Genomic DNA, 110,309 nt, shown 5'->3' on the forward strand with positions numbered 1-110,309 from the left:
GGTGAAGATCTCAAAAACCCGATTTCCAGTAGACCGTAAGGCTGCTCCGCTTAAGTGAACAGCATTACGCAGCGATGCGGGCCTTTTTTATGCAAAATTTCCAGGTCAACAGAAATCAACTGTGGGAGCCGGGCTTGCCCGCGATAGCGGTCTGTCAGCTAATGCATCTGGTGCCTGACACGCCGCCATCGCAGGCAAGCCAGCTCCCACATTTTTACTGTGTATATCCTTTGGCTACGCGGCCTGCTGGAATTGCTGGCGGTACTGGTTGGGCGACAGCTCGGTGTGCTGCCGGAACAGCCGTGCAAAGAAGCTTGCGTCGTCGTAACCCACTTCATAACTGATGGTCTTGATGCTTTTACGGCTGCCGGACAGCAAGCCCTTGGCCGTCTCGATTCGCAACCGTTGCAGGTAATGCAGCGGCTTGTCGCCGGTGGCGGTCTGGAAGCGGCGCATGAAGTTGCGGATGCTCATGCCGTGTTCCCGGGCCACGTCTTCGAAGCGGAACTTGTCGGCGAAGTGCTCTTCGAGCCAATGCTGGATCTGCAGGATGATCACGTCCTGGTGCAGCTTCTGGCCGCCAAAACCGATGCGCCCGGGCGCATAGCTGCGCTGCACTTCATAAAGGATATCGCGGGCCACGGCCTGAGCGATGTTGGCGCCGCAGAAGCGTTCGATCAGGTAGATGTAGAGGTCGCAGGCCGAGGTGGTGCCGCCGGCGCAGTAGAGGTTGTCGGCGTCGGTCAGGTGCTTGTCCTGGTTCAGTTGCACCTTGGGAAAGCGTTCGCTGAAGGCGTTGAAGAAGCGCCAGTAGGTGGTCGCTTCCTTGCCGTCCAGCAGGCGGGCTTCGGCGAGCCAGAACACGCCGGTGGCCTCGCCGCACAGCACGGCGCCACGGGCATGTTGTTCGCGCAGCCAGGGCAGCACTTGTGGATAGCGTTGGCACAGTGAGTCGAAGTCGTCCCAGAAGGCCGGGAGCACGATGATGTCGGCGTTTTCGAGGCCGCCGTCCACCGGCATGATCACATCGCTGAAGCTGCGCACCGATTGCCCATCGGGGCTGACCAGGCGCGTTTCGAAGGCGGGAGTAAGGCCCTGGCCCAGCTGTTTGCCGTAGCGCAGGCTCGCGAGGTGGAAGAAATCCTTGGCTTGCATGAGGGTTGAAGCGAATACCCGATCAATGGCCAAAATGCTGACGCGCCGCAAGGGCGTGGAGATTTGGTTAGACATAATTTCATTTATTCTTATAGGGGAAAGTGGTCACCAGACGGCTGGATCGTCTTATTTTTTGTCGCATGTGTCCAGTGTCCTGTGACGCCTTCGCGGCTTAGGCTCTGTGATCCCGGTCTTGTCCGACAATTCACGCAGGTGACCCATGATTCCCAGAACCTTGTTCAGCTCGGAGCACGAACTCTTCCGCCAGAGCGTGCGCACCTTCCTCGAAAAAGACGCGGCGCCGTTCCACGGGCAATGGGAAAAGCAGGGCTATATCGACCGTAACCTGTGGAACAAGGCAGGGGAGGCGGGGATGCTCTGCTCGCATTTGCCGGAAGAGTACGGCGGCCTCGGGGCGGACTTTCTCTACAGCGCCGTGGTGATCGAAGAGATCAGCCGCCTGGGACTGACCGGGATTGGTTTCTCCCTGCATTCGGACATCGTCGCGCCGTACATCCTGCATTACGGCAGTGAAGCGCTGAAGCACAAGTACCTGCCCAAATTGATCTCCGGGGAGATGGTCACGGCCATCGCCATGACCGAGCCGGGTGCCGGGTCCGACCTGCAAGGGGTCAAGACCACCGCTGTACTGGACGGTGATGAATACGTGATAAACGGTTCAAAGACATTCATCACTAATGGCTTCCTGGCGGACCTGGTGATTGTCGTCGCCAAGACCGATCCCAAGGCGGGTGCCAAGGGCACCAGTCTTTTTCTGGTGGAGGCCAACACGCCGGGCTTCGACAAAGGCAAACGACTGGAGAAGGTCGGGATGAAGGCCCAGGATACGTCGGAGCTATTCTTCCAGGATGTGCGGGTACCTAAGGAGAATCTGCTGGGGCAGGCGGGGATGGGCTTTGCCTATCTGATGCAGGAGTTGCCGCAGGAGCGTCTGACGGTGGCGATTGGTGCGCTGTCGTCAGCCGAGGCGGCGTTGCAATGGACGCTGGAGTACACCCGCGACCGCAAGGCGTTCGGCAAGGCGATCATCGACTTCCAGAACACCCGCTTCAAACTGGCGGAGATTGCGACGGAAACCCAGATTGGCCGGGTGTTTGTCGATAAGTGCATGGAACTGCACCTCGAAGGCAAGCTTGATGTGCCGACGGCCGCGATGGCCAAGTACTGGGCCACAGACTTGCAATGCAAAGTGCTGGATGAGTGTGTGCAACTGCACGGGGGTTACGGTTTCATGTGGGAATACCCGATTGCACGGGCGTGGGCAGATGCGCGGGTGCAGCGGATTTATGCGGGGACGAATGAGATCATGAAGGAGATTATTGCGCGGGCGCTTTGAATTCTTGGTGTTTTTGAGGGCCTCTTCGCGAGCAAGCCCGCTCCCACATTCGACCGGGTTCCACCTTTGGAATGCAGTCGAATGTGGGAGCGGGCTTGCTCGCGAAGGCGGTCTAGGAATCAATCAAGGCGCAGGGTTCGGATGATCCTTCTGGATCGCCTCGATCCCCGCCAGCACCTCATCCGACAGTTTCAGATCGGCACTGGCGATGTTGCTGTCCAACTGCTCCAGAGTCGTGGCGCCAATGATGTTGCTGGTCACGAAGGGTTGCTGGGTCACAAACGCCAATGCCATCTGCGCCGGGTCCAGGCCGTGCTCACGGGCCAGTGCCACGTAACGGCTGCACGCAGCTTCCGACTGCGGGTTGAAGTAGCGGCTGAAACGGCTGTAGAGGCTCAGGCGACCCTTGGCCGGGCGTGCGCCACCTTCGTATTTGCCGCTGAGCATGCCAAACGCCAGTGGTGAATAAGCCAGCAAGCCACATTGCTCACGGATGGCGATTTCCGCCAGGCCCACTTCAAAGCTGCGGTTGAGCAGGTTGTAGGGGTTCTGGATCGACACCGCGCGGGTCCAGCCACGGGCTTCGGCCAGGGCCAGGAACTTCATGGTGCCCCACGGGGTTTCGTTGGACAGGCCGATGTGGCGGATCTTGCCGGCCTTGACCTGCTCATCCAGCGCTTCAAGGGTTTCTTCCAGCGGCGTCAGGTCTTCTTCGGCCTTGTGCTTGTAGCCCAGTTGGCCGAAAAAGTTGGTGCTCCGCTCCGGCCAGTGCAGCTGGTAGAGGTCGATCCAGTCGGTTTGCAAGCGCTTGAGGCTCGCGTCCAGGGCTTCGGCGATGTGCTTGCGGTTGTGCTTGAGGCTGCCATCGCGGATGTAGTCGATGGTGTTGCCGGGGCCGGCGATCTTGCTGGCGAGGATCCAGTCGGCACGGTCGCCGTGGCTTTTGAAGTAATTACCGATGTAGCGCTCGGTGGTGGCGTAGGTATCTGCCTTGGGCGGTACCGGGTACATTTCCGCGGTGTCGAGGAAGTTGATCCCGGCGGCCTTGGCCCGTTCGATCTGTGCGAAGGCCTCTGCCTCGCTGTTCTGCTCGCCCCAGGTCATGGTGCCCAAGGCTATCGCGCTCACGTTCAGATCGGTTCGGCCCAGCTGTCGATAGTCCATCGGGTACTCCTTCAGGGAAAACAATCATAAAAGCAGGTTGAAATTTTTTTGGCAATCTGCATAATTGCCCACCTCTTTCTGCAGTGGAAGTGATGCGCCGCCTGCCGAAGAATCTTGCCGTTGAACGGACGCGCCGACCCGAGCCCCCGATAGCGTCTGTATCCGGCTGCCTTTGACTTGTCAAAGTACGCACTATTCAGTAAGATCCGCCGTCTAATTTACAGGGCGGCCCCTGAGGCTATTAAAGAATGACAACTTTTACTGCAAAACCAGAAACAGTTCAGCGCGACTGGTTTGTCGTCGACGCCGCTGGTCAGACCCTGGGTCGTCTGGCCACTGAAGTCGCCAGCCGTCTGCGTGGCAAGCACAAGCCTGAGTACACCCCTCACGTTGATACCGGTGACTACATTGTCATCATCAACGCCGAGCAGGTACGTGTTACCGGCAACAAAGCGCAAGACAAAATGTACTACCGTCACTCCGGTTTCCCAGGCGGTATCAAGTCTTCGAACTTCGAAGGCCTGATCTCCAAAAAGCCTGAAGCCCCGATTGAAATCGCGGTCAAAGGTATGCTGCCGAAGGGCCCACTGGGTCGCGACATGTATCGCAAGCTGAAAGTCTATGCGGGCGCTGCTCACCCTCATGCTGCTCAGCAGCCCCAAGAACTGAAGTTTTAACGGAATAGTTCATTATGTCGGCGACTCAAAATTACGGCACTGGCCGTCGCAAAACCGCTACCGCTCGCGTTTTCCTGCGTCCGGGTACTGGTAACATCTCGATCAACAACCGCACTCTGGAAAACTTCTTCGGTCGCGAAACTGCCCGCATGGTAGTTCGTCAGCCGCTGGAATTGACCGAGACCGTTGAAAAGTTCGACATCTACGTCACCGTTATCGGTGGCGGTGTAAGTGGTCAAGCTGGCGCAATCCGCCACGGTATCACTCGCGCTCTGATGCAGTACGACGAAACCCTGCGTGGCGCTCTGCGCAAAGCTGGCTTCGTGACTCGCGATGCTCGTGAAGTTGAACGTAAGAAAGTTGGTCTGCGTAAAGCGCGTAAGCGTCCGCAGTACTCGAAGCGTTAATTCGCTTTTACGTTCCAGAAAACGCCCAGCCTCCTCACGGAGCTGGGCGTTTTTTATTGCCTGCTATTTATGTAAAAAAAACTCTGTGACAACTTGCCACATCCGTAGAGCCCCTATACTCAAAGGCTTGGAGCCAGTGCCGGGGGTAATTACCTTGTCAGACGTGGGGCTTTTCATTACCATTCGGCAAAATTTTTATAAGTTCAGATTTAACACTTAGTAGACGCCTGATTTAACAGGCCACAAAGCTGATGGGAGAGGACTGAATGAGCAATGACGGCGTGAATGCAGGCCGGCGTCGCTTCTTGGTAGCAGCCACATCCGTGGTGGGTGCTGCAGGAGCGGTGGGGGCTGCGGTCCCGTTCGTGGGGTCATGGTTTCCCAGTGCCAAGGCGAAAGCCGCAGGTGCACCGGTGAAGGTGAATATCAGCAAGATCGACCCAGGCCAGCAAATGATTGCTGAATGGCGCGGTCAGCCAGTGTTCATCGTTCGTCGTACCGAGGAAATCCTGGGAAATCTGAAGAAGATCGAGGGCCAGCTGTCCGACCCCGACTCGAAGAATTCCGACCAACCCGCTTACGTCGATAAGGAAATTCGCTCGATCAAGCCGGAGATTCTGCTGCTGATCGGTATCTGCACCCACTTGGGTTGCTCTCCCACCTTCCGCCCGGAAGTGGCGCCTGCGGACCTGGGCAAGGACTGGGTCGGGGGCTATTTCTGCCCGTGCCATGGTTCTCACTACGACCTCGCTGGCCGCGTCTACAAGTCACAACCTGCACCACTGAACCTGCCAGTTCCGCCACATCACTACGAGACTGACAGTGTCATTGTCATTGGCGTCGACGAGGGGGAGAAAGCCTGATGAGCAAGTTCATGGATTGGGTGGATGCGCGCTTCCCCGCGACCAAAATGTGGGAAGACCATCTCAGCAAGTACTACGCACCGAAGAATTTCAACTTCTTCTATTTCTTTGGCTCCCTGGCACTTTTGGTACTGGTCAACCAGATCGTTACCGGTGTCTGGCTGACGATGAGCTACACCCCGTCGGCCGAAGAAGCCTTCGCCTCCGTCGAGTACATCATGCGCGACGTCGAGTACGGCTCGATCCTGCGTCTGCTGCACTCCACCGGCGCCTCTGCGTTCTTCATCGTCGTCTACATGCACATGTTCCGTGGTTTGCTCTACGGGTCGTACCAGAAGCCCCGCGAGCTGGTGTGGGTGTTCGGCATGCTGATCTACCTGGCGCTGATGGCCGAGGCCTTCATGGGCTACCTGCTGCCGTGGGGCCAGATGTCCTACTGGGGTGCCCAGGTGATCATCTCGCTGTTTGGTGCGATCCCGGTCATCGGCAACGACCTGACCCAGTGGATTCGTGGTGACTACCTGATTTCCGGGATCACCCTGAACCGCTTCTTCGCCTTGCACGTGGTGGCCTTGCCGATCGTGATTCTCGGCCTGGTGGTGCTGCACATTCTGGCGTTGCACGAAGTGGGTTCGAACAACCCCGACGGCGTGGACATCAAGAAGCACAAGGACGAAAACGGCGTACCGCTGGACGGCATTCCGTTCCACCCGTACTACACCGTGAAAGATATCGTCGGCGTGGTGGTGTTCCTGTTCATCTTCTGCTCGATCGTGTTCTTTTTCCCGGAGATGGGCGGTTATTTCCTCGAGAAACCAAACTTCGAACAGGCGAACGCCTTCAAGACTCCGGAACACATTGCGCCGGTCTGGTACTTCACCCCGTTCTACGCGATCTTGCGGGCGATTCCCGACAAACTCATGGGCGTCATGGCCATGGGCGCGGCGATTGCGGTGCTGTTCGTGCTGCCTTGGCTCGACCGTAGCCCGGTCAAGTCCATGCGCTATAAGGGCTGGCTGAGCAAGATCTGGCTGTGGGTGTTCTGCATCGCGTTCGTGATCCTGGGTGTACTGGGCGTACTGGCGCCGACCCCGGAGCGTACGTTGCTGTCGCAGGTCTGCACCTTCCTGTACTTCGCCTACTTCATTCTGATGCCGTTCTACACCCGGCTCGAGAAGACCAAACCGGTACCGGAAAGGGTGACTGGCTGATGAAAAAATTATTCGTTGCATTCATTCTTGCGGCCCTGCCGCTGCTGTCTTTCGCCGCTGAACACGGCCCAGAGCTGGAAAAAGTCGACATCGACGTGTCGGACAAGGCCGCAATGCAGGACGGGCTGCGTACGTTCACCAACTACTGCATGGGCTGCCACAGCGCCAAGTTCCAGCGTTATGAGCGTGTGGCCGACGACCTGGGCATCCCCCATGATGTGATGCTCAGCCACTCGGTGTTCACCGGTGCGAAGATCGGCGACCACATGACCATCGGCATGCAGCCGACCGACGCCAAGACCTGGTTCGGGGCTGCGCCGCCCGACCTGACCCTGGTGGCCCGTGTACGGGGCACCGATTGGCTCTACGGCTACCTGAAATCCTTCTATGAAGACCCGTCGCGTCCCTACGGCGTGAACAACAAAGTCTTCCCGAACGTCGGTATGCCGAACGTTCTGGTCGGCCTGCAAGGCCGCCAAGTGGTAGGATGCAAGCAAGTACAAATCGTCGAAGACGGCAAGAAGCAGTATGATCCGCTCACCGGTACGCCTTTGACTCATGAAGCGTGCGATCAGCTGACCATAGTGCCGAAGACCGGCGCGCTGAACGAAGAGCAGTTCGACGAGAAGGTCAAGAATCTGGTGACCTTCCTGGCCTACTCGGCCAACCCAGTGAAGCTGCAGCATCAGCGCATTGGTACCTATGTGTTGCTGTACCTGGCCTTCCTCTTCGTGTTCGCCTATCTGCTGAAACGCGAATACTGGAAGGATGTGCATTGATCCAACCGTAAGTAATTGCTGTTAATCTTGCGCGCCCAGCGGCATCTCTGAAGGTAAGTCTGGTTTATCCAGGCGTCACGGAGATGCTCACTGGGCGCGCTCGTTTTTGAGCTTCCGATAATTTCAACAAGCGAGGAGGACCGCCATGGGCGTGACCAATCGGTTGGCCTGTTACTCCGACCCCGCCGACCACTATTCCCACCGAGTACGCATCGTGCTCGCAGAGAAGGGTGTCAGCGCAGAGATCATTACTGTGGAGGCTGGTCGTCACCCGCCGAAACTGATCGAAGTGAACCCTTACGGCAGCTTGCCCACCCTGGTCGATCGTGACCTGGCGTTGTGGGAGTCAACCGTGGTGATGGAATACTTGGATGAGCGTTATCCCCATCCGCCGTTGTTGCCGGTGTATCCGGTGGCGCGTGCCAACAGCCGCCTGCTGATCCATCGGATCCAGCGTGACTGGTGTGGCCTGGTGGACCTGATTCTGGATTCACGTAGCAAAGAAGCCGCCCGGGTTCAGGCGCGCAAGGAATTGCGTGAGAGTCTGACCGGTGTTTCGCCGTTATTTGCCGACAAACCTTTTTTCCTCAGCGAGGAACAAAGTCTGGTGGATTGCTGCCTATTACCCATACTCTGGCGCTTGCCGATTTTGGGCATTGAATTGCCGCGGCCTGCCAAGCCGCTGCTTGACTACATGGAGCGCCAGTTTGCGCGTGAGGCTTTCCAGGCGAGTCTGTCTGGTGTCGAACGCGATATGCGCTAAGGCTTAAGGAGCCGTTGATGAACTCCAGTCGACCTTACCTGGTCCGCGCGCTCTATGAGTGGATAGTGGACAACGATTGCACCCCGCACATGCTGGTCAATTCCGAGTTTCCCGCGGTTCAGGTACCGCAAGGTTTTGCCAGTGACGGACAAATCGTCCTGAACGTTTCACCTAGTGCCGTGCGACACCTGCACATGGACAATGAGGCGGTCAGCTTCGAAGGGCGTTTCGGCGGTGTGCCGCATACGCTGTTCGTGCCCATCGGCGCCATCCTTGGGATTTACGCCCGGGAAAATGGCCAGGGCATGGTGTTTGATCTGGAGTCGTCCCTTGCGGATGACGAAGCGATCGAGCTCGAAGGCGAAGATGATGTGCCGCCGCCGGATTCCGAGCCACCGCGTCCTACCGGTCGGCCGAGTCTGAAAGTGGTGAAGTAACAAGACGCGGGCCCTCGGGCCAGTGTTGAAAATGCCTCGGCGATGCCGGGGCATTTTTTTGTCTGGGGAAAACCTCGCCGGTTATAGATGAAAGTCATGACAGGACGGTGATCGTACAACCGCCATGGGCTATCATGCGTGCTTCAGATCGCCGAGACAGATGATTCATCATGGAAAACTCCAGCGCCGCCCCTCGTCTTCCCCGCAAGCGCCGCAGCCTTGCCCAGGAATTGGTCACGGTGTTGTCCGAGCAGATCCGCGACGGCCAACTCAAACGTGGCGACAAACTGCCCACTGAATCGGCGATCATGGACGCCCATGGGGTCAGCCGCACCGTGGTGCGTGAAGCCATCTCGCGATTGCAGGCGGCCGGGCAGGTGGAAACCCGCCATGGCATCGGCACCTTTGTGCTGGATACGCCAAGCCCCAGCGGTTTCCGGATAGACCCGGCCACTGTCGTTACCCTGCGGGATGTACTGGCCATCCTTGAACTGCGGATCAGCCTGGAAGTGGAGTCTGCCGGGCTTGCTGCCCAGCGTCGTAGCGACGAGCAATTGGCCGGCATGCGTGCAGCCCTCGATGCCCTGAACGAAAGTGCGGCCCACGCCGGTGATGCGGTGGCGTCGGACTTCCAGTTCCACCTGCAGATTGCCCTGTCCACCGGCAACCGCTACTTCACCGACATCATGACCCACCTGGGCACCAGCATCATTCCGCGCACGCGGCTGAACTCGGCACGCCTGGCCCATGACGACCAGCAGCACTACATGAGCCGCCTGAGCCGCGAACACGAAGAGATCTATGAAGCGATCGCTCGCCAGGACTCGGATGCGGCACGGGCGGCCATGCGTTTGCACCTGACCAACAGCCGTGAGCGGCTGCGCCATGCCCACGAAGAGGCAGAAGCGCAGCGCGGCTAATGCCTATTCAAATGTAGGAGCTGTCGAGCCCCGGCGAGGCTGCGATGCAGGCGCTGAGGTCTGGCAGGTTCACCGAGTCGATCCCATCGCAGCCTCGCTGAAGCTCGACAGCTCCCACAGATCTATGAAGCGATCGCTCGCCAGGACTCGGATGCGGCACGGGCGGCCATGCGGTTGCACCTGACCAACAGCCGTGAACGGCTGCGCCATGCCCATGAAGAGGCAGAAGCGCAGCGCGGCTAGTGCCTATTTAAATGTGGGAGCTGTCGAGCTTCAGCGAGGCTGCGATGCCGGCGCTGAGGTCTGGCAGGTTCAGCGAGTCGATCCCATCGCAGCCTCGCCGGGGCTCGACAGCTCCCACATTTGATTTTTGTTGCCTGGACTATTAGCTGGCCGGTTGGTTGGGCTTGTAGTCCTTGAGCAACAGATACGTACTCCAACCCCACCAGTCATTGGTCCACTGCTTGTCGTTCAGGTTGTTGACGTCCTTGCGCCGCAGCACCTTGTCGCCTTCTGCCTTGAACAGCGGTGAGAAGTTATTCGCCGGGTTTTGTGCGGCGTTCAGGTCCGGCACATACAGCGGCGCCTTGAAGTTGGCCGGGGAGGGCGCCACGCCACTGATAAAGGTTTCGAAGATCTCATCCGCCGATGCCTGTACGGCGCGCTTGACCATGGCTCGGTTGGCCGCGTCGCTGCTGTCGAAGTAGCGTTTATCACCGTAAGCGTGCCACTGATCGCCGAAGGCATTGCGCACATTGAGCCCGAACTTGCTGTCTTCATCGTGCATGAAGCGGCTGATCAGCGAGCCCAGTTCACCCGGGGTCACCACCGCCGCCAGTTGCTTGCGCGGTACCCGCAGGTGGCCGGCGGAAAACAGGTCGGTCAAAAAGTGATCAGCAAAGCTGTTCATGGCGTAAGCCAGTTCCAGCGCCTGGTCGGTGCCGGTCTGATGAGCGACGACGGCTTGTTGCAGGGCTGCCGTATGGCCCGCCAGATACGCCGCCAACGCCCATTCGCCGAAGTGGTCGGCATTGTCTGCCGCCAGTTTCAGGTAGCGTCCGAGTGGAATCAGAGCCGACACGGCACTGCCGCCGCCGGTGATGCGGTTCCATTCCTCGGACAAGGTGTCACCCAGTGCGTCATACGCTTCATGGGGTTGCTTGCCATCCTTGATCGCCTGGTTGACTGCATTGATCTCCTTTTGCATCACCGCGAGGATCTTGCCCGCTTCCTCTCGTGATGCCGGCAATACCGCCAACGAGTTGAACGCATCGGTAAAGCGCTGCACGCGGTCCGCAGGCGATGCGCCCTCGTTGATGGGGCGCCCGGGAATGCCATAGAAATCACCGCCCAGGGCAATGATCTGGCCGTAGCTCAGGGCCAGGCCGTTGGGCAGGTGCAATTCGACCTGCCGCGCGGGAATCGCCGGGGCGTCCTTGACGAAGCGCAACAAGGTATCGTCGCCGATGGCCGTGTGTTCTCCGCCTTCGAAGCGCAGGGTGGGTGGTCTTTTTTCAGGTGTGGCGAGTTCAAGATCTGACATGTTAGCTCCTTGCTATGTCGTAGGAATCTTCCGCAATAACTGTATGTATATACAGCTAAATCGAGCATAGAGGAATAATTTCCTACGTCAAGAACGTCGCGTTGACGCCTCAACCCATAGGAAGGTCGATGAATTGCAGTTGACGAATATTTTTATAGTTGTACGATGACGTACGACATTAAGATAACCGTCCGTAATCTCTCAACAGAAAGTCTTCGCCCAGGGTGTTCGAATAATGAATCCACAAGAACTGAAGTCCATCCTCTCTCACGGTCTGCTGTCTTTCCCGGTGACCGATTTCAACGCCCAGGGTGATTTCCACCAGGCGGGTTACATCAAGCGTCTGGAGTGGCTGGCCCCTTACGGCGCTACTGCCCTGTTCGCCGCTGGCGGCACCGGTGAGTTTTTCTCCCTGGCGGCCAGCGAATATTCGCAAGTGGTGAAAACTGCCGTCGATACCTGCGCCACCAGCGTGCCGATTCTTGCCGGTGTCGGCGGTGCCACCCGCCAGGCCATCGAGTACGCCCAGGAAGCCGAGCGTCTTGGTGCCAAAGGCTTGTTGCTGCTGCCGCACTACCTGACCGAAGCCAGCCAGGACGGGGTTGCCGCCCACGTTGAAGCGGTGTGCAAGTCGGTCAAGATCGGCGTCGTGGTCTACAACCGCAACGTCTGCCGCCTGACCGCGCCGCTGCTGGAACGCCTGGCCGAGCGCTGCCCGAACCTGATCGGCTACAAGGACGGCCTGGGTGACATTGAATTGATGGTGTCGATCCGCCGTCGTCTCGGTGACCGTTTCAGCTACCTGGGCGGCTTGCCGACTGCAGAGGTTTACGCCTCTGCCTACAAGGCCCTGGGCGTGCCGGTGTACTCCTCGGCGGTGTTCAACTTCATTCCAAAAACCGCGATGGATTTCTACCACGCCATTGCCCGGGAAGATCACGCCACCGTCGGCAAGATCATCGACGACTTCTTCCTGCCTTACCTCGACATCCGTAACCGCAAGGCCGGTTACGCCGTGAGCATCGTCAAGGCCGGGGCGAAAATCGTCGGCTATGACGCCGGCCCCGTGCGTACGCCGCTGACCGATCTGCTGCCGGAAGAATACGAAGCCCTGGCCGCGCTGATCGACAAGCAAGGCGCGCAATAACCCATCACCAAGGCCGCTGAGTAATCAGCGGCTTTTTGCGTCAGGAGAGAATTCGTGTCCCAAGCCAAGCGTTTTGAAAACTACATCGGTGGCCAGTGGGTTGCCGGCGCCGACTACTCGGCCAACATCAACCCGTCGGAGTTGTCTGATGTCATTGGCGAATACGCCAAGGCTGACCTCGCCCAAGTCCACGCGGCCATCGACGCTGCGCGCGCTGCATTCCCGGCGTGGTCCACTTCCGGCATCCAGGCGCGCCATGACTCCCTGGATAAAGTCGGCACCGAAATCCTCGCCCGTCGCGAAGAGCTGGGCACCCTGCTGGCCCGGGAGGAGGGCAAGACCCTGCCGGAAGCCATCGGCGAAGTGACCCGCGCCGGTAACATCTTCAAATTTTTCGCCGGTGAATGCCTGCGCCTGTCCGGCGACTACCTGCCGTCGGTGCGTCCGGGCGTAAATGTCGAAGTGACCCGCGAAGCGTTGGGCGTCGTTGGCCTGATCACCCCATGGAACTTCCCGATTGCCATCCCGGCCTGGAAGATCGCACCGGCCCTGGCCTACGGCAACTGCGTGGTGCTCAAGCCGGCTGAGCTGGTGCCGGGCTGCGCCTGGGCCCTGGCCGAAATCATCTCCCGCGCCGGTTTCCCTGCCGGTGTGTTCAACCTGGTAATGGGCAGCGGCCGTGTGGTTGGCGATGCCATGGTCAACAGCCCGAAAGTCGACGGCATTAGCTTCACCGGCTCGGTGGGCGTGGGTCGTCAGATCGCCGTCAGCTGCGTGTCGCGCCAGGCCAAGGTGCAGTTGGAAATGGGCGGCAAGAACCCGCAGATCATTCTCGACGACGCCGACCTCAAGCAAGCGGTCGAGTTGTCGGTGCAGAGCGCGTTCTACTCCACCGGCCAGCGTTGCACTGCGTCCAGCCGCTTTATCGTCACCGCCGGAATTCACGACCAGTTCGTCGCGGCCATGGCTGAGCGGATGAAGTCGATCAAGGTCGGCCACGCCCTGAAAACCGGCACCGACATTGGCCCGGTGGTTTCCCAGGCCCAGCTGGATCAGGACTTGAAGTACATCGACATCGGCCAGAGCGAAGGTGCCCGGTTGGTCAGCGGTGGCGAACTGGTGACGTGCGACACCGAAGGCTACTTCCTCGCGCCGACGCTGTTTGCCGACAGCGAAGCCGCAATGCGCATCAGCCGCGAAGAGATCTTCGGCCCGGTGGCCAACGTAGTGCGCGTGGCGGATTACGAGGCGGCGCTGGCGATGGCCAACGACACCGAATTCGGTCTCTCGGCCGGTATCGCTACCACGTCGCTGAAGTATGCCAACCACTTCAAGCGTCATTCCCAGGCCGGGATGGTGATGGTCAATCTGCCGACTGCCGGCGTGGATTACCACGTTCCATTCGGTGGCCGTAAGGGCTCATCCTACGGCTCGCGTGAGCAGGGTCGCTATGCGCAAGAGTTCTACACCGTGGTGAAAACCAGCTACATCGGTTCCTGACGGCAACACCCTGTGGCGGGTCCGTGCCCGCCACAGGCTTACAATTTGTTTACCCGCAAAAAAAATAATTAGTGGGAGTACATCTTCATGCAAGCGACCAAGCCGACCCATGTCCGCTATTTGATCCTGCTCATGCTGTTTCTGGTGACCACGATCAACTATGCCGACCGGGCCACCATCGCCATCGCCGGCTCCAGCCTGCAAAAAGACCTCGGCATCGACGCGGTCACCCTCGGTTACATCTTCTCCGCATTCGGTTGGGCCTACGTGGCCGGGCAAATTCCCGGTGGCTGGCTGCTGGACCGATTCGGTTCGAAAAAAGTCTATGCCCTGAGCATCTTCACCTGGTCACTGTTCACCGTGCTGCAAGGCTATGTCGGTGAATTCGGTGTATCCACGGCCATCGTTGCGCTGTTCATGTTGCGATTCCTGGTGGGCCTGGCTGAAGCGCCATCCTTTCCCGGAAATGCCCGCATCGTGGCGGCGTGGTTTCCTACGGCTGAACGGGGTACGGCCTCGGCCATCTTCAACTCGGCGCAGTACTTCGCCACGGTGTTGTTCGCGCCGCTGATGGGGTGGATCGTCTACACCTTCGGCTGGCAGCACGTATTCGTGGTGATGGGCGGCATCGGCATCGTGTTCTCGCTGATCTGGCTGAAAGTTATCCACAGCCCGCGCCAGCACCCGATGATCAACGAGGCTGAGCTCCAGCACATCGCTGCCAACGGGGCCATGGTCGACATGGACCAGGACAAGGGCAAAGGCAAGAAAACCGACGGGCCGAAGTGGGATTACATCCGTCAGTTGCTGACCAACCGCATGATGCTCGGCGTGTACCTGGGCCAGTACTGCATCAATGGCATTACCTATTTCTTCCTGACCTGGTTCCCGGTGTACTTGGTTCAAGAGCGCGGCATGACGATCCTCAAGGCCGGCTTCATCGCGTCCTTGCCGGCGATCTGCGGCTTTATCGGCGGCGTGTTGGGCGGAGTGATTTCCGACTACCTGCTGCGCAAGGGCCATTCGCTGACCTTCGCCCGCAAGGCGCCGATCATTGGTGGCTTGCTGATTTCCAGTAGCATCGTCGCGTGCAACTACGTGGACATCGAATGGATGGTGGTGGGCTTCATGGCCCTGGCCTTCTTCGGTAAAGGCGTTGGCGCACTGGGCTGGGCGGTGGTGTCCGACACTTCGCCGAAACAAATCGCAGGTTTGAGCGGCGGTCTGTTCAACATGTTCGGCAACCTGGCGTCCATCAGCACCCCGATCGTGATCGGCTACATCATCAGCACCACTGGCTCCTTCAAGTGGGCGCTGGTGTTCGTCGGTGCCAACGCGTTGCTGGCGGTGTTCAGTTACCTGGTGATCGTCGGCCCGATCAAGCGTGTGGTGCTCAAAGAGCCACCGGCCAAAGGCCCTGAGCTGACTAAACTTTCCCAAGCGCATTCCTGAAGGGGCCCGCGTCATGCAGTTGATTGAACATGCCGATTCGCCCCGCTCCATCCGTTTGCACGCGCTGGATAACGTGGTGATTGTGGTCAACGACCAGGGCGTACCGGCGGGGACCGAGTTTCCCGACGGCCTGGTGACGGTGGATTTCATTCCCCAAAGCCACAAGGTTACGCTGGAAGACATCCCCGAAGGCGGCCGGATCATTCGCTACGGCCAGACCATCGGTTATGCGTTGCGCCCGATTCCGCGCGGCAGTTGGGTCCAGGAAGATCAACTGCGCATGCCCACGGCGCCGCCGCTGGACAGCTTGCCGCTGTCCACCGAAGTGCCCGAGGCCCAGGCGCCGCTGGAGGGTTTTACCTTCGAGGGTTATCGCAATGCCGACGGCACCGTCGGCACGCGCAATATCCTCGGCATCACCACCACGGTGCAGTGCGTCACTGGGGTGCTGGACCACGCGGTGAAACGCATCAAGGACGAGTTGCTGCCCAAGTACCCGAACGTCGATGACGTGGTGGCGCTGACCCACAGCTACGGCTGCGGCGTGGCGATTACGGCCACCGACGCGTACATCCCGATCCGCACCGTGCGCAATCTGGCGCGTAACCCGAACCTGGGCGGTGAAGCCCTGGTGATCAGCCTGGGTTGCGAGAAGTTGCAGGCCGGGCAGGTGATGCACGACAACGACAGCTCGGTGGATCTGAGTGAACCGTGGCTGTATCGGTTGCAGGACTCCAGCCACGGCTTTACCGAAATGATCGAACAGATCATGGCATTGGCCGAAACCCGCCTGAAGAAACTTGACATGCGCCGGCGGGAAACCGTCCCGGCGTCGGAGTTGATTCTCGGCATGCAGTGCGGTGGCAGTGATGCGTTCTCGGGGATTACCGCGAACCCGGCGCTGGGGTATGCCTCGGATCTGCTGCTGCGGGCGGGCGCGACGGTGATGTTTTCCGAAGTGACCGAAGTGCGGGATGCCATCTACCTGCTGACTTCCCGTGCGGAAAACCAGGATGTAGCCCGTGAGCTGGTGCGGGAAATGGACTGGTACGACCGCTACCTGGCCAAGGGCGAGGCGGACCGCAGCGCCAACACCACGCCGGGGAACAAGAAGGGCGGGTTGTCGAATATTGTCGAGAAGTCGCTGGGGTCGATCGTCAAGTCGGGCAGCAGTGCGATCAATGGCGTGCTCGGCCCGGGGGAGCGGTTCAATCGCAAGGGCCTGATCTTTTGCGCCACGCCGGCCAGTGATTTTGTCTGCGGGACATTGCAGTTGGCGGCGGGGATGAACCTGCATGTGTTTACGACCGGGCGTGGTACGCCCTATGGGTTGGCGATGGCGCCGGTGGTGAAGGTCTCGACCCGGACGGAGCTGGCGCAGCGTTGGCCTGACCTGATTGACATCGACGCCGGGCGGATCGCCACCGGCCGGGCGACGATTGAGGAGCTGGGTTGGGAGTTGTTCCACTTCTACCTGGATGTGGCCAGCGGCAAGAAGCAGACGTGGGCGGAGCAGCACAAGCTGTATAACGACATTACGTTGTTCAATCCGGCACCGATTACTTAAGACCGAGTCGCCTGCTTCGCGAGCAAGCCCGCTCCCACATTTGACTGCATTCCAAAGGTAGAACTCGGTCAAATGTGGGAGCGGGCTTGCTCGCGAAAGCGGTAGTCCAGACGAAGCTGGCCATGCTGGCTTATCATTAGCCACCTACCGACGCCCACCCAAGGTTCTCCCCGGCATGCTGGCTATCTTCCTACAAACCCTGAACATCACCGCGCCGGTGTTTGCCATGCTGTTCCTGGGCGTCCTGCTCAAGCGCATCAACTGGATCAACGACAACTTTATCCACATCGCCTCGGCCCTGGTGTTCAACGTCACCATGCCGGCGTTGCTGTTCCTCGGGATTCTCCATGCAGACCTGCATTCAGCCCTAAAGCCCGGCCTGCTGATCTATTTCGCCGTCGCCACGCTGCTGAGCTTCGCCCTGGCCTGGGGCTGGGCGATCTTTCGGTGCCCGCGTGTAGACCGTGGCATTTACGCCCAAGGCGCATTTCGTGGTAACAACGGGGTGATCGGCCTGGCCCTGGCGGCCAGTATGTACGGCGACTATGGGATTTCCCTGGGCGCGGTGCTCGCGGCGCTGGTGATCCTGTTCTACAACACCCTGTCGACCATTGTACTGGCGGTGTACAGCCCGGTGATCAAGTCCGACCCGTGGAGCATCTTCAAGAGCGTGCTGGCCAACCCGTTGATCATCAGTGTGATCGCGGCGGCGCCCTTTGCGTACTTCCAGATTGGCTTGCCTGGCTGGCTGGAATCCTCCGGGCAGTACCTGGCGGACATGACGTTGCCATTGGCATTGATCTGCATCGGCGGCACGTTGTCGCTGGCGGCACTGCGCAAAAGCGGCGACATGGCCCTGAGTGCCAGCCTGATGAAGATGATCTGGCTACCGGTGCTCGCCACCCTTGGCGCATGGCTGCTGGGGTTTCGCGGGCCGGAGCTGGGGATTCTGTTCCTGTACTTCGGAGCGCCCACGGCGGCGGCCAGTTTTGTGATGGCGCGGGCGGCGGAGGGCAATCATGAGCTGGCGGCCGCGATTATCGTGATCACCACCTTGATGGCGGCGGTAACCACGAATATCGGGATTTTCGTGTTGCAGGCGGGCGGCTGGATCTAGGCGTCTTTCTGGTAGCTGTCGATCACTTCCTGAGCGGCGCGGAAGGCGTCAATCGCCGCCGGCACGCCGGCATACACCGCACAATGCAGCAGCGCCTCGCGAATCTCCTCCACGGTGCAACCGTTGTTCAGCGCGCCGCGCACGTGGCCCTTGAGCTCTTGCGGGCACTTGAGGGCGGTCAGCGCGGCGAGTGTGATCAGGCTGCGGGTTTTCAGCGGCAGCCCTTCGCGGTTCCACACGCTGCCCCAGGCATGCTCGTTGACGAAGTCCTGCAGCGGCTGGCTGAACTCGGTGGCATTGCCCAGCGCCCGATCGACAAACACATCACCCATCACCTGGCGGCGCACTTCAACGCCGGGCTTTTTCTGTTCGGTCATTGCGATTCCCTCTTGTGTTGGCGGCGCCAGGCTCGCAGCGAGGTGAACAACAGGAAAGCCACCAGCGCTGGCAGGACGTAATACAGCATCAGTTGTTCAAGCTTGTTGGCCAGCGGCATGCCGAAGGTGAACGACACCACATGCAGTCCGTACACCACGTACAGGCCCAGGAACACCAGGCCTTCGGCCCGAGTGACGCGGTAGCCCGAATAAAACACTGGCAAGCACAGGGCGACCACGCCGAGCATCACCGGTAAGTCGAAATCCAGGGCGTTGGGCGACACTGACAGCGGCGAGGGCGCCACCAGGGCAGTAAAACCCAGCACCCCAAGCAGGTTGAACAGGTTGCTGCCGATCACGTTGCCCACCGCAATTTCCCGCTGGCCGCGCAGGGCGGCGATCAACGAGGTGGCCAGGCAGGGGAGGGAAGTGCCGACGCCAATCAGCGTCAGGCCGATGATACGCTCCGACAGGCCCAGGTCAGAGGCCACATCCACTGCAGCGCCCAGCACCAGATGCCCGGCGAGTACCAGGATCAACAGCCCGCCGATCATCAGCAGCACGCTGCTCAGCCACGGCGCTTGCACCACGGTGTCCCGGGTGCGGGGGCGGCGGGAGTGGCGGGTCTGGTAGAGCAACACGCCGAGGTAGGCCACCAGGGCCACCAGCAGTAACAGGCCATCGACCGGCGTGAGTTCTTCATTGGCGGCGAGTACAAACACCAGCAGGCTGGCGAGGATCATCATCGGGATGTCCAGGCGCACCAGCTGCCGCGAAACCCGCAGCGGAATGATCAGGGCCGCCAGGCCAAGGGTCACGAGGGTATTGAAGATACTGCTGCCGATCACACTGCCCACGGCGATGTCGGTGTTGTCCGCCAAGGTGGCTTGCAAGCTGATCGCCATCTGCGGCGCACTGCTGCCAAAAGCGACGATGCTCAGGCCGATGATCAGCGGGCGCACCTTGAGGCTGGCCGCCAGGCGCACGGCGGCGCGCACCAATACTTCGGCACCGAAGATCAACAGCAGCAGGCCGCTGATGAGTTCGATCACGCTAAAGGGCGAGAGGGCGGTTAATGCGGAAATGGCCTGGGCTCCGTCGGTCAGTTGCTGAGGGCTTGCACGCGAACACGCGCGGTGCCGCTGCCTATCATACCCAGCTGTGCGGCGGCTTTGCGCGAAAGGTCGATCAGGCGCCCACGGGTGTGCGGGCCGCGATCGTTGATGCGGACAACGACGCTTCTGTTGTTGTCGAGGTTGGTGACCTTCACTTGCGTGCCGAAGGGCAGGCGACGGTGGGCGGCGGTCAAGGCATTCTGGTTGAACGGTTCACCGCTGGCAGTGCGATTGCCGTGGTGTTTGGCGCCGTAGTAAGAGGCGGTGCCGGTTTCGTCGTAGCCGTTGGGGTCGATGAGGCCGCTGGCGCAGCCGGCGAGCAGAGAGAACAAGGCCAACAGGCCGAGTAGACGCTTCATTCAAGGTGTCCCCGAAAGTGATGTGGAAACCGGCTTATGTGGGAGCCGGGCTTGCCCGCGATGCAAGCGCCTCGGTCTTTCAGGTGCACCGAGGTGATGCTATCGCAGGCAAGCCAGCTCCCACACAAGCCGGCTCCCGCAGTGAGGCGACCGCGATCAGCCTTCGAGTTTGCTTTTCAGCAGTTCGTTGACCTGTTGCGGGTTGGCCTTGCCTTTGGAGGCTTTCATCGCCTGGCCGACAAAGAAGCCGAACATCTTGCCGCGCTTGGCTTCATCCGCTGCACGGTACTGTTCAACCTGCTCCGAGTTGGCGGCCAGCATCTCGTCGAGCACGGCCGAAATCGCGCCGCTGTCGGTGACTTGCTTCAGGCCACGCTTCTCGATGATCTCGTCAGCATTGCCTTCGCCTGCGGCCATGGCTTCAAACACGGTCTTGGCGATTTTGCCGGAGATGGTGTTGTCCTTGATCCGCAGCAACATGCCGCCCAGTTGCTCGGCCGATACCGGTGCTTCGTCGATTTCCAGGCCCTGTTTGTTCAACAGGCTGCCCAGCTCAACCATCACCCAGTTGGCCGCCAGTTTGGCGTCGCCGGCGATGCTCACGACTTTTTCGAAGTAGTTGGCTTGCTCGCGGCTCGATGCCAGCACGCTTGCGTCGTACACCGAAAGACCGAACTGCTCTTGGAAACGCTCGCGTTTTTGCGGCGGCAGTTCCGGCAGGGTGGCGCGTACGTCAGCCAGGAACGAGTCCTCGATGACGACCGGCAACAGGTCCGGATCGGGGAAGTAACGGTAGTCGTTGGCTTCCTCCTTGCTGCGCATGGCGCGGGTTTCGTCTTTGTTCGGGTCGTACAGGCGGGTCTGCTGGATCACCTTGCCGCCGTCTTCGATCAGTTCGATCTGGCGACGCACTTCGGTGTTGATCGCCTTCTCGATGAAACGGAACGAGTTGACGTTCTTGATCTCGCAGCGGGTACCGTACTCGACCTGGCCTTTTGGCCGTACCGACACGTTGCAGTCGCAACGCAGCGAGCCTTCGGCCATGTTGCCGTCGCAGATGCCGAGGTAGCGCACCAGCGCGTGGATCGTCTTGACGTAGGCCACGGCTTCCTTGGCGCTGCGCATGTCCGGCTCGGAAACGATTTCCAGCAGCGGGGTGCCGGCACGGTTCAGGTCGATGCCGGTGGCGCCGTTGAATTCTTCATGCAGGCTCTTGCCGGCATCTTCTTCCAGGTGCGCACGGGTCACGCCGACACGTTTGATGGTGCCGTCTTCCAGCGGGATGTCCAGGTAGCCCTTGCCAACGATCGGCAATTCCATCTGGCTGATCTGGTAGCCCTTGGGCAGGTCCGGGTAGAAGTAGTTCTTGCGGGCAAACACGTTGTGTTGGCCGATCTCGGCATCGATGGCGAGGCCGAACATCACCGCCATGCGCACCGCTTCCTGGTTCAGCACCGGCAGCACGCCGGGCATGCCCAGGTCTACCAGGCTGGCCTGGGTGTTGGGCTCGGAGCCGAACGTGGTGGCGCTACCGGAGAAAATCTTCGATTGGGTGGCGAGCTGGGTATGAATCTCCAGCCCGATCACGACTTCCCATTGCATAGTGTTCTCCTCAGAAGCCGGTAGGGGTGCGAGTGTGCCAGTCAGTGTTCAACTGGTACTGGTGCGCCACATTGAGCAGGCGGCCTTCCTGGAAATACGGGGCGAGCAGTTGCACGCCCACCGGCAAGCCGTCGACAAAGCCTGCAGGCATGGACAAGCCCGGCAGACCGGCGAGGTTGGCGGTGATGGTGTACAGGTCTTCCAGGTACTCGGCGATCGGGTCGCCGGTCTTGGCGCCGATCTTCCAGGCCGGGTTCGGCGTGGTTGGGCCGAGGATCACGTCGACTTCATTAAAGGCTGCCATGAAGTCGTTCTTGATCAGGCGACGGATCTTTTGCGCCTTGAGGTAGTACGCGTCGTAGTAGCCGGCCGACAGGGCGTAGGCACCGACCATGATCCGGCGTTGTACTTCCGCGCCGAAACCTTCGCCACGGGAGCGCTTATAAAGGTCGGTGAGGTCTTTCGGGTTTTCGCAGCGGTAGCCGAAACGCACGCCGTCGAACCGCGACAGGTTGGAGGACGCTTCTGCCGGGGCGATCACGTAGTAGGCAGGAATCGCGTGCTGGTTGTTCGGCAGGCTGATTTCCTTGATCACGGCACCGAGCTTTTCCAGCGCCTTGATGCTGTTGTGTACCAGTTCGGCGATACGCGGGTCGAGGCCGGCGCTGAAATACTCTTTCGGCACGCCGATGCGCAGGCCTTTGATCGAGGTGTTCAGGCTGGCGCTGTAGTCCGGCACGGGTTCATCGATGCTGGTGGAGTCCTGCGTATCGAAGCCTGCCATGCCTTGTAACAAAATTGCGCAGTCTTCAGCGGTGCGAGCCAGAGGGCCGCCCTGGTCGAGACTGGAAGCGTAGGCAATCATGCCCCAGCGGGAAACGCGACCGTAGGTCGGTTTCAAACCGGTGAGGTTGGTGAACGCGGCCGGTTGGCGGATCGAACCGCCGGTGTCGGTGGCCGTGGCGGCAGGTAACAGACGAGCGGCAACTGCTGCAGCCGAACCACCGGACGAACCGCCTGGTACGTGCTCAAGGTTCCACGGGTTTTTCACCGCGCCGTAGTGGCTCGACTCGTTGGCCGAGCCCATGGCGAATTCGTCCATGTTGGTCTTGCCCAGGGTCACAGCCCCGGCAGCAGCCAGCTTGGCGACCACGGTGGCATCGTACGGCGCCTTGAAGTTATCGAGCATCTTCGAGCCGCAGCTGGTGCGAATGCCCTGGGTGCAGAACAGGTCTTTGTGGGCGATCGGCGCACCTAACAGGGCGCCGTTCTCACCGTTGGCGCGACGTACGTCGGCGGCCTTGGCCTGGCTCAGGGCCAGCTCTTCGGTGATGCTGATGAAGCTGTTGACCTTGGGGTTCAGCTCGGCGATACGCGCCAGCAAGGTCTTGGTCAGCTCTTCGGAAGAAAACTTTTTGTCGGCGAGACCGCGGGCGATCTCGGCCAGAGTCAATTGATGCATTGCAGGCTCTTTCCCTTTAGTCGATGACTTTCGGAACCAGGTACAGGCCGTTTTCGACCGCTGGCGCGATGGACTGGTAGGCCTCGCGATTATTGCGCTCGGTCACGACGTCGGCGCGCAGGCGCTGGCTGGCTTCCAGCGGGTGAGCCAGGGGCTCGATGCCGTCGGTATTCACGGCTTGCATTTGGTCGACCAGCCCGAGAATGCTGTTCAGGGCTGCGGTGGTCTGTGGAAGATCAGCTTCATTGAGGCCAAGACAGGCCAAATGAGCGATTTTTTCCACGTCGGAGCGTTCAAGCGCCATGGGATTCTCCAGTGGAAAACAGAACGGAAGCTATCCGTGTGTTAGATTGTAGGAACACTACCGCATTTCTACGGTCATATGGCCGCGATTGTGGGGGTTGGTGCACAGAAAGTCGGCCAATTTAGCACATTGGCGCCTTGCCCAAAATCCCTGTCGTTGTTAGAGTTTGCCGCACTTTTTTACCCACGCGTTGCCTAGGGTCCCTTTCCCATGTTCAAGAAACTGCGTGGCATGTTTTCCAGCGATCTTTCCATCGACCTGGGCACTGCCAACACCCTTATTTACGTGCGCGAGCGCGGTATCGTCCTGAATGAGCCATCGGTTGTGGCCATTCGGACCCATGGTAATCAGAAAAGTGTCGTTGCCGTTGGCACCGAGGCCAAGCGCATGCTTGGCCGAACACCGGGCAACATCGCTGCCATTCGTCCGATGAAGGATGGCGTGATTGCCGACTTCAGCGTCTGCGAAAAGATGCTGCAGTACTTTATCAACAAGGTTCACGAAAACAGCTTTTTGCAGCCCAGCCCTCGTGTGCTGATCTGCGTTCCGTGCAAGTCCACCCAGGTGGAGCGTCGTGCCATCCGTGAATCGGCCCTTGGCGCCGGTGCCCGTGAAGTGTTCCTGATCGAAGAGCCGATGGCTGCTGCGATCGGTGCCGGCCTGCCGGTTGAAGAAGCGCGCGGTTCGATGGTGGTGGATATCGGTGGTGGTACCACTGAGATCGCCCTGATTTCCCTCAATGGTGTGGTGTATGCCGAATCCGTACGGGTTGGTGGCGACCGCTTCGACGAAGCGATCATCACCTACGTGCGTCGCAACTACGGCAGCCTGATCGGCGAATCCACCGCCGAGCGCATCAAGCAGGAAATCGGTACCGCTTACCCGGGCGGCGAAGTTCGCGAAGTTGATGTTCGCGGTCGCAACCTGGCCGAAGGCGTTCCACGTGCCTTCACTCTGAACTCCAATGAAGTGCTGGAAGCTCTGCAAGAGTCCCTGGCTACCATCGTTCAGGCTGTGAAGAGCGCCCTGGAGCAATCGCCTCCGGAACTGGCTTCCGATATCGCCGAGCGTGGCCTGGTACTGACCGGTGGTGGCGCCTTGCTGCGCGACCTCGACAAGTTGCTGGCCCAGGAAACCGGTCTGCCAGTGATCGTCGCTGAAGACCCGCTGACCTGCGTCGCCCGTGGCGGTGGCCGTGCACTGGAAATGATGGATAAACACACCATGGACCTGCTCTCCAGCGAATAAGCGTTTGCTGGTTTGCCCATGTTTCGCTCACAGGCAGCACTTTGCAGTGCTGCCTGTTGGCGTTTATCTTCTTCAATCTGCATCCAGGCCGGTTTGATGCCGTATGAATAAAGAAAACATTTGCCTGGGAGGAGCGGCTTATTAAACCGCTTTTTTCCAAAGGCCCCTCATTGGGCGTGCGCCTGTTGGTGCTGGTCGTGCTATCGGTTGCGCTGATGGTGGTCGATGCCCGCTTCACACTGCTCAAGCCAGTGCGTAGCCAGATGTCGCTGGTCCTGATGCAGACGTACTGGATCACCGATCTGCCGCAGCGCCTCTATCAGGGTGTGGCCAGCCAATTTGGCAGCCGCACCGAGCTGGTGGCCGAGAACGAAAAACTCAAGACCGAAAACCTGCTGCTGCAGGGGCGCATGCAAAAGCTGGCGGCCCTCACCGAGCAGAACGTTCGGCTGCGCGAGTTGCTCAATTCCTCCGCGCTGGTCAACGAGAAGGTCGAAGTGGCCGAGTTGATCGGCATGGACCCGAACCCCTTCACCCATCGCATCATCATCAACAAGGGTGAGCGCGACGGCGTGGTCCTTGGCCAGCCGGTGCTCGATGCCCGTGGCTTGATGGGCCAGGTGGTGGAGTTGATGCCTTATACCTCCCGCGTGCTGTTGCTGACCGACACCACCCACAGCATTCCGGTGCAAGTTAACCGCAACGGCCTGCGGGCGATTGCCAGCGGTACCGGTAACCCGGAACGCCTGGAGTTGCGTCACGTCGCAGACACCGCTGACATCAAGGAAGGCGACCTGCTGGTCAGCTCGGGCCTTGGCCAGCGTTTCCCGGCGGGTTATCCGGTTGCGACGGTCAAGGAAGTGATCCACGATTCCGGCCAGCCATTCGCCATCGTGCGCGCCGTGCCGACCGCTGCGTTGAACCGCAGCCGTTACCTGCTGCTGGTGTTCAGCGACAACCGCACCCCGGAAGAGCGCGCCAACGAAGCTGCCCAGGCCCAGGAAGCGGAAGACAAGCAAAACGGCACGGCGCCGATTATCCCTGCGACCGTGCCAAAGCCGGCCGCACCCGCCGCACCGGCAGCGGTTCCTGCAACGCCAGCCGCGCCGGTCGCGACGCCGGTCAAGCCTGTAGCCCATAGCGCACGTCCGGCCAAGCCTGCGGCTGCAACACCTGCCGCTGCCAAACCGCCTGCCGCCACCAAGCCACCGGCTGCGGCCCCGGCAACCACTCGGCAGAGGGAAGAATAATGGCCGGTACTCATTCGCGTAACGGCTGGATTGTCTGGCTGACCTTTGCCATCGGCTTGCTGCTCAGCGTTTCGCCGCTGCCGCAATTCATGGAGATCCTGCGTCCGTTGTGGCTCGCCTTGTTGCTGGCATTCTGGGCCCTGGCGCTGCCGCACAAGGTCGGGATGGTCACGGCCATGTGCCTTGGGCTGATGGAAGATGTGCTCTACGGCACCTTGCTCGGCCAGAACGCGCTGATCCTGACCCTGATCACCTTCCTGGTGCTGTCGTTGCAGCAGCGTCTGCGCATGTTCCCCATGTGGCAACAGTGCCTGGTGATCCTGGTGATCTTCGGCCTGGCGCAGTTGGTACAGCTGTGGCTCAGTGCCTTGACCGGCAACCGCCAACCGACCCTCGCGCTGGTGTTGCCGGCGCTGGTCAGCGCGCTGTTGTGGCCTTGGGTCAGTTTTGGCCTTCGTGGGTTGCGTCGTCGCTATAAAATCAATTGAATGGATCGCGAGGCTCTGCCTGGTTATCGAACCCTACAGGGAGAGTCTGCATGAATTCGCTTTATCTGGCCTCGGGCTCCCCGAGGCGGCGTGAACTGCTGACACAGATCGGCGTGCCGTTCACCGTCGTCAGCGCCGCCATTGATGAAACTCCCCTTACAAATGAAACGCCCGCTTCCTACGTAGAACGCCTGGCGCGCGGCAAGGCTGCGGCCGGTCGCGCGGCTCTGGCCGAAGCCACTGGGGCCTGCGTGCTTGGCGCTGATACGGCGGTAATTCTCGACGGCCAAATCCTCGGCAAACCCCTGGACCAAGCCGATGCCCTGGCCATGTTGCTGGCCCTTTCTGATCGTGAACATGAAGTTTTGACTGCCATCGCCCTGATTGACGGCCAGCGTTGCGAAACGCGGCTGGTCAGCAGCCGCGTGCGGTTTCGCAAGATTTCAGCGGATGAAGCCACCACTTATTGGCACAGCGGCGAGCCCCAGGACAAAGCGGGCGGCTATGCTATTCAAGGCTTGGCGGCGGTGTTTGTCGCCGGACTCAATGGCAGCTACTCCGCCGTCGTTGGCCTGCCTGTCTGCGAAACCGCAGAACTGCTGGCTCAATTCGGCATACCCTGTTGGCAAAACCTTACCGTGCGCTAAACGCCGTATTCCAGCGCCAAGCCTTAAGCGATCGGTCACTATTGTGAAAACGCCTGAACGAGACCCAGCCATGAGTGAAGAGATTCTGATCAATATCACGCCGATGGAATCGCGCGTGGCGGTGGTAGAGAACGGTGTTCTGCAAGAAGTGCACGTCGAGCGCACCCAAAAGCGCGGGATCGTCGGCAATATCTATAAAGGCAAGGTTGTGCGTGTGTTGCCGGGGATGCAGGCGGCTTTCGTCGACATCGGCCTGGACCGCGCCGCGTTTATCCATGCTTCGGAAATCTCCCTGCGCGAAGGCCCGGCGGTTGAAAGCATCAGCGCCCTGGTGCACGAAGGGCAGAGCCTGGTGGTGCAAGTCACCAAGGACCCGATTGGCTCCAAAGGCGCGCGGCTGACCACGCAACTGTCGATCCCTTCGCGCTACCTGGTGTACATGCCGCGCACCGCCCACGTTGGCATTTCCCTGAAAATCGAAGACGAAGCCGAGCGCGAGCGCCTGAAAAAGGTGGTCAGCGATTGCGTGGCTCTGGAAGGCATCAAGGAGGCCGGTGGCTTTATCCTGCGCACCGCCGCTGAAGGCGCGGGTGCCGATGAAATCCTCATGGACATCCGCTACCTGCGTCGCCTCTGGGATCAGATCGGCGCGCAGATCAAGACCATCGGTGCGCCCAGCGTGATCTACGAAGACCTCGGTCTGGCCCTGCGCACCTTGCGCGATCTGGTCAGCCCGAAGATCGAGAAAATTCGCATCGACTCGCGGGAAACCTTTCAGCGCACCACGCAATTTGTTGCCGAACTGATGCCGGAAATCGCCGACCGCCTCGAGCACTACCCGGGGGAGCGGCCGATTTTCGACCTGTATGGCGTCGAAGACGAAATCCAGAAAGCCCTTGAGCGCAAAGTGCCACTTAAGTCCGGCGGCTACCTGGTGGTGGACCCGGCGGAAGCCATGAGCACCATCGACGTCAACACCGGCGCCTTTGTGGGCCATCGCAACCTCGAAGAAACCATCTTCAAGACCAACCTCGAAGCGGCCACCGCGATTGCCCGCCAGCTGCGCCTGCGCAACCTGGGCGGAATCATCATCATCGACTTCATCGACATGGAAGACGAAGAGCATCAACGCCAGGTGCTGCGTACCCTTGAGAAGCAACTGGAGCGCGATCACGCCAAGACCAACATCATCGGCATTACCGAGTTGGGGCTGGTGCAGATGACCCGCAAGCGCACCCGTGAAAGCCTGGAGCAAGTGCTGTGCGAGCCGTGCAGCAGTTGCCAGGGGCGCGGCAAGTTGAAAACTCCGGAAACGGTTTGCTACGAGATTTTCCGTGAAATCCTACGGGAGGCGCGCGCCTACCAGGCCGAGGGCTATAGAGTCCTGGCTAACCAGAAGGTGGTCGACCGGTTGCTGGATGAAGAGTCCGGCAACGTGGCCGAGCTGGAGGGTTTTATCGGGCGCACCATTCGCTTCCAGGTCGAAACCATGTATTCCCAGGAACAATATGACGTGGTGCTGCTCTGATTCGCGTTAGCTCTTATCAACGAGACGGACAGACCTTGATCTGCCGTCCGACTATTGCCTTTGAGGGTCGCCTGACATGGAGCGTCTGATACGCTTTTTTGCCGCATTGACCCGCTGGGGCCTCGGCCTGTGCGCCTTGCTGCTGGTATTGGCAGCGGTGTACGTGAGCCTTGGCCGTGAATTGACGCCGCTGGTGGCGGAATACCGTGGCGAAATCGAAGCCAAGGCTCGCACGGCGCTGGATATGCCCCTGAGTATCGGCAGCCTGGAAGGGCGCTGGAGCGGCTTCGCCCCGGTATTGATGGCCCACGACGTGATGGTCGGCGAGGGCACTAATGCCCTGCGCCTGGATCAGGTACAAGTGGTACCGGACATCTGGGCCAGCCTGCTGGCGCGCGAAGTGCGCATTGCCCACCTGGAAGTCAGCGGCCTGCAGGTCAGCGTGAAGGAGGACCAGGACGGCCATTGGGCGCTGCAAGGCCTGCCGGTGCAGGACGACCAGCCACTGGATCCCGAGCAACTGCTGACGCGCATGCAAATGGTCGGGCAGGTTTCATTGCTCGACAGCCAGGTGACGCTGCAGCCATTCGACCAGGCGCCGCTGACCTTGACCTATGTCGGCGTGAGCCTGCAGACCGGGGCCAACCGCCAGCGCCTGGACGCGCGCTTGACTCTGCCCGACGGCCAGCCCCTGGCGTTGAACCTGAGCACCCGGATCCGTGCCAGCCAGTGGAAAGACGGCGAAGCCCAGGCTTACCTGAGCTTGCCCCAGAGTGACTGGGCAAAATGGATCCCGGCGAAACTGCTCCAGCAATGGAAACTCACCGAATTCAAGGCTGGCGGCGAATTCTGGCTGACCTGGGCCAAGGGTACTGTGCAAAGTGCTGCCGTACGCCTCAACGCCCCGCAACTCAAAGGCAGCTATGCCGATCGCAAGCCGGCGCACATCGAGAACCTGGCCCTCACCGCCTACCTGCAACGCAGTGACAGCGGCCTTAAGGTGCTGTTTGACTCGCTGGCGATGAACCTGGGCGACACCCGCTGGGAATCGCGCCTGCAACTGCAGCAAACCCTGGCGACCGACAAGGCCCAGGAAGTCTGGAACCTGCAGGCCGATCGCCTGGACCTGACGCCGATCTCGCCATTGCTGCACGCCTTGGCGCCCTTGCCGGAAGCCGTGGCCACAACCCTGGATCATCTAAAGGCTACCGGCACGCTGCGCAACGTATTGCTGGATTACCGGCCTCAAGACACCACCGACCAGCGCGTGAGCTTTGCGGCCAACCTCGACCGCGTCGGCTTTGACGCCTACTTCGGCGCTCCGGCCGCCCGCAATGTCAGCGGCAGCATCAGCGGTGACCTGGGCAAGGGCGAGTTGCGCATGGACAGCAAGGACTTCTCCTTGCATCTGTTTCCGATCTTCGCCAAGCCCTGGCAGTACATCCAGGCCAACGCCCGCCTGACGTGGAAGCTGGACAAGGAAGGCTTCACCCTGATCGCGCCGTATATCAAGGTGCTGGGCGAGGAGGGCAAGGTCGCCGCCGACTTCCTGATTCGCCTGCATTTCGACCATAGCCAGGAAGACTATATGGACCTGCGGGTCGGTATGGTCGATGGCGATGGCCGCTTTACCCCCAAATACCTCCCGGCCGTGTTGAGCCCGGCACTCGATGAGTGGCTGCGCACCGCGATTCTCAAGGGCGCGGTAGACGAAGGCTTCTTCCAGTACCAGGGCTCGCTGAATCACGATGCGCTGCCCGCCTCACGCAATATCAGCCTGTTCTTCAAGGTGCATGATGCCGAGCTGGCGTTTCAGCCGGGCTGGCCGCACGTCAGCAAGGTCAAGGGTGAAGTGTTTGTCGAGGAGAGCGGCGTGCGCATCCTGGCCAGCAAGGGCCAGTTGCTCGACACCAAGGTCAACGACATCTACGTCAACATTCCCCATGCGCCTGAAGGCAAGGACAGTCACCTGCTGCTCACCGGCAACTTTGCTGGCGGCTTGGGCGATGGGCTGAAAATCCTTCAGGACGCGCCGATCGGTACCGCTTCGACCTTCGCCGGCTGGAAAGGCGAGGGTGACCTGCAAGGCAAGCTGGACCTGGATATTCCCCTGGCCAAGGACGCCGATCCCAAGATTGTGGTGGACTTCAAGACCGACAAGGCGCGTCTGCAACTGGCCGATCCTGCGCTGGACCTGACCCAGCTCAAGGGTGATTTCCGCTTCGACAGCGCCAAGGGCCTGAGTGGCCAGAACATCAGCGCACAGGCCTTCGACCGGCCGATCACTGCGCAGATTTTCGCCGATGGCAAGCCAGGCAACCTCAACACCCGCGTCACCGCGAAAGGGCAGGTGACCGTCAAGCGGTTGACTGACTGGCTGAAGGTCAGCCAGCCGTTGCCGGTGTCCGGCGATATCCCCTACCAATTGCAGCTCAACCTCGACGGCGCCGACAGCCAGCTGATGGTCAGTTCCAACCTCAAGGGTGTGGCCGTGGACCTGCCGGCGCCGTTCGGCATGCCAGCGAGCCAGGGCCGTGACAGCGTGTTCCGCATGACCTTGCAGGGTAAGGAGCGCCGTTACTGGTTCGATTATGGCGAGTTGGGCAGCTTCACCTTCGCCGCCCCGGCCGACAGTTTTGCCGATGGCCGTGGCGAGCTATTCCTGGGGGATGGCGATGCGGTGTTGCCGGCCGGCAAGGGCTTGCGTATCCGCGGTGTGTTATCGGAGCTGGATATCGATCCCTGGAAAAAACTCGTGGACCGCTACGCCGGCAACGATCCGGGAGGCAGTGCCAAGCAGCTGTTGAGCGGGGCGGACTTCAAGATTGGAAAGCTGACGGGCTTCGGCACCCAGTTCGATCAGGTCAACCTGCAACTGGATCGCAAACCCGCCGCCTGGGGCTTGCAGTTCGACAGCCAGCAGGCCAAGGGTACCGTGGGGTTGCCGGATGCCAAGGGCGCGCCGATTGCGGTCAACTTGCAGTACGTGAAGTTGCCTGCTGTGGATCCGACGGTGCAGGCAGATGAAAATGCGCCGGACCCGCTGGCTGACGTTAATCCCAAGGATATTCCTGCGCTGGATATCGCGATTGCCCAGTTGTTCCAGGGCCCTGACCTGATAGGTGCATGGTCGTTGAAAGTGCGGCCGACGGCCAAGGGCATGGCGTTCAACAGCCTCAACCTGGGGCTCAAGGGCATGCTGCTCCAGGGCGCCGGCGGTTGGGAGGGCGCTCCCGGCGCCAGCAGCAGTTGGTACAAGGGCCGCCTGGACGGCAAGAACATTGGGGACGTGCTCAAGGGCTGGGGGTTTGCGCCGAGCGTGACCAGTGAAGAGTTTCATGTGGACGTGGACGGCCGCTGGCCGGGCTCGCCAGCCTGGGTCGGTCCAAAGCGCTTCTCCGGCAGCCTGGACGCAAGCTTCCGCAAAGGCCAATTTGTTGAAGTGGAAGGCGGCGCCCAGGCGCTTCGGGTGTTTGGCTTGCTGAACTTCAACTCCATCGGTCGCCGGCTGCGCCTGGACTTCTCTGACTTGCTCGGCAAGGGCTTGAGCTATGACCGGGTCAAGGGCTTGCTGGCGGCCAGTAATGGCGTGTTTGTGACCCGTGAGCCGATCACCATGACCGGCCCGTCGAGCAACCTCGAGATCAACGGCACCCTGGACCTGGTGGCTGATCGTGTCGATGCCAAGCTGCTGGTGACGCTGCCGGTCACCAACAACCTGCCGATTGCCGCGCTGATCGTCGGCGCGCCGGCCATTGGCGGTGCGCTGTTCCTGATCGACAAGCTGATTGGCGACCGTGTTTCGCGTTTCGCCAGCGTGCAGTACAAGGTAGAAGGCCCGTGGAAGGACCCGAAAATCACCTTCGACAAGCCATTTGAAAAGCCAAACTGATTACCTGTGGAGTAGCATGGCCTCATGCCTTTTCTGGAGTGTAGGCCCATGTCCTTTGCGGTAATCCAAATGGTCAGCCAAAGCGATGTGCTGGCCAACCTGGCCCAGGCCCGGCGCTTGCTGGAACGAGCGGCGGCGGGTGGTGCAAGGCTTGCGGTACTCCCGGAAAACTTCGCCGCCATGGGCCGTCGCGATGTGGCCGATATCGGTCGCGCCGAGGCCTTGGGCGAAGGACCGATCCTGCCATGGTTGAAACAGACCGCCCGCGACCTCACCTTATGGATAGTGGCCGGCACTTTGCCGCTGCCTCCAAAGGATCAGCCGAACGCCAAGTCCAATGCCTGCTCGCTGCTGATTGATGATCAGGGCGAAATCGTTGCCCGTTACGACAAGCTGCACCTGTTCGATGTCGACGTGGCTGATGCCCGGGGTCGTTATCGCGAATCCGATGACTATGCTCATGGTAGCCAGGTGGTGGTGGCGGATACGCCGGTCGGCCGCCTGGGGCTGACAGTGTGTTACGACTTGCGTTTTCCGGAGCTTTACAGCGAATTGCGCGCGGCGGGTGCTGAACTGATTACCGCACCCTCCGCCTTTACGGCGGTGACGGGTGCCGCGCACTGGGATGTGCTGATTCGTGCCCGGGCCATCGAGACCCAGTGCTACCTGCTGGCGGCCGCCCAGGGTGGCGTGCATCCGGGGCCCCGGGAAACCTTCGGGCATGCGGCGATCATCGATCCATGGGGACGCGTGTTGGCACAACAGGATCAAGGCGAAGCGGTGTTGTTGGCCGAGCGCGATAGCAGTGAACAGGCGTCGATACGGACGCGCATGCCGGTGGCGGGCCACCGGCGCTTTTTCTCGCAGGGCGCGCAGCGACCTGCTTCAGAACGATGAATTTAAGGCCAAACCTATGAGCGAGTTGTTGTCCTCAGTCAGTGAACACCTCCTGGCGCCTGGTGGCGTGACCATCGAAAGCTTGCAAGCGGTCCTCGGCGATCTGGCCGGGCCAGGCATCGACGCTGCCGACCTGTATTTCCAGGGGCAGATTTCCGAGTCCTGGGCCCTGGAAGACGGGATCGTCAAGGAAGGCAGCTTCAACCTTGATCAAGGTGTGGGCGTGCGTGCGCAGTCCGGTGAAAAAACCGGCTTTGCGTACAGCAATGCCATTACCCTTGAAGCCCTGGGCCTGGCGGCTCGTGCGGCGCGTTCGATCTCCCGTGCCGGTCAAAACGGGACGGTGCAGGCGTTCAGCACCCAGGACGTGGCCCAGTTGTATGCCCCGGATAACCCGCTGGAAGTGATCAGCCGCGCTGAAAAGGTCGAGCTGCTCAAGCGTGTGGACGCGGCGACCCGCGCCCTGGACCCGCGTATCCAGCAAGTCACCGTGAGCATGGCCGGTGTGTGGGAGCGCATCCTCGTGGCCTCCACCGATGGCGGCCTGGCGGCGGATGTGCGGCCACTGGTGCGTTTCAATGTCAGCGTGATCGTTGAACAGAACGGCCGCCGCGAGCGCGGTGGCCATGGCGGCGGCGGGCGTACCGACTACCGTTATTTCCTCACCGAAGACCGCGCCATGGGCTATGCCCGTGAAGCGCTGCGCCAGGCCCTGGTTAACCTGGAAGCGATTCCAGCACCAGCCGGCACGTTGCCGGTGGTGCTGGGGTCCGGCTGGTCCGGCGTGCTGCTGCATGAAGCCGTGGGCCACGGCCTGGAAGGTGACTTCAACCGCAAGGGCAGTTCGGCCTACAGCGGGCGCATGGGCGAGATGGTTGCGTCCAAGCTCTGCACCATCGTCGATGACGGCACCCTGGCTGGGCGTCGCGGCTCATTGAGCGTCGATGACGAAGGCACCCCGACCGAGTGCACCACGCTGATCGAAAACGGCGTGCTCAAGGGCTACATGCAAGACAAGCTCAACGCCCGCCTGATGGGCGTAGCCCGTACCGGTAACGGGCGTCGCGAGTCCTACGCGCACCTGCCGATGCCGCGCATGACCAACACTTACATGCTCGGTGGCGAAAGCGACCCGGCCGAGATCATCGCCTCGGTGAAGCGCGGTATCTACTGCGCCAACCTCGGTGGTGGGCAGGTGGATATCACCAGCGGCAAGTTCGTGTTCTCCACCAGCGAGGCGTACTTGATCGAAGACGGCAAGATTACTGCGCCGGTCAAAGGGGCAACGTTGATTGGCAACGGTCCGGAAGCCATGAGCAAGGTCTCGATGGTCGGTAACGACCTGTCGCTGGACAGCGGTGTGGGGACATGCGGGAAGGATGGTCAGTCGGTGCCGGTGGGTGTCGGCCAGCCAACCTTGAAAATTGATGCGATCACCGTGGGTGGCACGGGGTCGTAAGAACGGGAGCTTCGGGTGGCGAAAGTCGCCACCCGGGGAAGAGGGTCAGCGCAGGCCGCGTTGACTATCGTCCAGCTCACGGATGTACTTGAAGATTTTTCGGCTGGAGGCCGGTGGCTTGCTTTGCGCCAGTTCGTGCTGGGCCTGACGGATCAGGGAGCGCAATTGTTGGCGATCGGCATCCGGGTACTCGATGACGAACTTCTCCAGTACCGCGTCATCGCCGGCGATCAGGCGATCACGCCAGCGTTCCAGGTTATGGAAACGCTCGTTGTACTGGCGAGTGGAGGCATCGAGTTGATCGAGCAACGTCAGAATGGCGTCAGTGTCCTGGTCGCGCATCAGTTTGCCGATAAACATGAGGTGCCGTTTACGCGCGATATTCGCGGTGTGCTTGGGCGCATCGTTCAGAGCCCGGCGCAGGGCGTCGGTCAATGGCAGTTTTGCACACAAGTCAGGCTTGAGTGTTGTAAGGCGCTCGCCGAGGTCAACCAGAGCATGCAGCTCGCGTTTGACCTGAGATTTGCTTTTCTCCCCATCGAGGGAGTCGTCGTAAGAATCAACCATGGTGGCAGTCCGCAAAGAAACGCCGCCATGATAACCAGTCGGGGGCCGCTTGTCCGGCCCGGTCGCTAGAAGGCCTTAACCGAAAGCAGAATTTGAGTGGAGAAAACCATGAGTGCAGCCCAAAGCGTCGGTCCGCAAGCGTTACCGGCACTGCAGGAACAAGTCGAGCAGATCATTGCCGAGGCCAAGCGCCAGGGGGCCAGTGCCTGTGAAGTGGCGGTGTCCCTGGAGCAGGGGTTGTCGACTTCGGTACGCCAGCGGGAAGTGGAAACGGTTGAGTTCAACCGCGACCAGGGGTTTGGTATCACCTTGTACGTGGGCCAGCGCAAAGGCTCGGCCAGCACCTCCGCCAGTGGCCCGGAAGCGATTCGCGAAACCGTCGCGGCAGCCCTGGCGATTGCCAAGCACACGTCTGAAGATGAAAGCTCGGGCCTGGCTGATGCAGCCCTGATGGCTCGGGACTTGAAGGATTTTGACCTGTTTCATGCCTGGGACATCACCCCTGAGCAGGCGATTGAACAGGCACTGACCTGTGAAGCGGCGGCATTTGATGCCGACAGCCGGATCAAGAACGCCGATGGCACCACCTTGAGCACTCATCAGGGTTGCCGCGTGTATGGCAACAGCCACGGCTTTATCGGCGGTTATGCCTCGACGCGTCACAGCCTGAGCTGCGTGATGATCGCCGAAGCCAACGGCCAGATGCAGCGTGATTACTGGTACGACGTGAACCGCCAGGGCGAATTGCTGATGGACCCGGTGCTCATCGGCCAGCGTGCCGCGCAACGTGCGGCCAGCCGCCTGGGCGCGCGCCCGGTGCCGACTTGCGAAGTGCCGGTGCTGTTTTCGGCGGAACTGGCCGGTGGTCTGTTCGGCAGCTTCCTTGGGGCGATTTCCGGCGGCAACCTGTACCGCAAGTCGTCGTTCCTCGAGGGCGCGATTGGCCAGAAGCTGTTCCCGGAATGGCTGACCATCGATGAGCGTCCGCACCTGATGCGCGCCATGGGCAGTTCGTCGTTTGACGGTGATGGCCTGGCGACCTATGCCAAGCCGTTCGTTGAGAACGGTGAGTTGGTGTCCTACGTGCTGGGTACTTATGCCGGTCGCAAGCTCGGACTGCCAAGCACAGCCAACTCGGGCGGCGTGCACAACCTGTTCATCACCCATGGGGATGAAGACCAGGCGGCGCTGTTGCGGCGTATGGGGCGTGGCTTGCTGGTCACCGAGTTGATGGGCCATGGCCTGAATATGGTCACGGGGGATTATTCTCGTGGCGCGGCGGGTTTCTGGGTGGAAAACGGTGAAATCCAGTTCGCCGTGCAGGAAGTGACCATCGCCGGCAATATGCGTGACATGTTCAAGCAGATTGTCGCGGTGGGTAATGACCTGGAACTGCGCAGTAACATCCGCACCGGTTCGGTGTTGATCGAGAAGATGACCGTCGCCGGCAGCTGACCCGCCGACAAACGCTGAAAAAAGGCGCGCCATCCATTGGATAGCGCGCCTTTTTTTGTGCCTGGAATTCCGAGTGATTTCCTCAGGCCCTTGTTTTGATTCTCAATATCATTTAATAATAAATATCATTACCGAATGAGTGTGGATCATGAGTTCTGTCCTGCATGAGGATCCCTACCTGGAAAGCTGGCGTTGGATGAGTCGTCAGATTCGCTGCGGCCTTGATCCCGACGAGCCCCGCCTGATCGAACATTACCTGGCCGAAGGCCGGTACCTCGCCTGTTGCACCGCGACCCACCCGTGGACCATCGGCGAAACCTCATTCCGCCTGCTGCTCGACACCGCCTCCGATATCGCCTTGCCCTGGCACTGGCGGTCCATGTGCCTGGACCAGGCCTGGCGCCCGTTGCGCGACCTGGAAAAACTTTCCCACTGTGCCTGCCGCCTCAAGCGCTGGCAGACCTTTGCCTGGCAATTGGCGACCTGCGAATTGCTTCCATCCATTTCTCACTCCGACTTGGTGCAAGGATCTTCCGATGAGTAACACCCGTATCGAACGTGACAGCATGGGCGAACTGCAAGTGCCCGCCGAGGCCTTGTATGGCGCGCAAACCCAGCGTGCGGTGAACAACTTTCCCATCAGCCACCTGCGCATGCCGGCGCAGTTCATTCGTGCGCTGATCCTGGCCAAGGCTGCTGCCGCCAAGGCCAACGTTGAGCTGAAACAACTGAGCGAAGCCCAAGGCAAGGCCATCGTCGATGCGGCCCAAGGCTTGCTGGAAGGCGACTTCATGCAGCACTTCCCGGTGGATATCTTCCAGACCGGCTCCGGCACCAGCTCCAACATGAATGCCAACGAAGTGATTGCGACCCTGGCCAGCCGCTTGCTGGGGGAGCCGGTGAACCCCAACGATCACGTCAACTGCGGCCAAAGCAGCAACGACATCATCCCGACCACCATTCACGTCAGCGCAGCGCTGGTGTTGCATGAGCAAACCCTGCCGGCGCTGTTGCACTTGGTACAGGTGATCGAACACAAGGCCGAAGAGGTGCACCGCTTCGTCAAGACCGGCCGGACGCACCTAATGGACGCGATGCCGGTGCGCATGAGCCAGGTGCTCAATGGTTGGGCTCAACAGCTCAAGGCGAATATCGGCCATCTGCAAGACCTGCTGCCAAGTTTGCAGGCGCTGGCCCAGGGCGGCACTGCAGTCGGCACCGGGATCAATGCGCATCCGGAGTTTGCGGCGCGTTTCAGCCAGCAACTGAGCAGCCTGACCCACGTTCAGTTCACGCCGGGCAAGAACCTGTTTGCATTGATCGGTTCCCAGGACACCGCTGTCGCGGTCTCGGGGCAGCTCAAGACCACCGCCGTGTCCTTGATGAAAATCGCCAACGATCTGCGCTGGATGAACTCCGGCCCGTTGGCCGGCCTCGGTGAGATCGAGCTGGAAGGCCTGCAACCGGGCTCCTCGATCATGCCGGGCAAGGTCAACCCGGTGATCCCGGAAGCTACCGCCATGGTTGCCGCACAGGTGATCGGCAATGACACGGTGATCACCATCGCTGGCCAGTCCGGCAACTTCGAACTCAACGTGATGCTGCCGATCATTGCCCAGAATCTGCTCAGCAGCCTGGAATTGCTGGCCAACTCCAGCCGCCTGTTGGCGGACAAGGCCATCGCCAGCTTCAAGGTCAACGAAGCCAAGCTCAAGGAAGCGCTGTCGCGCAACCCGATCCTGGTGACCGCACTCAACCCGATCATCGGTTACCAAAAGGCCGCCGAAATCGCCAAGAAGGCCTATCAACAAGGCCGCCCGGTGATTGACGTGGCGCTCGAACACACCGACTTGCCCCGCAGCCAACTGGAAATCCTGCTGGATCCGGAAAAGCTCACGGCCGGCGGCGTGTAATCACCGACCCTGCTTTGGAGGCTCACCATGGAGCACTGGAAACGCACGATCGAACGGGCCAATCGCTGCTTTATGGCGGGCGAGCTGGTAGACGCCCGCGAGGCCTATCTGCAAGCCCTGGCGCTGGCTCAAGTGTTGTTTGAGCGCTGGGCGGATGCCGACGAAGCGGTGGCGGCTTGCGTCATTTCTCATCACAACCTGGCCGACCTGCATCTGCGCCTGAACCAGCCGGAAGAAAGCGCGGAATACCTCTGCGCCATTCACCAGCGCTTGTTGCAGACCATGCAGGACACACGCCTGAACCCGCAGTTGCGGGAGGCGGCCCTGCGCCAGAGCAGCAAGACCTACGTCGAACTGCTGAATTTCATCAGCGACCACGGTGAGTACCCGCGTACCCACCGCCTGCTGGGCAGCAACGTGGCGCCATCGGATGCGTCGACCCGCAACAGCCCTTTTTATGGAGCTCATTGATATGTCCTACACCTTGCCGGCCCTGCCTTACGCCTACGATGCCCTTGAACCGCATATCGATGCGCAAACCATGGAGATCCACTACACCAAGCATCACCAGACCTACATCAACAACTTAAACGCGGCTGTCGAAGGCACCGAGTTTGCCGGTTGGCCGGTGGAGAAACTGGTGTCCAGCGTCCAACAACTGCCGGAAAGGCTGCGGGCGGCGGTGATCAACCAGGGCGGCGGTCATGCTAACCACTCGTTGTTCTGGGCAGTGATGTCGCCCAAGGGCGGCGGCAAACCGGATGGTGCGCTGGGCAAAGCCATCGACGAACAGTTGGGCGGTTTCGATGCGTTCAAAGAAGCGTTCACCAAAGCTGCCTTGACCCGTTTTGGCAGTGGCTGGGCGTGGTTGAGCGTGACCCCGCAAAAGACCCTGGTGGTGGAAAGCAGCGGCAACCAGGACAGCCCGCTGATGGGCGGCAATACGCCAATCCTCGGCCTGGACGTCTGGGAACACGCTTACTACCTGCTGTACCAAAACCGTCGTCCGGAATACATCAATGCGTTCTACAGCGTCATCAACTGGCCGGAAGTTGCCGGACGCTATCAGGCGGCGCTGGGCTGACACTCTTCTATAACAAGATCTAAGGCCGACTATGGGCACTGAAACACTGGCGATCAGCAGCGTGCGAATGTTTCGTTATGCGTTTGGCTCGCTGCTGCTATTGGCGGGAACCGCGTTGCTGGTGGCCCAAGGGCTGGCCTGGCTTGACCTGGAACCCCGCATTCTGCGGGCCTTGCAAGGTGGTGCCATTTGCGCGCTTGGCACCGCCTTGGGCGCTGTGCCGGTACTGGTGATCCGCCGAATGCCGTTGGCGGTGAGCGACACGCTGCTCGGCTTCGGTGCCGGGGTAATGCTGGCCGCGACGGCGTTTTCGCTGATCGTGCCGGGTATTGCGGCTGCGCAAAGCCTGGGGCTGACGCCTTGGGCCGCCAGTGGCTTGATCAGTTTCGGCATCATGCTGGGCGCGTTCGGGTTGTACCTGGTGGATCGCAAGGTCTCCGGCGCCAGCCCGGAAATGCTGGTGGGCAGTCCGGAACACCCGGTGATACCGCCGCGTATCTGGCTGTTTGTGTTCGCCATCATTGCCCACAACATTCCCGAAGGCATGGCCGTGGGTGTCTCGGCAGGCGGCGGCATGCCCGATGCCGACAGCCTGGCCATGGGCATCGCCTTGCAGGATGTGCCGGAGGGATTGGTGATTGCGCTGGTGCTGGCCGGGGCAGGGATGTCGCGGGTCAAGGCGTTCCTGATCGGGGCGGCGTCAGGCCTGGTGGAGCCGGTGTTTGCGGTGCTGTGCGCCTGGCTGGTGAGCCTGGCGGAGGTGCTGTTGCCGTTGGGGCTGGCACTGGCGGCCGGGGCGATGCTGCTGGTGGTGACTCACGAAGTCATTCCCGAGTCGCGGCGCAATGGCCATGACAAGCTTGCCAGCTTGGGGCTGTGCATCGGGTTCTGTTTGATGATGGTGATGGATACAGCATTGGGGTGAAGCCGCATCCGGCTTCACTCGGTCACAGGAAGGCGGGTTTACTCGCCTTCGTCGAAGTAGTTATTGATCAACTTCACCAGCGCATCCATCGCTTCCTGCTCTTGCTCGCCTTCGGTCTTCAGATGAATCTTCGTGCCCTTGCCCGCAGCCAGCATCATCATGGCCATGATGCTTTTGCCGTCGACCATGGATTCGGGAGTGCGCCCGGCGCGAATCTGGCAAGGGAACTGCCCGGCGACGCCGACGAACTTTGCCGAGGCCCGGGCGTGCAGGCCCAGCTTGTTGATGATTTCAATTTCCAGAGCGGGCATCGCGGAGGTGTTCCTTTCAGCTGAGGTCGCGGTGGCGAACCTGGACGTTCTTGAGGGTTTGTTGCAGCACCTGGCCCAGGCGTTCGGTCAGGTAGACGGAACGGTGATGGCCGCCGGTGCAGCCAATGGCGATGGTGACATAAGCCCGGTTGCTGGCCGCAAAACGCGGCAGCCACTTGAGCAGGTAGCTGGAGATGTCCTGGAACATCTCCTCGACATCCGGTTGCGCCGCCAAGTAATCGGCCACAGGTTGGTCCAGCCCGGACTGATCGCGCAGCTCCGGCTTCCAGTACGGGTTGGGCAGGCAGCGCACATCAAACACCAGGTCGGCATCCACAGGCATGCCGCGCTTGAAGCCAAACGACTCCACTAGAAAAGCAGTGCCCGGCTCCGGCTGATTCAGCAGGCGCAGCTTGATCGCATCCCGCAGTTGATACAGGTTCAGGCTGGTGGTGTTGATCTTGAGGTCGGCCAGGTCAATGATCGGTCCCAGCAGTTTGGTTTCGTCCTCGATGGCTTCGGCCAAGGAACGATGGGGGCTGCTCAACGGGTGGCGACGACGGGTTTCGGAGAAGCGCTTGAGCAGCGTCTCTTCATCGGCGTCCAGGTACAGCACATCGCAGTGGATGTGCTTGGCCCGTACTTCTTCGAGCAGTTCCGGGAAACGTGTGAGGTGGCTGGGCAGGTTGCGCGCGTCGATCGATACGGCGACCAGCGGTTGCGCGAGCTCAGTGTGAATCAGGGCGCGTTCCGCCAGTTCCGGCAGCAGGCCAGCGGGCAGGTTGTCGATGCAATAGAAGCCGTTGTCCTCAAGAACATTGAGGGCCGTGCTTTTACCTGAGCCGGAACGGCCGCTGACGATGATCAAACGCATGATTAATGCCCGTTTTGTTCATCCAGGACAACCTGATAGAGCGCCTCATTGCTGGGGGCGCTGCGCAGTTTGTCGCGTACTTCTTTGCGGTCGAGCATGCTGGCGATTTGTCGAAGCAGTTCCAGGTGCGCATCGGTGGCGGCTTGCGGGACCAACAGTACAAACAGCAGGTCAACCGGGGCGCCGTCGATGGCGTCGAAGTCGATAGGGGCGTCCAGGTGCAGCAGGGCGCTGACTGGAGACTCGCAGCCTTGCAGGCGGCAGTGAGGAATGGCGATGCCGTTGCCAAAGCCGGTCGAGCCGAGCTTTTCACGGGCAATCAGGGCCTCGTACACAGCTTGCGTATCCATTTCGGGCACTTCGCGGCCGATCAGGTTGGCAATTTGTTCGAGGGCACGCTTTTTACTGCCGCCCGGCACGTTCACGAGGGAACGGCCGGGGGTCAGGATGGTTTCAAGTCGGATCATGGGTGGGGAGTGTTAGCGGCCAGTGCCTTGAAGAAGGCTCTGCTGCTTTTCCTTATGCTTTTTAAGTTGGCGGTCAAGCTTGTCTGTGAGCAAGTCGATTGATGCATACATGTCTTCATGTTCGGCATTGGCGACCACTTCGCCACCAGGTATCTGAAGTGTCGCTTCAATTTTCTGCTGAAGCTTGTCGACCTTCATGATGACCTGCACGTTGGTGATCTTGTCGAAATGGCCCTCAAGCTTCCTCAGCTTCAGCTCGACGTATTCGCGCAATGGAGGGGTGACTTCTACATGGTGTCCACTGATGTTGACTTGCATACAGCTTCTCCTTCGTTGCCAGTGCATAAAGCGACGGGTAGGAATACCCGTCACTGGAACGCTATGGCCCGCCCGTCACATCAAACGTTTACGCTCGCTGGAAGGCGCGATCCCAAGGGACTCGCGGTACTTGGCGACGGTTCGACGGGCGACCTGAATGCCTTGTGCCTCCAGTAAACCAGCGATCTTGCTGTCACTCAACGGCTTTTTCTGATTTTCCGCGGCAACCAGTTTTTTGATGATTGCGCGGATCGCCGTGGACGAGCATTCGCCGCCTTCGGAGGTGCTGACGTGGCTGGAGAAAAAGTATTTCAGCTCATAAATACCCCGTGGGGTATGCATGAATTTTTGTGTGGTCACTCGGGAAATCGTTGATTCGTGCATGCCTACCGCCTCGGCGATGTCATGCAGAACCAACGGCTTCATTGCTTCATCGCCGTATTCCAGGAAGCCGCGCTGGTGCTCGACGATCTGGGTGGCGACTTTCATCAGGGTTTCGTTGCGGCTTTGCAGGCTCTTGATGAACCAGCGGGCTTCCTGCAACTGGTTGCGCATGAAGGTGTTGTCGGCGCTGGTGTCGGCGCGGCGTACAAAACCTGCGTATTGCGGATTGACCCGCAGGCGCGGTACCGATTCCTGGTTCAGCTCCACCAGCCAGCGCTCGTTGTCCTTGCGCACGATGACATCGGGCACGACATATTCGGCTTCACTGGACTCGATCTGCGATCCAGGGCGCGGGTTGAGGCTCTGTACCAGCTCGATGATCTGGCGCAGGTCATCTTCCTTGAGCTTCATGCGGCGCATCAGTTGGCTGTAGTCGCGGCTGCCCAGCAGGTCGATATAGTCGGTGACCAGGCGCTGCGCTTCGGCCAGCCATGGAGTCTTGGCCGGCAATTGGCGCAATTGCAGCAGCAGGCACTCGCTGAGGGTGCGGGCGCCGATGCCGGCTGGCTCGAATTGCTGGATGCGGTGCAGGACGGCTTCAATTTCGTCCAGTTCGATGTCCAGTTCCGGGTCGAAGGCCTCGAGGATCTCCTCAAGGGTCTCGTCCAGGTAGCCCTGATTGTTGATGCAATCGATCAGGGTCACAGCGATCAGGCGATCGGTATCGGACATCGGGGCCAGGTTCAGTTGCCAGAGCAAATGGCTCTGCAGGCTCTCGCCGGCGGACGTGCGGGTGGTGAAGTCCCACTCGTCATCATCATTGCTCGGCAGGCTGCTGGCGCTGGTCTGGTAGACGTCTTCCCAGGCGGTGTCCACGGGAAGCTCGTTGGGAATGCGTTCGTTCCATTCGCCTTCCTCAAGGTTGTCCACCGTGGGGGCGGTTTCCTGGTAGGAGGGTTCCTGTACGTCAGGGTTGGGCTTTTGCTCGATGTTGTCGGCTAGCGGGTCTGCATTATCGAAGTCGTCGCCTTCTTCCTGGCGTTCGAGCATCGGATTGGACTCCAGGGCCTCCTGGATTTCCTGTTGCAGGTCCAGGGTCGACAATTGGAGCAGGCGGATGGCCTGTTGCAGCTGCGGTGTCATCGTCAGCTGCTGGCCCATTCTCAGGACTAGCGATGGTTTCATGGCAGGGGCTTAACACCTTATTCGCCGGCGCAATGCGCCATCCACGACAGGGCGCGTGAGCGCCAAACATAAGCAAATTATATGCCTGATATCGGGGGCTTTGCCTAGAGCACGGTAACAATAAAAATAATGAGGTTTTTATTGACTACCGCGCTCCATGGCGAATGGCCTGATACCACCGTGTTTACAGGCGGAACTCGTGACCCAGATACACTTCCTTGACCAGTTCGTTGGCCAGGATAGTGGCGGAGTCACCTTCGGCAATCAGCTGTCCATCGTTGACGATATACGCGGTTTCGCAGATATCGAGGGTCTCGCGGACGTTGTGGTCGGTGATCAATACACCGATGCCCTTGGCCTTGAGATGATGGATGATCTGCTTGATGTCGCCGACGGAGATCGGGTCGACACCGGCGAAGGGTTCGTCCAGCAGGATGAACTTCGGCGCAGTGGCCAGGGCTCGGGCGATTTCCACACGACGCCGCTCGCCGCCGGAAAGGCTCATGCCGAGGTTGTCGCGAATGTGGTTGATATGGAATTCCTGCAGCAGGCTTTCCAGCTCTTTCTTGCGCCCGGCGCGGTCGAGTTCCTTGCGGGTCTCGAGGATGGCCATGATGTTGTCGGAAACCGACAGTTTGCGGAAGATCGATGCTTCCTGGGGAAGATAGCCGATACCCGCCTGCGCACGACCGTGCATAGGCTGGTGGCTCACGTCCAGGTCGTCGATCAGGACGCGGCCTTGATCGGCCTGTACCAGGCCGACGATCATGTAGAAACAGGTGGTCTTGCCGGCACCGTTGGGGCCGAGCAAGCCGACGATCTGCCCGCTGTCGATCGACAGGCTGACATCGCGCACGACCTGACGGCTTTTATAGGCCTTGGCCAGATGCTGGGCTTTCAGGGTTGCCATTAATTCGCCTTCTTCGCGTCGGGTTTCGGCGCCGGCTGGGCTGCGCCCGGTTTCTGCTTCGGCTGGATAACCATGTCGATACGCGGCTTCGGCGTGCTGATTTTCGAACCGGTGGCGCGACCGGCCTGGGCAATCTGCTTCACCGTGTCGTAGACGATTTTTTCGCCGTCGGTGGTGTTGCCGTCATTGATGACGCGGGCCTGGTCGATCAGCACGATACGGTTTTGCTGGGCGTGGTACTGGATCGTCTTGCCATAGCCTTTGACCGGCGTAGGATCGCCCACTTTCTGCAGCTGTTCGAAATACGCCAGGTTGCCCACCGAAGTGACCACGTCGATATCGCCTGCCGGGGTGCGAGTCAGTGTCACGGTATTACCCGTCACTTTCATCGAGCCTTGGGTGATGATCACGCTGCCGGTGTAGGTCGCGATACCTTGCTTGTCATCCAGCTGCGCATCGTCAGCCTGAATGTGGATCGGTTGCTGGCTATCGTTCGGCAGAGCCCAGGCGCTCACGCTTCCCAGTGCTGCGCCCAGGCCGAGCAAAATAGGGAGGGTTTTAACGAGCCTCATACTGTCCTCTTACGTTCGATAGCAGGTGTATCCTGCTTTCTTTCAAATACGCTTTCATTCCCTTGCCAGTCGATACACCGCCAGCGCCGTCAATTCTAACGTCTTGCTCGGTCTGCGCATATTGCTTCTGTGGGAATACGGTCATGCGACTGCTGGTAATAATGGTCTCGCGGTCCTTGGCGTCGGTACGGGCTACGCGAACCGAGTCAATCAATTCCACTTGGGTGCCGTCCGGGTTGACTTCGCCACGCTCGCTGGTGACGTGCCACGGAAATTCGGCACCGCGATACAGGTTCATGTCCGGCTTGGTCAATAAGGTGACCTCGGATGCCTTCAAGTGTTCGACCTTGTCAGAGGTCATTTCATACTGAACCTTGCCATCCGGCAGGTACTGAATGCTGTGGGCGTTGATGGCGTAATAGTCGATAGCGCTCTCGTCAACCTGGGCAACAGGCTTGTCGAGGAAGCGCTCCGGGCTGATATTCCAATAACCGACCGCGAGAAAAACCGCGGCGATGACTGCAAGTATCAGGAAATTGCGAATCTTTTTACTCAGCATAAAACGCTCTATAGGTAGGCGGCGTGGGCCGCTTCAAGGCTGCCTTGGGCGCGCAGAATCAGTTCGCAGAACTCACGGGCGGCGCCTTCGCCGCCACGGGCGGTGGTTACACCATGGGCGTGTTCGCGAACGAACGCCGCAGCATTGGCCACGGCCATGCCCAGGCCGACCCGGCGAATCACCGGCAGGTCGGGTAAATCGTCACCCAGGTACGCAACCTGCTCATAGCTTAGGTTGAGTTGGCCAAGAAGCTCGTCCAGAACCACCAGTTTATCCTCGCGGCCCTGATACAGGTGAGGAATCCCCAGGTTTTGTGCGCGGCGTTCCACAACCGGGGTCTTGCGACCGCTGATGATGCCGGTTTGCACGCCCGCCGCCATCAGCATCTTGATGCCTTGGCCGTCGAGGGTGTTGAAGGTCTTGAATTCGCTGCCGTCTTCCAGGAAGTACAGGCGGCCATCCGTCAGCACGCCGTCGACGTCGAAAATCGCCAGCTTGATGTTTTTGCCCCGTTGCAACAGGTCGGTGGTCATTTACATCACTCCCGCACGCAGCAAATCGTGCATGTTCAGGGCGCCAACCGGGCGGTCGTCACTGTCGACCACCACCAGCGCCAGGATTTTATGGTCTTCCATGATCTTCAGCGCTTCGGCTGCAAGCATGTCAGGGCGGGCGGTCTTGCCGTGGGGCGTCATGACTTCGTCGATGGTGGCGGTCTGGATGTCGAGGTTGCGGTCCAGAGTGCGACGCAGGTCACCGTCGGTGAAAACCCCGGCCAGGCGCCCGTCGTCTTCCAGGATCACGGTCATGCCCAGGCGCTTGAGGGTCATTTCCATCAAGGCGTCTTTAAGCAGGGTGCCCCGCGCCACTTGCGGCAACTCGTCGCCGGCGTGCATCACATTTTCCACTTTAAGCAGCAGACGACGGCCCAAGGCGCCGCCCGGGTGGGAAAACGCGAAGTCTTCGGCGGTGAACCCGCGGGCTTCCAGCAGGGCCACGGCCAGCGCATCGCCCATGACCAGGGCGGCGGTGGTGGAGGAGGTCGGTGCCAGGTTCAGCGGGCAGGCTTCGTGGGCAACGTGCACGTTCAAGTTCACTTCAGCGGCTTTTGCCAGCGTCGAGTCCGGGTTGCCGGTCACGCTGATCAACTGGATGCCCAGGCGCTTGATCAGCGGCAGCAGGGTCACGATTTCGTTGGTGGTGCCAGAGTTGGACAGTGCCAGGATGATGTCGTCCCGGGTGATCATGCCCATGTCGCCGTGGCTGGCTTCGGCCGGATGCACGAAGAACGCGGTGGTCCCGGTGCTCGCCAGGGTGGCGGCGATCTTGTTGCCAACATGCCCTGATTTGCCCATGCCGACCACGACAACGCGGCCCTTGCTGGCCAGAATCATCTCGCATGCGCGTACGAAATCCGCGTCGATATGGGCCAGCAAACCTTCTACGGCTTCAAGCTCGAGGCGGATGGTGCGTTGTGCGGATTGAATAAGGTCGCTGGATTGGCTCATGTCTGAAATCGTATAGCCTGACGAAAAGTCGGCGATTATAGCGGTAATGATCGAATCGCTCACGTAAGTTCGTCAGCCTTTATTTAGTCAAGCTTCTGAGCAACCCTTAATATTGCGATTTATTACCTGTCCTGTTTCTGAACAAGCTCTGTTCCGGCCTTGGGGGCGCTGCACCAGCAGTGATATAGTTCGCCGCCAGTTCGGTCCGCGCAGCCTTTTTGTCTATTCGGCGCAAGCATTTGTCGAAAACAAGGTGTCTGAGTGAAAGGCTGCATCCCAAGGAGTTTAGATGAGTGCCGATAACGCCTACGCGGTCGAGCTGAAGGGTCTGTCCTTCAAGCGCGGTACGCGCAGCATCTTCAATAATGTGGATATTCGCATTCCCCGCGGCAAAGTCACGGGCATTATGGGGCCTTCCGGTTGCGGCAAGACGACGCTGTTGCGCCTGATGGGCATGCAATTGCGCCCCTCCGCCGGTGAAGTCTGGGTCAATGGCCAGAACCTGCCGACCCTCTCGCGCAGCGACCTGTTCGATGCGCGCAAGCACATGGGAGTGCTGTTCCAGAGTGGTGCGTTGTTTACCGATCTCGACGTATTCGAAAACGTGGCGTTCCCGCTGCGGGTGCACACACAGCTGTCCGATGAGATGATTCGTGACATTGTGTTGCTGAAATTGCAGGCCGTAGGGCTGCGCGGTGCCATCGATTTGATGCCCGACGAGCTGTCCGGTGGCATGAAGCGTCGTGTCGCCCTGGCGCGTGCGATCGCCCTCGACCCGCAAATTCTCATGTACGACGAGCCTTTCGTTGGCCAGGACCCGATCGCCATGGGCGTCCTGGTGCGCCTGATCCGCCTGCTCAACGACGCACTGGGTATCACCAGTATCGTGGTCTCCCACGACCTGGCCGAGACCGCGAGCATCGCCGACTACCTTTATGTCGTGGGCGATGGCCAGGTGTTGGGGCAGGGCACGCCTGAAGAGCTGATGAACGCTGATAACCCGCGCATTCGCCAATTCATGACCGGCGATCCCGATGGCCCGGTGCCTTTTCACTTTCCGGCAGCGGACTACCGCTCAGATCTTCTGGGGAAGCGCTGATGCGCAAGACATCTTTACTCGAAAAGGTTCGCCTTTTCGGACGCTCCGGCATCGATATCATCGGTGTGCTGGGCCGTTCGACGATTTTCCTGTTTCATGCGTTGCTCGGCCGCGGCGGTATTGGCGGCGGTTTTGGCCTACTGATCAAGCAACTGCACTCCGTGGGTGTGATGTCCCTGGTGATCATTGTGGTCTCCGGGGTATTCATCGGCATGGTGCTGGCGCTGCAAGGCTTCAATATCCTTTCCAGCTACGGCTCCGAACAGGCGGTAGGGCAGATGGTTGCGCTGACGCTGTTACGTGAGTTGGGCCCGGTGGTGACTGCGCTGCTGTTTGCCGGGCGTGCCGGTTCGGCGCTGACGGCCGAAATCGGCAACATGAAGGCGACCGAGCAGCTGTCCAGCCTGGAAATGATCGGTGTCGACCCGCTCAAGTACATTGTTGCCCCGCGCCTGTGGGCCGGCTTCATCTCCCTGCCACTGCTGGCGATGGTATTCAGCGTGGTGGGCATCTGGGGCGGTTCATGGGTGGCGGTTGACTGGCTGGGGGTCTACGACGGTTCCTACTGGGGCAATATGCAAAACAGCGTGACCTTCAGCGGTGATGTGCTCAATGGCATCATTAAAAGCATCGTTTTCGCCTTTGTAGTGACCTGGATCGCCGTATTCCAAGGCTACGACTGTGAGCCCACTTCAGAGGGGATCAGTCGCGCCACCACCAAGACCGTTGTGTACGCCTCGTTGGCGGTACTGGGCCTTGACTTCATTTTGACCGCCTTGATGTTTGGAGATTTCTGATGCAAAACCGCACTGTGGAAATCGGTGTCGGCCTTTTCTTGCTGGCTGGCATCCTGGCTTTACTGTTGCTCGCCCTGCGAGTCAGCGGCCTATCGGCCAGCCCCACCGCCGATACTTATAAACTTTACGCCTACTTCGACAATATCGCCGGTTTGACTGTCAGAGCTAAAGTGACCATGGCGGGTGTAACCATCGGCAAGGTCACGGCGATCGATCTGGACCGCGACAGCTTCACCGGCCGGGTGACGATGCAAGTGAACAAGAAGGTCGATAACCTGCCGACTGACTCCACTGCGTCTATCCTCACCGCTGGCTTGCTGGGCGAGAAGTACATCGGTATCAGCGTGGGCGGGGAAACAGCTCTGCTCAAGGATGGCTCGACCATTCATGACACACAGTCGTCGTTGGTGCTGGAGGACTTGATCGGTAAATTCCTGCTCAATACCGTCAATAAAGACGCCAAATGAGGAATGTGTTGATGATCTCTACTTTGCGACGTGGCCTGTTGGTACTGCTCGCGGCACTGCCGTTGATGGCTAACGCCGCTGCCGGCGGCTCTGCACATGACCTGGTGCAGGACACCACCAACAAGATGTTGGCTGACCTGAGCGCCAACAAGGAAAAGTACAAGCAAGACCCGAGTCAGTTTTATAACGCGCTGAACACGATTGTCGGGCCTGTGGTGGATGCCGAAGGCATTTCCAAAAGCATCATGACCGTCAAGTACTCGCGCAAGGCGACCCCGGAGCAGATGACCCGCTTCCAGGAAAATTTCAAGCGTGGCCTGTTCCAGTTCTATGGCAACGCATTGCTTGAGTACAACAACCAGGGCATTACGGTTGACGCGCCGAAGTCCGAAACGGGTGACCGTGCCGAAGTTGGCATGACCGTGAAGGGCACCAATGGCGCGGTGTATCCGGTGTCCTATACCCTGACGAAGATCAATGGCGAGTGGAAACTGCGTAACGTCGTGATCAATGGCATCAACATTGGCAAGCTGTTCCGTGACCAGTTCGCGGATGCCATGCAGCGCAATGGCAACGACCTGGACAAAACCATCAATGGTTGGGCCGGTGAAGTGGCCAAGGCCAAGGAAGAAACCGACAAAGCTGCCGGGAAGTCTGCCCAATGACCGAGTCGGCCATTCGCCTTGGCGAGTCCGGTGAGCTGCTGCTCAGCGGCGTGCTGGATTACAGCACCGGGCCAGCCCTGCGCAAGCAGGGCCAAGCGCTGATCAATTCCAGCACTGCGTCCGCGCTGGTGCTGGATTGCTCGGCGGTGGTGAAGTCCAGCAGTGTCGGCTTGTCGTTGCTGCTGTGTTTCATGCGTGATGCGCAGGCTGTCAAAAAAACGGTGAGCATCCGTGCGTTGCCCGAAGACATGCGTGAAATCGCTGAAGTTTCCGGTCTGACCGAGCTGTTGGCGCATCCTTAATACACATTATTAAAGAAGCCCCCCGTCAGAGTCCTGCTATGCGGGGTTCGCAGGCGCGGGGCTTTTTTGTATGATGTGCGACCCGCGCGCACTGGGCGCCCATAGAGGTTGATCATGCAGGCCCTAGAAGTTAAAAGCTTCCTTGAAGGAAAGCTGCCCCAAACTAATGTTGAAGTTGAGGGCGAAGGCTGCAACTTCCAGCTGAACGTGATTAGCGATGAACTGGCGGCATTGAGCCCGGTCAAGCGTCAGCAGCAGATCTATGCCCATTTGAACCCGTGGATCACCGATGGCAGCATCCATGCGGTCACTATGAAATTTTTCAGCCGCGCGGCCTGGGCCGAGCGCACCTGAGCCCCCAAGGCGTCGAGATTCTTATGGATAAATTGATTATTACCGGCGGTGCTCGTCTTGATGGCGAGATCCGTATTTCCGGGGCGAAGAACTCCGCCCTGCCGATCCTGGCAGCGACCTTGCTGTGCGATGGCCCGGTTACCGTGGCCAACCTGCCGCACCTGCACGACATCACCACCATGATCGAGCTGTTCGGTCGCATGGGCATCGAGCCGGTGATCGACGAGAAACTCAGCGTCGAAATCGACCCGCGCACCATCAAGACCCTGATCGCGCCGTACGAGCTGGTGAAAACCATGCGCGCCTCGATCCTGGTACTGGGCCCGATGGTTGCCCGTTTCGGCGAAGCCGAAGTCGCACTGCCTGGCGGTTGCGCCATCGGTTCGCGTCCGGTGGACCTGCACATCCGTGGCCTCGAAGCCATGGGTGCAACCATCGACGTCGAAGGCGGCTACATCAAGGCCAAGGCGCCGGAAGGCGGCCTGCGTGGCGCGAACTTCTTCTTTGATACCGTCAGCGTGACCGGTACCGAGAACATCATGATGGCTGCTGCCCTGGCCAACGGCCGCAGCGTCCTGCAAAACGCCGCGCGCGAGCCTGAAGTGGTCGACCTGGCCAACTTCCTGATCGCCATGGGCGCCAACATCACAGGCGCCGGCACCGACACCATCACCATCGAAGGTGTGAAACGCCTGCATTCGGCCACCTACAAAGTGATGCCGGACCGTATCGAGACCGGTACCTACCTGGTGGCTGCTGCCGTCACTGGTGGCCGCGTCAAGGTCAAGGACACCGATCCGACCATCCTTGAAGCCGTCCTGGAAAAACTCAAGGAAGCGGGCGCCGAGATCACCACCGGCGAAGACTGGATCGAGCTGAACATGCACGGCAAGCGGCCAAAAGCCGTCAACGTGCGTACTGCTCCGTACCCGGCGTTCCCCACCGACATGCAGGCGCAGTTCATTTCCCTGAACGCGATTGCTGAAGGCACCGGTGCCGTGATCGAGACCATCTTCGAAAACCGCTTCATGCACGTGTATGAACTGCACCGCATGGGCGCCAAGATCCAGGTCGAAGGCAACACCGCCATCGTGACCGGCATCGAGAAGCTCAAGGGCGCGCCAGTGATGGCCACCGACCTGCGTGCTTCGGCCAGCCTGGTGATCTCGGCGCTGTGCGCTGACGGCGATACCCTGATCGACCGCATTTACCACATAGACCGTGGTTACGAGTGCATCGAAGAGAAGCTGCAGATGCTCGGCGCGAAAATCCGCCGCGTACCGGGCTAGTTCCAGGAACTGCAAACACGGTCATTGTGGCGAGGGAGCTTGCTCCCGCTGGACTGCGCAGCAGTCCCAGTCTTTTTAAACAAAGATCAGGGCCGCTTCGCACCCCAGCGGGAGCAAGCGCCCTCGCCACAGGACGATGTATGCTGTTGACTGATTTGTTTCAAATCGAGGCTGTAATGGCCTCGATCTGTGTCTGGCGCCGATTGCGACCGGACAGCAATAGCCTGATGAAGGACTGACGTTTCCCATGTTGACCATCGCACTGTCCAAGGGCCGCATCCTTGACGACACTTTGCCGCTTCTGGCTGAAGCGGGCATCGTGCCAACCGAGAATCCGGACAAGAGCCGCAAGCTGATCATCCCCACGACCCAGGACGACGTTCGCCTGCTGATCGTGCGTGCCACTGACGTGCCAACCTACGTTGAGCATGGCGCGGCCGACCTCGGCGTCGCGGGCAAAGACGTGTTGATGGAATACGGCGGCCAGGGCCTGTACGAGCCATTGGACCTGCGTATTGCCCTGTGCAAGCTGATGACGGCCGGCCGCGTCGGTGACGTCGAGCCTAAGGGCCGCCTGCGGGTGGCGACCAAGTTCGTCAACGTTGCCAAGCGCTACTACGCCGAGCAAGGTCGCCAGGTCGACATCATCAAGCTTTACGGCTCGATGGAGCTGGCACCGCTGATCGGCCTGGCCGACAAGATCATCGACGTGGTCGACACCGGTAACACCCTGCGCGCCAACGGCCTGGAACCCCAGGACTTTATCGCTGACATCAGCTCCCGCCTGATCGTCAACAAAGCTTCCATGAAAATGCAGCACGCCCGTATCCAGGCGTTGATCGACACCCTGCGCAAGGCAGTGGAGTCTCGACACCGCGGTTGACTCACCCGCGCGGCCCTAAGCCGCGCCCGTCTATCCGCCTCATAGCCAGAATTCTCAGGTGCCCAAGCGGAAACGACTGCTAGTTTAGGGCGCCTGAGTTTTTGCCAATTCTATTGAGGCCCTCGCTATGACCACGTCCACTGCAATTGCCCGACTCAACGCTGCCGACCCGGATTTCGCCCATCATCTGGATCATCTGCTGAGCTGGGAAAGCGTGTCCGACGATTCGGTCAACCAGCGGGTGCTCGACATCATCAAGGCCGTGCGCGAACGCGGTGACGCGGCGCTGGTGGATTTCACCCGGCAGTTCGATGGCTTGGACGTTGCCTCCATGGCCGACCTGATCCTGCCCCGCGAGCGCTTGGAACTGGCCTTGACCCGCATCACCGCGCCCCAGCGCGAAGCCCTGGAAGTGGCGGCCGCGCGGGTGCGCAGCTACCACGAAAAACAGAAACAGGATTCCTGGAGCTACACCGAGGCCGACGGCACCGTGCTGGGCCAGAAGGTTACGCCGCTGGACCGCGCCGGCCTGTACGTGCCGGGCGGTAAAGCCTCGTACCCGTCCTCGGTACTGATGAACGCGATTCCGGCCAAGGTCGCCGGCGTGACCGAAGTGGTGATGGTGGTACCTACCCCGCGCGGCGAAATCAACGAACTGGTGCTGGCAGCGGCCTGCATCGCGGGTGTTGATCGGGTCTTCACCATCGGCGGCGCCCAAGCGGTAGCGGCCCTGGCCTACGGCACCGAAAGTGTGCCGAAGGTCGATAAAGTGGTGGGCCCGGGCAACATTTACGTAGCCACGGCCAAGCGCCATGTATTTGGCCAGGTCGGCATCGACATGATCGCCGGCCCTTCGGAAATCCTCGTGGTGTGTGACGGCCAGACCGACCCGGACTGGATCGCCATGGACCTGTTCTCCCAGGCCGAGCACGACGAAGACGCCCAGGCGATCCTGGTCAGCCCGGATGCCGAATTCCTGGACAAGGTGGCAGCGAGCATCGCCAAGCTGCTGCCGACCATGGAGCGTGCCGAGATCATCGAGAAGTCGATCAATGGCCGTGGCGCCCTGATCCAGGTGCGCGACATGGAACAAGCCATCGAAGTGGCCAACCGCATCGCACCGGAGCACCTGGAGTTGTCTGTCGCCGACCCACAAGCCTGGCTGCCGCTGATTCGTCACGCCGGCGCGATCTTCATGGGCCGCCACACCAGCGAAGCCCTGGGCGACTACTGCGCAGGCCCCAACCACGTGTTGCCGACCTCGGGCACCGCGCGTTTCTCCTCGCCGTTGGGTGTGTATGACTTCCAGAAGCGCTCGTCGATCATCTTCTGCTCACCACAGGGCGCGTCGGAGTTGGGCAAGACCGCTTCCGTGCTGGCCCGTGGCGAGTCGCTGACCGCCCACGCCCGCAGTGCCGAATACCGTATCGTTGACGATAAGCAGGGGAACTGAAACATGAGCAAATTCTGGAGCCCGCTCGTCAAGGATCTCGTGCCTTACGTGCCCGGTGAGCAACCGAAGCTGACCAAGCTGGTGAAACTCAACACCAATGAAAACCCCTACGGCCCATCGCCCAAAGCGTTGGCTGCCATGCAGGCCGAGTTGAACGACAACCTGCGTTTGTACCCGGACCCCAACAGCGACCTGCTCAAGCAGGCGGTGGCGAAGTATTACGGGATCGACGCGGGCAAGGTGTTCCTCGGCAACGGTTCCGATGAAGTCCTGGCGCACATCTTCCACGGTTTGTTCCAGCACGACCTGCCGTTGCTGTTCCCGGACATCAGCTACAGCTTCTACCCGGTGTACTGCGGGCTTTACCGCATTGCGTTCGATGCAGTGCCGCTGGATGAGCAGTTCCAGATCCGCGTGTCGGACTACGCCAGGCCCAACGGCGGGATCATCTTCCCCAACCCGAACGCGCCGACCGGCTGCTTGATGGCCCTCGATGCCGTGGAGCAAATCCTCAAGGCCAGCCCGGACTCGGTGGTGGTGGTGGATGAAGCCTATATCGACTTCGGTGGCGAAACCGCCATCAGCCTGGTGGACCGTTACCCGAACCTGCTGGTGACCCAAACCCTTTCCAAATCGCGCTCACTGGCCGGTTTGCGGGTGGGCCTGGCCGTGGGCCATCCGGACCTGATCGAGGCGCTGGAGCGTGTCAAGAACAGCTTCAACTCCTACCCGCTCGACCGTCTGGCGATTGTCGGTGCGGCCGCCGCGTTTGAAGACCGTGAGCACTTCCAGGACACTTGCCAGCGAGTGATCGACAGCCGTGAAAAGCTGGTGGGGCAGTTGCAGGCCAAGGGGTTTGAAGTGTTGCCGTCTGCGGCCAACTTCATCTTTGCCCGTCACCCACGGCACGACGCTGCCGGGCTGGCGGCCAAGGTGCGGGAACAAGGGGTGATCGTGCGGCACTTCAAGCAGGAGCGGATTGCCCAGTTCCTGCGGATCAGCATCGGCACGCCTGAGCAGAACCAGGCGCTGATCGATGCGTTGGGCGAGCTGTAATCTTCATTGACTGACTGAACAGGCCCCATCGCGGGCAAGCCCGGCTCCCACATTGGAATGCATTGTCAGAAAGAATGCAGTCCCCTGTGGGAGCCGGGCTTGCCCGCGATGAGGCCATCAGCAACACCAAAAAGCTAAAGCCTTACAGCAACGGCTCATCCGGCTTCTTTTGCTTCCAGCCGTCATTGCCCGGCAGCAGCAGATTCAACGCAATCGCTACCACCGCACACAGGGCAATGCCCTTCAGGCCAAAGTCATCCGGGCCGGTGCCGGTACCTACCAGCACCCCGCCAATCCCGAACACCAGGGTTACCGACACAATCACCAGGTTGCGTGCTTCGCCGAGGTCGATCTTGTGGCGGATCAGGGTGTTCATCCCCACCGCGGCAATCGAGCCGAACAGCAGGCATAGAATCCCGCCCATTACCGGGACTGGAATGCTTTGCAGCAGCGCGCCGAACTTGCCGATAAACGCCAGGCTGATGGCAAACACCGCCGCCCAGGTCATGATTTTCGGGTTGTAGTTCTTGGTCAGCATCACGGCGCCCGTCACTTCCGCGTAGGTCGTATTGGGCGGGCCGCCGAAGAGGCCGGCAGCGGTGGTGGCGATACCATCACCCAATAGCGTGCGGTGCAGGCCAGGCTTCTTCAGGTAGTCGCGACCGGTCACGCTGCCCACTGCAATCACACCACCGATGTGTTCGATGGCCGGGGCCAGGGCTACCGGGACGATAAACAGGATCGCCTGCCAGTTGAATTCCGGCGCGGTGAAGTGGGGCAGGGCGAACCACGGTGCGGCAGCGATCTTCGCCGTGTCGACTACACCGAAGTAGAACGACATGGCGAAACCCACCAGCACGCCGGAGATGATCGGCACCAGGCGGAAAATGCCTTTGCCGAATACCGCGACGATCAATGTGGTCAGCAGCGCCGGCATCGAGATCAGCATGGCGGTCTGGTAGTGGATCAACTCGCTACCGTCACCCGCCTTGCCCATTGCCATGTTGGCGGCAATCGGCGCCATGGCCAGGCCGATGGAGATAATCACCGGCCCGATCACCACCGGCGGCAGCAACCGGTCGATGAAACCGGTGCCCTTGATCTTCACCGCCAGCCCCAGGAAGGTGTAAACGAAACCTGCCGCCATCACGCCGCCCATGGTCGCCGCGAGGCCGAATTGGCCTTTGGCGAGAATGATCGGGGTGATAAACGCAAAGCTCGACGCCAGGAACACCGGGACTTGGCGCCCGGTGACCACTTGGAACAACAAGGTGCCCAAGCCTGCGGTAAACAGGGCGACGTTTGGATCGAGACCGGTGATCAGCGGCATCAACACCAGCGCGCCAAATGCTACGAAGAGCATCTGTGCGCCAGACAGGATCTGGCGCCAAAGCGGGTCGTTGAATTCATCCTGCATGGTCACGCGTCCTTCTGCTTGGTACCGAAGATCTTGTCGCCGGCGTCGCCCAGGCCCGGGATGATGTAGCCGTGTTCGTTCAGGCGTTCATCGATGGACGCGGTGTAGATCAACACGTCCGGGTGGGCTTTCTCGACGGCGGCGATGCCTTCGGGAGCGGCTACCAGCACCATGGCGCGGATGTCCTTGCAACCGGCTTTTTTCAGCAGGTCGATGGTGGCAACCATCGAGCTACCGGTGGCGAGCATCGGGTCGATGATCATCGCCAGGCGCTCGTCGATTTCCGGTACGAGTTTTTCCAGGTAGGTGTGGGCCTGCAGTGTCTCTTCATTGCGGGCCACGCCCACGGCGCTGACCTTGGCGCCCGGGATCAGGCTGAGTACGCCTTCGAGCATGCCGATACCGGCACGCAGGATCGGCACCACGGTAATCTTCTTGCCGGCGATTTTCTCGACCTGGACGGGACCACACCAACCGGCGATCTCGTAGTTTTCCAGGGGCAGGTCTTTGGTCGCCTCGTAGGTGAGCAGCGCTCCGACTTCCTGAGCAAGCTCGCGGAAGTTCTTCGTGCTAATGTCGGCGCGGCGCATAAGGCCGAGTTTATGTCGGATCAGCGGGTGGCGGATCTCACGGATGGGCATGGGGAAAGGCTCCGGCGGCGGGCAAAAAAACCGGCCTAGATTAATCTATCCGAGGGTGTTGTCCTATAGACATCTAGTACGTTAGTCCATTAAGGCTTGAACGTTGCGCCTCACATGCGTACCTTTGCCCGCTTTTCTTGCCACAGCACCCCCTTGGAGAGCGCCATGTCCGCTGATCTCGAGCATATCCGTCAAATCATGCGCGAGGCTGACTGCCTGTACACCGAAGCGCAAGTCGAAGAGGCCATCGCCAAGGTCGGCGCGCACATCTCCCGCGAAATGGCCGACACCAACCCGGTGGTCTTTTGCGTGATGAACGGTGGCCTGATTTTCGCCGGTAAATTGCTCACCCATCTGCAATTCCCGCTGGAAGCGTCCTACCTGCACGCCACCCGCTATCGCAACGAAACCAGCGGCGGCGACCTGTTCTGGAAAGCCAAGCCGGAAGTCTCGTTCATCGACCGCGATGTGCTGATCATCGACGACATCCTCGACGAAGGGCACACCCTGGGCGCGATCATCGACTTCTGCAAACACGCTGGCGCGCGTAAAGTGCACACCGCCGTGCTGATCGACAAGGACCACGACCGCAAGGCCCGTCCGGACCTGAAGGCCGATTACGTAGGCCTGCCATGCATTGACCGCTACATCTTCGGTTACGGCATGGACTACAAAGGCTACTGGCGTAATGCCAATGGGATCTACGCCGTTAAGGGGATGTAATCAATGGCAAGCTTTCTTGATCAAACGCTGTTTGCGGAGTTGGCCGAGAAAGCGGCTGACAGTCCTCGTGGCCGGCATCACCACAACTTTCACCAGATGGAAGAGCCATGCCATCGCATGGCCGTCGCGATGCAGCCCAACACCTATGTGCCGCCTCATCGTCATTTGAGTGCCGATAAGGCGGAAACCTTGCTGGTGCTCAAGGGCCGTCTCGGCTTGTTGATTTTCAGCGAGACCGGCGAGGTGCTGGCCAAGCGCGTGATGCAGGCGGGCGGTGAGTGCCAGGGTGTCGATTTGCCGCCCGGTGTGTTTCACGGCCTGGTGGTGCTGGAGCCCGATACCTTGATGTTCGAATGCAAAGCCGGACCGTATCGACCGGTGGGCGAGGGTGAGCTGGCCAGTTGGGCTCCCCGTGAAGGCGATGCTGAAGTGGCTGAGTATCAGCGCTGGATGCTTGCCCAGTTCGATTGAGCTAAAGTGCTGGGCCATCTTCCACGGAGCGGCCCATGCGCCTTTTGATCCGCAGTTGCGCCGCCCTGGCGCTGACCCTCAGTTTGCCCCTGGCGGCCGCTCCGGCGCCGCTGCATAGCCAATTCCTGCCTCCCGACGACCTGACCCTGCGCGCCGAAGCTCCGGACCAGCAGCAATTGCTGCAAGTCACCGAGTATTCGGTGGTGGTGGGTAACCAGCGCCAATCCACCCAGCAGCCGATTCCGGTGACCTCGCCGTTGATGATCCGCCTCAAGGGCAAGCCCCTGAGCAAGGGGGCGACCATCGCCCAGGTGGTCCTAAACTTTGATGCCGAAAGCAAAAGCCTGAAAAAGCCGGTGTTCGACGATAAAAGCAAAACGCTGACCTTGTCGTACCCGATGACCCAGTACCGGGTCATCGTCGATTTGCTGCGCAACGACACGGTGTATGTGCAGTTCCTCAGTTACGCCAATGGCCATATCTGGGCCGATTTGCACACCGGGGCGGTGCGCTCCAAATAATCCAGCCGACGCGGATTCGGCGGTGTAAATACAGTCAATGTGGGAGCTGGCTTGCCTGCGATAGCGATGCATCAGTAACAGATGGGCCAGCGGACCCACCGCTATCGCAGGCAAGCCAGCTCCCACATTGGTTCGCGTAGCTTTCGAAGCCGCTGTGCCGCAGGTAAACTGCTTTTCCCGTGTAAATGTCTGCAGGCTGGAGTCGGTAATGCGTAAAGATAAGAAACAGGTGATTGGTGATGAAATCGGCGACGAGCAAATCAAGCTGTTCCTGGATTTCGAGCCGGTAGACGCCACTTCGCCGTCCCTGCACAAGCTGATCAAGGCCTACCGTGGCCTGCGTATCGACGATTTCGAGCGCTTCCTGGGGTTTTTCAAGGAAGCCGGCCTGGACCTCGATGGCAAGGATGAGCATGGGCTGACATTTGTTGACGTGATCAAGGACCAGCGCAACGCCGCTGAGTACATCGAGCTGATCGAACAAGCCCGCGGCTGATTGCTACAGACGAAAAAAAACGCCCCATTCGGGGCGTTTTTCGTTCCCACGCTCTGCGTGGGAATGCATCCACTGACGCTCTGCGTCACGACGCTCAAGCGTAGCTTTCGGTCTCGCTGCTCTGCTCAACCAGTTCCAGGCTGATGTTGTTCTGCGTGTTGATCTTGCGATACAGCTCGGCATCGGTCTCCAGGACCTTTTCCCGAGCCGGGAAGATCTCGTGCAGCTTGGCAGCCCATTCACCGGCCGCTTTGGTCGGGAAGCAGCGTTCGATCAGTTCCAGCATGATCGACACCGTCACCGAAGCGCCCGGAGATGCGCCCAGCAGGGCGGCCAACGAGCCGTCCTTGGCCGCAACCAGTTCGGTACCGAATTGCAGCACGCCGCCTTTCTTCGGGTCTTTCTTGATGATCTGCACCCGTTGGCCGGCCACTTCCAGGCGCCAGTCTTCGGCTTTCGCCTCAGGGTAGAAACGACGCAGGGATTCCAGGCGCTGTTCCATGGACTGGCGCACTTCGCTGACCAGGTACTTGGTCAGGTCCATGTTGTCCCGGGCCACGGCCAGCATCGGGCCGATGTTGCCGGCGCGAATCGACAGGGGCAGGTCAAGGAACGAACCGTGTTTGAGGAACTTGGTGGTGAAGCCGGCGTATGGCCCGAATAGCAGGGATTTCTTGCCATCCACCACGCGGGTGTCCAGGTGCGGCACCGACATGGGTGGCGAACCCACGGCCGCCTGGCTGTAGACCTTGGCCTGGTGGTGCTTGACCACTTCCGGGTTGTCGCAACGCAGCCACTGGCCGCTGACGGGGAAACCGCCGAAGCCTTTGCTTTCTTCGATGCCCGAGGCTTGCAGCAGCGGCAGGGCCGCGCCACCGGCGCCGAGGAACACGAACTTGGCGTCCACATCACGGGAGTTGCCGCTGTTGACGTCCTTGATGCTCACGGTCCAGCCGGCGCCGTTGCGCTTGAGGCCGGTGACGCGCTTGCTGTACTTGACTTGGGCATCCGGTGCGCTGGTCAGGTGCGAGAGCAGTTGGTTGGTCAGGGCGCCGAAGTTGACGTCGGTGCCGTTCATCACGCGGGTGGCAGCGATTTTTTCGTCCAGGGGGCGGCCGGGCATCATCAGCGGCATCCACTCGGCCATTTCGCTGCGGTCTTCGGTGTAGTGCATGTCCGAGAACGCGTGGTGCTGGCTGAGGGTTTCAAAACGCTTCTTGAGGAACGACACGCCTTTCTCGCCCTGCACGAAACTCAGGTGCGGCACGGGGCTGATAAAGGACTTGGACGAGCCAAAGGTGCCTTTCTTGGTCAAGTAAGCCCAGAACTGCTTCGACACCTCGAATTGGGTGTTGATGTGCACAGCTTTCTTGATGTCGATGGAGCCGTCAGCGGCCTGCGGTGTGTAGTTCAGCTCACACAGCCCGGCGTGGCCGGTACCGGCGTTGTTCCACGGGTTGGAACTTTCCGCGGCACCCGAATCCATCAGCTCAACGACTTCCAGCTTGAGGCCGGGGTCGAGCTCTTTGAGCAGTACGGCGAGGGTGGCACTCATGATGCCCGCACCTACCAGTACTACGTCGACTGCTTCGTTATGCGCCATTTAACGCGTCTCCAAAATCTGCAGCACCAAATTGACGGCATGGCTGCCAGGAGTGACGGGGCGGTTCACGTGATGCCCCAGGTTACCCATGGCCAGGATCGCCATGTCCGATTCTTCGCAATTTATCGCAAGCGGACGCTGCCGACCGGGCCTGATCTGCGTATGAACGCATTTAAGGGCACCTGTGGCAATTCGACTTATGGTCAAGCTCGTCCGATCGTGCAACCAAATCCGTAGCGGACAGGCTTCAAACTCCGGTTTTTGAGGAGTGCTCGGTCCTGTGTGGTGGGGCTGTTCCAGACGCTGATGGTGCTTGTACAAACGCAAAACTATTCATTTGCTCGCCACACTCTTGTGAAGTTGTGAAAACCCGTTTTTTTCACGCTCTTTTGAAGACGTGAACCTCAAAAAAGGGCTGCCCCAGCCTGGCACCTGGCCCGAAATCACTGCCGGCAAGCGGCAAAACGGGCAAACAACTCAAGTGGCCGAGCGCATGGCAGCTCTGGCAGATTCGGGTAAAGACGATGGTTTGCAGAGAAAACAGCAAGCTCGCCAGCTTCACTCGATCTGTGTGGGCGGCTCTCTGTGGGCGGTGCGGGGAGCTAACACAAGTGCATTAGCGATGCTGCGAGGCCCGATCAGGAGACGTCCTTATAATCGGGGGGAGATTGTAGCGAAGAAATGCGCGCAAATGGGCGTGTTTAATGACTTTTATTAGCAGTCTGGTCAGGAGGCCAACACATGCCGTTGCTGTGGCTGCGAAACCCGTGGGTTGATGCGGGCGCTGGCCGGCAGCGGGCGGTGCATCCAGCTCAGGCGAGTCTCTTCGACTTCGACCCAGCCTTCGCCGACGGGCGGCAGGCTGCACTGTTTGAAAGCCTGGCAGCAGCCATGGGCATCGAGCAGTGCAAAGTGACGATGACTGGCATGGGAAAAGAACAAAGATTTGAGAAGGCGCATGGTTGTGTACCCGGTTCGTTACATGCTGCGAAGGTTGGCAGTCTGGCATGACAGTGGGGTGACGGTTCTGTGTGAAAATTGTAATTTCGCCGACAGTTCAGGCGCCGTTCAGGAATTCTGGTGAGTGGCGAGCGCTCACCGTTATACTGGCGCCCTGTTTGCATCTAGTCCTGGAGAAATGAGTATGTTGCAACGCCTGTTGTTCGGTTTGATCACTGTGACCAGTTTGACCCTGGTTGGCTGCGCCCACAGCCCGCAACAACTCAGCCCGCAACCGAAAATCACCACCCAGTTGGCGCCTGTCGGCCATGGCCAGCCGGTGTCGGTGCGTGTGGTTGATGGGCGTCCGTCGCCGACCCTCGGCACCCGTGGCGGCCTGTACCCGGAAACCAGCGCCATTACGGTGACCGGTGCGGACGTGCTGCCCAAGCTGCAAGCCCAGGCCGAAGCGGCCGTGCGCCTGTTGGGCTTCACCCCGTCCAACTCGCCAGGTGCTCCACAACTGACCATCACCCTGGCCGAGCTGAAGTATCAGTCGCCCAAGGAAGGCCTGTACGTGACTGAAGCCACCATCGGCGCAACCTTCAAGTCCGACGTGACTGCCGGTACCCGTCGCTACAGCGGCCGTTACGGCGCTTCCCTGGACCAGCGCTTCGGCATGGCGCCGAACCAGGAAACCAACACCAAGCTGGTCAGCGACGTGTTGAGCGATGCTCTGACGCGCCTGTTCAAGGACCCGAGCATCGGTTCGCTGCTCAGCTCGCAGTAACCGTCAGGCGGGCGCGGAGCGCCCCCGTCGGCATTCCTTTGCGGCGCGTGGGAACGATCACCGGGCTCAGCGATGAGCCCGGTTTTTTTACGCCTGTAGTTTTCATGCAGCCGTTTCGACATAAAAGTCCAGCACACTCACTCCAGTGAGCAAATCCAGCTCCGGCAGGTCGGCATGCTGATGGCCGCCGAGGGCGCAATACACCAGCCAGTGGCGGTCCTGCACATTGAACGCGAGGCCGCCTACCAGCGCCTCTTGCTCATCACTTGGGGCAATCAGATACAGCCGATCCTGGTTCTGCGCGTGCAACATGACAAGCTCCCGGGCTTTCGAAGGGCAACAGAGTGGCTTGTTAAGGTGACGTTCAGGTGACGCTGTAAATTACTGGATACATTAGCCGTCAATGGGGAAGGAGTAATGACGCGCAGGCGGCGCATATCATTCAGGTTTGTATCTGGATTGATACCAAGACACTGATACATCGAGGTTTGCGATGTCGCTGACCGCACTACTGCTCAATTCCCTTGCCCTGTTGCTGGCCTGCCCGGCGGCTTGGCTGCTGTTTGTCACACGCCTGCGGGAACAGCGCGCGATAGCCAGGCTTGCCGCGCAAAGCGAACTGCGGGCCATTGATCAACCGATGCTGTTTCTTGATGTGCTGACCCAGCGTACCCATCGCCTGTTCTACCGGCTGGGGTTTGTCTGGCTCGGGCTGGCGTTGCTGGTGTCCTTGTTCAGTACCCGATTGTAAGAACACCCTAAAACAAATGTGGGAGCGGGCTTGCTCGCGAAAGCGCGGTGTCAGTCAATACATGATTGGCTGATCCACCGCCTTCGCGAGCAAGCCCGCTCCCACATTAGGTTTGCGCTGTTGCTGGTACCGGGTTACAGGGCAATCCCGGCCTTGACCCGATACTGATTCCTCACCGGCGTCGCGTATTGCAGCACCAGATACGGCCGATGCTCGGCCGGGCACGCATTCAAGCGCCGCTCCCACTCCGCTTTCGCCTTGGCCAGCTCGTCCGCCGGGAATACCTCGGCTGCGGTCGGCACCTGCAATTGCGGGTCGGCATCGCTCCATTGGGCGTACGCCAGGTAATGCACCGGGAACAACCGATAACCGCCCAGAATCTGCCGGTCCATTTCGATCGCCAATAGCTTGGTGTCTTCGAAAGCCTGGGTGATCGGCGGCGCGAAGTTGACGTGCACCCGGCCCTTGTAGCCGGTGATACCCAGGGCAATGCTCACGTCATCTTCCCCCGGCGCCTTGCTGTAGGTGCCGGTGGTGGCGCGGATGTACAGTTCGCGGGCCTTGGCTGCGTCACACGGGTCGTATTCGTAGCTGATGGACACAGGCGTCAGGTTCAGTGACTGGATGACCTCGGCGAACGGCTCGTCCTTGCGGCTCATGTGGAACATCTTGAGGATCGCCGACTCGGTGCGATCATCCCCATCCTTGGCGCGGCCTTCGGCCTGGGCAATCCAGATCGACTGGCAGTCGTTTCGAATCGAATGGTTGATGTACGCCGACAGCAACTGATACGCCGCCATCTTCTCTTTGCGCCCGGTAATCGAGCGGTGCACGATGAAACTCTTGTTCAGGCGCATCAGGTCGCTGACAAACGGCTTTTGCAGCAGGTTGTCACCGATGGCGATACGTGGCGTGGGCAGGCCGGCGTGGTACACGGCGTAGTTGACGAAGGCCGGGTCCATCACGATGTCGCGGTGGTTGGCCAGGAACAGGTAGGCGCTGCCGGACTTGAACTGCTCGACGCCGGTATAAGTCACCCCGTCGGTCGCGCGCTCGATGGTGTGGTCGACGTAAAACTCGACTTTGTCCTGTAGCGTGGCCACGGTGGTGACGCCGGCAAACTCACGGCGCAGTTTATGGGCGATCATCGGCTTGAGCAGCCAGCCGAAGGCGCCAGCAAAGCGCGGAAAGCGAAAGTGGGTCAGGATGTCCAGAAAGGCCTTGTCACTGAACAGTCGGGCCAGCACTGCCGGGACTTCGCTGTCGTTGTAAGGTCGGATGGTATCGAATTCGCCCATCATGCTCTCTTGTTAGAAACGGCTAGGGTAAGTAAAGGTTTGGAACAATAAATATCAGGGCGTGGTCCGGGCAATTGACCGGGACGAAAAATAGCCCTGTAAATAGACCGGCGATTATACGCACAAGTCACCTTGGAGACCGCGATGGAAGAGGAGTCGTACGAATGTCCTTATTGTGGCGAGGTAGTCACGGCGTTACTGGACCTGTCGGCAGGCGATCAGGAATATATAGAAGATTGCCCGGTGTGCTGCCGGCCCATCGTTTTCGAACTGCAGGTTCATGGCGACGAATGGATGCTCAACGTGCGCAGCGAGAACGAATAAAGGTACGCCCATGCAGCGAATCTACGAACCGGAAAACCTGATGGAAGGCGAGCTGCTGCAAGGCATGCTCGAAAGCGAGGGCATCACCGCGCATCTGGTAGGGCGCGATTTGCTCGGTGGCACTGGCGAATTACCGATTTATGGCCTGCTGGCCCTGGCGGTGGAGAACGACCAGGCCGCTTATGCCCGTGAGCTGATCACTGCCTACAACGGTGCGCAACCGGTGCCCGGTGATGAACCCGACAGCTTCCCCGACGTGTTGGTCTGTTAGGCTGTCGGCCAGTTTCTCCAAGAGTCGTGTTGCCCCATGTGTGGACGTTATGCCCTGTTTCGCTGGAACCCTGCGTTTGCTGCCTTGCCGGGCTTTCCGGCCGACCAGCAGGCCCAGTGGAACATCTCCCCCAATGATTCGGTGCTGATCCAGCGCCTCAGCGACGGCCAGCACACCCTGGCGCGAGCGCGCTGGGGCCTGACGCCGCCCTGGTTGACCGATCTCTCGCGCACGCCTGCCCATGCCCGCGCAGAAACCCTGGCAGAGCAACCGATGTTTCGCGAAGCCTTTCGCCAGCGCCGCTGCCTGTTGCCGGCCAATGGGTTCTACGAATGGCGCGGCACCCAGCGCAAGCGGCCGTACTGGCTGACGCCGGGAGAGGGCAGCACGCTGTTCTTTGCGGCGATCTGGGAAGCGTATCCGGTGCAGGAACAGGTGTGGCTGAGCACGGCGGTGGTGACCCAGGCGGCGCAGAGCCAGCGCCGGCCGTTGATTCTGGATGCGGCGGGGCAGGCGGCCTGGCTGAACCCCGAGACGCCGTTGCACACCTTGCAAGCCTTGTTGGCCAGTGAGCCCACCGCGTTGCGCGAGCGAGTGCTGGCCAATATGGTCAACGATCCGAAGCTGAATGGACCGGAGTGCCTGACTCCGGGTTGATCCTGGGGATTCGTGCTGTCTGCGCCGGCCTCATCGCAGGCAAGCCAGCTCCCACATTCTGAATGTATTCACAGATTAAAATGTGGGAGCTGGCTTGCCAGCGATAGCGGTCTCCAGGGCGCCGCCGGGTTAAACCTTGAACTGATTGATCAACCGCCGCTGCTGCTCCGCCAGCTTGGTCAGGTCAGCACTGGCCGCGCTCGATTCATCCGCCCCGCCAGCCACTTCATTGGCCACCTGCCCGATATTGATCACGTTACGGTTAATGTCCTCGGCCACCGCGCTCTGTTCCTCGGCGGCGCTGGCGATCTGGGTGTTCATGTCGTTGATCACCGACACCGCCTGGGTAATGGTCTCCAGTGCCTGAGCCGCCTTGGCCGCATGTTGCACGCTTTCATCGGTACGGTTCTGGCTGTCTTCCATCACCTGCACCACGTCGCGGGTGCCTTGCTGCAATTGCTGGATCATGGTCTGGATTTCTTCAGTGGCCTTCTGAGTCTTCTGTGCGAGATTGCGCACCTCGTCGGCCACCACTGCAAACCCGCGTCCCTGTTCTCCGGCCCGTGCGGCTTCGATCGCTGCGTTGAGCGCCAGCAGGTTGGTCTGCTCGGCAATCCCGCGAATCGCCGTAAGGATGGCGTTGATGTTTTCGCTGTCCTTGGCCAGCGCCTGCACCACACCGACCGCCTTGCCGATTTCCTCGGCGAGGGCACCGATGGAGGTGGAGGTGTCGCGCACAATCTGCATGCCCTGGCTCGCCGCTTGATCAGCGTGGCTGGCGGCTTGTGCCGCCTGGGTGGCGTTGCGCGCCACGTCCTGGGCGGTCGCGGTCATCTCGTGCACGGCGGTGGCTACCTGGTCGATCTCGACCATTTGCTTGTGCACGCCCTGGTTGGTGCGAATCGCGATGTCGGCGGTGTGCTCCGACGAGTCGCTGACCTTCTGCACCGAACTCACCACTTGGGTAATCATTCCCTGCAACTTGGCCAGGAATGTATTGAAGCCGCTGGCAATCGCCCCCAGTTCGTCGGCGCGATCACTGGTCAGGCGCCGGGTCAGGTCACCTTCGCCCTGGGCGATGTCATTGAGCATCGCCACCATTTGCTTGAGCGGCCGGGCAATCCCGTGGCCCACCAGCCAGATCACCAGCAAGCCAATGCCGGCGATGAGCAGACCGGCCACGGCCATGCCGAAAATATCGGTTTTGCGCTGGGCGTCGAGGTCGTGTTGCATCGCCTGCAAGTCCGCCATCACCGCGCTCAACGGCAGTTGCAGCATCAAGGTCCAGCGGGCATCGGTCTGGCCGATGTTGAACGGCAGGAACAACTCGATATGCCCGTGTTCCTTATCCACGTCGTAACGTACTTCGCCGATCTTTAACTGACCGAGGTTGGACAGCTCGTTGCTGTCGAGCAGGTCGCTGGCTTTTTCCCCCAGCTTGCTGGCGTCCTTGGTGTAGGCCACCAGGCGGCCGTTGCTGGAGATCAGCGCCAGTTCACCGGCGCCGTTGTACAAATTCTGATCAGCCTTGGTGAGCATTTCCTGGATGAAGTTCACCGACAGGTCGGCACCGACGATGCCCTGGAAGGTGCCGTCGATCATGATCGGTTCGATAAACGAAGCGAGCATCACCATTGCGTTGCCCACCTTGTAGGGGGCCGGGTCGATGGCGCAGGGCTTTTTGCTTTCCTTGGAGCACAGGTAGTACTCACTGGCGCGCACACCAGTGGACAGGATGGTCTGGTCCGCCACGTCAGCCAGTTTATCCAGGCCCAGGCTGCCGTCGGCATTACGGAACCACCAGGGCAGGAAGCGACCGTTGGTTTCGATACCGACTACCGGGCTGTTCACGTAGGCGGCGTCGTTGTGGTCGATGGCGTTGGCTTCCCAACCAATATAGGCGCCGAGAATCTTCGGGTTGCGCACCACGGTTTCGTGGATCAGGTTGATCAGTTGTTCGCGGGAAACTGCCAGTTGCGGGTTGCCGCTGGCGTCCTTCATGCCCATCAGGGCGTTGGTGGTGGCCAGGCCTTTGGCCGTCACCAGTGGCGCTTCCAGTTCACGCTGGATCAGCGTCGCCTGGGTTTGCGCCAGCGCGGTCAGGCGCTGCTCGATGATCTGCTCGAATTGCCCCTGGGTGCGTTCCTGCACCATGTCTTGGGTGCGCGCGCCGGCGAACAAGGCGTACAGCACCAACACCGCTACCACGCTCAGGACAATGGCCCCGGCCAGGGCTGCGACAGAAAATTGAATGGACTTGAACTTCATGACGGCTCCGAGCGCAGGGGAGATTGGCTGCTTGTTTATATCGGCCACGAGCGGGGGAGACATGAGGGCGATCCCCTCAAAATGACTGTGCCGGATTGGCGAATGTCGCAAATGGGATGGTCGCCAACGGTTTATGAATTTTTTGCGGCAGTGTGGGATATGTCTGAAATCAGGCGGCTACACGTCTGTTGTATCTGGCGCCGATACAATTGGCCGACTACGATACGCGCCATGTTTTCAGGGAGAAGGTTGATGAAAAAGACAGTAGCGGTATGTGCATTGGGCGTGTCGGTATTGCTCGCCGGTTGCCAGTCGGTCAACACCACCAGCGGCGGCGCCGTGGGCGTTGAGCGCAAGCAATACATGTTCAGCATGTTGTCGAGTCAGGAAGTCGACCAGATGTATGCGCAGTCGTACCAGCAGACCCTGGGTGAAGCCAGCGGCAAAGGCCTGGTGGACAAGACCAGCGCCAACGCCAAGCGCGTGCAGGCGATTGCCAACCGCTTGATCGCCCAGGCACCCACGTTCCGCCCGGATGCAGCGCAGTGGAAGTGGGAAGTGAACCTGATCAAAAGTGACGAGATGAACGCCAACTGCGGGCCAGGCGGCAAGATCTTTGTCTACAGCGCGTTGATCGACAATCTCAAACTGACCGACGACGAACTCGCCGCGGTGATGGGCCATGAAATTGCCCATGCCTTGCGTGAACACGGCCGCGAAGCCATGTCCAAGGCATACGGTATCGAAATGGCGAAGCAGGGGGCTGGTGCGTTGTTCGGCCTCGGTCAGGACAGCATGGCGCTGGCTGATACCGTGGCCAACTACGGCATGACCTTACCCAACAGCCGCAGCAATGAAAACGAAGCGGACCTGATCGGCCTGGAGTTGTCGGCGCGTGCCGGCTACAACCCGAACGCGGCGATTACCCTGTGGAACAAAATGGCCAAGGCTTCGGAAGGCTCGCCACCTGAATTCATGAGTACTCACCCGGCCTCCAGCAGCCGGATCGCCTCCTTGCAGGCGGCTATTCCGAAGGTGATGCCGTTGTATCAGCAGGCGAAAAAATCCTGATTTATAAGACTGAAATGCAAATCTGAATGTGGGAGCCCGGCTAGTGTGGGAGCCGGGGTTGCCCGCGATGCAGGCACCTCGGTGTGTCAGTTGCACCGAGGTGATGCTATCGCAGGCAAGCCAGCTCCCACTCAAGCCCAGCCCCCATATGGGGTTGCGTTTAGATCCAGCCGCTGCTCTGCATGGCCTTGTACACCGCAACAATGGCCAGGATGAAAAACGCCGTAGCCGCCAGTCGACGAATCAGCGTCAGCGGCAGTTTGTCCGCGGCAAAATTCCCCGCCAGCACCACCGGTACGTTGGCAATCAACATGCCCAGGGTCGTGCCGATAATCACCAGCCACAGTTCCGGGTATTGCGCCGCGAGCATCACGGTAGCGATCTGGGTCTTGTCGCCGATTTCCGCGAGGAAGAACGCGATCAGGGTAGTCAGGAAGGGGCCGAACTTGCGTGCAGTACTGGTTTCGTCATCGTCGAGTTTGTCGGGCACCAGGGTCCAGAGCGCCGTGGCACAGAAACTCGCCGCGAGGATCCAGTGCAACACCGCATCCGAGAAGAAACTCCCGAACCAGGCCCCCACGGCGCCGGCGGCCGCATGGTTGGCGAGGGTCGCGGCAATGATGCCGGCGATGATCGGCCAGGGTTTGCGAAAGCGTGCAGCGAGAACGAGTGCGAGCAGTTGCGTCTTGTCGCCAATTTCGGCCAAGGCAACGATTGCGGTAGGGACGAGCAGAGAATCCAGCATCAGGTAAGTTCCAGGGGCGGGTCGACACGGCTATGACACGTACAGCCTTCCCGCCCCGGGTAAGGTGTTCGTGTCATAGGTCTTGTCAAACCCCGGTCCGTCTGTGCGGACTCCTGGGTCGCATACGCCATGGTCTGTTGACCAAGTATGTTGACGTATGCCGGACGAGCGTGGCGCTCGTGGGAGACTACTCCCCTAGGACGGAGCGGATTCTGCCTAGGCAAAATCCATTCGGCAAGCCTTCTTTCGGAAAAAGATTTCAGCCGCGCTTGGCACGGTAAATGCGGAAACCCTGGCCTTCTGCCTTGATTGCGCAGACGCCAAGATGCTCTTCAATCAGCGGCTGATACTTCAGGAAGCTGTTCGCTACCAAGCGCAGTTCGCCGCCTTTTGCCAGATGTTTGGCCGCTTTTCGCAGCAAGTTCTCCGTAGCGAAATAATCGGTGTGCACCCCGACATGGAACGGTGGGTTGCTCAAAATCGTGTTCAGATTCATCGGTGCTGCGTCGATGCCATCACCGGTCAACACCTCGGCTTCCAGACCGTTGGCGGCCAAGGTCAGGCGACTGCTGGCGGCGGCAAAAGCATCCACGTCGAGCATCGTCACCGTGTTATGCGGATAGCGACGTTTCACGGCGGCTCCAAGCACGCCCGCCCCACAACCGAAATCCAGCAAGTGACCGCTCGGCAACTTGTCCAGATGCTCCAGCAGCAATGCGGTACCGCGATCCAGACGACCATGGCTGAACACGCCCGGCAGGCTCACCACCTTGAGCGGCCCTTCGGCCAGCGGTACCTCGAACACTTGCGCCAGGCTTTCCAGCTCAACCGGCTCAGGGGCATTGGCCACCGTGACCAGCCACAACTGGCAGTGCCGCGCATTGTCGAGCTTGCGCGGTTTGCCGAACGGGTTCAGTTGCTTGGCCGCGCTTTCGATGCCGCCTTTCTTTTCTCCAACCAGGTATAACTCCTTGCCGGGCAAACGCGCTGCCACGGCATTGAGCAGGTAGTCGGTGAGGTCCTTGGACTTGGGCAGGAACACCACCGCCGTGTCGAACGAACGCTCGGGCACGTTCACGCCGAACTGGCTGCGCTCGGCAAAACGCGCGTCCAGCGCGGCCTGGTCGCCGGCGTGCCAGCTCCAGCCATGGGCGTTGGGCAGGCGGCCCAGCAGGTCGTCGGCGGGCAAGCCCACCAGCAGCACGTCGCCTTGAAAAAGTTCGGCCTGGCGAAGCAGTACTTCACTGCGCGGATCCATGGTCTGCTCCTTGAAAAGGGGCGCAGTTTATCAACTGACGACCCGCAGCGGGGCGCCACTGAAAAAGCCCTGAGCGTTTTCGATCAATTGGCCGACGATCCGCTGCCGGGCTTCGCGGCTGCCCCAGGCGTTGTGGGGGGTGACGATCAAGCGCGGGATGTCGCCGGCCAGCAACGGGTTGCCGTTGACCGGGGGTTCCACGCTCAGTACATCGGTTGCCGCGCCGCCCAAATGACCGCTGCGCAAGGCATCCGCCAGCGCTTGTTCGTTGATCAAACCACCGCGGGCCGTGTTGACGATAAGCGCACCGGGCTTGAGCAGCGCCAGTTCACGGGCACCGATAAAGTCGCGGGTGTGCTCGTTGAGCGGGCAGTGCAGGGTCAGCGCGTCGACCTGCGCCAGCAACTCGTCCAGCGGCACGCGATCGGCACGAGCCGGGCGGCCAGGAATCGCACCCAGGATCACGCGCATGCCAAAGGCTTCAGCCAGGCGCGCAACGGCACCGCCCAATTCGCCATGGCCCAGCAGCCCGAGGGTTTTGCCTTCCAGCTCAACGATCGGATAGTCCAGCAGGCAGAACTGCTTGGCTTGTTGCCAGAGCCCCGCCTGCACATCTCGCTGATAGTCGTTCAGGCGTGTCGCCAGATTGAGCAGCAACATGATCGTATGCTGCGCCACCGATGGCGTGCCGTAACCCTGGCAATTGCTCACGGTAACGCCGTGGGCGCGGGCCGCAGCGAGGTCGACGTTGTTGGTGCCGGTGGCGGTCACCAGGATCAGCTTCAGCTCGGGGCAGGCCGCCAGGGTCTCGGCATTCAGCGCGATCTTGTTGCTGATCGCCACCTGCGCGCCTTGCAGGCGTTCGATAATGTTTTCGGGTGTGGTCTGCTGGTGCAGGCTCAGCTCGCTGAAGAGTGCCCGCAACCCGCTGAGGTCCAGGTCCCCGAGGTCCAGGGAAGGGTGATCTAGGAAGACGGCGCGGCGATTGTTCATTATCAACTGTACCTTTTGCGGCGAGGTTCGAAGGCGTAATCTGCCGAGCCTATCAGATGAAATAATCAGTTACTTCCAGGAGTGTGCATGTACCTCACCGAGTTCTTGACCGTGGCACTGATTCACCTGTTGGCGGTGGCCAGCCCTGGCCCGGATTTCGCCGTGGTGGTGCGTGAAAGCGTGACCCATGGCCGGCGCGCCGGCACCTGGACGGCATTGGGCGTCGGTTCGGCGATTTTCCTCCACGTGGGGTATTCGCTGCTGGGCATCGGCTTGATCGTGTCCCAGTCCATCGTGCTGTTCAACGCATTGAAATGGGCGGCGGCGGCCTACCTGCTGTACATCGGCTTCAAGGCCCTGCGCGCCCAGCCGGCCAAGCCTGCCAGTGAAGAAGACCTGCACCTGGAAGTGGGCGAGCGTACCGCCCGTGGCGCGTTCACCTCCGGTTTCGTCACCAACGGCTTGAACCCCAAGGCCACGCTGTTCTTCCTGTCGCTGTTCACCGTGGTGATCAATCCCCACACGCCGCTGTCGATCCAGGCCGGTTACGGACTGTACCTGGCCGTGGCGACCGCGATCTGGTTTTGCCTGGTTGCCATGCTGTTCAGCCAGCAACGCGTGCGTGCCGGTTTTGCACGCATGGGCCACTGGTTCGACCGCACCATGGGCGCGGTGCTGATTGCGATCGGTGTGAAGCTGGCGTTTACCAGCATGAAATAAGCCGGATGCTGGCGCAAAGCTAGCATTCATTGGGCTCTGCAAATCATTCCTTTGGCTGATTTGGCTGAAACATAAGCGCTCTAAAGTGCAGATGTTTCAGCCAAGACCGTGCAGTCAGATAAGGGATTCGTATGTTGCAGACTCGTGTTATCCCGCCCGCCGAAGGCGCCTACCAATACCCGCTGTTGATCAAACGCCTGTTGATGTCCGGGACACGCTACGAGAAGACCCGGGAAATCGTCTACCGCGACCAGTTGCGTTACACCTATCCGACCCTGATCGAGCGCGTCGCCCGCCTGGCCAATGTGCTGACCGAGGCCGGGGTCAAGGCCGGTGACACGGTGGCTGTGATGGACTGGGACAGCCATCGCTACCTGGAATGCATGTTTGCCATCCCGATGATTGGCGCGGTGATCCACACCATCAACGTGCGCCTGTCGCCGGAGCAGATTCTCTACACCATGAACCACGCCGAGGACCGCTTTGTGTTGGTCAACAGTGAGTTCGTGGGCCTTTACCAAGCTATCGCCGGCCACCTCACCACCGTCGACAAAACCCTGCTACTCACTGATGGCGCGGACAAAACCGCCGAGTTGCCCAACCTCGTAGGTGAGTATGAAACGCTGCTGGCAGCAGCAAGCCCTCGCTACGATTTCCAGGACTTCGACGAAAACTCCGTCGCCACCACCTTCTACACCACCGGCACCACGGGCAATCCCAAAGGCGTGTATTTCACCCACCGCCAATTGGTGCTGCACACCATGGGCGTGGCGACCATCATGGGCAGCGTCGACAGCGTGCGCCTGTTGGGCACCAACGACGTCTACATGCCGATCACCCCGATGTTCCATGTGCACGCCTGGGGCTTGCCCTATGTGGCGACCATGCTCGGCCTGAAGCAGGTTTATCCCGGCCGCTACGACCCCGAATACCTGGTGGAGCTGTGGCGCAAAGAGAAGGTCACGTTCTCCCATTGCGTGCCGACCATCCTGCAAATGGTGCTCAACGCCAAGGCCGGCCAGGGCGTGGATTTCGGCGGCTGGAAAATCGTCATCGGCGGCAGCGCGCTCAATCGTTCGCTGTATGAAGCGTCGAAGGCTCGCGGGATTCAGCTGACGGCGGCGTACGGCATGTCCGAGACCGGGCCGCTGGTGTCCTGCGCCCACCTCAATGAAGAATTGATGGCCGGCACCGAAGACGAACGCACCACCTACCGCATCAAGGCCGGCGTGCCCGGGCCGCTGGTGGAGGCTGCGATCATCGACGGCGACGGCAACTTCCTGCCTGCCGACGGCGAATCCCAGGGCGAGCTGGTGCTGCGCGCGCCATGGCTCAGCGAAGGCTATTTCAACGAGCCGGAGAAGGGCGCCGAGCTGTGGGCCGGCGGCTGGATGCACACCGGCGACGTGGCCACCCTCGACGCCTTCGGCGTGATCGATATTCGCGACCGCATCAAGGACGTGATCAAGACCGGCGGCGAATGGATCTCCTCCCTGGCGCTGGAAGACCTGGTCAGCCGTCACCCGGCGGTACGCGAAGTAGCGGTGGTCGGGATTGCCGACCCGCAGTGGGGCGAACGCCCGTTTGCGTTGCTGGTGGTGCGTGATGGCCATGTGATAGGGGCCAAGGAGCTCAAGGAACATCTCAAGCCATTCGTGGAGTTGGGTCACTTGAGCAAGTGGGCGATTCCAAGCCAGATCGCCGTTGTTACGGAAATTCCCAAGACCAGCGTAGGCAAGCTCGACAAAAAACGTATCCGTATCGACATCATCGAATGGCAGGCCAACAACAGCACCTTCCTCTCGACCCTCTGACGCTGGTTGCCGTGCCCTCATGGGCACGGCAGCGCTCTAGCCCAACCCTTCACTTGTGATTTACCAATTTTCAGCCATCCTTGCCGCGCTGGTCTTCGCCAGCATGGCGAAAGGGTTGTGGCAGACGGGTTGGTGATGCAAATCACACTTTAGAGGGATCAAGCGCTACCCCCTGCTGGCTATAGTTCATCCCAGAGTTTTTCAAGGTGCGGTGCTGTGAACCTGGCGGGTTCATCTGTTCGCCCGGCATTGGAATCGTTGTATTCCGGCCGTTACAAGCCCTTAGAAACGACTCACTGCCATAACAATAATGCACATGGAGTAGCGTCGATGATCTCAGCACACCAGTTCTGGCGCCGGGCGAAACTGCCTTTGGCCGTCAGCCTCGCCTCTACGCTCGCCGGGCCCGCATTCGGCGTCAGTTTCAACATCGGTGAAATCGAAGGCAGCTTCGACTCGTCCCTGTCGGTAGGGGCGAGTTGGTCGACTGCGGGTCGCAACAAGGACCTGATCGGTGCCAACAACGGCGGCAGAGGGTTGTCGCAAACCTCGGATGACGGTCACCTGAACTTCGACAAAGGTGATTCCTTCTCGAAGATCTTCAAGGGTATCCATGACCTTGAGTTGAAATACGGCGACACCGGCGTGTTTGTCCGGGGTAAGTACTGGTATGACTTCAAGCTTAAAGACGACGACCTCGATTTCAAGAACATCAGCGACAACAACCGCCCAACAGGCGCCCGATCTTCCGGCGGGCAGATTCTCGACGCCTTCGTCTACCACAACTACTCGATTGGTGATGAACCGGGTTCCGTACGGTTGGGCAAGCAGGTAGTGAGCTGGGGTGAGAGCACGTTCATTGGTGGCGGTATCAACGCCATCAACCCGATCGACGTGGCTGCATTCCGTCGTCCGGGGGCCGAGATCAAGGAGGGCCTGATTCCGGTCAACATGTTCTACCTGTCGCAAACGCTGACCGACAACCTGTCGGCTGAAGGCTTCTATCAGATCGGTTGGGACAAGACCGTGACCGATAACTGCGGCACGTTTTTCTCGCAGCCCGACATCATTACCACCGGCTGTAACGATAATTTGCGGGTGTTGAACAAGCGTTCCACGATCAACCCGGCCGCTTTGCCGAGCTTGGCCGCCTTGGGCGTCGACGTTAATGACGAGGGCGTCCTGGTGCGCCGCGGTCCGAACCGTAACGCACGTGACGGCGGCCAATACGGCGTCGCAATGCACTACAACTTTGAGCCGCTGGACACCGAGTTCGGCGCCTACTACATGAACTACCACAGCCGTGCGCCGATTTTCAGTGCAACCGGCGCGCCTCAGTCGGTCTACGACAGAGCCAGGCCTTTGGGTCAGGCAGCTGCACTGGTGGTGGCGGGCAACTCGCAATACTTCGTTGAGTATCCGGAAGACATCCACCTCTTTGGCTTGAGTTTCTCCACCACGTTGCCTACCGGCACGGCATGGAGCGGCGAGTTGAGCTACCGGCCCAACGCGCCTGTGCAGTTGAACTCCACCGACATCCTGTTTGCCGGCGTTCGCCCTCTGGGCTTCCCGGTGCTCAAGGATGCTTCGTTGTTAAGCGGTGTACCAGGCCAGGATTTGCATGGTTATCGCCGTAAGGAAATCACTCAACTCCAAACCACGTTCACCCACTTCTTTGACCAGGTCATGGGCGCCAGCCGCCTGACGCTGGTGGGTGAGGTCGGTATGACCTATGTCGGTGGGTTGGAGAGCAAGTCCAAGGTTCGCTATGGCCGTGATCCGGTGTTTGGCCCGGGTACCCTGCCTAACGGCGCGTGTGCGGCTTTGAACAACTCTACCGCCCAAGGTGCTGGCCTTCCCAATGCTAACGGCCTGAACACCAGTTGCAACAACGACGGCTTCACTACTGCAACTTCGTGGGGCTACCGTGGCCGTGCGATCTGGGAATACCCGGATGTGTTTGCCGGCGTCAACCTCAAACCCAACGTGGCCTGGTCCCATGACGTTAAGGGTTACTCGCCTGGCCCTGGCGGTAACTTCGAGGAAGGCCGCAAGGCGATCAGCCTCGGGCTGGACGCCGAGTACCAGAACACTTACACCGCGAGCCTGGCCTACACCAACTTCTTTGGTGGCGACTACAGCACCGTGGACGACCGCGACTTTGTCGCCTTGAGCGTCGGCGTGAACTTCTAAGCACACTCTCTTTAAGCAGTATGTTTTAAGGAAGAACCAGAACATGAAAATAACTAAAAATCTGTTGCAGGTGGGTGTGCTGGGGCTGTCGATCATGGCGGGTAGCGTCATGGCGGCAGTCTCGGCCGATGAAGCCGCCAAGCTCGGTACGACCCTGACCCCGATGGGCGCTGAAATGGCCGGCAACGCGGCCGGCACCATCCCTAAATGGTCGCCACTGCCCACCAACGCCGGCGCCGTGGATGCCCGTGGCTTCCTGGCCAACCCGTACGCCAACGAACAACCGCAATTCACCATCACCGCGCAGAACGTCGAGCAGTACAAGGACAAGCTGGCGCCGGGGCAGTACGCGATGTTCAAGCGCTACCCGGACACCTTCAAGATGCCGGTCTACCCGACCCATCGCGGCGCCACGGTGCCGGCTGATGTGTTCGCCGCCATCAAGAAAAACGCCACCAGCACCAACCTGGTGTCCGGCGGCAACGGCCTGGAAAACTTCGAAACCGCCGTACCGTTCCCGATTCCGAAAAGCGGCGTTGAAGTGATCTGGAACCACATCACTCGCTATCGCGGCGGCAGCGTGACCCGCCTGGTGACCCAGGCCACGCCGCAAACCAACGGCTCCTTCAGCCTGGTGTACTTCCGCGACCAGTTCGTGTTCCGCGACAAGATGAAGGACTACGACCCGAAAAACCCGGGCAACATCCTGTTCTACTTCAAGCAGCAAGTGACCGCGCCGGCACGTCTGGCCGGTGGTGTGCTGCTGGTGCACGAAACCCTCGACCAGGTGAAAGAGCCGCGTTCGGCATGGGTCTACAACGCCGGCCAGCGTCGTGTGCGCCGGGCGCCGCAAGTGTCCTATGACGGCCCGGGTACCGCCGCAGACGGCCTGCGGACTTCCGACAACCTCGACATGTTCAACGGTGCACCGGACCGCTACGACTGGAAACTGGAAGGCAAGAAGGAACTGTACATCGCCGAAAACAGCTACAAACTCGACGATCCGAAGCTCAAGTATGTCGACATCATCAAGGCCGGCCACATCAACCAGGACCTGGCTCGCTACGAACTGCGCCGTGTGTGGCATGTGGTTGCAACCCTGAAGGAAGGCCAGCGCCACATCTACGCCAAGCGTGACTTCTTCATCGACGAAGACACCTGGCAAGCTGCGGTCATCGACCACTACGACGGTCGTGGCCAACTGTGGCGCGTGGCTGAAGCCCACGCCGAGAACTACTACGACAAGCAAGTGCCGTGGTACGCCCTCGAAACCCTCTACGACCTGCAGTCCGGCCGCTACCTGGCACTGGGCATGAAGAACGAAGAGAAACAGGCCTATGACTTCGGCTTCACTGCCACCACCAGCGACTTCACCCCGGCGGCTCTGCGCCAGGATGGTGTTCGCTAACTTGCTGTAATAGAGGCCGCATCCTCGAAGGTGGGAGCCGGGCTTGTGTGGGAGCGGGCTTGCTCGCGAAAGCAGAGTGTCAGTCGATACATGTGTGACTGACCCACCGTCTTCGCGAGCAAGCCCGCTCCCACACAAGCCCGGCTTCCACATTTTATTTGGGGTGTTTGGAATATTTGAGCCAGGACCGCCGGATATTTTTTGTTGTAGTCTTTTTCAGACAATTGTTGCAAAGATCTACAAAACTGCCGCTTTTACCGCTAGTCTGCGGACATCTGCAATGCCGACAACAGCCTTCTACAAGAGCCCGGCGATGACTGATCTGTCCCGAATTCAAGGGCCTGCCAGCGCGGTGATTCCGACCCTGGAAGGGCGCTTCTATCGACCCCCACTGCCTGACGGCTACGTGTTGCGACCGCGCCTGTGCGAACGGCTGAGTGAGGGATTGGCCGGGCGCTTATTGCTGGTCAGTGCGCCGGCCGGGTTTGGCAAGAGTTCGCTGGCGGTGGAGTTCTGCCAGAGCTTGCCGGCCCACTGGCAAAGCCTGTGGTTGGGGCTCAGCCCCCGGGACAACGACCCGGGACGTTTCCTTGAGCGCCTACTCGATGGCTTGCAGCAATACTTCCCGCAGTTGGGCGCCCAGTCCCTGGGCTTGCTGAAAATGCGCCAGCGCCATCAACCCTTTGCGTTTGAAGAGTGGCTCGACGGGCTGCTGGATGAACTGACGGTGCACCTGTCGACCCAGGCGCCGCTGTTGCTGGTGCTGGATGACTACCATCTGGCCCAGGGTCCGGTACTCGACCGCTGCCTGCAATTTTTCCTCAATCATCTGCCCGACGGCCTGTTGGTACTGGTCACCAGCCGCCAACGCCCCGACTGGCACCTGGCGCGCCTGCGCCTGTCCCGACATTTGCTGGAACTGCACGAGCAGGACCTGCGCCTGACTCACGCCGAATCCCTGGCCCTGCTGGATCGCCACAGCAGTTCATTGCGCGGCGAAGCCCTGGATAACCTGATCCGACGCAGTGAAGGCTGGGTGGCCGGCCTGCGTTTCTGGCTGCTGGCGGCCTCCGAAGCCGGCAGCGAAGGCGCCTTGCCCCAAGGCCTGCACGGCGGGGAAGGGCTGATTCGCGATTACCTGCTTGAAGAAGTCATCGACTGCCTGCCATCTGAAGTCCAGGCGTTTCTCTACGACACTGCGTCCCAGGAGCGCTTTTGCAGCGAACTGTGCGACGCCGTGCGCGAAGCCCACGACAGCAGCGAAATCCTGCGCTACCTGCAAGCTCACCAGGTTTTCCTTGTGCCGCTGGACGAACAGGGCCACTGGTACCGTTATCACCACCTGTTTTCCGACCTGCTGCGTACCCGGCGCGCGAGTAATGCCGTGTTGCCGGCTGCGAGCCTGCACCTGCGGGCCTGTCGCTGGTTCAATGCTCAGGGCTTGATCGATGAGGCGGTGGAGCAGGCGCTGCGTGCCGGCCACCTGGACGTGGCGGCGAACCTGGTGCAGAACCTCTCCGAAGAGCAACTGCTGGCGGAGCAAAACGTCGGCATGCTGCTGCGCTGGAAAATGGACTTGCCCGACAGTCTGTTGATGAGCACGCCACGTCTGATCGTGCTCTACAGCTGGGCATTGGGGTTGGCCTGCCAACTGGACGCAGCGCAAGAGTTGGCCAGCCATCTCAGCCGCTTTCTGCCGGCGCCATCGGCCACTGCGCAAAAATCGATGTTGGCCCAATGGCTGGCCCTCAGCGGGATCATCGCTCGGGGCCGTGGCGATCGCGAGCTGACCCAGTTGTATTGCAGCGAGGCCCTGGAAAGCCTGCCGCACAAACGCTATGGCCAGCGGTTGATGTGCCTGTCGACCCTGTCCAACCTGTCCATCGTCGACGCCGACCTGTGGCGCGCCCGTGGCTTGAATCGCGAGTCCCTGGAGCTGGCGCAGCGCGTTGGCAATCCGTTGTTCGAGGCATTGGCCCATTACGACCGCGCGCGGGTGCTGCAGGCCCGTGGCGAGATCCTGCGTTCCCTGGATGAAGTGCGTCAGGGTCTGCAACGCCTGCAGGGCCTCGCGCCGCAACGCCTGTATGCGGTGCGTGCCCGCTTGGCGCTGTATGAAGGCTACCTGCTGCTGGTGCGTTGCCAGCCCGAAGCCGGGCTGGCTCGTCTGCGTGCTGGTCTGGCCGAGGCGCGGGCCTGCCGGGATATCAGCGTGTTGATCGGCCATTGCGTGATCGCCAGCTTCGAAGGCCGCCGCGGCGACTTCCCCACGGCCTTTGCCGAGCTGGCCGAGGCCGAGCGCTTGATGCACATCTGGGACGTGCCGCCGATTTTCTATCTGGCGATGATTACCCTGGTCAAATGCGAACTCTGGCTGGCCCAGGGTCGCACCGACCTGGCCGATGCCTGGCTGACACGGCTGGGGCAAACCTACAACGGTGAACACGCCGCAGCCGCGCCGGAGTTTCACCCGCACCTGCCGCAACATATCGAGCTGCAACAGGCAGCGCTCGACGCCATTCGGCATCAGCCGGCGGCCTCACTGCAACGGCTCGACGAACTGGCACGCCAGGCCCATAACAGCGGCCGGCAGATGATCAGCCTGATGGCGCTGACCCAGCAGGCACTGTTACTGCTGGACGGTGGCCAGGAAGCCCAGGCCCGCCCGGTGTTTGCCCGCGCGCTTGAAGCGGCTGCCGGTGGCGCGATGCAACCTTTCCAGCGCCTGTTGGAACGCTATCCCGAGTGGACGCGGGAGCAGCTTTCCCGGGATCCCCATGGACTGTTGAATCAGGGCCTGCTGGCACTCTTGCCGGATGTTGCAGTAGTTGAAACCCCACACACACTGGAGACCCTGAGCACCCGTGAACTGGCGGTGCTGCACCTGATCGCACAGGGTTGTTCAAACCAGGAGATCAGCAATCAGCTGTTTATCTCCCTGCACACCGTGAAAACCCACGCCAGCCATATCAACAGCAAGCTCGGGGTGGAGCGGCGCACACAAGCGGTGGCGCGGGCGCAGGAGATGGGATTGCTGGGGTAGAAACCTGGATCAATGGGATCGAAAGCCCCAGACGATTTCCACCACGCGCGCTGCCACCAGCACATAGATCAGGATAAGCAGCAGTTGAAGGACCAGGTGATAACGCAGCTTGGCGAGCCGGCGGATGCCATCGCTCACATTCAGCACCATCAGCAAGCTTGAAACGACGATCAAGCCCCACCCGGCCACGCTTGACGCCAGGATGCCGAGGAACAGCTCATGTTTCCCGGCCAGTGCATTGGTACCCGCAGCAAACAACAGCGCGCATACCAGCAGGTTCTTCACATTGTCGAAGACCTGGGTGCTGAAGTCATTCTCCAGCAGTTGCTGATACCACTTCCAGAATGTGCGCATGGCTCGATCCCCTGGATCAATGTTTACCGCACGGCGGGGCACTCACTCGATGACTTGTCGGCGGCCTGGCTGAGCAGCGCGGCAAACCGCTTGACGTTGTTTTGCTGCGCGATCACCAGGTCGTCAATGGTCGGGCCGGAAGGCGACTGCACCACCGTGCGACACGTCAGCGGCGTGCGTTCGTCCGTGCCTGTCTGGCGAAGCCGCCATTTGACGTCGAGCAGTGCGTACTGCCCGGGGATCGAGTCAAAGCGCTGGACCTCAATGCGCACCGCCAGGTTTTTCCGGCTGCTGGCGAGTTGATCCACCAGCGCGCTGCGCAGCTCATCCACCAGGCTGGCTGCCCACCATTGCGTCTCAAGAATCGCCACGCCGCTGTCGCCCTGGCGGATGACAATCTGCGGCCGGTCGACCTGGGGCGGGACCGTGATGCTTTCAATGCGGATCTCACCACCGGCGGCCAGTGACGCAGTGCTGCGATGGACCGGCGTCAGGGTGTGAAATTGAATCGGCTCACTGCGGCACGCCGCCAGCAGCAGCAACCCGGCGAGCAATGTGATCTTCAGTGGGAAAGCCATGGTGGTTGCTCCAGTGGTCATTTGCGCGGTGGCCCTTGCAGGTCCGATGGCGCAGCGTTGTCGGGGCGACCGCGAATCAGTGATTCGGGATGGCGTGCCAGGTAGTCCGAGAGCTCTCGCAGGGAGCGCGACATGCGGCTCAGTTCGTCCAGGGTCTGGGTCAACTGTTCCCGCTGTGGCGAATCTTCGGCCAGGGTCGAACTGGCTGACTGCAAGGTTTTACTCACGTCGGCCAGGGTGTTCTGCACGCCCGGCAATGTCTTGGCGTTGAACTGGCCGAGACCTTTGCGCAGTTCCACCAGGCTGCCGTCCAGGTTGCCGGCAATCCGCTCGATCGGCAGCTGGTTGATCTTGTTGACGATGCCTTCGAGTTTTTCCTGCAGTTGTTCCAGGTTGCCGGGAATGGTCGGAATGCTGACGGGGCGCAGGTTCGGGTCGAACACGACTTTGTCGGCCTTGGGGAAGAAGTCCAGGGCGATGTACAGCTGGCCGGTGAGCAGGTTGCCGCTGCGAGCCTGGGCCCGCAGGCCGTGTTCAATGAAGCTGCCTATCAGGCGTACACCGCCGGCCTCATCGTTAGGGTCATGCTTCAGGACCGTGAGCATTTTGGTGTTGGCTTCGCCGAGGCGTTGCGGGTAAATCACGATGCCGACGTTCACCGGGAAGCTACGTTTTTTCTCGTCGAAATCCAGGTTGATCGATACCACTTTGCCAAACTCGATACCCAGGAATTCCACCGGCGCACCGACGGTGAGCCCGCGCAAGGCTTGATCGAAACGCAAGGTCAGGTATTGCCCCTTGCCATTGGGCGGCGCCAGCGCGGTTTGCTGGTCGGCGAACAGTTCATAGGAATGCTCCTCACTGGCCGGCTTGTCGTCGGGGCTGTAGGGCGGAGCCAGGAAAGCGATGCCGCCCACCAGCATGGACGACAAGGATTCGGTCTTCAGCGCAAACCCGTTGGCGCCGACACTCACATCAATCCCGCTGGCGTTCCAGAATCGGGTGTTCTCGGTGACGTAGGCATCATTCGGTGCATGCACGAACACGTCGATGTTCACGCCTTTTCCATCGGCGTCCAAGGCATAGGCGACCACTTGGCCGACGGGGATTTTGCGGTAATAGACGGGGGAACCGATGTCCAGCGAGCCCAAATCCTGGGTGTGCAAGGTGAAGCGTTTACCAGGCTCGCCATAGGTGATGGGCGGCGGGTTTTCCAGGCCGGTGAACCGGTTGGCGCGGGTATCGGACTGGCCGATATCGGCGCCGATGTAATCCCCGGAGAGCAGCGTGTCGATGCCGGAAACGCCGCCCGCGCCAATACGCGGGCGCACCACCCAGAATTGCGAGTCTTCCCGGGTGAAGCTTTCAGCCTGCTTGGACAGTTTGATCGTGGCGTTGACGCTTTTCTGGTCGTCGCTCAACTCCACGTCAGTCACCTGACCGATCACCACGTTGCGGTATTTGACGTCGGTCTTGTTGGCGGTCAGGCCGCTGCCGGTCTTGAAGGTAATGGTAATGCTCGGCCCTTGCTGAAGGATGCTGTGCACCACCAGCGAAATGCCCACCAGCACCGCGACAATCGGCACGATCCACACCAGCGAGACGCTGAAGCGCCGCGTCTTGATCGCCGGCGAGCCTGGCGGCAGCGGTTTGTCAGGGGTTTGCGACGCCATCCGGCATCTCCTCGTTGTGTGGGTTTTCCCAGATCAGGCGGGGGTCGAAACTCATGGCCGAGAGCATCGTGAACACCACCACCAGGCCAAAGAACAGAATGCCCAGGCGCGGCTCGATGGTGCCCAGGGCCTGGAACCGCACCAAGGCGGCTACCAGCGCCACCACGATCACATCCAGCATCGACCAGTAGCCGATCACTTCGACGAAGCGAAACAGCTTCGAGCGCTGCTTGCGTGCCCACTGGTTATTGCGTTGCACGGTGACCAGCAACAGGGTCAGCGCGACGAACTTGATGCCCGGCACCGCGATGCTGGCGATGAAAATGATCAGGGCAATGTCCCAGGCGCCGTGCTGCCAGAACTCCAGCACGCCGCTCATGATGGTACTGTCGGCGCCGGAGCCGAGCATCGAGGTATTCATCACCGGCAGTAGATTGGCGGGCACATAAAACGCCAGCGCCGTCAGCATGTAGGCCCAGGTACGGGTCAACGAGTGGACCTTGCGCCGGTGCAGGGGCGCGCTGCAACGCTCGCATTCGTCGGGGTTGCCGCTGACGTCGCAGGCCTGGCCGCAGCTGTGGCACAGGCAAAGGTTCAGCTCGCTGGCGGTTGGTGGACGGCTCATAAAATGTCCCACAGGTCGCGAATATCACGCCCGGCAATGCGGATCAGCAACAGGCTGAGGGCGGCCAGGGCAAACAGGCCGGTGCCGGGCAATACATCCAGCATGCCGGCGAGTTTGAACACCGCCACCATGGCACCCAGCAGGCAGACTTCGAGCATGCTCCAGGGCCGAAGCGCTTCGAGCCAGCGCATGCACAGCTTGAACGCCGGCGAGCGTTTGCCCTTCATCGCAAAGCCCAGCACCCACATCAGTAGCAGCAGTTGGAAGACCGGCGCGATGATGATGGAAATGGCCGCCACCAGCGCGATAAAAGTAATCGGCCCCTGAGCCAGCGCCACTACTGAGTCCCACAAGGTGGCGCTGCTTTTCAGGCCCTGGAGGCTGATGCTCATCACCGGGTAGAAGTTGGCGAAGACCCACAGCACGGCGGCGGTCAGGGTCAGGGCCAAGCGTTGTTCCACCGACAGCCCGTTGTAACGCTGGAGCACGCCTGCGCAGCGGGTGCAGAGGGTCTTCTGATGTTTGGCGAGCGTGACTTTTTCATACACGCAATCGCAGTGTTCGCAGATGATCAATGGGCTGAGGGTCGCCATAAGTCCCACTCCATGCGCTATACGTTACGCGTTGTATGACTGGCGCCAGAGTAGCTTAGCAGTTGCCGGGTTTGACAGCCGTGCGCTCGCGAGCGCTTTCGGATCGGGTGCACGCTCGAACATACTGTGCGCCAGAATGCAGTACAAAAGAGTGTGCCTTTGAATTTGCAGGAATGCCCATGAATATTCAGTCCCCCGCGCTGATCCGCGAAACCTTTCCGGTCGGTCCGTTGCAGTGCAACTGCACGATCATCGGCGACCCCGTCACCAAAAAAGCCATCGTCGTAGACCCGGGTGGCAACCACGAGTTGATCCTGGCGCGACTCGATGCGCTGGGCCTGAAAGTGGTCAGCATCATTCACACTCACGCCCATCTCGATCACTTTCTGGCTTCCGGGCAGTTGAAGGAGAAGACCGGTGCCACGTTGCACTTGCACAAGGAAGACCAGTTTCTGTGGGACAACCTGGAAATGCAGTGCCAGATGTTCCGCGTGCCTTATACGCCAGTGCCGTCGCCGGATCGTTGGCTGGAGGATGAAGAAGAGCTGGCCTGTGGTTGCGGGGTGGCCTTGCACACACCTGGACACACACCGGGCTCGATGAGTTTCTGGTTTGCCGATGCGAAGTTGTTGATTGCCGGTGACACCCTGTTTCGACGTGGGGTAGGGCGTACCGATTTATGGGGCGGTGACCAAGCCACCATCGTGCGTTCGATCAAGCAACGGCTCTACACCCTGGATGAGGCGGCGGTTGTGGTGGCGGGGCATGGTCCGGATACACGCCTGGGAGATGAAATGCGTGAGAATCCATTCGTGCGGGCGTGAAGGGAAACTGGGGTAGTTTTTCGGATACCAAATGGCGACTATCGGACGAACCTTATAGAAAAAATGACAATTACCGTTCAGCAAGTCTCTGCTAGGGTTTGAGTGCGGCCGGGCTTGTGTGGAGATGGAATTTTTACCGTTTGTCGTGTTCCAACCTCGGCACAGGTCCATTGCCAATGTCCTCTGCATCACAGAATGCAAAAGTAGGAGCTTCCTTCATGTTCACTTCTCGTCGTCTGCTTGTTGTCGCTACCGCCGTAGCCCTGTTGTCGGGCTGCGCCTCACCTAATCCTTATGACGGCAGCCAGGCACAGGGCGGTGGCTCTTCTGGTGTGAGCAACACCGCCAAGTACGGTGGCCTGGGTGCCCTGGCGGGTGCACTGGCAGGTGCCGCCATCGACCACAACAACCGCGGCAAAGGTGCGCTGATCGGCGCTGCCGTCGCCGGTATCGGTGGTGCGGGTTACGGCTACTACGCCGACCAGCAGGAAAAGAAACTGCGCGCCAGCATGGCCAACACTGGTGTTGAGGTGCAGCGCCAGGGCGACCAGATCAAACTGATCATGCCGGGTAACATCACCTTCGCCACTAACTCGGATGCGATCTCCAGCAGCTTCTACACGCCGCTGAACAACCTGGCGAACTCCCTCAAGCAGTTCAACCAGAACACCATTCAGATCGTTGGCTACACCGACAGCACGGGCAGCCGTCAGCTCAACATGGACCTGTCCCAGCGCCGTGCGCAGAGCGTGGCCAATTACCTGACCTCCCAAGGTGTCAGCCCGACCAACCTGAGTGCTCGCGGTGCCGGCCCGGATAACCCGATCGCCAGCAACGCCGACGTCAATGGCCGTGCCCAGAACCGTCGCGTAGAGGTCAACCTGGGCCCGATCCCTGGCCAGCAGTACGGTCAGCCAGGTGCCCAGCAGCAACAGGCGCCACAGCAGAACAACCAGTTCCAGGGCAACCCGTACCAGCAGTACCAGTAACCGCCAGCCAATAAAAAGGGCGCCGTGCAGTCAATGCACGGCGCCCTTTTTTGTGGCTGCCGATGACTCAGTCGATGTATTCGAACAGCTTCACAATCTTCTGTACGCCGGACACGCCCTGTACCAGGTTGGCGGCGCGGGTGGCTTCTGCCTGGGTCAACAGGCCCATCATGTAGACGATGCCGTTATCGGTGACGATCTTGATCCGAGAGCCGGGGATTGCACTGTCGGTCAGCATCTGCGTCTTGATCTTGGTGGTCAGCAGGGCGTCGTTGCTGATGGCCAGCAGGGTGATCGGGTCCATCACCTGCAATTCGTTGTGGACCTTCTTGACCCGTTGAACCGTGGCGGCGGCTTGTTCAGCCTGGGCCTTCAAGTCAGCGCGCGGGGTTTGGCCGGTGAGCAGCACCACGCCGTTGAAGCTGACGACCACAACGCGTGAGGCGCCGTTGCCCAAGTCCGGAGCGGCCTTGGATACGTTGACGGAAACCTTGGTTTCGATCAGCGAGTCATCGATTTTGCTGCCGAAAGTGCGGGTGCCTTTATCGTCCTGGATAGGCGTGTCGCGGCTCGCTTCGATTACCGAGCTGCAGCCGCTGATGCCTAGGCACAGCGTGATTGCCAATAGGCTAAGGCGTTTAACGGTCATTCTTCACTCCCGAACAGTTGGCTGTCGATCAGATCGCACAGGCAGTGGATCGCCAGCAGGTGGACTTCCTGGATACGTGCGGTGACATTGGCCGGGACGCGGATTTCCACGTCTTCGGGCAGCAGCAGCGAGGCCATGCCGCCGCCGTCGCGTCCGGTCAATGCTACGACAATCATTTCACGATCATGTGCGGCCTGGATCGCTTGAATAATGTTCGCCGAGTTACCGCTGGTGGAGATCGCCAGCAGTACGTCCCCCGGCTGGCCAAGGGCGCGAATCTGTTTCGAGAAGATTTCGTTGTAGCTGTAGTCGTTGGCGATCGAGGTGATCGTCGAGGTGTCGGTGGTCAATGCGATGGCCGGCAGGCTCGGGCGCTCACGCTCAAAGCGGTTGAGCAGCTCGGAGGAGAAATGCTGGGCATCGCCGGCCGAACCGCCGTTGCCGCACGAAAGCATTTTGCCTTCGTTGAGCAAGGCGTTGACCATGACCTGACTGGCTTGCTCGATGTGCGGTGCAAGTACGTCCATCGCCTGTTGCTTGGTATCGATACTGGCCTGGAAAAGCTGGCGAATTCGGGATTGCATGTCCATCTGTGTGACCTTAAGTAGCGCGGCTGTTTGGCACAGGAATGTGCAGCCCGCAAAGCAAAGAGCAAAAGTGTGCGGTGTAGATGTCCGGCGAATCAGCTGTCAAAGGCATCTTGCAGCCAGTTCAGATCGGCTGCTCCCCGGGAAGTGCTTTCTATGGCAACCACATCGAAACGGCAGGGGTGATCGGCCCAGCGACGCTCTTTGAGCAGGAAAAACTGCGCGGCGAGTATCAGCTTCTGGCGCTTGCGCCCGTCGATACTGGCAAGCGCGCCACCCCATTGTGCGTGTTTTCTGTAGCGGACTTCGACAAATACTACTGTATCGCCGTCAAGCATGACCAGATCAAGCTCGCCGCGCTTGCATAACCAGTTCTGCGCCAGCAGGCGCAGACCCTGTTGTTGCAGGTACTCGAGGGCTTGAAGTTCGGCGTCCTTGCCGCTTTGTGCGCTTGACCGCTCGGGCATCAGCGCGGGGTATCAGGCAGGCGCTGGATCTCGCCACCCACGAACTTGGCCCATGGCATCTGGCGGTCGACACGCTGGTTGGCGCTGACGCCCAGGTTCCCCGACAGACCGTCAACACGAGTGTCCGGCAGTGCCTTGAGTTGCCCCAGGCGCGGCGCCAGGCGGTAGGCATCCACACCCATCGCGTACAGACGACCGAGGCTGCCGTTGGCTTGTGGCCATTGGGCGGCAACCTGGTTGCGCAGCGGGTCGGTGGTGTTCAGGAGCCAAGGGGTTTCGCAGAACATCACGTTGGTCATGTCCAGGTACTGGTTCTTATCGCCACTGGCGCTGAACACATGGGACGTCGCATACACCGGCACGTCGCCAGCGTATTGGAAGTTCAGGGTTGGCTTGATCTGCTGAGCCAGTTGCGGGGTTACGGCGAGGAAGATGAACTCGATGTCCTGGCGGCGCGACGGCTGGGCGGAAACATCCGAACCGACGGTGCTTTGCAGGCTCTTCGCACGGCCTTCGCTTTTGCGCAGCTGGAACAGGTCGGCGATCTGTTGGGCCAGGGCTACCGGCTGGTCAACGTACTCGACGCCCACCACGGTGCCGCCATTGGCTTCCCAATCCTGACGGAAGGCTTTGTAGACGCGTTCGCCCCATTCGCCTTTCGGCACCATGGCCGCGGCGCGGTGCAGGCCATCGGCGCGAGCACGACGGGACACTTCACGGGCCTCGTCTTCAGCGGCCAGGCCAAACTGGAACAGTTGCGCCGGGTTCTGGTCGGCTTCGCTGTAGTTCAAGGCCAGGGTGGTAATCGGCAATTGCGGGCGTGCGCTGAGTTGCTTGACCAGCGGTTTCTCCAGCGGGCCGACCACCAGTTGCACGCCGGCGGCCTGGGCCTTGGCGTAGAAGTCGTCGATGGAGGTCAGGCGCGAGCTGTCGTAGAACTCGATCACCGGTGGCTTCTGCCCGGCTTGTTCAGCCTGGTAGTGCGCGGCCATGAAGCCTTCGCGCAGCGCTTTGGCAACGCCGGCCAGCGGACCTTCCTGCGGGAGCAGCAGGGCGATCTTGTTCAGCGGCTGGCTGGCCAGTTCCTTGAGCTTGGTCAATGGCTGCGGCAATTGCGAAGCTGCCGGATGGCCCGGGTTCTGGGCGCGCCAGGTATCGATGGCTGCCTTCTGTTGCTCCAGAGTGCCGGCGCCCTTGACCGCTTGGGCCAGGCTGATCCAGCCGTCCAGCGTCGGGTTGCCGCTGGCTTGCAACTGATCGGCAGGCAAGGCGGCAATCAGCGCCCAGATGGCTTCGTGGTTGCTGTTGTAGGCGTCGCCTGTCAGCAGTGGGGCCATGGCGACACGCTCACGAGCGGCGGCCAGGGTCTGGCCGTCGGCCTCATAGGCACGGGCATGCACGGTGCCGGTACGGATCTGCTGTTCAGGCGGCAGCTCCTTCAGGCTTTGCAGGCTCGGGTGGTTCAACGCCGTCAACGCGGCCTTGGGCTGGTTGCGGGCCATCGCCAGTTCGGCCGACAGGGTGCTGGCAAATACCTGCGCGGCCGGCTTCAGGACGTCCAGTGGCACTTGGGCAAGAATCTGCGCCGAGCGTCCCGGATTGTTTTGGTGGAACGCCAGGTCTGCCGCACTCAAGCGCAGCAGCGCGGCTTTTTCCGGAGTGTTGGCCGAAGCCGCCTGTTCGAGCAGTTGCTCGATGCTGGCATTCGGGGTCCGGGGTAGGTCGCCAAGGCTGGACGACGGCGAGCTGGCGCAAGCCGCCAACAGGGCAGCGAGGCAGAGGGCAGAGAACAGCCGCAGGCAAGCGATCATGTAAGTGTTCCTGATACCGATCAAATTAGCGTGGAATTGTACCCAAGCACTGGCCGGGGCGCGATGTTACTGGCGTGAAACCGTCTATTTAGGTCGTGTAAATGTTGCAAGACCCTGCAGATGGCTGAAATGGAGCCTGCCCCGAGGGCATATATTCAAGGCGTCTACGCGCTACAATGCGGCTTTTGCCAATCATCGAGGTGTGCGCTTTGACTGCTCCAGGTCCTTTGAATTCCACTGCTGGCTCGCTTTTTGTCGTGGCGACGCCCATTGGCAACCTGGACGACATCAGTGCGCGGGCACTGAAAGTGCTGCGTGACGTAAAGCTGATCGCCGCCGAAGACACTCGGCACTCCCAGCGGTTGATGCAACATTTTGGCATTCCGACCCCCCTGGCCGCGTGTCACGAACACAACGAACGTGAAGAAGGCAGTCGTTTTATCACTCGTTTGTTGGCGGGTGATGACGTGGCGTTGATCTCGGATGCGGGTACGCCGCTGATTTCCGACCCTGGCTATCACCTGGTTCGCCAGGCACGGGCGGCTGGTATCAATGTAGTGCCTGTTCCGGGAGCGTGCGCGCTGATTGCTGCATTGTCTGCAGCCGGCTTGCCGTCGGATCGTTTTATCTTTGAAGGCTTCCTGCCGGCCAAGGCTGTTGGTCGCCGGGCGCGCCTGGAGTTGGTAAAGGAAGAACCACGCACGCTGATCTTCTACGAAGCCCCGCACCGCATCCTTGAGTGCCTGCAAGACATGGAGTTGGTGTTCGGCGGCGATCGCCTGGCCTTGCTGGCGCGGGAAATCACCAAGACCTTCGAAACCCTCAAAGGTCTACCGCTGGAAGAGCTGCGTGCGTTTGTTGAGGGCGACAGCAATCAGCAACGCGGGGAATGCGTAGTACTGGTAGCGGGCTGGTCGGCGCCGGAAAGTGAAGATGCGGTCGGCAGTGAGGCGATGCGCATTCTGGATCTGCTGCTTAAGGAAATGCCATTGAAGCGCGCGGCGGCCCTGGCTGCGGAAATTACCGGTGTGCGCAAGAACGTGCTGTATCAAGTCGCGCTGGATAAACAAAAGGGCGAATAGTTCCGGGCTCCAGCCTGCACTCCGTCTGAACATGATGGCATTAGTGTCTTTTAATACTTGTTCTAACGGCGTCGTGCCGTTAACCTTCGCGGCGGAGAGTCGATTGGACAGTCGCTGCCTTCTATGAAAATTAGAGGGGGGAGGAAAGTCCGGGCTCCATAGGGCGAAGTGCCAGGTAATGCCTGGGAGGCGTGAGCCTACGGAAAGTGCCACAGAAAATAACCGCCTAAGTACTTCGGTACCGGTAAGGGTGAAAAGGTGCGGTAAGAGCGCACCGCACGACTGGCAACAGTTCGTGGCTAGGTAAACCCCACTTGGAGCAAGACCAAATAGGGTCCCAAGGCGTGGCCCGCGCTGGGACCGGGTAGGTTGCTAAAGATGTCCAGTGATGGCCATCGTAGACGAATGACTGTTCAAGACAGAACCCGGCTTATAGATCGACTCTCCACCTTTTTTCCTTCTGTCCGAATCTCGGGCAGGAATCTGGTAGTAACGCGAGAATCCCTCCCTGCTGAATCATCAGCAGATGCGTCTTCGTAATACCGAAAAAATCTTACTCTTAATAAATTACTTTAACTTTAAGCCCTAGCTCTTTGAGCTATTTGGCGTTGCTGAGTCAAAATCGCCGTCAAACTCTCGTTTCTCCTCCTTTTACCTTCCTAAATCTCCGTTCTGTAAGGCTTTTCCTTGAATCCGCGCCTTGACGGTGTGGTGGGCGCATTCCTATAGTGTGCGCAAGTGGCGGAAAGTGGCACAAAGTGGGTTTTTTGAACGTAAAACGCTAAAATTTGGAGAAACGCATCTGTGTTTCGCGGAGCTAACGCTATCAGTCTCGATGCAAAAGGCCGTCTCGCCATGCCGAGCCGGTATCGTGACGAGCTCATTTCGCGAAGTTCCGGGCAATTAATCATCACCATTGATGCCGTTGATCCTTGTTTGTGCGTGTACCCGCTCGATGAGTGGGAACTGATTGAAACCAAGTTGCGTGCACTGCCTTCACTGCGTGAAGAGAACCGCCGCCTGCAACGCTTGCTGATTGGTAATGCCGTCGACCTCGAGCTCGATGGCAGCGGTCGTTTCCTGGTTCCACCGCGTTTGCGCGAATACGCCAAGTTGGACAAGCGCGCGATGCTGGTAGGCCAACTGAACAAGTTCCAATTGTGGGACGAAGATGCCTGGGATGCTGTTTCTGCAGCTGACCTGGCTGCTATTCAACAACCGGGCGCCATGCCTGATGAACTGCGTGATTTGATCCTGTGACTATTGATAGCGGTTTTAACCACATCACCGTACTGCTTGACGAAGCCGTTGAGGCTCTCGCCGTACGCGCGGATGGCTGCTATTTGGATGGCACCTTCGGCAGGGGCGGGCACAGTCGGCTGATTCTCAGCCAGCTTGGTCCGGACGGTAAGCTCCTCGGGTTCGACAAAGACCCTCAAGCGATTGCCACCGGGCAAGCTCTAGCGGCCGAAGACGGCCGCTTTGTCGTTGTGCAGCGTAGCTTTGCCGAACTCGGCGCAGAAGTGGCCGAGCGTGGCATGGCGGGCAAGGTGGCCGGGGTTCTGCTGGACCTGGGCGTGTCTTCGCCACAGCTGGACGACCCTGAGCGTGGCTTCAGTTTCATGAACGACGGCCCGCTCGACATGCGCATGGACCCAAGCCGTGGCATCAGCGCCGCGCAGTTCATCGCCACCGCGCCCCACGAAGAAATCACCCGTGTGTTCAAGGAATACGGCGAAGAGCGCTTCGCTGGCCGCATGGCGCGTGCCGTGGTCGAACGCCGGGAAATCCAGCCGTTCGAACGCACCGCCGACCTGGCTGAAGTGCTGAAAGTCGCCAACCCTGCGTGGGAAAAGGGCAAGAACCCGGCAACCCGTGCGTTCCAGGGCCTGCGCATTCACGTCAACAACGAGTTGGGCGATCTGGAAGCCGGCCTCGAAGCCGCCCTGGAAGCCTTGGAAGTGGGCGGTCGCCTGGTGGTGATCAGCTTCCACTCCCTGGAAGACCGCATCGTCAAATTGTTCATGCGTCGTCTGGTCAAGGGCGAATCCGACAACCTGCCGCGCAACCTGCCGGTACGTTACGAAGCCTTTGTGCCGAAAATCAAAATCCATGGCAAAGCGCAGTTCGCTTCCGAAGCCGAACTCAAGGCCAACCCGCGTGCCCGTAGCGCTGTCATGCGCGTTGCGGAGAAGTTGCGGTGAGCAAGCTTTTCGCCAAGCCCCTCCCGGGCGGCAGCTTCTTTATGTTGCTGCTGTTTGTTGGCGTCCTGGTATCCGCGATTGCGGTGTCCTACAGCGCCCACTACAACCGTCAGTTGCTCAATACCCTGTACGGGGAACTGAGCGTGCGCGACAAGGCGCAGGCGGAGTGGGGCCGGTTGATCCTCGAGCAAAGCACCTGGACGGCCCACAGTCGTATCGAAGTGCTGGCCACTGAACAGCTGAAGATGCACATCCCGGGCGCTGCAGAAGTTCGTATGGTGGCGCCATGATGAAACTCGAGGGCGCACTCTACCCATGGCGCTTCCGCGTAGTGCTGGGGTTGCTGGCACTGATGGTGGGCGCGATTGCCTGGCGGATTATCGACCTGCAAGTGGTGGACCGTGACTTCCTGATCGGCCAGGGCGACGCCCGCAGCCTGCGGCATATCCCGATTCCTGCGCACCGCGGCCTGATCACCGACCGTAACGGCGAGCCCCTGGCCGTGAGTACTCCGGTGACCACCCTGTGGGCCAACGCCAAGGAAATGCAGACCGCCAAGGACAAGTGGCCGGAACTGGCTGCCGCCCTGGGCCAGGACCCTAAAGCCCTGAGCGAGCGTCTCGACGCCCAGGCCAACAAAGAATTCATCTACCTGGTTCGCGGCCTCACCCCTGAACAAGGCCAGCAAGTGCTCGACCTTAAAGTCCCCGGTGTCTACGGCATCGAGGAGTTTCGGCGTTTCTACCCGGCCGGCGAAACCACTGCCCATATGGTGGGCTTCACCGACATTGATGATCACGGTCGCGAAGGCGTAGAACTTGCCTACGACGAATGGCTGGCCGGGGTCCCCGGCAAACGGCAGGTCATCAAGGATCGGCGCGGCAGACTGATCAAGGATGTCCAGGTCACCAAAAACGCCAAGGCCGGTAAGCCCTTGGCGTTGTCGATTGACCTGCGCCTGCAATACCTGGCCAACCGTGAGCTGCGTAACGCGATCATCGAGAACGGTGCGAAAGCCGGCAGCCTGGTGATCATGGACGTGAAGACCGGCGAGATTCTCGCCATGGTCAACCAGCCGACCTACAACCCTAACAACCGTCGCAACCTGCAACCGGCGATGATGCGCAACCGCGCCATGATCGACGTGTTCGAGCCCGGTTCGACCATGAAAGCCATCTCCATGAGTGCCGCCCTGGAAACCGGGCGCTGGAAGCCCTCCGACAAGGTCGAGGTCTACCCGGGCACCCTGCAGTTGGGCAAATACACCATTCGTGACGTATCGCGCACCGAAGGTCCGGTGCTGGATCTGACAGGTATCTTGATCAACTCCAGTAACGTGGGTATGAGTAAAGTCGCCTTCGATATCGGCGGCGAAGCCATCTACCACCTCGCGCAAAAAATCGGCCTGGGCCAACCCACTGGCCTGGATTTCCCGGGCGAGCGTGTGGGCAACCTGCCGAACTACCGCGACTGGAAAAAGGCCGAGACTGCCACGCTTTCCTATGGCTACGGCCTGTCGGTGACGGCCATCCAATTGGCCCACGCCTTCTCGGTATTGGCCAACAACGGCCGCATGGTGCCGCTGAGCCTGATCCACCTGGACGAGGCGCCGCCTGCAACCCAGGTGATCCCGGAAAACGTCGCCAAGACCATGCAAGGCATGCTGCAACAAGTGATCGAAGCACCGCGTGGCGTGTTCCGTGCCCAGGTGCCGGCGTATCACGTGGCAGGCAAGTCCGGTACCGCGCGTAAAACCGCCGTGGGCACCAAGGGCTACGCCGAGAACTCCTACCGCTCGCTGTTCGCAGGCTTCGGCCCGATGAGCGATCCGCGTTACGCCATTGTTGTGGTGATCGATGAGCCGAGCAAAGCCGGTTACTTCGGTGGCCTGGTATCGGCGCCGGTGTTCAGCAAGGTGATGTCCGGGACGCTGCGCCTGATGAACATCACGCCGGACAACCTGCCGGCGACCCAACAAGCGAACGCCGGACCGCCGGCTGCTGCTGTAAAAGCCAATGGAGGGCGCGGCTGATGTCCCTTAGCCTGAACAAGATTTTTGCCCACGCTGGCCGCGATCTGCTGATTCGCGAGTTGACCCTGGACAGCCGTAATGTGCGCGCCGGTGACCTGTTCCTGGCCGTGCCGGGTGGCAAGTTCGATGGCCGTGACCATATCGCCGACGCGCTGAAACGCGGTGCGGCAGCGGTGGCCTATGAAGTGGAAGGCGCCACTGTGCTGCCGATCACCGACGTGCCATTGATTCCGGTCAAGGGCCTGGCGGCGCAGCTGTCGGACATCGCCGGGCGCTTTTATGGCGACCCGAGCCGTACCCTGAACCTGGTGGGCGTGACCGGCACCAACGGCAAGACCAGCGTGACCCAATTGGTTGCCCAGGCGCTTGACCTGCTGGGCCAACATTGCGGCATCGTCGGCACCCTGGGCACCGGTTTCTACGGCGCGCTGCAAAGCGGCCTGCACACCACGCCTAACCCGATTGCCGTACAGGCGACCCTGGCCGACCTGAAAAAGGCCGGTGCCAAGGCGGTTGCCATGGAAGTCTCGTCCCACGGTCTGGACCAGGGCCGCGTGACTGCTCTGGCGTTCGACGTGGCGGTGATGACCAACCTGTCCCGGGATCACCTGGATTACCACGGGACCATGGAGGCATACGCCGCCACCAAGGCCCGGCTGTTTGCCTGGAATGACCTGAAGTGCCGGGTGGTCAACCTGGACGACGAATTCGGTCGTCAGCTGGCCGCCGCCCAAGGCGACGGTCGCCTGATCAGCTACAGCCTGGAAGATTCCAGCGCCTACCTGTATTGCCGTGAAGCCAGCTTTGATGACGAAGGCGTGCGCGCCACCCTGGTGACGCCGCAGGGCGAGCACCATTTGCGCAGCACCTTGCTCGGGCGTTTCAACCTGAGCAACGTATTGGCCGCTGTTGGTGCCTTGCTCGGCCTGGATTACGCCCTCGACGAAATCCTGCGCGTGCTGCCGAAGCTGGAAGGCCCGGCCGGTCGTATGCAGCGCCTCGGCGGAGGCACCCAGCCGCTGGTAGTGGTCGATTACGCCCACACCCCAGACGCCCTGGAAAAAATCCTGCAAGCCCTGCGTCCCCACGCCAAGGGCAAGTTGCTGTGCCTGTTCGGCTGTGGCGGTGACCGCGATCGCGGCAAACGCCCGCTGATGGCTGAAATCGTCGAGCGCCTGGCTGATGGTGTCCTGGTCACTGACGACAACCCGCGCAGCGAAGACCCAAGCCAGATTTTCGATGACATTCGTGTCGGCTTTAAAGAGGCATCCAAGGCGACGTTCGTTGCCGGTCGCGGTGCAGCCATCGCCCAATTGATCGCCAGCGCAAGTGCTGACGACGTGGTGGTGCTGGCCGGTAAAGGTCACGAGGATTATCAGGAAATCAACGGTGAACGCCATCCTTTCTCGGATCTGGTCGAGGCTGATCACGCCTTGACCGCATGGGAGGTGGCCCATGCTTAAGGCGCTCACATTCAGCGAACTGACCCAGGCCTTGTCGGCCCGCGTGCTGTCGGCTGATTGCAGCTTTGATGGCGTCAGCATCGACAGCCGTACCATTAAGCCCGGACAACTGTTTGTCGCCTTGGCCGGCCCAAGTTTTGATGGCCATGACTACCTGAATGACGTCGCTGCCAAAGGCGCTGTCGGCGCTCTGGTGCAGCGCGAAGTTACTGACTCGACACTGCCGCAATTGCTGGTCGCTGACACCCGCCTGGCCCTCGGCCAACTGGGGGCGCTGAACCGTGCCGCTTTCACCAATCCTGTTGCGGCAATCACCGGCTCCAGCGGCAAAACCACGGTCAAGGAACTGCTGGCCGGCATCCTGCGCACGCGCGGTCCGGTCCTGGCGACCCGTGGCAACCTGAACAATGACTTCGGCGCTCCGCTGACCCTGCTCGAACTGGCCCCGGAACACACGGCGGCGGTGATTGAGCTGGGTGCTTCGCGCATCGGCGAAATCGCCTACACCGTGGCCATGACCAAGCCTCATGTCGCGGTGATCAGCAACGCCGGCACCGCCCATGTCGGCGAGTTTGGCGGCCCTGAAAAGATCGTTGAAGCCAAAGGCGAAATCATCGAAGGCCTCGACGCATCCGGCACTGCCGTGCTGAACCTCGACGACAAGGCCTTCGAAACCTGGCGTGTACGTGCCGCCGGTCGCAAGGTCTTGAGCTTCGCGGTGCACAACGCCGCTGGCGATTTCCATGCCTCGAATATCAAGGCCGACGCCCGTGGTTGCCCGTCCTTCACCCTGCATACCCCGCAAGGTGACGAGCACGTACAGCTGAACCTGCTGGGCAACCATAACGTCGCCAATGCGCTGGCTGCCGCCGCCGCTGCCCATGTGCTGGGCGTGTCGTTGTTCGGCATCGCCACCGGCCTTGGTGCGGTGCAACCGGTCAAGGGCCGTACCGTCGCGCAACTGGCCAGCAACGGCATGCGCGTGATTGATGACACCTACAACGCGAACCAGTCCTCGATCTGCGCCGCCATCGACCTGCTGACCGGTTTCGCCGGTCGCAAGGTGCTGGTGCTGGGGGACATCGCCGAACTGGGCGAGTGGGCCGAACAGTCTCACCGTGAAGTCGGCGCGTACGCGGCCGGCAAGGTCGATGCCCTGTACGCCGTTGGGCCGAACATGCTTCACGCCGTGGACACCTTCGGGCCGGGCGCCAGGCATTTCGCCAGCCAGGCCGAGCTGATCCAGGCGCTGAGCGCAGCTGAACAAGACAAACACACCACTATTTTGATCAAGGGATCGCGCAGCGCGGTGATGGAAAACGTCGTCGTGGCCTTGTGTGGCTCAAGTACGGAGAAACATTAATGCTGCTGCTGCTGGCTGAGTATCTGCAACAGTTCCACAAAGGCTTCGCGGTCTTTCAGTACCTGACCCTGCGCGGGATTCTGGGTGTGCTGACCGCGCTGTCGTTGTCGCTGTTCCTCGGGCCATGGATGATCCGTACCCTGCAAAACCTGCAGATCGGCCAGTCTGTGCGCAACGACGGCCCGCAGTCGCACCTGTCCAAATCCGGCACCCCGACCATGGGCGGTGCGTTGATCCTGTCGTCCATCGGCATCAGTACGCTGCTGTGGGCTGACCTGCATAACCGCTATGTCTGGACCGTGCTGCTGGTGACCCTGCTGTTCGGCGCCATCGGTTGGGTGGATGACTACCGCAAGGTGATCGAGAAGAACTCCAAGGGGCTGCCAAGCCGCTGGAAGTATTTCTGGCAGTCGGTGTTCGGCCTGGCGGCGGCAATCTTCCTTTATACGACTGCGCCAAGCGCGGTCGAGACCACCCTGATCATCCCGATGCTCAAGGACGCCAGCATCCCGCTGGGCGTCGGCTTCGTGGTACTGACTTACTTCGTGATCGTCGGCTCGAGCAACGCGGTCAACCTGACTGACGGCCTCGACGGCCTGGCGATCATGCCGACGGTGATGGTGGGCGGCGCGCTCGGCATCTTCTGCTACCTGTCGGGTAACGTGAAATTCGCTGAATACCTGCTGATCCCGTATGTACCGGGCGCGGGCGAACTGATCGTGTTCTGCGGCGCATTGATCGGTGCCGGCCTGGGCTTCCTGTGGTTCAACACCTATCCCGCACAAGTCTTCATGGGCGACGTCGGCGCACTGGCGCTGGGCGCGGCCCTGGGCACCATCGCGGTGATCGTCCGCCAGGAAATCGTCCTGTTCATCATGGGCGGTGTGTTCGTGATGGAAACCCTGTCGGTGGTGATCCAGGTTGCCTCCTTCAAATTGACCGGGCGCCGCGTGTTCCGCATGGCGCCGATACACCACCACTTTGAACTCAAGGGCTGGCCTGAGCCGCGGGTGATTGTCCGTTTCTGGATTATCACCGTGATTCTGGTTCTGTTCGGCCTTGCCACCCTGAAACTGAGGTAGAAACGAGTGTCCCTGATCGCTTCAGACCACTTCCGCATCGTTGTCGGCCTCGGCAAGAGCGGCATGTCCCTGGTTCGCTTCCTGGCGAACCGGGGCACGTCGTTTGCCGTGGCCGATACGCGGGAAAATCCACCGGAGCTGGTCACGCTGCGCCGTGACTACCCGCACGTGGAAGTGCGTTGTGGCGAGCTGGATGTCGAGTTTCTGTGCCGTGCCGATGAGCTCTACGTGAGCCCCGGTCTGGCCCTGGCGACCCCGGCCCTGCAAGCGGCGGCGGCCCGTGGTGTGAAGTTGTCCGGCGATATCGAGCTGTTCGCGCGTAACGCGAAGGCGCCGATCGTGGCCATCAGCGGTTCCAACGCCAAAAGCACCGTCACCACCCTGGTGGGCGAGATGGCAGCTGCGGCCGGCAAGCGTGTGGCCGTGGGCGGCAACCTCGGCACGCCGGCGCTGGACCTGCTCAACGACGACGTCGAGCTGTACGTGATGGAGCTGTCGAGCTTCCAGCTGGAAACCACCGACCAGCTCAACGCCGAAGTGGCCACCGTGCTCAACGTCAGCGAAGACCACATGGACCGCTACAGTGGCCTGCCGGCCTATCACCTGGCCAAGCACCGGATCTTCCGTGGTGCGCGGCAAGTGGTGGTGAACCGTCAGGATGCCCTGAGCCGTCCGCTGATCGGCGAAGGTCTGCCGTGCTGGACCTTCGGCCTGAACAAACCCGACTTCAAGGCGTTCGGTCTTCGGGAAGAGAACGGCGAGAAATACCTGGCCTTCGAATTCCAGAACCTGATGCCGGTGCGTGAACTGAAAATCCGTGGTGCGCACAACCAGGCGAATGCCCTGGCGGCGCTGGCACTCGGTCACGCGGTGGGCTTGCCGTTCGACGCAATGCTGTCGGCCCTGCGCACATTCGCCGGGCTTGAGCATCGCTGCCAGTGGGTTCGCGACCTCGACGGCGTCGGCTATTACAACGATTCCAAGGCCACCAACGTCGGTGCGGCACTGGCTGCCATCGAAGGTTTGGGGGCCGATATTCAAGGCAAGGTCGTGCTGATCGCCGGTGGCGACGGCAAGGGTGCCGACTTCAAGGACCTTAAAGGCCCGGTCGCTGCCCACTGCCGCGCCGTGGTGTTGATGGGCCGCGATTCCGGCTTGATCGCCGATGCCCTGGGCGACGCCGTACCGCAGGTGCGCGCGCAGTCCCTGGACGATGCCATCGCCCAATCCAAAGCCTTGGCTCAGCCGGGCGATGTGGTGCTGCTGTCGCCTGCCTGCGCGAGTTTCGACATGTTCAAGAACTACGAAGAGCGCGGCCAGCTGTTCGCCCGCGCCGTGGAGGCCTTGGCATGAGTATCAATTTCCGGAACATCATCAAGCCGTACCCGTCGCCGATCATTACCGGGCGCGGTATCGACCTGGATTTCCCGATGCTTGCCGGTTGCCTCGCACTGCTGGGTCTTGGCCTGGTAATGATTACCTCGGCGTCCTCGGAAGTGGCCGCCGTGCAGTCTGGCAACACCCTGTACATGATGATCCGTCACCTGGTGTACCTGGTGATCGGTCTCGGTGCGTGCATCGTCACCATGATGATCCCGATTGCCACTTGGCAGCGCCTGGGTTGGCTGATGCTGGTGGGCGCGTTCGGCCTGTTGATCATGGTGATCCTGCCCGGCATCGGGCGTGAGGTGAACGGTTCGATGCGCTGGATCGGCTTCGGTGCGTTCAACGTGCAGCCGTCGGAAATCGCCAAGGTGTTCGTGGTGATCTACCTCGCCGGTTACCTGGTGCGGCGCCAGAAAGAAGTACGCGAAAGCTGGATGGGCTTCTTCAAGCCGTTCATCGTGCTGTTGCCGATGGCCGGCCTGTTGCTGATGGAGCCGGACTTCGGTGCCACCGTCGTAATGATGGGGGCAGCGGCGGCGATGCTGTTCCTCGGTGGGGTGGGCCTGTTCCGCTTCACCTTGATGGTGGTGCTGGCGGTGGCCGCTGTGACCATTCTGGTGCAGGCGCAACCCTACCGGATGGCGCGTCTGATTACCTTTACCGACCCGTGGTCCGATCAGTTCGGTTCCGGCTACCAGTTGACCCAGGCGTTGATCGCCTTCGGTCGCGGCGAGTGGCTGGGGGTTGGCCTGGGCAACAGCGTGCAGAAGCAGTTCTACCTGCCGGAAGCCCACACCGACTTCGTGTTCTCGGTACTCGCCGAAGAGCTGGGCGTGGTCGGCTCGCTGTGCACCGTCGCGCTGTTCGTATTCGTGTGTGTACGCGGCATGTACATCGGTTTGTGGGCTGAAAAGGCCAAGCAATATTTCGCCGCTTACGTGGCGTACGGCTTGTCGTTCCTGTGGATCGGCCAGTTCCTGATCAACATCGGGGTGAACGTCGGCCTGCTGCCGACCAAGGGCCTGACCTTGCCGTTCCTCAGTTACGGCGGCAGTTCGTTGGTGATTTGCTGCGCCTGTCTCGGGTTATTGCTGCGCATCGAGTGGGAGAGTCGAACCCACCTGGGCAGCGAAGAGATGGAGTTCAGCGAAAGTGACTTCGCCGAGGAGCCGAACCATGGGCGCTAACGTGCTGATCATGGCAGGCGGCACCGGTGGTCACGTGTTCCCGGCGCTGGCCTGTGCCCGCGAGTTCCAGAACCGCGGCTACACCGTGCATTGGCTCGGCACGCCGCGCGGCATCGAAAACGATCTGGTACCGAATGCCGGCTTGCCACTGCATTTGATCAACGTCACCGGCCTGCGTGGCAAGGGCAAGCTGTCCCTGCTCAAGGCGCCGTTCGTGTTGCTCAAGGCGGTGTGGCAGGCGCGCAAGGTTATCCGTGAAGTGAAGCCGGTATGCGTGCTGGGCTTTGGCGGTTACGTGACCGGCCCTGGCGGTGTCGCGGCAAAACTCGCCGGTGTGCCGGTGATCGTCCATGAGCAGAACGCCGTGGCCGGCACCGCCAACCGCCTGCTGGTGCCCTTGGCTGCCCGGGTGTGCGAGGCGTTTCCGAAGACCTTTGGGGCTGCGGACAAGCTGCGTACCACCGGCAACCCGGTGCGTACAGAACTGTTCATGGACATCGCCCGCCAGCCGTTGGCCGGTCGCAAGGCGCACCTGTTGATACTGGGCGGAAGCCTGGGCGCCGAACCCTTGAACAAATTGCTGCCTGAAGCGGTGTCGCAACTCCCTGAGGAGCTGCGCCCCGAGATCTTCCATCAGGCCGGCAAGAACCACGATGAAGTGACCGCCACGCGCTACCGCGAAGCGGGTGTGGAGGCGAATGTGCAGCCCTTCATCAAAGACATGGCCCAAGCCTATGGCTGGGCCGACCTGGTGGTCTGTCGCGCAGGTGCGTTGACCGTCAGTGAACTGGCTGCCGCCGGTCTGCCGTCCTTGCTGGTGCCTTTGCCCCACGCGATCGACGATCACCAGACCCGCAACGCCGAATATTTGGCCGGGGAGGGCGCTGCCTTCCTGCTGCCGCAAAGAACGACTGGCGCCGCCGATTTGGCCGCACGCCTGACCGAGGTTTTGATGCAACCGGAACGACTGAACAGCATGGCGAGCACCGCAAGCCGCCTGGCCAAACCTGACGCAACCCGCACCGTGGTCGATATCTGCCTGGAGGTGGCCCATGGTTGAGAATCAGAAAGCCATGCCACAACCGGAAATGCGCCGCATCCGTCGCATCCACTTCGTCGGTATCGGCGGCGTGGGCATGTGCGGGATCGCCGAAGTGTTGCTGAACCTGGGTTATCAGGTGTCCGGCTCCGACCTGAAAATGTCGCCAGTCACCGAGCGCCTGGAATCGTTTGGCGCGAAAATCTTTATCGGCCACCGCGCTGAGAACGCCGCCGAAGCCGATGTGCTGGTGGTCTCCAGTGCCGTGAACACCTCCAACCCGGAAGTGGCCACAGCCCTTGAGCGCCGCATTCCCGTGGTGCCGCGCGCCGAGATGCTGGCCGAACTGATGCGCTACCGCCACGGCATTGCCGTCGCCGGTACCCATGGCAAGACCACCACCACCAGCCTGATCGCCTCGGTGTTCGCCGCCGGTGGCCTGGACCCGACGTTCGTGATCGGTGGCCGCCTGAATGCAGCCGGCACCAATGCACAGCTCGGTACCAGCCGCTACCTGATCGCCGAAGCCGATGAAAGCGACGCCAGCTTCCTGCACCTGCAACCGCTGGTGGCCGTGGTGACCAACATCGACGCCGACCACATGGCGACCTACGACGGTGACTTCAACAAACTGAAGAAAACTTTTGTCGAGTTCCTGCACAACCTGCCGTTTTACGGTCTGGCCGTGGTGTGCCTGGACGATCCGGTGGTGCGCGAAATTTTGCCGCTGGTGAAGCGTCCGACCGTGACCTACGGCTTCAGCGAAGACTGCGACGTGCGTGCAATCAATGTGCGCCAGCAGGGCATGCAGACCTTCTTCACCGTGCTGCGCCCTGACCGCGAGCCGTTGGATGTCTCGGTGAACATGCCGGGCAACCACAACGTACTCAACTCTCTGGCGACCATCTGCATCGCCTCCGACGAAGGCGTCAGCGATGAAGCCATCGTCGAAGGCCTGTCGGGTTTTGCCGGTGTGGGTCGTCGCTTCCAGGTCTACGGCGAACTGCCGGTGGACGGCGGCAACGTGATGCTGGTGGACGACTACGGTCACCACCCTACCGAAGTCGCCGCAGTGATCAAGGCCGTGCGCGGTGGCTGGCCAGAGCGCCGCCTGGTGATGGTGTACCAGCCGCACCGCTACAGCCGTACCCGCGACCTGTATGACGACTTCGTCAATGTACTGGCTGACGCCAACGTGTTGCTGCTGATGGAAGTCTACCCGGCTGGTGAAGAACCGATCCCGGGTGCCGACAGCCGCAAGCTGTGCAACAGCATCCGTCAGCGGGGCCAACTGGACCCGATCTACATCGAACGCGGTGTGGACCTCGCGCCAATCGTCAAACCGCTGCTGCGTGCCGGCGACATCCTGCTGTGCCAGGGTGCCGGTGATATCGGCGGGCTCGCCCCTAAATTGCTGGCGAGCCCGCTGTTTGCCGCCCGACAGGGGAAGTCGAAATGACCACTGACTACGGCTCCCTGTTCTCCACCATTCAACCTGCCGACTTCGGCCGCGTTGCGGTGCTGTTCGGTGGCAAAAGTGCTGAGCGTGAAGTGTCGCTGAAGTCCGGCAATGCCGTACTGGAAGCGCTGCAAAGTGCCGGCGTGAATGCGTTCGGCATCGACGTGGGCGATGACTTCCTGTCGCGCCTGCAGGCCGAGAAAATCGATCGCGCCTTCATCATTCTTCACGGCCGTGGCGGTGAAGACGGCAGCATGCAGGGCCTGCTGGAATGCCTGGGCATTCCGTACACCGGCAGCGGGATCCTCGCTTCGGCACTGGCCATGGACAAGTTGCGCACCAAGCAGGTGTGGCACAGCCTGGGTATTCCGACCCCGCGTCACAGCGTGCTGTGCAGCGAAGACGATTGTATTTCTGCAGCCAAGGAACTGGGCCTGCCTTTGATCGTCAAACCAGCCCATGAAGGCTCCAGTATCGGCATGGCTAAAGTGAACTCAGCCGCCGAATTGATTGACGCATGGAAAGCGGCCAGTACCTACGATTCGCAAGTGTTGGTGGAACAGTGGATTCAAGGTCCCGAGTTCACCATCGCTACGCTGCGTGGCCAGGTATTGCCGCCTATCGCATTGGGCACGCCCCACACCTTTTATGATTACGACGCCAAGTACGTGGCTTCCGATACTCAGTACCGGATCCCGTGTGGCCTCGACGCAACCAAGGAACAGGAATTGATGGACCTCACGGCGAAAGCCTGTGAGGCGCTGGGTATCGCCGGTTGGGCGCGGGCAGACGTGATGCAGGATGACCAAGGGAATTTCTGGTTCCTTGAAGTCAACACCGCACCCGGGATGACCGATCACAGCCTGGTACCTATGGCCGCTCGTGCAGCCGGTTTGGATTTCCAGCAGTTGGTGCTGGCGATCCTGGCAGCAAGCATTGAGCCTCGAGGCTAAGACCATGAACGGCGCATCGCTTCGTCATCAGCAACCCGCTCCCGGCCGCAAGCCGGTGCCGCGTGGTGCCAGCCGAATGGTGGCTAAAGAGCCGATGTCGGCGCGCATGCCGAAAGCCAACTTTGGTTTTCTGAAGGCTTTGTTCTGGCCGGTGATCCTGGTGGCGTTGGGGTTTGGTACGTACGAAGGCGCCCAGCGTCTGTTGCCGTATGCCGACCGGCCGATCACCAAGATCAGTGTGCAGGGCGATTTGAGCTACATCAGCCAGCAAGCCGTGCAGCAGCGAATCGCCCCGTTTGTGGCGTCGAGCTTCTTCACCATCGACCTGGCAGGCATGCGTTCCGAGCTGGAACAGATGCCATGGATTGCCCACGCCGAAGTTCGTCGCGTGTGGCCGGATCAGGTAACGATCCGCCTGGAAGAACAACTGCCTGTGGCCCGTTGGGGCGATGGACAGTTGTTGAACAACCAGGGCCAGGCGTTTGCACCTCGCGAAGTGGCGAATTACGAGCACCTGCCGCAGTTGTTCGGGCCGCAGCGGGCGCAGCAGCAAGTGATGCAGCAGTACCAGGCGTTGAGCCAGATGCTGCGGCCGTTGGGCTTCTCGATTGCGCGACTGGAATTGCGTGAGCGGGGGAGCTGGTTTTTGACCACGGGTGCAGGCAGTTCCGGCCCGGGCATCGAGTTGTTGCTGGGACGCGGCAACCTGGTGGAAAAGATGCGCCGTTTTATCGCCATCTATGAAAAGACCTTGAAAGAACAGATTACGAACATTGCGAGCATCGACCTGCGTTACGCCAACGGCCTTGCCGTCGGCTGGCGGGCCCCTGCGGCGCCCACGGCAGCGCAACCTGCTGTCGCGAAGAATTAAGAAGAGGCAGGACCCATGGCAAACGTGCAAAGCGGCAAAATGATCGTCGGTCTGGATATCGGCACCTCCAAAGTGGTGGCGCTGGTAGGCGAGGTCGCGGACGACGGCACGCTGGAAATCGTCGGAATCGGCACGCATCCGTCCCGGGGCCTGAAGAAGGGCGTGGTGGTGAATATTGAATCCACCGTGCAATCGATCCAGCGCGCCATCGAAGAAGCGCAGCTGATGGCCGGTTGCCGGATTCACTCGGCATTCGTCGGTGTTGCCGGCAACCACATCCGCAGCCTGAACTCCCACGGCATCGTGGCGATCCGCGACCGCGAAGTCAGCTCGGCGGACCTGGAGCGGGTACTCGACGCAGCGCAAGCCGTGGCGATCCCGGCTGACCAGCGCGTGCTGCACACGCTGCCGCAGGACTACGTGATCGACAACCAGGAAGGCGTTCGCGAGCCTTTGGGCATGTCGGGCGTCCGTCTGGAAGCCAAGGTTCACGTGGTGACCTGCGCCGTCAACGCTGCACAGAACATTGAAAAATGCGTGCGCCGCTGCGGCCTGGAAATCGACGACATCATTCTCGAGCAGTTGGCTTCGGCTTACTCGGTACTGACCGACGACGAAAAAGAACTGGGCGTGTGCCTGGTGGACATCGGCGGCGGCACCACGGACATCGCGATCTTCACCGAGGGTGCGATCCGTCACACCGCCGTGATCCCGATTGCCGGTGACCAGGTGACCAACGACATCGCCATGGCGTTGCGCACCCCGACCCAGTACGCCGAAGAAATCAAGATCCGTTACGCCTGCGCCCTGGCCAAGCTGGCCGGTGCCGGTGAAACCATCAAGGTGCCGAGCGTGGGCGACCGTCCACCGCGCGAACTGTCGCGCCAGGCGTTGGCCGAAGTGGTTGAACCGCGCTACGACGAATTGTTCACCCTGATCCAGGCTGAACTGCGCCGCAGCGGCTACGAAGATTTGATCCCGGCCGGCATCGTGCTGACCGGTGGCACCTCGAAGATGGAAGGCGCGGTCGAGTTGGCCGAGGAAATCTTCCACATGCCGGTCCGCCTGGGCGTGCCCCATGGCGTGAAAGGCCTGGGCGACGTGGTGCGCAACCCGATTTATTCCACCGGTGTGGGCTTGTTGTTGTACGGGCTGCAAAAGCAGACCGACGGCATTTCCCTGTCGGGCCCGAGCAACCGCGACAGCTACAGAAGCGACGACGAAGCGAAAGCACCGTTGTTCGAGCGGTTGCAGGCTTGGGTGAAAGGCAATTTCTAAAGATTTACCGCAACACCGTTTCAAGTAGTAGGCGAAAAAACTAGAGAAATGAAAGGAGAGGGAAAATGTTCGAACTCGTAGACAACATCCCCGCAAGCCCGGTCATCAAAGTGATCGGCGTCGGCGGTGGCGGCGGCAACGCTGTCAACCACATGGTCAAGAGCAACATTGAAGGCGTTGAATTCATCTGCGCCAACACTGACGCCCAGGCCCTCAAAAGCATCGGTGCACGCACCATCCTGCAATTGGGCACAGCCGTGACCAAGGGCCTGGGTGCCGGCGCGAACCCGGAAGTCGGCCGTCAAGCCGCTCTGGAAGACCGCGAGCGCATTGCTGAAGTGCTGCAAGGCACCAACATGGTGTTCATCACCACAGGCATGGGCGGTGGTACCGGTACCGGTGCTGCGCCGATCATTGCCGAAGTGGCCAAGGAAATGGGGATCCTGACGGTTGCCGTCGTGACCCGTCCGTTCCCGTTCGAAGGTCGCAAGCGCATGCAGATCGCCGATGAAGGCATCCGTCTGCTGTCCGAAAGCGTCGACTCGTTGATCACCATTCCCAACGAGAAGCTGCTGACCATCCTCGGTAAGGACGCCAGCCTGCTGTCGGCTTTCGCCAAGGCTGACGATGTACTGGCCGGTGCCGTTCGCGGTATCTCCGACATCATCAAGCGTCCGGGCATGATCAACGTCGACTTTGCCGACGTACGTACCGTGATGAGCGAAATGGGCATGGCGATGATGGGCACTGGCTGCGCCAGCGGTCCGAACCGTGCACGTGAAGCTACCGAAGCGGCCATCCGCAACCCGTTGCTGGAAGACGTGAACCTGCAAGGCGCACGCGGCATCCTGGTGAATATCACCGCCGGTCCTGACCTGTCCCTGGGTGAGTACTCCGACGTGGGTAGCATCATCGAAGCCTTCGCTTCCGAGCACGCCATGGTCAAGGTCGGTACGGTTATCGATCCGGACATGCGCGACGAACTGCACGTGACCGTTGTTGCTACCGGCCTGGGTGCAAAAATCGAGAAGCCTGTAAAGGTCATCGACAATACCGTCCATACCAGCCACGCCAGCCAGCAAGCTGCCGCTCCAGCGCCTGCGCGCCAGGAACTGCCGTCTGTGAACTATCGTGACCTGGATCGTCCGACCGTGATGCGCAACCAGGCTCAGGCCGGTGCTGCTGCATCCCGTAGCCCGAATCCGCAAGATGACCTGGACTACCTGGACATCCCGGCTTTCCTGCGTCGTCAGGCCGATTA

Annotated in this window: 112 protein-coding genes, 1 other RNA gene, 1 pseudogene and 1 riboswitch (1 of these 115 running past the window's edge); of the genes and pseudogenes, 74 read left to right on the forward strand and 40 right to left on the reverse strand. The window is 60.5% G+C overall.

The genetic code is table 11. The features are described from left to right. Positions 1-234: 234 nt before the first annotated feature. Positions 235-1,155: a GlxA family transcriptional regulator gene (locus K0H47_RS07660; RefSeq protein ID WP_219272360.1), complete on the reverse strand. Its 921-nt coding sequence runs from the start codon at positions 1,153-1,155 to the stop codon at positions 235-237. Positions 1,156-1,375: 220 nt separating this feature from the next. Here K0H47_RS07660 and K0H47_RS07665 point away from each other — a divergent pair, with 220 nt between their 5' ends. Next, positions 1,376-2,512: an acyl-CoA dehydrogenase family protein gene (locus K0H47_RS07665; protein WP_003216028.1), complete on the forward strand. Its 1,137-nt coding sequence runs from the start codon at positions 1,376-1,378 to the stop codon at positions 2,510-2,512. A gap of 123 nt (positions 2,513-2,635) precedes the next feature. Here K0H47_RS07665 and K0H47_RS07670 read toward each other — a convergent pair whose 3' ends face one another. After that, on the reverse strand, positions 2,636-3,676 hold the full coding sequence (locus K0H47_RS07670) for an NADP(H)-dependent aldo-keto reductase (RefSeq protein WP_201140139.1): 1,041 nt from the start codon (positions 3,674-3,676) through the stop codon (positions 2,636-2,638). Between the two features lie 248 nt (positions 3,677-3,924). Between K0H47_RS07670 and rplM the strand changes: the two genes are divergently transcribed. The 9 genes from rplM (at position 3,925) to K0H47_RS07715 (ending at position 9,976) form a co-directional block, all read left to right on the forward strand. Then, on the forward strand, positions 3,925-4,353 hold the full coding sequence (gene rplM, locus K0H47_RS07675) for a 50S ribosomal protein L13 (RefSeq protein ID WP_003216032.1): 429 nt from the start codon (positions 3,925-3,927) through the stop codon (positions 4,351-4,353). A gap of 14 nt (positions 4,354-4,367) precedes the next feature. Beyond that, positions 4,368-4,760 carry a 30S ribosomal protein S9 gene (gene rpsI, locus K0H47_RS07680; RefSeq protein ID WP_003216038.1) on the forward strand — a complete coding sequence of 131 codons (393 nt, stop codon included), beginning with the start codon at positions 4,368-4,370 and terminating at the stop codon, positions 4,758-4,760. Positions 4,761-5,026: 266 nt separating this feature from the next. Beyond that, entirely contained in the window at positions 5,027-5,623 is a 597-nt protein-coding gene (petA, locus tag K0H47_RS07685; RefSeq protein WP_017477750.1) for a ubiquinol-cytochrome c reductase iron-sulfur subunit, read from the forward strand. Next, complete coding sequence (locus K0H47_RS07690) at positions 5,623-6,834, forward strand: cytochrome bc complex cytochrome b subunit (protein WP_017477749.1); 1,212 nt, start codon at positions 5,623-5,625, stop codon at positions 6,832-6,834. Before petA ends, K0H47_RS07690 begins: the two co-directional genes overlap by 1 nt. Further along, on the forward strand, positions 6,834-7,613 hold the full coding sequence (locus tag K0H47_RS07695; RefSeq protein ID WP_063027120.1) for a cytochrome c1: 780 nt from the start codon (positions 6,834-6,836) through the stop codon (positions 7,611-7,613). Before K0H47_RS07690 ends, K0H47_RS07695 begins: the two co-directional genes overlap by 1 nt. 145 nt (positions 7,614-7,758) lie before the next feature. After that, positions 7,759-8,376 carry a glutathione S-transferase N-terminal domain-containing protein gene (locus K0H47_RS07700; protein ID WP_010170749.1) on the forward strand — a complete coding sequence of 206 codons (618 nt, stop codon included), beginning with the start codon at positions 7,759-7,761 and terminating at the stop codon, positions 8,374-8,376. A gap of 17 nt (positions 8,377-8,393) precedes the next feature. Then, positions 8,394-8,813: a ClpXP protease specificity-enhancing factor gene (locus tag K0H47_RS07705; RefSeq protein ID WP_063027122.1), complete on the forward strand. Its 420-nt coding sequence runs from the start codon at positions 8,394-8,396 to the stop codon at positions 8,811-8,813. Between the two features lie 170 nt (positions 8,814-8,983). Next, entirely contained in the window at positions 8,984-9,733 is a 750-nt protein-coding gene (locus K0H47_RS07710; protein WP_008437251.1) for a FadR/GntR family transcriptional regulator, read from the forward strand. Between the two features lie 60 nt (positions 9,734-9,793). Further along, positions 9,794-9,976: an FCD domain-containing protein gene (locus tag K0H47_RS07715; RefSeq protein WP_177026213.1), complete on the forward strand. Its 183-nt coding sequence runs from the start codon at positions 9,794-9,796 to the stop codon at positions 9,974-9,976. A gap of 142 nt (positions 9,977-10,118) precedes the next feature. Here the strand turns inward: K0H47_RS07715 and K0H47_RS07720 are convergent, their stop codons facing one another. After that, positions 10,119-11,276 carry a hypothetical protein gene (locus K0H47_RS07720; RefSeq protein ID WP_063027124.1) on the reverse strand — a complete coding sequence of 386 codons (1,158 nt, stop codon included), beginning with the start codon at positions 11,274-11,276 and terminating at the stop codon, positions 10,119-10,121. Positions 11,277-11,511: 235 nt separating this feature from the next. Here K0H47_RS07720 and kdgD point away from each other — a divergent pair, with 235 nt between their 5' ends. The 5 genes from kdgD (at position 11,512) to K0H47_RS07745 (ending at position 18,059) form a co-directional block, all read left to right on the forward strand. Continuing rightward, positions 11,512-12,423, forward strand: a complete 912-nt coding sequence (kdgD, locus tag K0H47_RS07725; protein WP_219272316.1) for a 5-dehydro-4-deoxyglucarate dehydratase — start codon at positions 11,512-11,514, stop codon at positions 12,421-12,423. Between the two features lie 54 nt (positions 12,424-12,477). After that, complete coding sequence (locus tag K0H47_RS07730; protein WP_003216060.1) at positions 12,478-13,923, forward strand: aldehyde dehydrogenase family protein; 1,446 nt, start codon at positions 12,478-12,480, stop codon at positions 13,921-13,923. Positions 13,924-14,010: 87 nt separating this feature from the next. Then, the gene (locus K0H47_RS07735) at positions 14,011-15,375 is read left to right on the forward strand and encodes an MFS transporter (protein WP_063027126.1); all 1,365 of its coding nucleotides are present in this window, start codon (positions 14,011-14,013) and stop codon (positions 15,373-15,375) included. A gap of 13 nt (positions 15,376-15,388) precedes the next feature. Then, positions 15,389-16,942 (forward strand): galactarate dehydratase, encoded by a 1,554-nt coding sequence (garD, locus tag K0H47_RS07740; RefSeq protein ID WP_219272318.1) that lies wholly within the window; start codon positions 15,389-15,391, stop codon positions 16,940-16,942. 175 nt (positions 16,943-17,117) lie between these two features. Beyond that, a complete protein-coding gene (locus K0H47_RS07745; protein ID WP_219272320.1) occupies positions 17,118-18,059 on the forward strand; it encodes an AEC family transporter in 942 nt (313 codons plus the stop codon). Here K0H47_RS07745 and K0H47_RS07750 read toward each other — a convergent pair. The 6 genes from K0H47_RS07750 to gatC all read right to left on the reverse strand — a co-directional run bounded on the left by K0H47_RS07750 (position 18,056) and on the right by gatC (position 23,278). Further along, complete coding sequence (locus tag K0H47_RS07750) at positions 18,056-18,436, reverse strand: carboxymuconolactone decarboxylase family protein (protein ID WP_063027132.1); 381 nt, start codon at positions 18,434-18,436, stop codon at positions 18,056-18,058. The two genes, K0H47_RS07745 and K0H47_RS07750, sit on opposite strands and share 4 nt — an antisense overlap. Continuing rightward, positions 18,433-19,488, reverse strand: coding sequence for a calcium/sodium antiporter (locus tag K0H47_RS07755; protein WP_219272322.1), 1,056 nt, complete (start codon positions 19,486-19,488; stop codon positions 18,433-18,435). The genes K0H47_RS07750 and K0H47_RS07755 overlap by 4 nt, the downstream gene beginning before the upstream one ends. Positions 19,489-19,538: 50 nt before the next feature. Further along, positions 19,539-19,910, reverse strand: a complete 372-nt coding sequence (locus tag K0H47_RS07760) for a septal ring lytic transglycosylase RlpA family protein (protein ID WP_093205155.1) — start codon at positions 19,908-19,910, stop codon at positions 19,539-19,541. A gap of 156 nt (positions 19,911-20,066) precedes the next feature. Beyond that, entirely contained in the window at positions 20,067-21,512 is a 1,446-nt protein-coding gene (gene gatB / locus K0H47_RS07765; protein ID WP_177026174.1) for an Asp-tRNA(Asn)/Glu-tRNA(Gln) amidotransferase subunit GatB, read from the reverse strand. 10 nt (positions 21,513-21,522) lie between these two features. Further along, positions 21,523-22,974 carry an Asp-tRNA(Asn)/Glu-tRNA(Gln) amidotransferase subunit GatA gene (gatA, locus tag K0H47_RS07770; RefSeq protein ID WP_017477740.1) on the reverse strand — a complete coding sequence of 484 codons (1,452 nt, stop codon included), beginning with the start codon at positions 22,972-22,974 and terminating at the stop codon, positions 21,523-21,525. A 16-nt stretch (positions 22,975-22,990) separates the two neighbouring features. Continuing rightward, complete coding sequence (gatC, locus tag K0H47_RS07775) at positions 22,991-23,278, reverse strand: Asp-tRNA(Asn)/Glu-tRNA(Gln) amidotransferase subunit GatC (protein ID WP_003216077.1); 288 nt, start codon at positions 23,276-23,278, stop codon at positions 22,991-22,993. A gap of 210 nt (positions 23,279-23,488) precedes the next feature. Here gatC and mreB point away from each other — a divergent pair, with 210 nt between their 5' ends. The 8 genes from mreB to tldD all read left to right on the forward strand — a co-directional run bounded on the left by mreB (position 23,489) and on the right by tldD (position 34,687). Further along, on the forward strand, positions 23,489-24,526 hold the full coding sequence (gene mreB, locus K0H47_RS07780) for a rod shape-determining protein MreB (protein WP_002555108.1): 1,038 nt from the start codon (positions 23,489-23,491) through the stop codon (positions 24,524-24,526). Between the two features lie 140 nt (positions 24,527-24,666). Next, positions 24,667-25,776 (forward strand): rod shape-determining protein MreC, encoded by a 1,110-nt coding sequence (gene mreC / locus K0H47_RS07785; RefSeq protein WP_081585352.1) that lies wholly within the window; start codon positions 24,667-24,669, stop codon positions 25,774-25,776. Continuing rightward, complete coding sequence (gene mreD, locus K0H47_RS07790; protein WP_003216081.1) at positions 25,776-26,264, forward strand: rod shape-determining protein MreD; 489 nt, start codon at positions 25,776-25,778, stop codon at positions 26,262-26,264. Before mreC ends, mreD begins: the two co-directional genes overlap by 1 nt. Positions 26,265-26,314: 50 nt before the next feature. Continuing rightward, complete coding sequence (locus K0H47_RS07795) at positions 26,315-26,911, forward strand: nucleoside triphosphate pyrophosphatase (protein WP_063027141.1); 597 nt, start codon at positions 26,315-26,317, stop codon at positions 26,909-26,911. A 70-nt stretch (positions 26,912-26,981) separates the two neighbouring features. Continuing rightward, positions 26,982-28,439 carry a ribonuclease G gene (gene rng / locus K0H47_RS07800; protein WP_003216085.1) on the forward strand — a complete coding sequence of 486 codons (1,458 nt, stop codon included), beginning with the start codon at positions 26,982-26,984 and terminating at the stop codon, positions 28,437-28,439. A gap of 76 nt (positions 28,440-28,515) precedes the next feature. Beyond that, on the forward strand, positions 28,516-32,331 hold the full coding sequence (locus K0H47_RS07805) for a YhdP family protein (protein ID WP_219272324.1): 3,816 nt from the start codon (positions 28,516-28,518) through the stop codon (positions 32,329-32,331). A 48-nt stretch (positions 32,332-32,379) separates the two neighbouring features. Continuing rightward, the gene (locus tag K0H47_RS07810) at positions 32,380-33,228 is read left to right on the forward strand and encodes a carbon-nitrogen hydrolase family protein (protein ID WP_093205180.1); all 849 of its coding nucleotides are present in this window, start codon (positions 32,380-32,382) and stop codon (positions 33,226-33,228) included. A 16-nt stretch (positions 33,229-33,244) separates the two neighbouring features. Then, the gene (gene tldD / locus K0H47_RS07815; RefSeq protein WP_063027147.1) at positions 33,245-34,687 is read left to right on the forward strand and encodes a metalloprotease TldD; all 1,443 of its coding nucleotides are present in this window, start codon (positions 33,245-33,247) and stop codon (positions 34,685-34,687) included. Between the two features lie 45 nt (positions 34,688-34,732). Here the strand turns inward: tldD and yjgA are convergent, their stop codons facing one another. Next, positions 34,733-35,254, reverse strand: coding sequence for a ribosome biogenesis factor YjgA (gene yjgA / locus K0H47_RS07820; protein WP_003216092.1), 522 nt, complete (start codon positions 35,252-35,254; stop codon positions 34,733-34,735). Between the two features lie 108 nt (positions 35,255-35,362). On the opposite strand from yjgA, the gene pmbA reads away from it, so the two are divergent. From pmbA to K0H47_RS07850, 6 genes are all read left to right on the forward strand, one after another. After that, complete coding sequence (pmbA, locus tag K0H47_RS07825; RefSeq protein ID WP_003216094.1) at positions 35,363-36,709, forward strand: metalloprotease PmbA; 1,347 nt, start codon at positions 35,363-35,365, stop codon at positions 36,707-36,709. Positions 36,710-36,857: 148 nt separating this feature from the next. Then, a complete protein-coding gene (locus tag K0H47_RS07830) occupies positions 36,858-37,253 on the forward strand; it encodes a hypothetical protein (RefSeq protein WP_010170602.1) in 396 nt (131 codons plus the stop codon). Continuing rightward, positions 37,246-38,622 (forward strand): aspartate ammonia-lyase, encoded by a 1,377-nt coding sequence (locus tag K0H47_RS07835; RefSeq protein ID WP_177026169.1) that lies wholly within the window; start codon positions 37,246-37,248, stop codon positions 38,620-38,622. Before K0H47_RS07830 ends, K0H47_RS07835 begins: the two co-directional genes overlap by 8 nt. A 27-nt stretch (positions 38,623-38,649) precedes the next feature. Then, complete coding sequence (locus K0H47_RS07840; RefSeq protein ID WP_063027153.1) at positions 38,650-39,093, forward strand: hypothetical protein; 444 nt, start codon at positions 38,650-38,652, stop codon at positions 39,091-39,093. A gap of 1 nt (position 39,094) precedes the next feature. Further along, entirely contained in the window at positions 39,095-39,706 is a 612-nt protein-coding gene (locus tag K0H47_RS07845; protein WP_063027155.1) for a superoxide dismutase, read from the forward strand. A 31-nt stretch (positions 39,707-39,737) separates the two neighbouring features. Then, positions 39,738-40,631 (forward strand): ZIP family metal transporter, encoded by an 894-nt coding sequence (locus K0H47_RS07850; protein WP_063027157.1) that lies wholly within the window; start codon positions 39,738-39,740, stop codon positions 40,629-40,631. Positions 40,632-40,669: 38 nt separating this feature from the next. On the opposite strand, the gene K0H47_RS07855 is transcribed toward K0H47_RS07850, so the two are convergent. The 10 genes from K0H47_RS07855 to K0H47_RS07900 form a co-directional block, all read right to left on the reverse strand. After that, positions 40,670-40,942, reverse strand: coding sequence for an HPr family phosphocarrier protein (locus K0H47_RS07855; RefSeq protein ID WP_017138240.1), 273 nt, complete (start codon positions 40,940-40,942; stop codon positions 40,670-40,672). Positions 40,943-40,958: 16 nt separating this feature from the next. Next, positions 40,959-41,816: an RNase adapter RapZ gene (rapZ, locus tag K0H47_RS07860; protein ID WP_027604814.1), complete on the reverse strand. Its 858-nt coding sequence runs from the start codon at positions 41,814-41,816 to the stop codon at positions 40,959-40,961. Positions 41,817-41,818: 2 nt separating this feature from the next. After that, positions 41,819-42,283 (reverse strand): PTS IIA-like nitrogen regulatory protein PtsN, encoded by a 465-nt coding sequence (ptsN, locus tag K0H47_RS07865; protein WP_063027160.1) that lies wholly within the window; start codon positions 42,281-42,283, stop codon positions 41,819-41,821. Between the two features lie 12 nt (positions 42,284-42,295). After that, positions 42,296-42,601: a ribosome hibernation-promoting factor, HPF/YfiA family gene (gene hpf, locus K0H47_RS07870; RefSeq protein WP_017477729.1), complete on the reverse strand. Its 306-nt coding sequence runs from the start codon at positions 42,599-42,601 to the stop codon at positions 42,296-42,298. A gap of 75 nt (positions 42,602-42,676) precedes the next feature. After that, positions 42,677-44,170, reverse strand: a complete 1,494-nt coding sequence (locus K0H47_RS07875; RefSeq protein ID WP_026078000.1) for an RNA polymerase factor sigma-54 — start codon at positions 44,168-44,170, stop codon at positions 42,677-42,679. Between the two features lie 184 nt (positions 44,171-44,354). Continuing rightward, positions 44,355-45,080 (reverse strand): LPS export ABC transporter ATP-binding protein, encoded by a 726-nt coding sequence (gene lptB / locus K0H47_RS07880; protein WP_003216119.1) that lies wholly within the window; start codon positions 45,078-45,080, stop codon positions 44,355-44,357. Next, positions 45,080-45,652: a lipopolysaccharide transport periplasmic protein LptA gene (lptA, locus tag K0H47_RS07885; RefSeq protein WP_023659193.1), complete on the reverse strand. Its 573-nt coding sequence runs from the start codon at positions 45,650-45,652 to the stop codon at positions 45,080-45,082. Before lptA ends, lptB begins: the two co-directional genes overlap by 1 nt. Further along, positions 45,639-46,211: an LPS export ABC transporter periplasmic protein LptC gene (lptC, locus tag K0H47_RS07890; RefSeq protein ID WP_063027162.1), complete on the reverse strand. Its 573-nt coding sequence runs from the start codon at positions 46,209-46,211 to the stop codon at positions 45,639-45,641. Before lptC ends, lptA begins: the two co-directional genes overlap by 14 nt. A gap of 8 nt (positions 46,212-46,219) precedes the next feature. Further along, entirely contained in the window at positions 46,220-46,744 is a 525-nt protein-coding gene (locus K0H47_RS07895) for an HAD family hydrolase (RefSeq protein WP_010170579.1), read from the reverse strand. Next, positions 46,745-47,719, reverse strand: coding sequence for a KpsF/GutQ family sugar-phosphate isomerase (locus tag K0H47_RS07900; protein ID WP_017477726.1), 975 nt, complete (start codon positions 47,717-47,719; stop codon positions 46,745-46,747). A 289-nt stretch (positions 47,720-48,008) separates the two neighbouring features. Here K0H47_RS07900 and K0H47_RS07905 point away from each other — a divergent pair, with 289 nt between their 5' ends. From K0H47_RS07905 to hisC, 10 genes are all read left to right on the forward strand, one after another. Next, positions 48,009-48,818 (forward strand): ATP-binding cassette domain-containing protein, encoded by an 810-nt coding sequence (locus K0H47_RS07905; protein ID WP_003216128.1) that lies wholly within the window; start codon positions 48,009-48,011, stop codon positions 48,816-48,818. Next, entirely contained in the window at positions 48,818-49,615 is a 798-nt protein-coding gene (mlaE, locus tag K0H47_RS07910; RefSeq protein ID WP_003216131.1) for a lipid asymmetry maintenance ABC transporter permease subunit MlaE, read from the forward strand. Before K0H47_RS07905 ends, mlaE begins: the two co-directional genes overlap by 1 nt. Beyond that, a complete protein-coding gene (gene mlaD, locus K0H47_RS07915; RefSeq protein WP_017477724.1) occupies positions 49,615-50,082 on the forward strand; it encodes an outer membrane lipid asymmetry maintenance protein MlaD in 468 nt (155 codons plus the stop codon). The genes mlaE and mlaD overlap by 1 nt, the downstream gene beginning before the upstream one ends. 11 nt (positions 50,083-50,093) lie before the next feature. Continuing rightward, positions 50,094-50,747, forward strand: coding sequence for a phospholipid-binding protein MlaC (locus K0H47_RS07920; RefSeq protein ID WP_093205190.1), 654 nt, complete (start codon positions 50,094-50,096; stop codon positions 50,745-50,747). Continuing rightward, the gene (locus K0H47_RS07925) at positions 50,744-51,049 is read left to right on the forward strand and encodes a lipid asymmetry maintenance protein MlaB (protein WP_093205193.1); all 306 of its coding nucleotides are present in this window, start codon (positions 50,744-50,746) and stop codon (positions 51,047-51,049) included. The genes K0H47_RS07920 and K0H47_RS07925 overlap by 4 nt, the downstream gene beginning before the upstream one ends. Before the next feature lie 114 nt (positions 51,050-51,163). Further along, complete coding sequence (locus tag K0H47_RS07930; RefSeq protein WP_010170570.1) at positions 51,164-51,403, forward strand: BolA family protein; 240 nt, start codon at positions 51,164-51,166, stop codon at positions 51,401-51,403. 23 nt (positions 51,404-51,426) lie between these two features. Next, a complete protein-coding gene (gene murA, locus K0H47_RS07935) occupies positions 51,427-52,692 on the forward strand; it encodes a UDP-N-acetylglucosamine 1-carboxyvinyltransferase (protein ID WP_010170568.1) in 1,266 nt (421 codons plus the stop codon). Between the two features lie 247 nt (positions 52,693-52,939). Continuing rightward, positions 52,940-53,575, forward strand: a complete 636-nt coding sequence (gene hisG, locus K0H47_RS07940; RefSeq protein ID WP_003188599.1) for an ATP phosphoribosyltransferase — start codon at positions 52,940-52,942, stop codon at positions 53,573-53,575. Positions 53,576-53,702: 127 nt separating this feature from the next. Beyond that, positions 53,703-55,028, forward strand: a complete 1,326-nt coding sequence (hisD, locus tag K0H47_RS07945) for a histidinol dehydrogenase (protein WP_093205197.1) — start codon at positions 53,703-53,705, stop codon at positions 55,026-55,028. 3 nt (positions 55,029-55,031) lie between these two features. Continuing rightward, positions 55,032-56,084, forward strand: coding sequence for a histidinol-phosphate transaminase (gene hisC / locus K0H47_RS07950; RefSeq protein ID WP_219272326.1), 1,053 nt, complete (start codon positions 55,032-55,034; stop codon positions 56,082-56,084). 142 nt (positions 56,085-56,226) lie between these two features. Here hisC and K0H47_RS07955 read toward each other — a convergent pair whose 3' ends face one another. Together K0H47_RS07955 and upp are read right to left on the reverse strand one after the other, a co-directional pair. After that, entirely contained in the window at positions 56,227-57,501 is a 1,275-nt protein-coding gene (locus K0H47_RS07955; protein WP_219272328.1) for a uracil-xanthine permease family protein, read from the reverse strand. A 2-nt stretch (positions 57,502-57,503) separates the two neighbouring features. After that, positions 57,504-58,142 carry a uracil phosphoribosyltransferase gene (upp, locus tag K0H47_RS07960; protein WP_003216149.1) on the reverse strand — a complete coding sequence of 213 codons (639 nt, stop codon included), beginning with the start codon at positions 58,140-58,142 and terminating at the stop codon, positions 57,504-57,506. A 165-nt stretch (positions 58,143-58,307) separates the two neighbouring features. Here upp and K0H47_RS07965 point away from each other — a divergent pair, with 165 nt between their 5' ends. From K0H47_RS07965 to K0H47_RS07980, 4 genes are all read left to right on the forward strand, one after another. After that, on the forward strand, positions 58,308-58,865 hold the full coding sequence (locus K0H47_RS07965; protein ID WP_003216150.1) for a hypoxanthine-guanine phosphoribosyltransferase: 558 nt from the start codon (positions 58,308-58,310) through the stop codon (positions 58,863-58,865). A gap of 3 nt (positions 58,866-58,868) precedes the next feature. Next, a complete protein-coding gene (locus K0H47_RS07970; RefSeq protein WP_063027169.1) occupies positions 58,869-59,336 on the forward strand; it encodes a WbuC family cupin fold metalloprotein in 468 nt (155 codons plus the stop codon). 35 nt (positions 59,337-59,371) lie between these two features. Then, the gene (locus tag K0H47_RS07975; protein WP_219272329.1) at positions 59,372-59,857 is read left to right on the forward strand and encodes a hypothetical protein; all 486 of its coding nucleotides are present in this window, start codon (positions 59,372-59,374) and stop codon (positions 59,855-59,857) included. A gap of 208 nt (positions 59,858-60,065) precedes the next feature. After that, complete coding sequence (locus K0H47_RS07980; RefSeq protein WP_219272331.1) at positions 60,066-60,353, forward strand: PA4642 family protein; 288 nt, start codon at positions 60,066-60,068, stop codon at positions 60,351-60,353. A 94-nt stretch (positions 60,354-60,447) separates the two neighbouring features. On the opposite strand, the gene mqo is transcribed toward K0H47_RS07980, so the two are convergent. Continuing rightward, complete coding sequence (mqo, locus tag K0H47_RS07985) at positions 60,448-61,956, reverse strand: malate dehydrogenase (quinone) (protein ID WP_063027175.1); 1,509 nt, start codon at positions 61,954-61,956, stop codon at positions 60,448-60,450. 397 nt (positions 61,957-62,353) lie between these two features. Between mqo and K0H47_RS07990 the strand changes: the two genes are divergently transcribed. After that, positions 62,354-62,674, forward strand: a complete 321-nt coding sequence (locus K0H47_RS07990; RefSeq protein WP_152416375.1) for a hypothetical protein — start codon at positions 62,354-62,356, stop codon at positions 62,672-62,674. Between the two features lie 8 nt (positions 62,675-62,682). On the opposite strand, the gene K0H47_RS07995 is transcribed toward K0H47_RS07990, so the two are convergent. Beyond that, complete coding sequence (locus K0H47_RS07995) at positions 62,683-62,916, reverse strand: hypothetical protein (protein WP_063027177.1); 234 nt, start codon at positions 62,914-62,916, stop codon at positions 62,683-62,685. Between the two features lie 184 nt (positions 62,917-63,100). Here K0H47_RS07995 and K0H47_RS08000 point away from each other — a divergent pair, with 184 nt between their 5' ends. Continuing rightward, positions 63,101-63,685: a YajG family lipoprotein gene (locus K0H47_RS08000; protein WP_003216157.1), complete on the forward strand. Its 585-nt coding sequence runs from the start codon at positions 63,101-63,103 to the stop codon at positions 63,683-63,685. A 102-nt stretch (positions 63,686-63,787) separates the two neighbouring features. Here K0H47_RS08000 and K0H47_RS08005 read toward each other — a convergent pair whose 3' ends face one another. Then, positions 63,788-63,997 (reverse strand): hypothetical protein, encoded by a 210-nt coding sequence (locus K0H47_RS08005; RefSeq protein WP_008434269.1) that lies wholly within the window; start codon positions 63,995-63,997, stop codon positions 63,788-63,790. 181 nt (positions 63,998-64,178) lie between these two features. Between K0H47_RS08005 and K0H47_RS08010 the strand changes: the two genes are divergently transcribed. Beyond that, a complete protein-coding gene (locus K0H47_RS08010; RefSeq protein WP_063027179.1) occupies positions 64,179-64,436 on the forward strand; it encodes a hypothetical protein in 258 nt (85 codons plus the stop codon). 134 nt (positions 64,437-64,570) lie between these two features. Here the strand turns inward: K0H47_RS08010 and K0H47_RS08015 are convergent, their stop codons facing one another. Beyond that, the gene (locus tag K0H47_RS08015; RefSeq protein WP_017477712.1) at positions 64,571-65,734 is read right to left on the reverse strand and encodes a 1-acyl-sn-glycerol-3-phosphate acyltransferase; all 1,164 of its coding nucleotides are present in this window, start codon (positions 65,732-65,734) and stop codon (positions 64,571-64,573) included. A 144-nt stretch (positions 65,735-65,878) separates the two neighbouring features. Here K0H47_RS08015 and K0H47_RS08020 point away from each other — a divergent pair, with 144 nt between their 5' ends. The 3 genes from K0H47_RS08020 to K0H47_RS08030 are packed head-to-tail and all read left to right on the forward strand — an operon-like array spanning position 65,879 to position 66,986. Then, the gene (locus tag K0H47_RS08020; RefSeq protein WP_017477711.1) at positions 65,879-66,058 is read left to right on the forward strand and encodes a CPXCG motif-containing cysteine-rich protein; all 180 of its coding nucleotides are present in this window, start codon (positions 65,879-65,881) and stop codon (positions 66,056-66,058) included. 10 nt (positions 66,059-66,068) lie between these two features. Continuing rightward, complete coding sequence (locus K0H47_RS08025; protein WP_010170538.1) at positions 66,069-66,329, forward strand: putative signal transducing protein; 261 nt, start codon at positions 66,069-66,071, stop codon at positions 66,327-66,329. Between the two features lie 36 nt (positions 66,330-66,365). Continuing rightward, complete coding sequence (locus K0H47_RS08030; RefSeq protein WP_003216163.1) at positions 66,366-66,986, forward strand: SOS response-associated peptidase; 621 nt, start codon at positions 66,366-66,368, stop codon at positions 66,984-66,986. Positions 66,987-67,115: 129 nt separating this feature from the next. Here K0H47_RS08030 and K0H47_RS31380 read toward each other — a convergent pair whose 3' ends face one another. Together K0H47_RS31380 and K0H47_RS31385 are read right to left on the reverse strand one after the other, a co-directional pair. Continuing rightward, positions 67,116-67,958 (reverse strand): methyl-accepting chemotaxis protein, encoded by an 843-nt coding sequence (locus K0H47_RS31380; protein ID WP_373568925.1) that lies wholly within the window; start codon positions 67,956-67,958, stop codon positions 67,116-67,118. 15 nt (positions 67,959-67,973) lie between these two features. Next, positions 67,974-69,317: pseudogene (locus K0H47_RS31385) on the reverse strand (HAMP domain-containing protein); the annotation flags it as partial. Between the two features lie 189 nt (positions 69,318-69,506). Between K0H47_RS31385 and K0H47_RS08040 the strand changes: the two are divergent. Next, a complete protein-coding gene (locus tag K0H47_RS08040; RefSeq protein ID WP_093205227.1) occupies positions 69,507-70,325 on the forward strand; it encodes a M48 family metallopeptidase in 819 nt (272 codons plus the stop codon). A 160-nt stretch (positions 70,326-70,485) separates the two neighbouring features. On the opposite strand, the gene K0H47_RS08045 is transcribed toward K0H47_RS08040, so the two are convergent. The 3 genes from K0H47_RS08045 to K0H47_RS08055 all read right to left on the reverse strand — a co-directional run bounded on the left by K0H47_RS08045 (position 70,486) and on the right by K0H47_RS08055 (position 73,321). Beyond that, entirely contained in the window at positions 70,486-71,070 is a 585-nt protein-coding gene (locus K0H47_RS08045) for a TMEM165/GDT1 family protein (RefSeq protein ID WP_017477707.1), read from the reverse strand. Between the two features lie 88 nt (positions 71,071-71,158). Further along, positions 71,159-71,278, reverse strand: a riboswitch (yybP-ykoY riboswitch). Positions 71,279-71,329: 51 nt separating this feature from the next. Next, positions 71,330-72,328, reverse strand: a complete 999-nt coding sequence (locus K0H47_RS08050; protein ID WP_063027185.1) for a class I SAM-dependent methyltransferase — start codon at positions 72,326-72,328, stop codon at positions 71,330-71,332. Positions 72,329-72,358: 30 nt separating this feature from the next. After that, positions 72,359-73,321 carry a 2-hydroxyacid dehydrogenase gene (locus K0H47_RS08055; RefSeq protein ID WP_257626632.1) on the reverse strand — a complete coding sequence of 321 codons (963 nt, stop codon included), beginning with the start codon at positions 73,319-73,321 and terminating at the stop codon, positions 72,359-72,361. 87 nt (positions 73,322-73,408) lie between these two features. Here K0H47_RS08055 and K0H47_RS08060 point away from each other — a divergent pair, with 87 nt between their 5' ends. From K0H47_RS08060 to K0H47_RS08080, 5 genes are all read left to right on the forward strand, one after another. After that, the gene (locus tag K0H47_RS08060; protein ID WP_219272334.1) at positions 73,409-74,041 is read left to right on the forward strand and encodes a LysE family translocator; all 633 of its coding nucleotides are present in this window, start codon (positions 73,409-73,411) and stop codon (positions 74,039-74,041) included. 131 nt (positions 74,042-74,172) lie between these two features. Next, positions 74,173-75,855: a fatty acid--CoA ligase gene (locus tag K0H47_RS08065; protein WP_063027188.1), complete on the forward strand. Its 1,683-nt coding sequence runs from the start codon at positions 74,173-74,175 to the stop codon at positions 75,853-75,855. Positions 75,856-76,185: 330 nt separating this feature from the next. Further along, entirely contained in the window at positions 76,186-78,048 is a 1,863-nt protein-coding gene (locus tag K0H47_RS08070; protein ID WP_063027189.1) for a DUF1302 domain-containing protein, read from the forward strand. Between the two features lie 43 nt (positions 78,049-78,091). Beyond that, positions 78,092-79,456, forward strand: a complete 1,365-nt coding sequence (locus K0H47_RS08075) for a DUF1329 domain-containing protein (RefSeq protein WP_003216172.1) — start codon at positions 78,092-78,094, stop codon at positions 79,454-79,456. Positions 79,457-79,769: 313 nt separating this feature from the next. After that, positions 79,770-82,499, forward strand: a complete 2,730-nt coding sequence (locus tag K0H47_RS08080; protein ID WP_219272336.1) for a LuxR C-terminal-related transcriptional regulator — start codon at positions 79,770-79,772, stop codon at positions 82,497-82,499. Positions 82,500-82,508: 9 nt separating this feature from the next. On the opposite strand, the gene K0H47_RS08085 is transcribed toward K0H47_RS08080, so the two are convergent. The 5 genes from K0H47_RS08085 to K0H47_RS08105 are packed head-to-tail and all read right to left on the reverse strand — an operon-like array spanning position 82,509 to position 86,322. Then, entirely contained in the window at positions 82,509-82,853 is a 345-nt protein-coding gene (locus K0H47_RS08085) for a hypothetical protein (protein WP_003216175.1), read from the reverse strand. Between the two features lie 23 nt (positions 82,854-82,876). After that, positions 82,877-83,431 (reverse strand): membrane integrity-associated transporter subunit PqiC, encoded by a 555-nt coding sequence (locus K0H47_RS08090; RefSeq protein ID WP_219272338.1) that lies wholly within the window; start codon positions 83,429-83,431, stop codon positions 82,877-82,879. Between the two features lie 17 nt (positions 83,432-83,448). After that, complete coding sequence (locus tag K0H47_RS08095; protein WP_063027192.1) at positions 83,449-85,104, reverse strand: intermembrane transport protein PqiB; 1,656 nt, start codon at positions 85,102-85,104, stop codon at positions 83,449-83,451. Beyond that, positions 85,085-85,729, reverse strand: coding sequence for a paraquat-inducible protein A (locus tag K0H47_RS08100; protein ID WP_177026159.1), 645 nt, complete (start codon positions 85,727-85,729; stop codon positions 85,085-85,087). Before K0H47_RS08100 ends, K0H47_RS08095 begins: the two co-directional genes overlap by 20 nt. Further along, a complete protein-coding gene (locus K0H47_RS08105; protein WP_177026158.1) occupies positions 85,726-86,322 on the reverse strand; it encodes a paraquat-inducible protein A in 597 nt (198 codons plus the stop codon). The genes K0H47_RS08100 and K0H47_RS08105 overlap by 4 nt, the downstream gene beginning before the upstream one ends. A gap of 179 nt (positions 86,323-86,501) precedes the next feature. Here K0H47_RS08105 and K0H47_RS08110 point away from each other — a divergent pair, with 179 nt between their 5' ends. Together K0H47_RS08110 and K0H47_RS08115 are read left to right on the forward strand one after the other, a co-directional pair. Beyond that, complete coding sequence (locus tag K0H47_RS08110; RefSeq protein ID WP_010170511.1) at positions 86,502-87,146, forward strand: MBL fold metallo-hydrolase; 645 nt, start codon at positions 86,502-86,504, stop codon at positions 87,144-87,146. Between the two features lie 218 nt (positions 87,147-87,364). Then, positions 87,365-88,135, forward strand: coding sequence for an OmpA family protein (locus K0H47_RS08115; protein ID WP_026077998.1), 771 nt, complete (start codon positions 87,365-87,367; stop codon positions 88,133-88,135). A gap of 67 nt (positions 88,136-88,202) precedes the next feature. Here K0H47_RS08115 and K0H47_RS08120 read toward each other — a convergent pair whose 3' ends face one another. The 4 genes from K0H47_RS08120 to K0H47_RS08135 all read right to left on the reverse strand — a co-directional run bounded on the left by K0H47_RS08120 (position 88,203) and on the right by K0H47_RS08135 (position 91,649). After that, positions 88,203-88,784: a BON domain-containing protein gene (locus K0H47_RS08120; RefSeq protein ID WP_063027196.1), complete on the reverse strand. Its 582-nt coding sequence runs from the start codon at positions 88,782-88,784 to the stop codon at positions 88,203-88,205. After that, positions 88,781-89,374, reverse strand: coding sequence for a phosphoheptose isomerase (locus K0H47_RS08125; protein WP_003216190.1), 594 nt, complete (start codon positions 89,372-89,374; stop codon positions 88,781-88,783). The genes K0H47_RS08120 and K0H47_RS08125 overlap by 4 nt, the downstream gene beginning before the upstream one ends. A 92-nt stretch (positions 89,375-89,466) precedes the next feature. Further along, on the reverse strand, positions 89,467-89,838 hold the full coding sequence (locus K0H47_RS08130; RefSeq protein ID WP_219272339.1) for a YraN family protein: 372 nt from the start codon (positions 89,836-89,838) through the stop codon (positions 89,467-89,469). Then, positions 89,838-91,649 carry a penicillin-binding protein activator gene (locus K0H47_RS08135; protein ID WP_219272340.1) on the reverse strand — a complete coding sequence of 604 codons (1,812 nt, stop codon included), beginning with the start codon at positions 91,647-91,649 and terminating at the stop codon, positions 89,838-89,840. The genes K0H47_RS08130 and K0H47_RS08135 overlap by 1 nt, the downstream gene beginning before the upstream one ends. A gap of 176 nt (positions 91,650-91,825) precedes the next feature. Between K0H47_RS08135 and rsmI the strand changes: the two genes are divergently transcribed. From rsmI to ftsZ, 17 genes are all read left to right on the forward strand, one after another. Beyond that, positions 91,826-92,731: a 16S rRNA (cytidine(1402)-2'-O)-methyltransferase gene (gene rsmI / locus K0H47_RS08140; protein WP_167410148.1), complete on the forward strand. Its 906-nt coding sequence runs from the start codon at positions 91,826-91,828 to the stop codon at positions 92,729-92,731. A 95-nt stretch (positions 92,732-92,826) separates the two neighbouring features. Beyond that, positions 92,827-93,180: RNase P RNA component class A (rnpB, locus tag K0H47_RS08145), an RNA gene on the forward strand. Between the two features lie 355 nt (positions 93,181-93,535). Further along, entirely contained in the window at positions 93,536-93,991 is a 456-nt protein-coding gene (gene mraZ / locus K0H47_RS08150; protein WP_003171868.1) for a division/cell wall cluster transcriptional repressor MraZ, read from the forward strand. Continuing rightward, positions 93,988-94,935 (forward strand): 16S rRNA (cytosine(1402)-N(4))-methyltransferase RsmH, encoded by a 948-nt coding sequence (gene rsmH, locus K0H47_RS08155; RefSeq protein ID WP_003216201.1) that lies wholly within the window; start codon positions 93,988-93,990, stop codon positions 94,933-94,935. Before mraZ ends, rsmH begins: the two co-directional genes overlap by 4 nt. Beyond that, complete coding sequence (ftsL, locus tag K0H47_RS08160) at positions 94,932-95,225, forward strand: cell division protein FtsL (protein ID WP_003216203.1); 294 nt, start codon at positions 94,932-94,934, stop codon at positions 95,223-95,225. The genes rsmH and ftsL overlap by 4 nt, the downstream gene beginning before the upstream one ends. Continuing rightward, positions 95,225-96,967: a penicillin-binding protein 2 gene (locus K0H47_RS08165; protein ID WP_167410175.1), complete on the forward strand. Its 1,743-nt coding sequence runs from the start codon at positions 95,225-95,227 to the stop codon at positions 96,965-96,967. Before ftsL ends, K0H47_RS08165 begins: the two co-directional genes overlap by 1 nt. Further along, positions 96,967-98,430 carry a UDP-N-acetylmuramoyl-L-alanyl-D-glutamate--2,6-diaminopimelate ligase gene (locus K0H47_RS08170; RefSeq protein WP_201140113.1) on the forward strand — a complete coding sequence of 488 codons (1,464 nt, stop codon included), beginning with the start codon at positions 96,967-96,969 and terminating at the stop codon, positions 98,428-98,430. Before K0H47_RS08165 ends, K0H47_RS08170 begins: the two co-directional genes overlap by 1 nt. Beyond that, on the forward strand, positions 98,423-99,793 hold the full coding sequence (murF, locus tag K0H47_RS08175) for a UDP-N-acetylmuramoyl-tripeptide--D-alanyl-D-alanine ligase (protein ID WP_219272342.1): 1,371 nt from the start codon (positions 98,423-98,425) through the stop codon (positions 99,791-99,793). The genes K0H47_RS08170 and murF overlap by 8 nt, the downstream gene beginning before the upstream one ends. Next, positions 99,793-100,875 (forward strand): phospho-N-acetylmuramoyl-pentapeptide-transferase, encoded by a 1,083-nt coding sequence (gene mraY / locus K0H47_RS08180; protein WP_017477688.1) that lies wholly within the window; start codon positions 99,793-99,795, stop codon positions 100,873-100,875. Before murF ends, mraY begins: the two co-directional genes overlap by 1 nt. 6 nt (positions 100,876-100,881) lie before the next feature. Next, complete coding sequence (gene murD / locus K0H47_RS08185) at positions 100,882-102,228, forward strand: UDP-N-acetylmuramoyl-L-alanine--D-glutamate ligase (RefSeq protein ID WP_219272343.1); 1,347 nt, start codon at positions 100,882-100,884, stop codon at positions 102,226-102,228. Then, the gene (ftsW, locus tag K0H47_RS08190) at positions 102,225-103,448 is read left to right on the forward strand and encodes a putative lipid II flippase FtsW (protein ID WP_063027210.1); all 1,224 of its coding nucleotides are present in this window, start codon (positions 102,225-102,227) and stop codon (positions 103,446-103,448) included. Before murD ends, ftsW begins: the two co-directional genes overlap by 4 nt. Continuing rightward, entirely contained in the window at positions 103,438-104,508 is a 1,071-nt protein-coding gene (murG, locus tag K0H47_RS08195) for an undecaprenyldiphospho-muramoylpentapeptide beta-N-acetylglucosaminyltransferase (protein ID WP_063027212.1), read from the forward strand. Before ftsW ends, murG begins: the two co-directional genes overlap by 11 nt. Next, the gene (gene murC, locus K0H47_RS08200) at positions 104,501-105,946 is read left to right on the forward strand and encodes a UDP-N-acetylmuramate--L-alanine ligase (RefSeq protein WP_219272345.1); all 1,446 of its coding nucleotides are present in this window, start codon (positions 104,501-104,503) and stop codon (positions 105,944-105,946) included. Before murG ends, murC begins: the two co-directional genes overlap by 8 nt. Further along, on the forward strand, positions 105,943-106,899 hold the full coding sequence (locus K0H47_RS08205) for a D-alanine--D-alanine ligase (RefSeq protein ID WP_010170475.1): 957 nt from the start codon (positions 105,943-105,945) through the stop codon (positions 106,897-106,899). The genes murC and K0H47_RS08205 overlap by 4 nt, the downstream gene beginning before the upstream one ends. A 4-nt stretch (positions 106,900-106,903) precedes the next feature. Beyond that, positions 106,904-107,770, forward strand: coding sequence for a cell division protein FtsQ/DivIB (locus K0H47_RS08210; RefSeq protein WP_029615882.1), 867 nt, complete (start codon positions 106,904-106,906; stop codon positions 107,768-107,770). 15 nt (positions 107,771-107,785) lie between these two features. Then, the gene (ftsA, locus tag K0H47_RS08215) at positions 107,786-109,048 is read left to right on the forward strand and encodes a cell division protein FtsA (protein WP_003216224.1); all 1,263 of its coding nucleotides are present in this window, start codon (positions 107,786-107,788) and stop codon (positions 109,046-109,048) included. A 65-nt stretch (positions 109,049-109,113) separates the two neighbouring features. Then, a protein-coding gene (ftsZ, locus tag K0H47_RS08220) for a cell division protein FtsZ (RefSeq protein ID WP_010170471.1) crosses the window boundary here: on the forward strand, positions 109,114-110,309 show its 5' portion. Its footprint extends 1 nt past the window's final position; 1,196 of the gene's 1,197 nt are visible here — the first part of the coding sequence; its start codon is at positions 109,114-109,116; its stop codon straddles the right edge of the window (only 2 of its three bases are visible, at positions 110,308-110,309).

The organism is Pseudomonas sp. Xaverov 83 (assembly GCF_019352905.1).
In the GTDB taxonomy this organism is placed as follows: domain Bacteria; phylum Pseudomonadota; class Gammaproteobacteria; order Pseudomonadales; family Pseudomonadaceae; genus Aquipseudomonas; species Aquipseudomonas yamanorum.

Excerpts from the sequence above, each read along its gene's own strand:
- gatA (WP_017477740.1), bottom strand. The coding sequence starts at position 22,974 with ATGCATCAATTGACTCTGGCCGAGATCGCCCGCGGTCTCGCCGACAAA.
- K0H47_RS07900 (WP_017477726.1), bottom strand. The coding sequence starts at position 47,719 with ATGAGCCAATCCAGCGACCTTATTCAATCCGCACAACGCACCATCCGC.
- garD (WP_219272318.1), top strand. The coding sequence starts at position 15,389 with ATGCAGTTGATTGAACATGCCGATTCGCCCCGCTCCATCCGTTTGCAC.
- upp (WP_003216149.1), bottom strand. The coding sequence starts at position 58,142 with ATGCCCATCCGTGAGATCCGCCACCCGCTGATCCGACATAAACTCGGC.
- K0H47_RS08130 (WP_219272339.1), bottom strand. The coding sequence starts at position 89,838 with ATGCCCGAGCGGTCAAGCGCACAAAGCGGCAAGGACGCCGAACTTCAA.
- K0H47_RS08135 (WP_219272340.1), bottom strand. The coding sequence starts at position 91,649 with ATGATCGCTTGCCTGCGGCTGTTCTCTGCCCTCTGCCTCGCTGCCCTG.
- murF (WP_219272342.1), top strand. The coding sequence starts at position 98,423 with ATGCTTAAGGCGCTCACATTCAGCGAACTGACCCAGGCCTTGTCGGCC.
- K0H47_RS07850 (WP_063027157.1), top strand. The coding sequence starts at position 39,738 with ATGGGCACTGAAACACTGGCGATCAGCAGCGTGCGAATGTTTCGTTAT.
- K0H47_RS07735 (WP_063027126.1), top strand. The coding sequence starts at position 14,011 with ATGCAAGCGACCAAGCCGACCCATGTCCGCTATTTGATCCTGCTCATG.
- mreB (WP_002555108.1), top strand. The coding sequence starts at position 23,489 with ATGTTCAAGAAACTGCGTGGCATGTTTTCCAGCGATCTTTCCATCGAC.
- K0H47_RS08120 (WP_063027196.1), bottom strand. The coding sequence starts at position 88,784 with ATGACCGTTAAACGCCTTAGCCTATTGGCAATCACGCTGTGCCTAGGC.
- K0H47_RS07710 (WP_008437251.1), top strand. The coding sequence starts at position 8,984 with ATGGAAAACTCCAGCGCCGCCCCTCGTCTTCCCCGCAAGCGCCGCAGC.
- K0H47_RS07925 (WP_093205193.1), top strand. The coding sequence starts at position 50,744 with ATGACCGAGTCGGCCATTCGCCTTGGCGAGTCCGGTGAGCTGCTGCTC.
- K0H47_RS07760 (WP_093205155.1), bottom strand. The coding sequence starts at position 19,910 with ATGAAGCGTCTACTCGGCCTGTTGGCCTTGTTCTCTCTGCTCGCCGGC.
- K0H47_RS08015 (WP_017477712.1), bottom strand. The coding sequence starts at position 65,734 with ATGGGCGAATTCGATACCATCCGACCTTACAACGACAGCGAAGTCCCG.
- ftsA (WP_003216224.1), top strand. The coding sequence starts at position 107,786 with ATGGCAAACGTGCAAAGCGGCAAAATGATCGTCGGTCTGGATATCGGC.
- K0H47_RS08025 (WP_010170538.1), top strand. The coding sequence starts at position 66,069 with ATGCAGCGAATCTACGAACCGGAAAACCTGATGGAAGGCGAGCTGCTG.
- K0H47_RS07970 (WP_063027169.1), top strand. The coding sequence starts at position 58,869 with ATGGCAAGCTTTCTTGATCAAACGCTGTTTGCGGAGTTGGCCGAGAAA.
- ftsW (WP_063027210.1), top strand. The coding sequence starts at position 102,225 with ATGAGTATCAATTTCCGGAACATCATCAAGCCGTACCCGTCGCCGATC.
- lptC (WP_063027162.1), bottom strand. The coding sequence starts at position 46,211 with ATGCTGAGTAAAAAGATTCGCAATTTCCTGATACTTGCAGTCATCGCC.
- K0H47_RS08110 (WP_010170511.1), top strand. The coding sequence starts at position 86,502 with ATGAATATTCAGTCCCCCGCGCTGATCCGCGAAACCTTTCCGGTCGGT.
- K0H47_RS08010 (WP_063027179.1), top strand. The coding sequence starts at position 64,179 with ATGTCGCTGACCGCACTACTGCTCAATTCCCTTGCCCTGTTGCTGGCC.
- K0H47_RS31380 (WP_373568925.1), bottom strand. The coding sequence starts at position 67,958 with ATGATTACCCAAGTGGTGAGTTCGGTGCAGAAGGTCAGCGACTCGTCG.
- K0H47_RS07875 (WP_026078000.1), bottom strand. The coding sequence starts at position 44,170 with ATGAAACCATCGCTAGTCCTGAGAATGGGCCAGCAGCTGACGATGACA.
- K0H47_RS08080 (WP_219272336.1), top strand. The coding sequence starts at position 79,770 with ATGACTGATCTGTCCCGAATTCAAGGGCCTGCCAGCGCGGTGATTCCG.
- K0H47_RS08050 (WP_063027185.1), bottom strand. The coding sequence starts at position 72,328 with ATGGATCCGCGCAGTGAAGTACTGCTTCGCCAGGCCGAACTTTTTCAA.
- mqo (WP_063027175.1), bottom strand. The coding sequence starts at position 61,956 with ATGGCGCATAACGAAGCAGTCGACGTAGTACTGGTAGGTGCGGGCATC.
- K0H47_RS08055 (WP_257626632.1), bottom strand. The coding sequence starts at position 73,321 with ATGAACAATCGCCGCGCCGTCTTCCTAGATCACCCTTCCCTGGACCTC.
- ptsN (WP_063027160.1), bottom strand. The coding sequence starts at position 42,283 with ATGATCCGACTTGAAACCATCCTGACCCCCGGCCGTTCCCTCGTGAAC.
- K0H47_RS08005 (WP_008434269.1), bottom strand. The coding sequence starts at position 63,997 with ATGTTGCACGCGCAGAACCAGGATCGGCTGTATCTGATTGCCCCAAGT.
- lptB (WP_003216119.1), bottom strand. The coding sequence starts at position 45,080 with ATGGCAACCCTGAAAGCCCAGCATCTGGCCAAGGCCTATAAAAGCCGT.
- rplM (WP_003216032.1), top strand. The coding sequence starts at position 3,925 with ATGACAACTTTTACTGCAAAACCAGAAACAGTTCAGCGCGACTGGTTT.
- tldD (WP_063027147.1), top strand. The coding sequence starts at position 33,245 with ATGAGCGAGTTGTTGTCCTCAGTCAGTGAACACCTCCTGGCGCCTGGT.
- K0H47_RS07895 (WP_010170579.1), bottom strand. The coding sequence starts at position 46,744 with ATGACCACCGACCTGTTGCAACGGGGCAAAAACATCAAGCTGGCGATT.
- murA (WP_010170568.1), top strand. The coding sequence starts at position 51,427 with ATGGATAAATTGATTATTACCGGCGGTGCTCGTCTTGATGGCGAGATC.
- K0H47_RS08125 (WP_003216190.1), bottom strand. The coding sequence starts at position 89,374 with ATGGACATGCAATCCCGAATTCGCCAGCTTTTCCAGGCCAGTATCGAT.
- K0H47_RS08170 (WP_201140113.1), top strand. The coding sequence starts at position 96,967 with ATGTCCCTTAGCCTGAACAAGATTTTTGCCCACGCTGGCCGCGATCTG.
- K0H47_RS08030 (WP_003216163.1), top strand. The coding sequence starts at position 66,366 with ATGTGTGGACGTTATGCCCTGTTTCGCTGGAACCCTGCGTTTGCTGCC.
- murC (WP_219272345.1), top strand. The coding sequence starts at position 104,501 with ATGGTTGAGAATCAGAAAGCCATGCCACAACCGGAAATGCGCCGCATC.
- K0H47_RS07745 (WP_219272320.1), top strand. The coding sequence starts at position 17,118 with ATGCTGGCTATCTTCCTACAAACCCTGAACATCACCGCGCCGGTGTTT.
- K0H47_RS07855 (WP_017138240.1), bottom strand. The coding sequence starts at position 40,942 with ATGCCCGCTCTGGAAATTGAAATCATCAACAAGCTGGGCCTGCACGCC.
- K0H47_RS08100 (WP_177026159.1), bottom strand. The coding sequence starts at position 85,729 with ATGAGCCGTCCACCAACCGCCAGCGAGCTGAACCTTTGCCTGTGCCAC.
- K0H47_RS08210 (WP_029615882.1), top strand. The coding sequence starts at position 106,904 with ATGAACGGCGCATCGCTTCGTCATCAGCAACCCGCTCCCGGCCGCAAG.
- K0H47_RS07660 (WP_219272360.1), bottom strand. The coding sequence starts at position 1,155 with ATGCAAGCCAAGGATTTCTTCCACCTCGCGAGCCTGCGCTACGGCAAA.
- K0H47_RS08095 (WP_063027192.1), bottom strand. The coding sequence starts at position 85,104 with ATGGCGTCGCAAACCCCTGACAAACCGCTGCCGCCAGGCTCGCCGGCG.
- K0H47_RS07840 (WP_063027153.1), top strand. The coding sequence starts at position 38,650 with ATGGAGCACTGGAAACGCACGATCGAACGGGCCAATCGCTGCTTTATG.
- hpf (WP_017477729.1), bottom strand. The coding sequence starts at position 42,601 with ATGCAAGTCAACATCAGTGGACACCATGTAGAAGTCACCCCTCCATTG.
- K0H47_RS08060 (WP_219272334.1), top strand. The coding sequence starts at position 73,409 with ATGTACCTCACCGAGTTCTTGACCGTGGCACTGATTCACCTGTTGGCG.
- K0H47_RS08065 (WP_063027188.1), top strand. The coding sequence starts at position 74,173 with ATGTTGCAGACTCGTGTTATCCCGCCCGCCGAAGGCGCCTACCAATAC.
- mlaD (WP_017477724.1), top strand. The coding sequence starts at position 49,615 with ATGCAAAACCGCACTGTGGAAATCGGTGTCGGCCTTTTCTTGCTGGCT.
- hisD (WP_093205197.1), top strand. The coding sequence starts at position 53,703 with ATGACCACGTCCACTGCAATTGCCCGACTCAACGCTGCCGACCCGGAT.
- mlaE (WP_003216131.1), top strand. The coding sequence starts at position 48,818 with ATGCGCAAGACATCTTTACTCGAAAAGGTTCGCCTTTTCGGACGCTCC.
- K0H47_RS08020 (WP_017477711.1), top strand. The coding sequence starts at position 65,879 with ATGGAAGAGGAGTCGTACGAATGTCCTTATTGTGGCGAGGTAGTCACG.
- K0H47_RS08075 (WP_003216172.1), top strand. The coding sequence starts at position 78,092 with ATGAAAATAACTAAAAATCTGTTGCAGGTGGGTGTGCTGGGGCTGTCG.
- K0H47_RS08045 (WP_017477707.1), bottom strand. The coding sequence starts at position 71,070 with ATGCTGGATTCTCTGCTCGTCCCTACCGCAATCGTTGCCTTGGCCGAA.
- pmbA (WP_003216094.1), top strand. The coding sequence starts at position 35,363 with ATGAGTGCAGCCCAAAGCGTCGGTCCGCAAGCGTTACCGGCACTGCAG.
- K0H47_RS07695 (WP_063027120.1), top strand. The coding sequence starts at position 6,834 with ATGAAAAAATTATTCGTTGCATTCATTCTTGCGGCCCTGCCGCTGCTG.
- K0H47_RS07980 (WP_219272331.1), top strand. The coding sequence starts at position 60,066 with ATGCGTAAAGATAAGAAACAGGTGATTGGTGATGAAATCGGCGACGAG.
- K0H47_RS08205 (WP_010170475.1), top strand. The coding sequence starts at position 105,943 with ATGACCACTGACTACGGCTCCCTGTTCTCCACCATTCAACCTGCCGAC.
- hisG (WP_003188599.1), top strand. The coding sequence starts at position 52,940 with ATGTTGACCATCGCACTGTCCAAGGGCCGCATCCTTGACGACACTTTG.
- hisC (WP_219272326.1), top strand. The coding sequence starts at position 55,032 with ATGAGCAAATTCTGGAGCCCGCTCGTCAAGGATCTCGTGCCTTACGTG.
- gatB (WP_177026174.1), bottom strand. The coding sequence starts at position 21,512 with ATGCAATGGGAAGTCGTGATCGGGCTGGAGATTCATACCCAGCTCGCC.
- K0H47_RS07845 (WP_063027155.1), top strand. The coding sequence starts at position 39,095 with ATGTCCTACACCTTGCCGGCCCTGCCTTACGCCTACGATGCCCTTGAA.
- mraY (WP_017477688.1), top strand. The coding sequence starts at position 99,793 with ATGCTGCTGCTGCTGGCTGAGTATCTGCAACAGTTCCACAAAGGCTTC.
- K0H47_RS07975 (WP_219272329.1), top strand. The coding sequence starts at position 59,372 with ATGCGCCTTTTGATCCGCAGTTGCGCCGCCCTGGCGCTGACCCTCAGT.
- K0H47_RS07795 (WP_063027141.1), top strand. The coding sequence starts at position 26,315 with ATGAATTCGCTTTATCTGGCCTCGGGCTCCCCGAGGCGGCGTGAACTG.
- K0H47_RS07805 (WP_219272324.1), top strand. The coding sequence starts at position 28,516 with ATGGAGCGTCTGATACGCTTTTTTGCCGCATTGACCCGCTGGGGCCTC.
- K0H47_RS07965 (WP_003216150.1), top strand. The coding sequence starts at position 58,308 with ATGTCCGCTGATCTCGAGCATATCCGTCAAATCATGCGCGAGGCTGAC.
- K0H47_RS07955 (WP_219272328.1), bottom strand. The coding sequence starts at position 57,501 with ATGCAGGATGAATTCAACGACCCGCTTTGGCGCCAGATCCTGTCTGGC.
- mreD (WP_003216081.1), top strand. The coding sequence starts at position 25,776 with ATGGCCGGTACTCATTCGCGTAACGGCTGGATTGTCTGGCTGACCTTT.
- kdgD (WP_219272316.1), top strand. The coding sequence starts at position 11,512 with ATGAATCCACAAGAACTGAAGTCCATCCTCTCTCACGGTCTGCTGTCT.
- K0H47_RS07700 (WP_010170749.1), top strand. The coding sequence starts at position 7,759 with ATGGGCGTGACCAATCGGTTGGCCTGTTACTCCGACCCCGCCGACCAC.
- K0H47_RS08115 (WP_026077998.1), top strand. The coding sequence starts at position 87,365 with ATGTTCACTTCTCGTCGTCTGCTTGTTGTCGCTACCGCCGTAGCCCTG.
- K0H47_RS08090 (WP_219272338.1), bottom strand. The coding sequence starts at position 83,431 with ATGGCTTTCCCACTGAAGATCACATTGCTCGCCGGGTTGCTGCTGCTG.
- K0H47_RS08165 (WP_167410175.1), top strand. The coding sequence starts at position 95,225 with ATGAAACTCGAGGGCGCACTCTACCCATGGCGCTTCCGCGTAGTGCTG.
- lptA (WP_023659193.1), bottom strand. The coding sequence starts at position 45,652 with ATGAGGCTCGTTAAAACCCTCCCTATTTTGCTCGGCCTGGGCGCAGCA.
- K0H47_RS08040 (WP_093205227.1), top strand. The coding sequence starts at position 69,507 with ATGAAAAAGACAGTAGCGGTATGTGCATTGGGCGTGTCGGTATTGCTC.
- K0H47_RS07690 (WP_017477749.1), top strand. The coding sequence starts at position 5,623 with ATGAGCAAGTTCATGGATTGGGTGGATGCGCGCTTCCCCGCGACCAAA.
- K0H47_RS08000 (WP_003216157.1), top strand. The coding sequence starts at position 63,101 with ATGTTGCAACGCCTGTTGTTCGGTTTGATCACTGTGACCAGTTTGACC.
- rpsI (WP_003216038.1), top strand. The coding sequence starts at position 4,368 with ATGTCGGCGACTCAAAATTACGGCACTGGCCGTCGCAAAACCGCTACC.
- rsmI (WP_167410148.1), top strand. The coding sequence starts at position 91,826 with ATGCGGCTTTTGCCAATCATCGAGGTGTGCGCTTTGACTGCTCCAGGT.
- K0H47_RS07905 (WP_003216128.1), top strand. The coding sequence starts at position 48,009 with ATGAGTGCCGATAACGCCTACGCGGTCGAGCTGAAGGGTCTGTCCTTC.
- K0H47_RS07830 (WP_010170602.1), top strand. The coding sequence starts at position 36,858 with ATGAGTTCTGTCCTGCATGAGGATCCCTACCTGGAAAGCTGGCGTTGG.
- K0H47_RS08070 (WP_063027189.1), top strand. The coding sequence starts at position 76,186 with ATGATCTCAGCACACCAGTTCTGGCGCCGGGCGAAACTGCCTTTGGCC.
- K0H47_RS07750 (WP_063027132.1), bottom strand. The coding sequence starts at position 18,436 with ATGACCGAACAGAAAAAGCCCGGCGTTGAAGTGCGCCGCCAGGTGATG.
- rapZ (WP_027604814.1), bottom strand. The coding sequence starts at position 41,816 with ATGCGTTTGATCATCGTCAGCGGCCGTTCCGGCTCAGGTAAAAGCACG.
- K0H47_RS07720 (WP_063027124.1), bottom strand. The coding sequence starts at position 11,276 with ATGTCAGATCTTGAACTCGCCACACCTGAAAAAAGACCACCCACCCTG.
- K0H47_RS07705 (WP_063027122.1), top strand. The coding sequence starts at position 8,394 with ATGAACTCCAGTCGACCTTACCTGGTCCGCGCGCTCTATGAGTGGATA.
- K0H47_RS07920 (WP_093205190.1), top strand. The coding sequence starts at position 50,094 with ATGATCTCTACTTTGCGACGTGGCCTGTTGGTACTGCTCGCGGCACTG.
- K0H47_RS07995 (WP_063027177.1), bottom strand. The coding sequence starts at position 62,916 with ATGCGCCTTCTCAAATCTTTGTTCTTTTCCCATGCCAGTCATCGTCAC.
- K0H47_RS08105 (WP_177026158.1), bottom strand. The coding sequence starts at position 86,322 with ATGGCGACCCTCAGCCCATTGATCATCTGCGAACACTGCGATTGCGTG.
- K0H47_RS07810 (WP_093205180.1), top strand. The coding sequence starts at position 32,380 with ATGTCCTTTGCGGTAATCCAAATGGTCAGCCAAAGCGATGTGCTGGCC.
- K0H47_RS07930 (WP_010170570.1), top strand. The coding sequence starts at position 51,164 with ATGCAGGCCCTAGAAGTTAAAAGCTTCCTTGAAGGAAAGCTGCCCCAA.
- K0H47_RS07835 (WP_177026169.1), top strand. The coding sequence starts at position 37,246 with ATGAGTAACACCCGTATCGAACGTGACAGCATGGGCGAACTGCAAGTG.
- murG (WP_063027212.1), top strand. The coding sequence starts at position 103,438 with ATGGGCGCTAACGTGCTGATCATGGCAGGCGGCACCGGTGGTCACGTG.
- K0H47_RS07665 (WP_003216028.1), top strand. The coding sequence starts at position 1,376 with ATGATTCCCAGAACCTTGTTCAGCTCGGAGCACGAACTCTTCCGCCAG.
- petA (WP_017477750.1), top strand. The coding sequence starts at position 5,027 with ATGAGCAATGACGGCGTGAATGCAGGCCGGCGTCGCTTCTTGGTAGCA.
- K0H47_RS08085 (WP_003216175.1), bottom strand. The coding sequence starts at position 82,853 with ATGCGCACATTCTGGAAGTGGTATCAGCAACTGCTGGAGAATGACTTC.
- K0H47_RS07670 (WP_201140139.1), bottom strand. The coding sequence starts at position 3,676 with ATGGACTATCGACAGCTGGGCCGAACCGATCTGAACGTGAGCGCGATA.
- gatC (WP_003216077.1), bottom strand. The coding sequence starts at position 23,278 with ATGGCGCTTGAACGCTCCGACGTGGAAAAAATCGCTCATTTGGCCTGT.
- rng (WP_003216085.1), top strand. The coding sequence starts at position 26,982 with ATGAGTGAAGAGATTCTGATCAATATCACGCCGATGGAATCGCGCGTG.
- yjgA (WP_003216092.1), bottom strand. The coding sequence starts at position 35,254 with ATGGTTGATTCTTACGACGACTCCCTCGATGGGGAGAAAAGCAAATCT.